Genomic DNA, 91,906 nt, shown 5'->3' on the forward strand with positions numbered 1-91,906 from the left:
CAGCGAAGCAAACCGTAGGCGATGCCCCCGGATCAATCCCGGAGCGAAGGAACCCCGAGCCTCAGCGAGGGGCCGTACGTCAGGGTTAGAGACCTTTTGGTTACTTTTGGCTGGGCCGGCATTCCGGGCGTTTGCCAAAAGTGACCCGCCGCAAGGGCGGAACCCTAAGAAGCCGTTACCGCAGCAACGGATATGCCCCCCAAACCAAAAACCGCAGACAGCAAAAAGGCGCCCGAAGGCGCCTTTTCACTTACCAGCCGTCAGGCCATTTCCGCAGTGGTCTCGAAGTCAAACGTCAGCTCACCATCCTTGATGTCGATGTGAACCACACCGCCATGCTCGGCCAGTTCGCCAAACAGAATCTCCTCCGCCAGCGGACGCTTGATCTTGTCCTGGATCAGACGCGCCATTGGACGAGCGCCCATGGCCGAATCGTAACCACCGGCCGCCAGCCAACTGCGCGCCGCATCGGTAACTTCCAGAAGCACCCGCTTGTCTTCCAGCTGCGCCTGAAGTTCGGTGAGGAACTTGTCCACCACGCTCTTGATAACCTCATGACTGAGGCGACCAAACTGAATGATGGTATCCAGGCGGTTGCGGAATTCCGGCGTGAAGCTCTTCTTGATCACTTCCATCGCATCGGACGAATGGTCCTGATGGGTGAAACCGATCGAAGCACGCGCCGCCGTTTCAGCACCGGCGTTGGTGGTCATGATCACGATCACGTTGCGGAAGTCCGCCTTGCGCCCGTTGTTATCGGTCAGCGTGCCATGGTCCATCACCTGCAGCAGCAGGTTGAAGACTTCCGGATGCGCCTTCTCGATTTCATCGAGCAGCAATACGCAATGCGGTTGCTTGGTGATCGCCTCGGTCAACAGGCCGCCCTGGTCGAAACCGACATAACCCGGAGGCGCACCGATCAGACGCGATACGGTGTGGCGCTCCATGTACTCGGACATGTCGAAACGCACCAGCTCGATCCCCAGCGCCTTGGCCAGTTGCCGTGCAGCCTCGGTTTTACCGACACCGGTAGGCCCGGCGAACAGGAACGAACCGACCGGTTTGTCCGGCGACTTGAGGCCCGCACGGGACAACTTGATCGCGGTCGACAACGAATCGATCGCCGCGTCCTGACCAAACACCGTCAGCTTCAGGTCACGCTCGAGGTTACGCAGCAGCTCCTTGTCGGAACTGGTGACGTGCTTCGGCGGAATACGCGCGATTTTCGCCACGATGTCCTCGACCTGAGGCACTTCAATGCGCTTCACACGCTTCTCGACCGGTTGCAGGCGCTGATAGGCACCCGCCTCGTCGATCACATCGATAGCCTTGTCCGGCATATGCCGGTCATTGATGTAGCGCGACGCAAGTTCAGCAGCGGCGCGCAACGACTCATCGCTGTATTCGATGTTGTGATGCTGTTCGAAACGCCCTTTCAGGCCGCGCAGGATGCCGATGGTGTCTTCCACCGAAGGCTCGACCACATCGACCTTCTGGAAGCGACGCGCCAGGGCACGGTCCTTCTCGAAGATGCCACGGAATTCCTGGAACGTGGTCGAGCCAATGCAGCGAATGTCGCCAGACGACAGCAGCGGCTTGAGCAGGTTCGAGGCATCCATCACGCCACCGGACGCGGCACCCGCACCGATAATGGTATGGATCTCGTCGATGAACAGAATCGCCTGCGGACGTTTTTTCAGCTCATTGAGCAACGCCTTGAAGCGCTTCTCGAAATCGCCGCGATACTTGGTGCCTGCGAGCAAGGCGCCGAGATCAAGGGAATAAACGACGCTGTTGGCCAGCAGGTCCGGCACCTGGTTGTCGACAATGCGTTTGGCCAGGCCTTCGGCAATCGCGGTTTTACCCACGCCCGCCTCGCCCACCAGCAGCGGATTGTTCTTGCGGCGACGCGCGAGAATCTGCGCGACACGCTCGACTTCCGTTTCACGCCCTACCAGCGGATCGATCCGGCCCTGGCGTGCGAGTTCGTTGAGATTGCTGGCATAAGCATCCAGCGGATTGCCTGAAGAAGAAGACTCACCGCCCTCGTCGTCCTGCATATCTTGTTCACCTTCAGAGTGATCGCCATGCCCAGGCACTTTGGAAATGCCATGGGCGATATAGTTGACGACATCAATGCGTGCAACGCTCTGCTGTTTCAGCAGGAACACCGCCTGACTCTCTTGCTCACTGAAGATTGCAACCAGCACATTGGCGCCGGTCACTTCGCGTTTGCCCGAGCTCTGCACATGAAAGACAGCACGTTGCAATACACGCTGGAAGCCCAGGGTTGGCTGGGTTTCGCGATCTTCGTCATGGACGGGGATCAGTGGCGTGGTGGAGTCGATGAACTCCTGCAGGTCGTGCTTGAGTTTGTCGAGGTTTGCGCCGCAGGCACGCAATACGGTGGCGGCAGCCTCATTGTCCAATAGGGCCAGCAGCAGGTGTTCGACGGTCATGAACTCATGACGCTTCGAACGTGCCTCCTTGAAGGCAAGATTGAGGGTGACTTCGAGCTCGCGGTTTAACATAGCTTCACCTCATACCCAAGTGGTCGGCGATTAACCGTCCTTCTCGATTTCACAGAGTAGCGGATGCTGGCTTTCCCTGGCGTACTGGTTGACCTGCATGGCCTTTGTCTCGGCGATGTCGCGGGTAAACACTCCACATACTGCCCGCCCTTCTGTATGGACGGCCAGCATGACCTTGGTCGCCAGCTCGCGATTCAGGTTAAAAAACACCTCGAGCACTTCGACGACGAAATCCATCGGTGTGTAGTCATCATTAAACAAAACCACCTTGTACATCGGCGGCGCCTGTAACGCAGGCTTTGCTTCCTGAACAGCAACGCCTGCCGAATCGTCGTCGTGCTCCTGTGGAAGATCCTTTTGGAGAAGCGGGCGATCCTGATTGAATGTTAGTCGAATCTGGCTGATTGCATGCATGGAAAGAAAGGTTCGTCAGTTGTGCAAATACAGTGGTGGGGGCGGCTTGACACGTTTTCAACTCCGACTGCCCGGTCACCTTGACTATCGGGAAAACGGTGTTACAACCAATAGAACCCACAGTGGGTAAAAAAGATCCGCGGAGTCAATCTTTTTAACGGATTCGACTGCGGATGAATTGGATGATACTCCAGCGATGGAGACTGTTGCAGAGGGATTTGAGCATGGCTGTCGGCAAGGTGAAATGGTTCAACAATGCCAAGGGGTTCGGTTTCATCAATACCGAGACCCATGAAGGAAAGGATGAAGACGGTCACCTGATCGATTTCTTTGCCCACTACTCCGCCATTGAGATGGACGGGTACAAAACCCTCAAAGCCGGGCAAGTCGTTAAATTCGACATTGTGCAAGGGCCCAAAGGCCTGCACGCCACAAAAATTCAGAATGTCGAAGCCGCAAAAGATGCCGCCTCGGCCGCCGCTCAGCACCAATCAGTGACCAGCTGAAGCAACCAGAACACCTGCCAGAAAACAAACCGCCCGGCTCGATCACTCGAGCCGGGCGGTTTCGTTGCAGCTGCCTTTCTTACATGTGCTTGATGATCGCCTCACCGAAGCCCGAAGAGGACACCAGTGTGGCGCCTTCCATCAGACGTTCGAAGTCGTAGGTCACGGTCTTGGCCTTGATTGCGCCATTGGTGCCCTTGATGATCAGGTCGGCCGCCTCGGTCCAGCCCAGGTGGCGCAGCATCATTTCGGCCGACAGAATCACCGAACCCGGGTTGACCTGGTCCTTGCCGGCATATTTCGGCGCGGTACCGTGGGTCGCCTCGAACATGGCCACGGTGTCGGACAGGTTGGCGCCCGGCGCGATACCGATACCGCCCACTTCCGCCGCCAGGGCGTCGGACAGGTAGTCACCGTTGAGGTTGAGGGTGGCGATCACATCGTATTCGGCCGGACGCAGCAGAATCTGCTGGAGCATGGCGTCGGCGATGGCATCCTTGACGATGACTTCACGGCCGGTTTTCGGGTTCTTGAATTTCATCCACGGGCCGCCATCGAGCAGCTCGGCGCCGAACTCATCCCGCGCCACCTCGTAGCCCCAGTCCTTGAAGGCACCTTCGGTGAATTTCATGATATTGCCCTTGTGCACGATGGTCAGCGACTTGCGGTCGTTGTCCACTACGTATTGCAGGGCCTTGCGCACCAGACGCTTGGTGCCTTCTTTCGAAACAGGCTTGATGCCGATGCCGCAATCCTGGTCGAAACGGATCTTGGTGACGCCCATTTCCTCTTTCAGGAACTTGATGACCTTGGTGGCCTCAGGGGAGCCGGCCTTCCATTCGATACCGGCATAAATGTCTTCGGAGTTCTCGCGGAAGATCACCATGTCGACGTCGCCAGGCTTTTTCACCGGGCTCGGCACGCCTTCGAACCACACCACAGGGCGCAGGCAGACATAGAGATCGAGCTGCTGACGCAAGGCAACGTTGAGGGAGCGGATGCCGCCACCGACCGGGGTGGTCAGCGGGCCCTTGATGGAAACGACGTAATCTTTAACGGCGTCCAGGGTTTCCTGGGGCAGCCAGGTGTCCTGGTCGTAGACTTGAGTTGCTTTTTCGCCAGCATATACCTCCATCCAGGAAATCTTGCGCTTGCCCCCGTAGGCCTTGGCCACGGCAGCATCAACCACTTTGATCATCACAGGGCTGACGTCGACGCCAATGCCGTCACCTTCAATGAAGGGAATGATCGGGTTATCAGGGACATTGAGAGAATGGTCTGCGTTGACGGTGATTTTGTCGCCGACGGCTGGAACCTGAATCTTCTTGTAACCCATGCTGAACTCCATTGTTTGGATTGAACATCTGGCTTGGTTCGAGCGTAACCCAGTTGAATCAACACGCAAACCCTCTGTTCCGGACGCGACCACATCTCGTTTCGTACAAGCCTGAAAGCAAAGGGAAAAGCGCCAATCTCAAGCATTCACGGCGACTCTACGCCCCCCCCCGCCCTGCGACCTTTAGACCAATGGACGAGAATCGTTGCATATGAACCATCGGCAGATTGCCAGCTACCTATGTATAATGCCGCCCGCTGACCAAAGGGTCACGACGGCTGGCCTCTCTAGCACGAGACTTTCCGCCTGATTGGTCGGGTTGTTACCGCAGTCCGACTGCTTGACGCTCTACTGATGCACCCAACATCACCGCGAAGATTCTCGACATTCGGTTCATGGATGACTTTGAACGAACGCGCTTACCCGGCGCCCCTCGAGTTTCTGCGCACGCTTTAGCAAAGAAGAGAGAGTTAATCCGAATATGCCCACCCGCTCGAAGATCATCTATACCTTCACCGACGAAGCTCCAGCCCTCGCCACCTATTCCCTGCTGCCGATCATCGAGGCTTACACCGCCTCGGCCGATATCGCCGTGGAAACCCGCGATATCTCTCTTGCAGCACGTATTCTGGCCAGCTTCCCCGAGCAACTGGGCGACAAAGCCGTAGCCGACCACCTCGCCGAACTGGGCGACCTGGCCGTTACGCCTGAAGCCAACATCATCAAGCTGCCGAACATCAGCGCCTCGGTTCCGCAACTGCAAGCCGCGATCAAAGAACTGCAAGCCCAGGGCTACAACCTGCCGGACTACCCGGAAACCGTGACCAGCGACGCCGACAAAGACGCCAAGGCACGCTACGACAAGGTCAAGGGCAGCGCCGTGAACCCGGTTCTGCGTGAAGGCAACTCCGACCGTCGTGCTCCGCTGTCGGTCAAGAACTACGCTCGCAAGCACCCGCACAAAATGGGCGCCTGGGCCAAGGACTCCAAGTCCCACGTCGCTCACATGAGCACCGGCGATTTCTACGGCAGCGAAAAAGCTGCCCTGATCGACGCCGCTGACGCCGTGAAGATCGAGCTGATCGCCAAAGACGGCACCGCTACCGTCCTGAAAGAAAAAACCACAGTTCAGGCGGGCGAGATCCTTGACTGCTCCGTGATGAGCAAAAAGGCCCTGCGCGCGTTCATCGCTGCTGAAATCGACAGCGCCAAGCAGCAAGGCGTGCTGCTGTCGGTTCACCTGAAAGCCACCATGATGAAGGTCTCCGACCCGATCATGTTCGGCCAGATCGTTGCCGAGTTCTACAAAGACGCCCTGACCAAGCACGCCGACGTGCTGGCCGAGATCGGCTTCAACCTGAACAACGGCATCGGCGACCTGTACGCCCGCATCAAAGCCCTGCCGGCCGAGCAGCAAGCCCAGATCGAAGCCGACATTCAAGCGGTCTACGCCGTTCGTCCGTCGCTGGCGATGGTCAACTCCGACAAAGGCATCACCAACCTGCACGTGCCGAGCGACGTCATCGTCGACGCCTCGATGCCGGCCATGATCCGTGACTCCGGCAAAATGTGGGGCACCGATGGCCAGCTGCACGACACCAAGGCCGTGATCCCGGATCGCTGCTACGCCACCATCTACCAGGCCGTGATCGAAGATTGCAAAGCCAATGGCGCTTTCGATCCGACCACCATGGGCAGCGTGCCAAACGTTGGCCTGATGGCTAAAAAGGCTGAAGAATACGGCTCCCACGACAAGACCTTCCAGATCAAGGCCGACGGCGTGGTTCGCGTGACCGACAGCAAAGGCAAACTGCTGATGGAACAGGCTGTTGAAGCCGGTGACATCTTCCGCATGTGCCAGACCAAAGACGCACCGATCCAGGACTGGGTCAAACTGGCCGTCAACCGCGCTCGCGCAAGCAGCACGCCAGCCATCTTCTGGCTGGACCCGATGCGCGCCCACGATGGCGTAGTGATCGAGAAGGTTCAGGCTTACCTGAAGGATCACGACACCGCTGGTCTGGACATCCAGATCATGGCACCGGTCGACGCAATGAAGTACACCCTGCAGCGCACTCGCGAAGGCAAGGACACCATTTCGGTGACCGGCAACGTACTGCGCGACTACCTGACCGACCTGTTCCCGATCATGGAACTGGGCACCAGCGCCAAGATGCTGTCGATCGTGCCGCTGATGAACGGCGGTGGCCTGTTCGAAACCGGCGCTGGTGGTTCGGCTCCGAAGCACGTGCAGCAACTGGTCGAAGAGAACTTCCTGCGCTGGGATTCGCTGGGTGAATTCCTGGCCCTGGCCGCTTCTCTCGAGCACCTGGGCGTGAACTACAACAACCCGAAAGCGCTGGTTCTGTCCAAGACTCTGGACCAGGCCACTGGCCAGTTCCTCGACAACAACAAGTCGCCATCGCGCAAAGTCGGCAACATCGACAACCGCGGCAGCCACTTCTACCTGGCAATGTACTGGGCACAAGCCCTGGCCGCCCAGACCGAAGACGCTGCACTGCAAGCGCAGTTTGCGACCCTGGCCAAGACCCTGACCGAGAACGAAGCGACCATCGTCGCCGAGCTCAACGCCGTTCAAGGCAAGCCAGTGGACATCGGCGGTTACTACCACGCCAATGCCGAGCTGATCAGCAAGGCCATGCGCCCAAGCGCAACCCTCAACGCGGCCATCGCTGCGCTGGTATAAGGTTGTAAAGGGAACATCACAAACCCCGGCCCCGTGCCGGGGTTTGTGTTTCTGAAGACAACACAAACCCTTGTGGGAGCTGGCTTGCCAGCGATGACAGCCGATCAGCCAACAATCATGGTGATTGATCCACTGCTATCGCTGGCAAGCCAGCTCCCACAGGGATAGTGTTTCAAGTTTTGGAAATTGAGAAAGACTTATGGACTGGCTCCCCCACATCACCGTCGCCACCATCGTCGAGGACAACGGTCGTTTCCTGATGGTCGAGGAACACAAGGCCGGCCGTAACGTGCTCAATCAGCCCGCCGGTCATCTGGATCCGGACGAAACTCTGATCGAAGCCGCCGTGCGCGAAACCCTCGAAGAAACCGGCTGGGACGTCGAGCCCACCGCCGTGGTCGGCATTTATCTGTATACCGCCCCAAGCAACGGCGTGACTTACCAGCGCGTGTGCTTCAGCGCCAAAGCGGTGAAACACCACCCGGATTATCAGCTGGACGACGGCATCGTCGGCGCCAAGTGGCTGACCCGCGACGAATTATTGGCCCAGCGCGAGAACTGGCGCAGCGAGCTGATCATCCGCTGCATCGATGATTATCTGGCCGGCAATCGCTTCGGCCTCGAACTGATCCGCCCTTCCCTTTAGCCTTGAGGCCGTGAGCCTGATAGAATCGCGTCCTTTTTCAAGACACTCATTGAATCCCTATGCGTGATCCAGCCCCTTCTGACACATCCAAGAAGCGCGTCATTGTCGGCATGTCCGGCGGCGTGGACTCTTCCGTTTCCGCTCTCCTGCTGATCGAGCAGGGCTATGAAGTGGAAGGCCTGTTCATGAAGAACTGGGAAGAAGACGACGGAACGGAATACTGCACCGCCATGGACGATCTGGCGGATGCTCAGGCCGTGTGCGACAAGATCGGTATCAAGCTGCACACCGCCAACTTCGCCGCCGAGTACTGGGACAACGTATTCGAGCATTTCCTGGCCGAATACAAGGCCGGACGCACGCCGAACCCGGACATCCTGTGCAACCGCGAGATCAAGTTCAAGGCGTTCCTCGACTACGCCATGATGCTCGGTGCCGACCTGATCGCCACCGGTCACTACGTGCGCCGCCGCGACATCGATGGCCGCACCGAACTGCTCAAGGGCCTGGACCCGAACAAGGACCAGAGCTACTTCCTGCACGCTGTCGGTGGCGAACAGATCGCCAAGACCCTGTTCCCGGTCGGCGAGCTGGAAAAACCCGAAGTCCGTGCCATTGCCGAGAAATACGAGCTGGCCACCGCCAAGAAGAAGGATTCCACCGGGATCTGCTTCATCGGCGAGCGTCGTTTCAGCGATTTCCTCAAGCAATACCTGCCGGCGCAACCGGGCGAGATCAAGACCACCGAAGGCGAAGTCATCGGCCGCCACCACGGCTTGATGTACCACACCATCGGCCAGCGTCAGGGCCTGGGCATCGGCGGCTTGAAAGACGCCGGCGACGAGCCGTGGTACGTGCTGCGCAAGGATCTGGACACCAACGAGTTGATCGTCGGTCAGGGCAACAACCATCCGTGGCTGTTCTCCAGCGCCCTGCTTGCTTCGGAAATCTACTGGGTCAACCCGATTGATTTGAGCCAGCCGCTACGCCTGACCGCCAAGGTTCGATATCGCCAGAGCGATCAGGCCTGCACGCTGGAAAAAACCGAGACCGGTTATCGCGCCGTGTTCGACGAGCCGCAACGCGCGGTCACGCCGGGCCAGTCGGTGGTGTTCTATGACGGAGAAATCTGCCTCGGCGGCGGCGTGATTGAAGTCGCCGAGCCGTGGAGCGGCCAGGCATGAGCCCGACTCAGGAGCAACTGACGGCTCTGGGCGGCGTGTTTCTTGCCGCCGTGCTGGTCGACCGGATCGCCAAGACCGGCCAGACCAACGAAGCCGGCCTGAGCTGCATGCTCGGCAGCCTGCTGGTTCGCGACCCGAAAGACACGCTGGACGTGTACGGCGGCGACGACATCAACCTGCGCGACGGTTACCGCGCACTGATCGGCGCCCTCGAACGCGACCCGAGCACCTTGCAGCGCGAGCCGTTGCGCTACGCTTTGTCGATGCTCGGCCTTGAGCGGCAACTGGCCAAGCGCAACGACATGCTCGACGTGATCGGCAAGCGCCTGCCGCAGATTCAGTCGCAGGTCGAGCATTTCGGCCCGGCCCATGAAAACGTAATCGCCGCTTGCGGCGCGCTGTACCAGGACACATTGAGCACCTTGCGCCAACGCATCCAGGTGCATGGCGACATGCGTAACCTGCAGCAGCCGAGCAATGCTTCGAAGATCCGCGCCCTGCTGCTCGCCGGCATTCGTTCGGCACGCCTGTGGCGGCAGTTGGGCGGTCATCGCTGGCAGCTCGTGATCAGCCGTCGCAAGTTGCTCAAAGAGCTTTACCCGCTGATGCGCAGCAGCTGAACCGCGCCCGCAATACCGTTTTGAGTCAGTAACGCGTAATACGCCGGTCAGTTGGCGACGGACCGGCGGATTTTTTCATGTATGATACGCGCCCCATTTCGTTGCCCGACTGTCCGAGAACACCCCATGCAGCTCTCTTCGCTCACTGCGGTTTCCCCTGTTGACGGCCGCTACGCCGGCAAAACCCAGGCCCTGCGCCCAATTTTCAGCGAGTACGGTCTGATCCGTGCCCGCGTTCTGGTTGAAGTGCGCTGGCTCCAGCGCCTGGCCGCTCACGCCGGTATCCCGGAAGTGCCAGCCTTCTCCGCCGAAGCCAACGCCGTTCTGAATGAACTGGCCGAGAACTTCTCGCTGGAGCACGCCGAGCGCGTAAAAGAGATCGAGCGCACCACCAACCACGACGTAAAAGCGATCGAATACCTGCTCAAAGAGCAAGCCGCCAAGCTGCCTGAACTGGCCGCTGTCAGCGAATTCATCCACTTTGCCTGCACCAGCGAGGACATCAACAACCTGTCCCACGCCCTGATGCTGCGCGAAGGCCGTGATGATGTGATGCTGCCGCTGATGCGCCAGACTGCCGAAGCCATTCGCGAACTGGCGATCCGCTTCGCTGACGTGCCGATGCTGTCGCGCACCCACGGTCAGCCAGCTTCGCCGACCACACTGGGTAAAGAGCTGGCGAACGTGGTTTACCGCCTCGAGCGTCAGATCGCTCAGGTTGCGGCCGTTCCGCTGCTGGGCAAGATCAACGGCGCTGTCGGCAACTACAACGCTCACCTGTCGGCCTACCCGCAGATCGACTGGGAAGCCAACGCCCGCGCCTTCATCGAAGACGAGCTGGGCCTGGGCTTCAACCCGTACACCACGCAGATCGAACCGCACGACTACATCGCCGAGCTGTTCGACGCAATCGCGCGCTTCAATACCATCCTGATCGACTTCGACCGTGACATCTGGGGCTATATCTCCCTGGGTTACTTCAAACAGCGCACCATCGCTGGCGAAATCGGTTCGTCGACCATGCCGCACAAGGTCAACCCGATCGACTTCGAAAACTCCGAAGGCAACCTGGGCATCGCCAACGCACTGTTCCAGCACCTGGCGAGCAAACTGCCGATCTCCCGCTGGCAGCGCGACCTGACCGACTCCACCGTGCTGCGTAACCTCGGTGTCGGCTTCGCCCACAGCGTGATCGCGTACGAAGCGAGCCTCAAAGGCATCAGCAAACTTGAACTGAACGCCGACAAGATTGCTGCCGATCTGGACGCGTGCTGGGAAGTCCTGGCCGAACCGATCCAGACCGTGATGCGCCGCTACAACATCGAAAACCCGTACGAGAAGCTGAAAGAACTGACGCGCGGCAAGGGCATCAGCCCTGAAGCACTGCAGACTTTCATCGATGGCCTGGACATGCCGGCCGCTGCGAAAGCCGAGCTGAAGCAACTGACCCCGGCCAACTACATCGGCAACGCTGTAGCGCAAGCCAAACGCATCTGATCGACTGCTTGACCCGTTTGAGACGCCCGGCCGCGCCGGGCGTTTTTATTCCCGTCTGAAAAATGCTTTTTTTCAATAGGTTACATATGAATCCCGATATTCCTCTTCAACTTCTGGGTGGTCTCACGGCGCGCGAGTTCATGCGCGATTACTGGCAGAAAAAACCACTGCTGATCCGTCAGGCGTTTCCTGATTTCGAAAGCCCGATCGACGCCGACGAACTCGCCGGCCTGGCCCTGGAAGAAGAAGTTGAATCGCGCCTGGTGATCGAACATGGCGAGCGCCCATGGGAGCTGCGCCGCGGCCCGTTCGCCGAAGACGAATTCAGCAAACTGCCGGAGCGCGAGTGGACCCTGCTGGTGCAGGCCGTCGATCAGTTCGTACCGGAAGTCAGCGAGCTGCTGGAAAACTTCCGCTTTCTGCCGAGCTGGCGCGTCGATGACGTGATGATCAGCTTCGCCGCCCCGGGTGGCAGCGTCGGCCCGCACTTCGACAACTACGACGTGTTCCTGCTGCAAGGCCACGGCAAGCGCAACTGGAAAATCGGCCAGATGTGCGACTCCGAGAGCCCGCTGCTGCAACATGCGGACCTGCGCATCCTCGCCGAATTCCACGAGACCGAAGAGTGGGTCCTGGAACCGGGCGACATGCTCTACCTGCCGCCGCGCCTGGCCCACTGCGGCGTGGCCGTCGATGACTGCATGACCTACTCGGTAGGCTTCCGCGCACCGAGCGCCGCCGAAGTGCTGACCCACTTCACCGACTTCCTCAGCCAGTTCCTGACTGACGAAGAGCGCTACACCGACGCCGATGCGAAGCCGGTCAGCGATGACCCACACCAGATCCAGCACGATGCACTCGGCCGCCTCAAAGCCCTGCTCGCCGAGCACATGAGCGACGAACGCCTGCTGCTGACCTGGTTCGGCCAGTACATGACCGAACCGCGCTATCCAGAACTGGTGGTCGGCCCGGAAGAAGTCGAAGAAGAAGATTTCCTCGGCGCACTCCAGGACGGTGCCATCCTGATCCGCAACCCGAGCGCGCGCCTGGCGTGGTCGGAAGTCGACGACGATCTGTTGCTGTTCGCCAGCGGCCAGAGCCGTTATCTGCCGGGCAAGCTGCGTGAACTGCTGAAGCTGATCTGCTCCGCCGACGCATTGCATACCGACAACCTCGGTGACTGGCTGAGCGACGAGGATGGCCGCGGCCTGCTGTGCGAACTGGTCAAGCAAGGGAGCCTGGGGTTCGCCGACGATGAATAAGATTCGCGTACGTGTTGCAGACTGGCAAAAGGACAACGCCGAGATCCGCCGCATTCGCGAAACGGTGTTCATTGCCGAACAATCGGTACCACCCGAGCTTGAGTGGGACGCCGATGACGCTACAGCGGTGCATTTCCTGGCGTTCGAAGGCGACTTTCCGATCGGCACCGCCCGCCTGCTGCCTGATGGACACATCGGCCGGGTTTCAGTGCTCAAGGACTGGCGCGGGCTGAAGGTTGGCGATGCGCTGATGCAGGCGGTCATCGCCGAAGCCGAATCCCGCGGACTGAAGCAGCAAATGCTCAGTGCGCAGGTGCAGGCCACGGCGTTCTATGAGCGCCTGGGCTTCAACCTGGTCAGCGAGGAATTCCTGGAAGCCGGGATTCCGCATGTCGACATGGTTCGTCATTCGGCATAAGTCCGCGTCGCGGCATTCGCGAGCAAGCCCGCTCCCACAGGAGATCTCCAGCGAACACAGATTTTGTGCCGAGCAGAGATCCAATGTGGGAGCGGGCTTGCTCGCGAAGAGGCCCTTCAGAACACCACAAAACGCCCCGCCATTTTCGGATGCCGGGGCGTTTTGCTGTCTACGATTCAACTTGCCCCACCCCGGGCCGACAAACTGGCAATATCAAGCCTTTCGAAAGCGGAGATAACGGACATGTCCCTACGCACCCTGCTCACCACCCTGCTGCTCGGCTGCAGTTTTTCGGTGATGGCAGCCACAGAAATCGTGCCCCTCAAGTACCACACCAGCGCCGACATGCTGCCGGTGGCCCAGGACTTCATCGGCAAGGACGGCCAGGTCAGCGCCTATGGCAACCAGTTGATCGTCAAGGCCGAACCGGACAAGATCCAGGAACTGAAAGCCCTGCTCACGCAGCTTGATACCGCGCCCAAACGCCTGCTGATCACCGTCGACACCAACGAAAACAACCAACAGAACACTGGCGACCAGCAAACCAGGATCATCAACTACAGCACTTCCAGTCGCGACGGCGGCATTCAGCAGATTCAGGCCAGCGAAGGCGCGCCCGCCCTGATCCAGGTCGGCCAAAGCGTACCGATCACCAGCAGCCAGACCAACTCATACGGCGATTACAGCAGCCAGACTCAATATCGCAACGTCACCCAGGGTTTCTACGTCACCGCCAGCGTCACCGGCGACACCGTTCACTTGGCTATCAGTACCAACCGTGACCGCATGAGCCAGGAACGTCCCGATGTAGTGAACGTGCAAAGCACCGACACAACCGTCACCGGACGCTTGGGCGAATGGATCACCCTCGCCGGTGTGAACCGTGAGACTCAGGCCGACAAACAGGGCCTGGCCCGCAGCTACTCGACTCAAGGCCGGGATGACATGACGTTGCGGGTGAAAGTCGATACGTTGGACTAAAGCACCAAAAACTGACTGATTAGTCGTATTAGACGAAAGATGTAGTGCTTGAAAAAAAGCACTACAAAACGTTTGACGAGCCAAAAAAGCGAAGGCATGATGGCCTCGCTCCCGCTAATCAGAGGCCCTGGCAAGGGCCTTCGAAGCGATGCTCGCACCCATCCCCGCGAGCCGTTTCGTGTCTGTACCGCCCACAAGGTGTGTTTGACGAGGTTGCCGACTGGAACGAAGTTGTCCCGAGGGACGGAAGCGTAATTAGGTAACCCGGCTTTACACTGTAGTTCGCATAGAGGCCCACGACGCCCGAATGCGCCCGCCAGTTCGCCTTTACCTGCTCACTTCCCCTCGAGCCCATCGTTCATCCCGTCGCCCGCCCCGCCGAACTCGACCTGACCACCTAAGCTTCTGGTCAGCGAGCGCAAGGAATTTTCCACCGCAGAACAACTTTTCATAAAGACGCGACGAGGTTTATCTCCATGGCACTGACACGCGAACAGCAAATTGCAGCCCTTGAAAAAGACTGGGCTGAAAACCCGCGCTGGAAAGGCGTGACTCGCAATTACTCCGCTGCTGACGTCGTCCGTCTGCGTGGCTCGGTTCAACCAGAGCACACCTTTGCAAAAATGGGCGCCGAAAAACTGTGGAACCTGGTCACCCAGGGTGCCAAGCCGTCCTTCCGCCCAGAGAAAGATTTCGTCAACTGCATGGGCGCCCTGACCGGCGGCCAGGCTGTGCAGCAGGTCAAAGCCGGTATCCAGGCCATTTACCTGTCGGGCTGGCAAGTCGCTGCGGACAACAACTCCGCCGAATCGATGTACCCGGACCAGTCGCTGTACCCGGTGGACTCGGTTCCAACCGTGGTCAAGCGCATCAACAACTCGTTCCGTCGTGCCGACCAGATCCAGTGGAAAGCCGGCAAGAACCCGGGCGACGAAGGCTACATCGACTACTTCGCGCCAATCGTGGCTGACGCTGAAGCCGGTTTCGGCGGCGTACTGAACGCCTACGAACTGATGAAGAGCATGATCGAAGCAGGCGCCGCCGGCGTTCACTTCGAAGACCAACTGGCCTCCGTGAAGAAATGCGGCCACATGGGCGGCAAGGTTCTGGTTCCAACCCAGGAAGCCGTGCAGAAGCTGACCGCTGCTCGTCTGGCTGCCGACGTTGCCGGCGTACCGACCATCATCCTGGCCCGTACCGACGCCAACGCTGCCGACCTGCTGACTTCCGACTGCGACCCATATGACAAGCCATTCGTAACCGGCGATCGTACTCAGGAAGGCTTCTACAAGGTTCGTGCAGGTCTGGACCAGGCAATCGCCCGTGGCCTGGCCTACGCGCCGTACGCCGACCTGATCTGGTGCGAAACTGCCAAGCCGGACCTGGACGAAGCCCGTCGCTTCGCCGAAGCGATCAAGAAGGAATACCCGGACCAGATCCTGTCGTACAACTGCTCGCCTTCCTTCAACTGGAAGAAAAACCTGGACGACGCGACCATCGCCAAGTTCCAGCGCGAACTGTCCGCCATGGGTTACAAGCACCAGTTCATCACCCTGGCCGGCATTCACAACATGTGGCACAGCATGTTCAACCTGGCGCACGACTACGCCCGCAACGACATGACTGCCTACGTGAAGCTGCAGGAGCAGGAATTCGCTGACGCTGCCAAGGGTTACACCTTCGTGGCTCACCAGCAGGAAGTGGGCACTGGCTACTTCGACGACATGACCACCGTGATCCAGGGCGGCACCTCCTCGGTGACCGCGCTGACCGGTTCGACCGAAGAAGAACAGTTCCATTGATCGACTTCGCCTGAGCGAACGGCCTTTGCGGACCGAATAGAAAGCTAACCGCATCGCCGAAAAACTGACGCCCCGACTGGTTCGGGGCGTTTTTTTTGCCTGTGACTTCCTGAACCTCTCAGGGTCGGCACAATCTGTCAGGCAAAACATTGATCCAGAGCGCTATCCGCGTCACAAAAATCGGTTAAAACGAGCGCCGCCGCTACTTGCAGTAACGCCGATATAAGACAACTTCCCAACTACCCACTCACCAATCAGTTACAAAACCATTCCAAACGATATCAATTATCATTTAGCAGCAACTATGTTCGTTACATTTCCTACAAAACATAATTCGTGAAATCCCGGCTAATGCCCGCAACGTATGGGCTACAGGGCCATAGAGGTGCGCTATGTCCTTATTCCAATAAATAATTTCGCTATAGGAATTTTACTTGCAGGGTGTTTAGCCATAAAATCAGCGCGATTGATTGCTGCGACATATCGTCACTGCCTTATTTCTTTATCAAGCTCAGAGACCTTTGCTCTCTGTTAAGGATTACCAGCATGCCCGAAGCGACAGGACTCATGGCCCACAACTGGGGCTTTGCCATTTTCCTTCTGGGTGTAGTCGGCCTGTGTGCCTTCATGCTCGGCGTCTCCAGCCTCCTCGGGTCAAAAGCCTGGGGCCGCAGCAAAAACGAACCGTTCGAGTCCGGCATGCTACCTACCGGTGGCGCCCGCTTGCGGCTCTCAGCCAAATTCTATCTGGTCGCGATGCTGTTCGTGATCTTCGATATCGAAGCCCTCTTTCTCTTTGCATGGTCTGTGTCCGTCCGCGAAAGCGGCTGGACCGGATTCGTCGAAGCTCTCGTTTTCATAGCAATTCTGTTGGCAGGTCTTGTCTACCTGTTCCGAGTGGGCGCCCTTGACTGGGCTCCGGAAGCTCGTCGCAAGCGGCAGGCGAAGCTGAAACAATGAGGCTTTGGCAATGCAATACAATCTCACCAGAATCGACCCCGATGCTCCTAACGAGCAGTATCCGATTGGCCAACGGGAAACCGTTTCCGATCCGTTAGAAGATCAAGTCCACAAAAACATTTTCATGGGCAAGCTGGAAGACGTGCTGAGTGGCGCGGTCAACTGGGGACGTAAGAACTCCCTGTGGCCGTACAACTTCGGTCTTTCGTGCTGCTACGTGGAAATGACCACGGCCTTCACGGCGCCCCACGACATCGCACGCTTCGGCGCCGAAGTTATCCGGGCATCACCGCGCCAGGCCGACTTCATGGTTATCGCCGGGACCTGTTTCATCAAGATGGCGCCGATCATTCAGCGTCTGTACGAGCAGATGCTCGAGCCCAAATGGGTGATCTCGATGGGTTCGTGCGCCAACTCCGGTGGCATGTACGACATCTACTCCGTGGTTCAAGGGGTGGACAAGTTCCTGCCCGTTGACGTCTACGTACCTGGCTGCCCGCCCCGTCCGGAAGCATTTCTGCAAGGCTTGATGCTGTTGCAGGAATCTATTGGCCAGGAGCGTCGCCCACTTTCCTGGGTCGTTGGCGATCAAGGCGTTTATCGCGCCGACATGCCTTCGCAGAAGGAACAGCGCCGCGAACAGCGAATCGCAGTCACCAACCTGCGCAGCCCTGACGAAGTCTGATCCAGATCTGTTTCAAAGAAACGAGAAGCTGGCTTCATTCTTTACGTTGACCGAAAGCGAAAAAATAACCATGACTACAGGCAGTGCTCTGTACATCCCGCCTTATAAGGCAGACGACCAGGATGTGGTCGTCGAACTGAACAATCGTTTTGGCCCCGAGGCGTTCACCGCCCAGCCGACCCGCACCGGCATGCCGGTGCTGTGGGTGGCGCGTGCCAAGCTCGTCGAAGTCCTGACCTTCCTGCGCAACCTGCCCAAGCCGTACGTCATGCTCTATGACCTGCACGGCGTGGACGAGCGTCTGCGCACCAAGCGTCAAGGCCTGCCGAGCGACGCCGAGTTCACCGTGTTCTATCACCTCATGTCGCTGGAACGTAATAGTGACGTGATGATCAAGGTTGCCTTGTCCGAGAGCGACCTCAGCTTGCCGACCGTCACCAGCATCTGGCCGAACGCCAACTGGTACGAACGTGAAGTCTGGGACATGTTCGGTATCGACTTCAAAGGTCACCCTCACCTGTCGCGCATCATGATGCCGCCGACCTGGGAAGGTCACCCGCTGCGCAAGGACTTCCCGGCGCGGGCCACCGAATTCGATCCGTTCAGCCTGAACCTGGCCAAGCAACAGCTTGAGGAAGAAGCCGCGCGTTTCCGTCCTGAAGACTGGGGCATGAAGCGCTCCGGCCCGAACGAGGACTACATGTTCCTCAACCTGGGTCCGAACCACCCTTCGGCTCACGGTGCGTTCCGCATCATCCTGCAACTGGACGGCGAAGAAATCGTCGACTGCGTTCCGGACATCGGTTACCACCACCGTGGCGCCGAGAAAATGGCCGAGCGTCAGTCCTGGCACAGCTTCATTCCGTACACCGACCGTATCGACTACCTCGGCGGGGTGATGAACAACCTGCCGTACGTGCTCTCGGTCGAGAAGCTGGCCGGCATCAAGGTGCCCGAGAAGGTCGACGTCATCCGCATCATGATGGCCGAGTTCTTCCGGATCACCAGCCACCTGCTGTTCCTGGGTACCTACATCCAGGACGTCGGCGCCATGACCCCGGTGTTCTTCACCTTCACCGACCGCCAGAAGGCGTACACGGTAATCGAAGCCATCACCGGTTTCCGTCTGCACCCGGCCTGGTACCGTATCGGCGGCGTCGCCCACGACCTGCCGCGCGGCTGGGAAAAACTGGTGAAAGACTTCGTTGAATGGCTGCCAAAGCGCCTCGACGAATACACCAAGGCCGCCCTGCAGAACAGCATCCTCAAGGGTCGTACCATCGGCGTTGCCCAGTACAACACCAAAGAAGCCCTGGAATGGGGCGTCACCGGTGCCGGCCTGCGTTCCACAGGTTGCGACTTCGACCTGCGTAAAGCGCGACCATACTCCGGCTACGAGAACTTCGAGTTCGAAGTGCCGCTGGCCGCCAATGGCGATGCCTACGACCGCTGCATGGTTCGCGTCGAAGAGATGCGCCAGAGCGTCAAGATCATCGACCAGTGCCTGCGCAACATGCCGGAAGGCCCGTACAAGGCGGATCACCCGCTGACCACGCCGCCGCCGAAAGAGCGCACGCTGCAGCACATCGAAACCTTGATCACGCACTTCCTGCAAGTTTCGTGGGGCCCGGTCATGCCGGCCAACGAATCCTTCCAGATGATCGAAGCGACCAAGGGCATCAACAGTTATTACCTGACGAGCGACGGCGGCACCATGAGCTACCGTACCCGGATCCGCACTCCAAGCTTCCCGCATCTGCAACAGATCCCTTCGGTGATCAAAGGCAGCATGGTCGCGGACATGATTGCGTACCTGGGTAGTATCGATTTCGTTATGGCCGACGTGGACCGCTAAGCATGAACAGCACGCTTATCCAGACAGACCGTTTCACCCTGAGTGAAACCGAGCGCTCGGCCATCGAGCACGAGCTGCATCACTACGAAGACCCGCGCGCGGCGTCGATCGAAGCCCTGAAGATCGTTCAGAAAGAACGCGGCTGGGTGCCGGACGGCGCTCTGTACGCCATCGGCGAGATCCTCGGCATCCCGGCCAGCGACGTTGAAGGCGTGGCCACGTTCTACAGCCAGATCTTCCGTCAGCCGGTCGGCCGTCACATCATTCGCGTCTGCGACAGCATGGTCTGCTACATCGGCGGCCACGAGTCGGTCGTCAGCGAAATCCAGAACAACCTGGGTATCGGCCTGGGCCAGACCACCGCCGACGGTCGCTTCACCCTGCTGCCGGTCTGCTGCCTCGGCAACTGCGACAAGGCACCGGCGCTGATGATCGATGACGACACCTTTGGCGATGTCCAGCCTGCCGGCGTCGCCAAACTGCTCGAGGGCTACGTATGACCCTGACCTCTTTCGGTCCTGCCAACCGCATCCAGCGTTCGGCCGAGACTCACCCGCTGACCTGGCGCTTGCGTGACGACGGCGAAGCCGTGTGGCTCGACGAGTACCAGGCCAAGAACGGTTACGCCGCTGCGCGCAAAGCCTTTGCCGACATGGATCAGGACGCCATCGTCCAGACCGTGAAAGACGCAGGCCTCAAAGGTCGCGGCGGTGCAGGCTTCCCCACTGGCGTGAAGTGGGGCCTGATGCCCAAGGACGAATCCATCAACATCCGCTACCTGCTGTGCAACGCGGATGAAATGGAGCCGAACACCTGGAAAGACCGCATGCTGATGGAGCAACTGCCTCATCTGCTGATCGAAGGCATGCTGATCAGCGCCCGCGCGCTGAAAACCTACCGTGGCTACATCTTCCTGCGTGGCGAGTACACCACCGCCGCCAAGCACTTGAACCGTGCCGTGGAAGAAGCCAAGGCAGCCGGCCTGCTGGGCAAGAACATCCTGGGCAGCGGCTTCGATTTCGAGCTGTTCGTCCACACCGGCGCCGGGCGTTACATCTGCGGTGAAGAAACCGCACTGATCAACTCCCTCGAAGGCCGCCGCGCCAACCCCCGTTCCAAGCCGCCCTTCCCTGCCGCCGTTGGCGTGTGGGGCAAGCCGACTTGCGTGAACAACGTTGAAACCCTGTGCAACGTGCCGGCGATCATCGCCGACGGCGTGGACTGGTACAAATCGTTGGCCCGCGACGGCAGCGAAGACATGGGCACCAAGCTCATGGGCTTCTCCGGCAAGGTCAAGAACCCCGGCCTGTGGGAACTGCCTTTCGGCGTGACCGGTCGCGAGCTGTTCGAAGACTACGCCGGCGGCATGCGCGACGGTTACAAGCTCAAGGCCTGGCAGCCGGGTGGCGCCGGTACCGGTTTCCTGTTGCCGGAACACCTCGACGCACAGATGTACGCCGGCGGCATCGCCAAGGTGGGCACCCGCATGGGTACCGGCCTGGCCATGGCGGTGGACGACAGCGTCAACATGGTGTCCCTGCTGCGCAACATGGAGCAGTTCTTCGCCCGCGAATCCTGTGGTTTCTGCACCCCTTGCCGTGATGGCCTGCCATGGAGCGTCAAGCTGCTGATGGCCATCGAAGAAGGCCGCGGCCAGCCAGGTGACATCGAGACCCTGCTGGGTCTGGTCAACTTCCTCGGCCCGGGCAAGACCTTCTGTGCTCACGCACCGGGTGCCGTGGAGCCGTTGGGCAGTGCCATCAAATACTTCCGTCCAGAATTCGAAGCCGGTATCGCGCCTGCAAGCGCCGCCGTCCCGCCTCTGGCGAAGCCGATCGTAGTCGGCGCGTAAACGCTTAAAAAGGCGAAGGGTCCGTGCCCTTCGCCTTTCGTCCGATGACGCCTTTCGGGGCTGACTGGATTCGGACGGATAACAAGATTCCATTAGCCACGCCCGCTGACACCGGGCCAACGAAGACCTTTGAACCATGGCCACTATCCACGTAGACGGCAAAGCGCTCGAAGTCGACGGGGCAGACAACCTGTTACAGGCATGTCTGTCGCTGGGCCTCGACATCCCTTATTTCTGCTGGCACCCCGCGCTTGGTAGCGTCGGGGCCTGCCGCCAGTGCGCGGTCAAGCAGTACACCGACGAGAACGACACCCGTGGTCGCATCGTCATGTCCTGCATGACGCCTGCCACCGACAACACCTGGATCTCCATCGACGATGAAGAATCCAAGGCGTTCCGCGCCAGTGTCGTTGAATGGCTGATGACCAACCACCCGCACGACTGCCCTGTGTGCGAAGAAGGCGGTCACTGCCACCTGCAAGACATGACCGTGATGACCGGCCACAACGAGCGCCGTTATCGCTTCACCAAGCGCACCCACCAGAACCAGCAACTGGGCCCGTTCATTTCCCACGAAATGAACCGCTGCATCGCCTGCTACCGCTGCGTGCGTTTCTACAAGGACTACGCCGGCGGCACCGACCTGGGTGTATTCGGCGCCCACGACAACGTGTACTTCGGTCGCGTTGAAGACGGCACGCTGGAAAGCGAGTTCTCCGGCAACCTCACCGAGGTCTGCCCGACCGGTGTGTTCACCGACAAGACTCACTCCGAGCGCTACAACCGTAAATGGGACATGCAGTTCTCGCCGAGCATCTGCCATGGCTGCTCCAGCGGTTGCAACATCTCCCCGGGCGAGCGTTACGGCGAACTGCGTCGTATCGAAAACCGTTACAACGGTTCGGTGAACCAGTACTTCCTGTGCGACCGTGGCCGTTTCGGTTATGGCTACGTCAACCGCACCGACCGTCCACGTCAGCCCCTGCTGGCCGACGGCACCAAGCTTGGGCTGGATGCTGCGCTGGACAAGGCCGCCGACCTGCTGCGCGGTCGCAACATCGTCGGTATCGGTTCGCCGCGTGCCAGCCTGGAAAGCAACTACGCGTTGCGTGAACTGGTCGGCGCCGAGCACTTCTATTCCGGTATCGAAGCCTCCGAACTGGAACGCATCCGTCTGGTCCTGCAAGTGCTGAAAGACAGCCCGCTGCCAGTGCCGAACATGCGCGACATCGAAGACCACGACGCCGTGTTCGTCCTCGGTGAAGACCTGACCCAGACCGCTGCCCGTATGGCTTTGGCCCTGCGTCAGTCGGTCAAGGGCAAGGCCGAAGACATGGCCGAAGCCATGCGCGTTCAGCCTTGGCTCGACGCCGCCGTGAAGAACATCGGTCAGCACGAGCTGAACCCGCTGTTCATCGCCAGCCTGGCTGAAACCAAGCTCGACGACATCGCCGAAGAATGCGTACACGCCGCTCCCGACGATCTGGCGCGTATCGGTTTCGCCGTGGCTCACGCCCTGGACGCCAGCGCCCCGGCCGTCGAAGGTCTGGACGCCGAAGCTCTGGAACTGGCCAAGCGCATCGCCGACGCCCTGCTCGCGGCCAAGCGTCCGCTGATCATCGCCGGTACTTCGCTGGGCTCCAAAGCCTTGATCGAAGCCGCTGCGAACATCGCCAAGGCCCTGAAGCTGCGCGAGAAGAACGGTTCGATCAGCCTGATCGTGCCGGAAGCCAACAGCCTCGGCCTGGCCATGCTCGGTGGCGAATCGGTTGATGCTGCGCTGCAAGCGGTCATCGATGGCAAGGCCGACGCTATCGTCGTGCTGGAAAACGATCTGTACACCCGCACCGCCAAAGCCAAGGTCGATGCGGCACTGAACGCTGCGAAGGTAGTGATCGTTGCCGACCATCAGAAGACCGCTACCAGCGACCGCGCGCACCTGGTTCTGCCAGCCGCCAGCTTTGCTGAAGGCGACGGTACGCTGGTCAGCCAGGAAGGTCGCGCCCAGCGCTTCTTCCAGGTTTTCGACCCGCAATACATGGACGCGAGCATTCTGGTCCACGAAGGCTGGCGCTGGCTGCACGCGCTGCGCGCCACCCTGCTGAACCAGCCGATCGACTGGACGCAACTCGACCACGTCACCGCTGCCGTTGCTTCGAGCACCGAACAGCTGGCACGTATCGTCGATGCTGCGCCATCCGCGTCGTTCCGCATCAAGGGTCTGAAACTGGCACGTGAGCCGCTGCGTTACTCCGGTCGCACCGCAATGCGCGCCGACATCAGCGTTCACGAACCACGCACCCCGCAAGACAAGGACACCGCGTTCGCCTTCTCGATGGAAGGTTACTCGGGCTCCGCCGAACCGCGTCAGCAGGTTCCTTTTGCCTGGTCGCCGGGCTGGAACTCGCCGCAAGCCTGGAACAAGTTCCAGGACGAAGTCGGTGGTCACCTGCGCGCTGGCGATCCGGGCACCCGCCTGATCGAAAGCACCGGTGATTCCCTGAACTGGTTCGCCAGTGTTCCGCGCGCGTTCAACCCGGCCCAGGGCACCTGGCAAGCCGTGCCGTTCTACCACCTGTTCGGCAGCGACGAAAACTCGTCGAAAGCCGCTCCGGTCCAGGAACGCATTCCAGCTGCTTACGTGTCGCTGGCCAAATCCGAAGCGGATCGCCTGGGCGTCAACGACGGTGCACTGCTGAGCCTCAATGTTGCCGGCCAGACCCTGCGTCTGCCGCTGCGCATCAATGAAGAGCTGGGCGCTGGCCTGGTTGCACTGCCGGCCGGTCTGGCAGGCATTCCGCCGGCGATTTTCGGCCAAACCGTTGATGGTCTGCAGGAGGCAGCGCAATGACCTGGTTCACCCCTGAAGTGATCGATGTGATCCTCTCGGTCGTCAAGGCTGTGGTCATCCTGCTGGCCGTGGTGGTCGCGGGTGCGCTGCTCAGCTTTGTCGAACGTCGCCTGCTGGGCTGGTGGCAGGACCGTTACGGTCCGAACCGCGTTGGCCCGTTCGGCATGTTCCAGATCGCTGCCGACATGCTGAAGATGTTCTTCAAGGAAGACTGGACCCCACCGTTTGCCGACAAGGTGATCTTCACCCTGGCACCGGTGGTTGCCATGTCCGCCCTGCTGATCGCTTTCGCGATCATCCCGATCACCCCGACCTGGGGCGTGGCGGATCTGAACATCGGCCTGCTGTTCTTCTTCGCCATGGCCGGTCTGTCGGTCTACGCGGTACTGTTCGCCGGCTGGTCGAGTAACAACAAGTTCGCCCTGCTCGGCAGCTTGCGTGCCTCGGCGCAGACCGTGTCCTACGAAGTGTTCATGGGCCTGGCCCTGATGGGCATCGTGGTGCAGGTCGGCTCGTTCAACATGCGCGACATCGTCGAGTACCAGGCGCAGAACCTGTGGTTCATCATTCCGCAGTTCTTCGGCTTCTGTACCTTCTTCATCGCTGGCGTGGCCGTGACTCACCGTCACCCGTTCGACCAGCCGGAAGCGGAACAGGAACTGGCCGACGGTTACCACATTGAATACGCCGGTATGAAATGGGGCATGTTCTTCGTCGGTGAATACATCGGCATCATCCTGATCTCGGCGCTGTTGGTCACCCTGTTCTTCGGTGGCTGGCACGGTCCGTTCGGCATCCTGCCGCAACTGTCCTTCGTCTGGTTCGCACTGAAGACCGCGTTCTTCATCATGCTGTTCATCCTGCTGCGCGCTTCCATCCCGCGTCCGCGTTATGACCAGGTGATGGACTTCAGCTGGAAATTCTGCCTGCCACTGACCCTGATCAATTTGCTGGTGACCGCTGCAATCGTGTTGTGGAACACGCCTGCAGTTGCGGTTCAGTGAGGATTTGACCCATGTTCAAATATATTGGCGACATCATTAAGGGTACCGGTACCCAGTTGCGCAGCCTGGTCATGATCTTCGGTCATGGCTTTCGCAAGCGCGACACCCTGCAATATCCGGAAGAGCCGGTCTACCTGCCGCCACGTTACCGTGGCCGTATCGTCCTGACCCGCGACCCCGATGGCGAAGAACGCTGCGTAGCCTGCAACCTGTGCGCCGTGGCGTGCCCGGTGGGTTGCATCTCGCTGCAGAAAGCTGAAACCGAAGACGGTCGCTGGTACCCGGACTTCTTCCGTATCAACTTCTCGCGCTGCATTTTCTGCGGTCTCTGCGAGGAAGCCTGCCCGACCACCGCGATCCAGCTGACCCCGGATTTCGAGATGGCCGAGTTCAAACGTCAGGACCTGGTGTACGAGAAAGAAGATCTGCTGATCTCCGGCCCCGGCAAAAACCCTGATTACAACTTCTATCGTGTTGCAGGTATGGCCGTTGCCGGTAAGCCGAAAGGCGCCGCACAAAACGAAGCCGAGCCGATCAACGTGAAGAGCTTGCTGCCTTAAGGAAGAACGATGGAATTCGCTTTCTATTTCGCATCGGGTATCGCTGTTGTGTCCACACTGCGTGTGGTCACCAACACCAATCCTGTGCACGCCCTGCTCTACCTGATCATTTCGCTGATCGCCGTGGCCATGACCTTCTTCGCACTCGGCGCTCCGTTCGCCGGCGTGCTGGAAGTGATCGCCTACGCTGGCGCCATCATGGTGCTGTTCGTGTTCGTGGTGATGATGCTGAACCTCGGCCCGGCCTCGGTTCAGCAGGAACGCACCTGGCTCAGGCCCGGCATCTGGGCAGGTCCGGTGATTCTCGCCGCCCTGCTGCTGGCCGAACTGCTGTATGTGCTGTTCGCTCACCAGAGCGGTCAGGCCATCGGTCAAACCACCGTGGACGCGAAAGCCGTGGGCATCAGCCTGTTCGGTCCGTACCTGCTGGTGGTCGAACTCGCCTCGATGCTGCTGCTCGCTGCAGCCGTCACGGCGTTCCATTTGGGCCGTAACGAGGCGAAGGAGTAAGACATGCCTGCTATCCCTCTCGAGCATGGATTGGCCGTTGCCGGCATCCTGTTCTGCCTTGGTCTGGTCGGCCTGATGGTCCGCCGCAACATTTTGTTCGTGTTGATGAGTCTGGAAGTGATGATGAACGCCTCTGCACTGGCCTTCATCGTTGCGGGCGCCCGCTGGGCGCAACCGGATGGACAGATCATGTTCATCCTGGTGATCAGCCTTGCAGCCGCCGAAGCCAGTATTGGCCTGGCGATCCTGCTGCAACTGTATCGCCGCTTCCACACGCTCGATATCGACGCTGCCAGTGAGATGCGCGGATGAACCTACTCTTTCTGACTTTCGTATTCCCTCTGATCGGGTTCCTGTTGCTGTCGTTTTCCCGCGGCCGCCTCTCGGAAAACCTGTCGGCGCTGATCGGTGTCGGCTCCATCGGCCTGTCTGCCATCGTCGCGGCCTACGTGATCTGGCAATTCAACGTCGCTCCACCGGAAGGTGGCGTGTACGTGCATGTGCTGTGGAAGTGGATGTCCGTCGAGGGCTTCCAGCCGAACTTCGCCCTGTACCTGGATGGTCTGTCCGTGACCATGCTCGGTGTGGTGGTCGGTGTGGGTTTCCTGATCCACCTGTTCGCCTCCTGGTACATGCGCGGTGAAGCCGGTTACTCGCGCTTCTTCGCCTACACCAACCTGTTTATCGCCAGCATGCTGTTCCTGGTCCTGGGCGATAACCTGCTGTTCATCTACTTCGGTTGGGAAGGCGTGGGCCTGTGCTCGTACCTGTTGATCGGTTTCTACTACAGCAACCGCAACAACGGTAACGCCGCACTGAAAGCCTTCATCGTCACCCGTATCGGCGACGTGTTCATGGCGATCGGCCTGTTCATCCTGTTCCAGCAACTGGGCACGCTGAACGTCCAGGAACTGCTGGTGAAGGCGCCTGAGCACTTCAAGGTCGGCGATTTCTGGATCGTGCTGGCGACCCTGATGCTGCTGGGTGGTGCGGTCGGTAAATCGGCTCAACTGCCGCTGCAGACCTGGCTTGCAGACGCGATGGCCGGCCCTACCCCGGTTTCGGCACTGATCCACGCCGCAACCATGGTGACCGCTGGCGTTTACCTGATCGCCCGTACCCACGGTCTGTTCGCCCTGGCGCCGGACATCCTGCATCTCGTGGGAATCGTCGGTGGTGTGACGCTGGTGCTGGCCGGTTTCGCCGCACTGGTACAAACCGACATCAAACGTATCCTCGCCTACTCGACCATGAGCCAGATCGGCTACATGTTCCTGGCGCTGGGCGTTGGCGCCTGGGAAGGCGCGATCTTCCACCTGATGACCCACGCCTTCTTCAAGGCCCTGCTGTTCCTTGCTTCCGGTGCGGTGATCGTTGCCTGCCACCACGAGCAGAACATCTTCAAGATGGGCGGCCTGTGGAAGAAACTGCCGCTGGCCTACGCCAGCTTCATCGTCGGTGGTGCCGCTCTGGCTGCCCTGCCACTGGTGACCGCAGGTTTCTACTCCAAGGACGAAATCCTCTGGGAAGCGTTCGCCAGCGGCAACCACGGTCTGCTGTACGCAGGTCTGGTCGGCGCATTCATGACTTCGCTGTACACCTTCCGCCTGATCTTCATTGCGTTCCACGGTGAAGCCAAGACCGAAGCTCACGCCGGTCACGGCATCGCTCACTGGCTGCCACTGTCGGTGCTGATCGTGCTGTCGACCTTCGTCGGCGCCATGATCGTTCCACCGCTGCACGGCGTACTGCCTGAAAGCGTTGGCCATGCCGGTGGCGAAGCCAAGCACAGCCTGGAAATCGCCTCGGGCGCCATCGCCCTGGCCGGTATCCTGCTGGCGGCCCTGCTGTTCCTTGGCAAGCGTCGCTTCGTGACCGCGATCGCCAACAGCGGCGTCGGCCGTTTCCTTTCGGCCTGGTGGTTCGCTGCCTGGGGCTTCGACTGGATCTACGACAAACTGTTCGTGAAGCCGTACCTTGCGATCAGCCACATGCTGCGCAAAGACCCGCTCGACCAGACCATCGGTCTGATCCCGCGCATGGCCAAGGGTGGTCACACCGCTCTGAGCCGTACCGAAACCGGTCAACTGCGTTGGTACGCTGCTTCGATGGCTGCTGGTGCCGTGTTGGTCATCGGCGCTGTCGTGCTGGTAGCGGTCTGATATGAACCTTGCGAATTTGCGAAAGGAAACGAGCCCGTCATGATTCTGCCTTGGCTAATCCTGATCCCCTTCATCGGCGGCCTGCTGTGCTGGATGGGTGAGCGCTTCGGCGCTACCCTCCCCCGCTGGATTGCGCTGTTGACCATGACCCTGGAACTCGCCCTCGGCCTCTGGCTGTGGGCCCACGGTGACTATTCATTTGCTCCGGCGCCTGGCGCCGATCCGACCTGGGCGCTTGAGTTCAAGCACGTCTGGATCCAGCGCTTCGGCATCAACGTGCACCTGGCCCTCGACGGTCTGTCGCTGCTGATGATCCTGCTGACCGGTCTGCTGGGTATCCTGTCGGTACTCTGCTCGTGGAAAGAGATCCAGCGTCACGTTGGCTTCTTCCACCTGAACCTGATGTGGATCCTGGGCGGCGTTGTCGGCGTGTTCCTCGCCCTCGACCTGTTCATGTTCTTCTTCTTCTGGGAAATGATGCTGGTGCCGATGTACTTCCTCATCGCGCTCTGGGGTCACAGTTCTTCGGACGGCAAGAAAACCCGTATCTACGCTGCGACCAAGTTCTTCATCTTCACTCAGGCTTCCGGCCTGATCATGCTGGTGGCGATCCTGGGTCTGGTACTGGTCAACTACAACAGCACCGGCGTGATCACCTTCAACTATGCCGACCTGTTGAAGACCAAGATGTCGATGACCACCGAGTACATTCTGATGCTCGGCTTCTTCATCGCCTTCGCGGTCAAACTGCCAGTGGTTCCGTTCCACTCCTGGCTGCCTGACGCTCACGCCCAGGCGCCGACCGCAGGTTCCGTCGACCTCGCCGGTATCTTGCTGAAAACCGCGGCCTACGGTCTGCTGCGTTTCGCCCTGCCGCTGTTCCCGAACGCCTCGGCCGAGTTCGCGCCGATCGCCATGACCCTCGGTCTGATCGGGATCTTCTACGGTGCTTTCCTGGCGTTCGCACAAACCGACATCAAGCGCCTGATCGCCTTCTCGTCCGTTTCCCACATGGGCTTCGTACTGATCGGCATCTACTCCGGCAGCCAACTGGCCCTGCAAGGTGCAGTGATCCAGATGCTGGCGCACGGTCTGTCGGCCGCGGCACTGTTTATCCTCAGCGGTCAGCTGTACGAGCGCCTGCACACTCGTGACATGCGTGAGATGGGCGGTCTGTGGTCGCGCATCGCTTACCTGCCGGCGATCAGCCTGTTCTTCGCAGCCGCCTCTCTGGGTCTGCCGGGTACCGGTAACTTCGTCGGCGAGTTCCTGATCCTGATCGGTACCTTCGCCAGTGCTCCATGGATCACTGCGATTGCCACCTCCGGTCTGGTGTTCGGTTCGGTCTACTCGCTGATCATGATCCACCGTGCCTACTTCGGTCCGTCCAAATCGGATTCGATCCTGCACGGCATGGACGGTCGCGAACTGATCATGGTGCTGGGCCTTGCGGTACTGCTGATTTACCTCGGCGTCTACCCGCAACCGTTCCTCGACACCTCTGCCGCCACGATGCATGGCGTGCAGCAGTGGCTCGGCACCGCCTTCACTCAACTCGCTTCGGCCCGGTAAGAGCGCTATGGAATTCACGATTCAACACTTTATTGCGCTTGCGCCACTGTTGATCACCAGCCTCACCATTATCGTGGTGATGCTGGCAATCGCCTGGCGCCGCAACCACTCGCAGACCTTCCTGATTTCGGTGGCAGGTCTGAATCTGGCCTTGCTGTCGATCCTGCCGGCACTGAAAGTCGCGCCTCTGGCCGTGACCCCGTTGCTGCAGATCGACACCTTTGCCTGCCTGTACATGGCGCTGATCCTGGTCGCCACCCTCGCCTGTGTAACCCTCGCCCACGCCTACCTCGGCGATGGCGGTTCGGGTTACCCGGGCAACCGTGAAGAACTGTACCTGCTGATCCTGATGGCCGCCGCCGGTGGCCTGGTTCTGGTCAGCGCGCAGCACCTGGCCGGGTTGTTCATCGGTCTGGAACTGCTGTCGGTGCCGGTCTACGGTCTGGTGGCCTACGCCTTCTTCAACAAGCGTTCGCTGGAAGCCGGTATCAAGTACATGGTGCTGTCGGCCGCCGGTTCCGCGTTCCTGCTGTTCGGTATGGCGCTGCTGTACGCAGACTCGGGTTCGCTGAGCTTCGTCGGTATCGGTCAGGCACTGGCCACCACCAACCTGCCGAGCTCGCTGGCGCAACTGGGCCTGGGCATGATGCTGATCGGTCTGGCGTTCAAGCTGTCGCTGGTACCGTTCCACCTGTGGACGCCGGACGTGTACGAAGGTGCTCCGGCACCGGTGGCCGCGTTCCTCGCGACCGCTTCGAAAGTGGCCGTGTTCGCGGTCATGGTGCGCCTGTTCCAGATCTCCCCTGCCGCAAGCAGTGGCGTACTGAGCAACGTGCTGACCATCATCGCCATCGCCTCGATCCTGTTCGGTAACCTGCTGGCCCTGACCCAGAGCAACCTCAAGCGTCTGCTCGGTTACTCGTCCATCGCGCACTTCGGCTACCTGCTGATCGCACTGGTGGCGAGCAAGGGTCTGGCGGTGGAAGCCATCGGCGTGTACCTGGTCACCTACGTGATCACCAGCCTCGGCGCCTTCGGCGTGATCACCCTGATGTCCTCGCCGTACAACGGCCGTGACGCAGACGCGCTGTACGAGTACCGCGGCCTGTTCTGGCGCCGTCCGTACCTGACCGCCGTACTGACCGTGATGATGCTGTCCCTGGCCGGTATCCCGCTGACCGCAGGCTTCATCGGCAAGTTCTACATCATCGCTACCGGTGTCGAGTCGCACCAATGGTGGCTGGTCGGTTCCCTGGTACTGGGCAGCGCCATCGGCGTGTTCTACTACCTGCGCGTGATGGTCACCCTGTACCTGATCGAACCGAACCTGCGCCGCCACGACGCCCAGCTGCACTGGGAACAGAAAGCAGGCGGCGTGATGCTGCTGGCAATCGCCCTGGTTGCGTTCTTCCTGGGTGTTTACCCGCAGCCGTTGCTGACACTGGTTCAGCAGGCGGGTCTGGCGGGCTGATTGTTCTGCTGGAATGGCTGCAAACAGAAACGGCACCTTCGGGGTGCCGTTTTTGTTTTTGTGGGATTTGTTACGAGTGCTCTGCCCTTCCTGCTTAAACCCCAGAAAGCTCCCGCTGAATTGTCGGTTTCGTCCTACAGTCTGTTTTTGGCTATTAGAGCTATCGTGAGTGGAGGATAACGCAGCGTTCGCAAGCACGACGATGTTAACGGCGGTCCCAATAGGAATCAGAAATGAAAGCGACCAACGGCCCGTCCAAACCAGAAAATGCGACTAGACCCACACCACCGAAAAAGCCCTCTGCACCAGTGGTACGCCGTGTTGTCAACGAGAGAGTTATCAATAGAAAGGAAATAGCGTTAGATAATAGGTGATCATCAATCGAAGCCATTCAAGCAATATCTATCACTCAAAATAACGGCATCTTCGGATGCCGTTGTTTTTTTCTGCGGTTTCACTTGAAAAATCTCTGGCACCAGCTGAATCCTGCATCTGGGCGGCTGAGTTTCTGTAAGAGTTGACGAAGGTAGCGATCCCTTGATCGTAAACGCCATCCCCTTCTTAGGAGTTCTCCTGCAACTCACTGGGCAATGTATGACATTCGAAAAGAGCCATTTTCCAGTAAATTCGAAGATCAATTTTCAAGAGGAGATGGCGAACCATGAAGCGAGATATTTTTTCAGAGTTGATGGACGGCCTCGAGTCGTTAGCCGAAGAACGCAAAGGCAAAGTCACTTTGAAAAAAACGCGCGCCCAACGGATCGGAACCATGAAGGGCAAACTCACACTTCCCAATGACATCGATACCTCTCTGCCAGAGGACTTGCTGGATACCTTCGAAAGGTAGAAACGCACATCTGCATACATGGAACGATCAGCCCCACCCTGCGTGTGAGTTTCGCCCGCATTCACCTAACAAAATTGTAATCCCCCAATCACCTCCGCGTTATCCGCAGCCTGCAACGATGTCACCCGGCGACTCTCCCGGCGGGCCCTTGCCCGTTCGAACAATAAAACCCACGCCGAAGCTCGTTCCCGTTCTGCCGAACCCAAGGAGTGATTGATGGTTAACAACAAAAAAATGTCGATGGCCGCTTTAGCAGTGGTTGTCGGCGCCGGGCCGTCCACGGTGTTTGCAGAAGAAAAACCCGAAGGGTTTATCGAAGGCAGCAGCCTGACGGTGCTCAACCGCAACTTCTATTTCAATCGTGATCACCGCAACGGCCAGTCCAGCCCTACCGGCAATGGTTATTCCGAGGCCTGGGCCCATGCGGTCATCAGCAAGTTCGAATCCGGTTTCACCCAGGGCACCGTCGGGGTCGGGTTTGATGCTTTTGCGATGATCGGCCTGAAACTCGATACCGGTGACGGCCGCAACGGTGGCCGTAGTTCGTTTGATGTGTTGCCGGTCGACAGCGAAGGCAAAGCACGGGACGAATACACCAAGGTTGGTGGCGCCGCCAAAGTGCGGGCCTTCGATACGGTGGTGAAAATCGGTGATGTATTCCCGGCCAACCCGGTCGTCGCGGCGGGTGATTCGCGACTGCTGCCGGAAAGCTTTCGCGGTGTGACGGCGACCAACACCAGCATTGAAGGTCTGTCGATTCAGGGCGGCCGGCTGCATGCGATGAGCCAGCCGGTGTCCAGCGACATGCGCGAAAACTTCGCGACCTTCTATGCCGGCCCGGTCAACTCGCCCTGGATCGCCTATGGCGGCGGCGATTATGCGCTGAACAAAAACCTGAGTTTCAGCCTGTACTCCAGCCGCCTGAAAGATGCCTGGAACCAGTACTACGCCGGCACTGCCTGGACGTATCCGCTGTCGGATGACCTGTCACTGTTCGGTGGCCTGAACTATTACAAGGCCGTCGACGAAGGCAAACAATTGCTCGGCCAGTTCGACAACAACATCTGGAGTGGCCGGGTCGGCGTGAAACTCGGCGCCCACTCCGTCGCCCTCTCCCACCAACGCAACAACGGCAACGACGACTTCGATTATCTGCGCCAGTCCGACTCGATCTTCCTCGACAACTCCATCCAATACAGCGACTTCAACTCGCCGAAAGAGCGTTCATGGATGGTGCGCTACGACCTCGACATGACCACTTACGGCGTGCCGGGCCTGTCGTTCATGACCCGTTATGCCCGCGGCACCGACGCCGACTATTCCAACGCCAACGCCGTGTACATGCGTCGTGATGCCGACGGCAATCCGCTGACCGACCAGAAGCGCTGGGAGCGTGACATCGAAGTCAAATACGTGGTGCAAAGCGGTTCGATGAAAGACCTGTCGCTGCGTTTGCGCCAGGCCACCACCCGTGCCACGGCATTCGAGTCGGATCTGGATGAAGTACGGGTGATCGTCGAATACCCGCTGGCAATTCTCTGAGTTTAACGAGCAATACACATTCACCTTTAGAAGCTCCTTGCTCCTTTGGTAAGAGGTGAATCCTTTGGCGTCCTTCGGGACGCCTTTTTTATGCCTGAAAAAAAGCCCGGCTCACTGCACATGAACCAGGCGTTTGAGCCGCTATAGGCGCTATCCACCCTGCTGACGACAGTTGCCCATCACGCTGTACGTGACCGTGTTGAGCTGCCCTTTGGAGTCCTCATAAGTCATCGCTGCCGGCACCACCGCGCATTCATTTTTCGGCCGGACAACGCTCACCACTTTCTTCACATCCAGCTTCATTCCGTACTCATATTCCTTGATCACCGGCGCCGCTTTGCCCTGGGCGGCCGCGTACTGCTCCATGGCCTGAGCATTGGCGCTGAGCGCCCGGTCGAACGTCCGGTCTCCGCCCCCTTCGGCCAACGCATTCAAAGACATTGCCATGACACCGGTGAACGCCAACAGCTTAAGAAATTTCATATCCAGCTCCTTCAAAACACGACTCATAAAAAAGCCCACCATCGATGCGCGATGACGGGCTCATTCACTGGCAGCACGCTTACAGGTCTTGGGTCTTCTCATCCTTTTTATCATTCACGACGACAGGATCGCGGGCCTTCTCCTTGGCCACAAACAGCTCCATGGAGCGGTCGTTAGCGGTCATCATTCGGTCGAAAGTACGGTCACCGCCACCTTCGGCCAACACCAGCGAAGACATCATCAGAGCCACGGCAAACGCACCAATCTGTGCAACTTTCATCTTTGATTCCTCATTCAAGTAACTGACGGGATCAAGGTAACAATCCGAACCTTTCGTGACGGTGGCGCCGAAATTACATATCCGTTATGTAAAAAGGCCCGCATTTGCGGGCCTTTTGTTAAACCAAAAAATGACTAGGCAGCCGTGGGTAATTCCTCGTCCCGACGATGCGCCAGCTGATACAGCGCCGGTAATATCAACAACGTGAGGATGGTCGAGGACAGGATCCCGCCAATCACCACCGTCGCCAGCGGTCGCTGAACCTCGGCCCCGGTGCCGGTCGCGAGGGCCATCGGAATGAAGCCAAGGGACGCCACCAACGCCGTCATCAGCACCGGACGCAATCGCGTCAGCGCACCTTCGTGAATCGCCTCGGCAAGCGAGCGCCCCTCCTCCCGCAAGTTGCGAATGAACGCAATCATCACCAGCCCGTTAAGCACCGCCACACCGGACAGCGCGATAAAACCGACACCCGCCGAGATCGACAGCGGAATGTCCCGCAGCCACAACGCCATGACCCCGCCGGTCAGCGCAAACGGAATCCCGGTGAACACCAGCAAGCCGTCCTTGAGGTTGTTGAACATCATGAACAGCAGCCCGAACACCAGCAGCAACGCCACCGGCACCACGATCTGCAAGCGCTTGGCCGCCGATTGCAGTTGCTCGAACTGCCCGCCCCAGGTCGTCCAGTAACCCGCCGGCACCTGCACATCACGTTCGATCACCTCGCCCGCCTCGGCAACGAAAGAGCCGATATCCCGCCCGCGCACGTTGGCGCTGACGATCACCAGGCGTTTGCCGTTTTCGCGGCTGACCTGATTCGGCCCCAGCACCAGATCGAGGCTGGCGACGTCCTTCAGCGCAATGAAACCGATCTGACTGGCTGCCTCACCGCCAGCCGCCGGCACCGGAATCAGTAGCGCCGACAACCCGTCGACGTCCTTGCGCATGGCGTCGGACAAACGCACCACCATGTCGAATCGCCGGTCACCTTCGTACAACGTCCCGGCCTTCTGCCCGCCGACGGCCACCGCAATGGTGTCCTGCACGTCGCCGACGTTGAGCCCGTAACGCGCCGCTTTATCGCGGTCGATGTTGATGGTCAGCACCGGCAGACCGGTGGTTTGCTCGACCTTGACCTCGGACGCACCGTTGACCTTCTGCATCGCGGCAGCAATCTTCGCCGCCGTGGCGTTCAGCACGTCCATGTCATCACCGAACACTTTCACCGCCACGTCGCTACGCACGCCGGAGATCAGCTCGTTGAAGCGCAACTGGATCGGCTGCGACAGTTCATAGTTGCTGCCCGGCAACGTCGCGGCGGCCTGTTGCAGCTCAGCCATCAGGGTTTCCCGGGACTTGCCCGGGTCCGGCCATTGGTCTTTGGGTTTGAGCATCACATAGCTGTCGGAGATGTTCGGCGGCATCGGGTCGGAGGCGATTTCCGCCGTGCCGGTGCGGGCGAACACGCGCTCGACTTCCGGCACTTTATTGAGGATCAAGGTTTCCAGTCGCTGCTGCATGTCCACCGATTGCGTCAGGCTGGTGCCCGGCACGCGCAACGCCTGCAAGGCAAAATCGCCTTCACTGAGACTCGGCACAAACTCGCTGCCCATGCGGCTGGTGACCACGCCACTGAGCACGATCACAGCCAACGCCGCCCCCACGGCAACAGAACGATGCGACATCACCCAGGCCAGCGCCGGAGCATAAACGCGACGCGCGACGCGCATCACCACGCCCTCTTCTTCCTTGACCTTGCCGGTCACAAACAACGCAATCGCCGCCGGCACAAAGGTGACGGACAGGAGCATGGCGCCGAGCAACGCGATGACCACAGTGAACGCCATCGGGTGGAACATTTTCCCTTCGACGCCGCTCAGGGCGAAGATCGGCAGGTACACGACCATGATGATCAATTGGCCGAAAATCAGCGGGCGCCGCGCCTCTTTCGCCGCCGCAAACACTTCATGGAAACGCTCGGATCGCGTCAGCAGTCGTCCGTGATGCTGCTGCGCATGAGCCAGCCGTCGCAAGGTGTTTTCGACGATCACCACCGCACCGTCGACGATGATCCCGAAGTCCAGCGCGCCGAGGCTCATCAGGTTGGCGCTGACCTTGTTGCTGAACATCCCGGTGAAGGTGAACAGCATCGACAGCGGAATCACCATCGCGGTGATCAGCGCAGCGCGGATATTGCCGAGGAACAGGAACAGAATCGCGATGACCAGAATCGCGCCTTCGACGAGGTTCTTCTTCACCGTGGCGATGGCCTTGTCGACCAGATGCGTGCGGTCATACACCGGTACCGCGATCACGCCGTTGGGCAAGGATTTGTTGATCTGTTCGAGCTTGGCAGCCACTGCCTGGGAGACCGTGCGGCTGTTTTCGCCGATCAGCATGAATACCGTACCCAGCACCACTTCGCGGCCGTTTTCCGTGGCAGCGCCGCTGCGCAGTTCGCGGCCGATGTCCACGGTGGCGACATTCTTGATGCGGATCGGCGTGCCGTCGACGTTGGCCATGACGATGTTGGCAATGTCCTCGGTGCTCGCCACTTGCCCCGGTGCGCGTATCAGCAATTGCTCGCCGCTGCGCTCGATGTACCCGGCGCCGACGTTGGCGTTGTTGCGCTCCAGCGCCGTCACCAGATCGGTGAGGGTCAGTCTGTAGGCGGCGAGTTTTTTCGGATCGGGAGCAATCTGGTACTCCTTGGCAAAGCCGCCGATGGTGTTGATCTCGGCCACACCGGGGACGTTGCGCAGTTGCGGCTTGATGATCCAGTCCTGGATCACTCGCAGATCGGTAGGCGTGTAGGGCGTGCCGTCGTCCTTCAACGCGCCTTCCTTGGTCTCGACCGTCCACAAAAAGATCTCGCCGAGCCCCGTGGAAATCGGTCCCATCACTGCCTCCACGCCCTCGGGCAATTGCTCCTTGGCGGACTGCAAACGCTCGTTGACCAATTGCCGGGCAAAGAACAGATCAGTGCCGTCCTTGAAGATCACCGTGACCTGGGACAGGCCCGAGCGTGACAGCGACCGGGTTTGCTCCAGCGCCGGCAGGCCGGCCATCGCGGTCTCAATCGGAAAGGTGATGCGCTGCTCGGTTTCCAGCGGCGAGAACCCGGCAGCGCCGGTGTTGATCTGCACCTGGACGTTGGTGATATCGGGCACGGCGTCGATCGGCAGTTTCTGATAACTGGCGATACCGAGGCCGGCCATGAGCAAAACGGCGAGCAGCACGATGATGCGCTGCTCGATGGCAAACTGGATCAGGCGTTCGAACATGGGAGTCTTCCGCAATTAGTGACTGTGCTCGGCCGAGGCTTTGCCCAGCTCCGATTTGAGGACGAAGCTGCCGGCGCTGGCCACTTGCACGCCCGGCTCCAGCCCGGCGGTGACTTCCACCTGCCCCGCCGCGCGACTGCCCAGCTCCACCGCTTGCGCCTTGAAGCCGTCGTCGGTGCGGATGAACACCGTGGGTTTGTCCTCGACCGTCTGGATCGCGGTTTCCGGTACGGCGACCCTGGCCTGACGGCTGTCGGTGGCGACCAGCGCGGTGACAAACAGGCCAGGACGCCATGAGCCTTGCGGGTTTTCCAGGGTGACACGAACGGTCGCGGTACGGGTCTGTTCGCCGAGCAGGCTGCCGACGTAGGCCACCGTGCCGGTCACTTTGGCATTCAACTCCGCCGCGCTGACCGTGACGGGTTTGCCCACTTGTACCTTGTTCAGGTCCTTGGGTGAAACGCCGAACGTGACCCACACCCGCGACAAATCCGAGAGCGTAAACGCCGCCGTGGTTTCATCGACCACCTCGCCTGGTGTCAGGTGTTTTTCCACCACCACACCGTCGAACGGCGCTCGCAGTTCATAGCGATTGCCGCCGGTAGCGACCACGCTGCCACTAAGCACGCTGATCTTTTGCCGGGCGTTGTTCAGGGCGATTTCGGCTTCTTCCAGAGCTTGCCGGGCCTGAAGGAAATCCTGTTCGGCGGAGATCTTGTCCTGCCACAGTTTTTTCTCACGCTCATAGGTCGTCCGCGCCAATGTGAGGCGACGTTGCGCGGCCGCCTGTTCGCTGCGCTGATCCGAAATCTGCTGGCTGGCGATCACGGCCAGCAACTGGCCCTTCTTCACCGTTTGCCCGAGATTGACCGACACCGACTCGACCACCCCCGGTACACGCGGCACCACATGCGCGGTGCGGTCCTCGTCGAAGCGAACTTCACCGGGGAACGGCAAGCCGAGACTGATGAGCTGCGCCTTCGCTTCGGCCAGTTGAATCCCCGCCGCCGTGATCTGTTCGGCCGTCAGTTCGATGTGCCCTTCTTCGCCATGTTCGCCCTCGGCGGCGGCGCCTTCTTCCGCATGATCCGCATGTTCGGAGGCTTCATCGGCGTGCGCATCGATGCCTGAGTTGTTCGTCCACATCGAGCCGATACCAATGCCCAACGCCAAGGTCGCCGCAGCGACCGCGATCAGTTTTTTATCCATGGAAGCTCCTCTGCGCCGTGCCATCGCGCAGTGATCAGAAAATTGAAATTCAAGGGCTGACGCTGAGGTCGCCGAAGATGCGCTCGATGCGTACCCGGGCGTCGGTAGCCTCACTCACCGCCTGGATGTATTGGCTGCGAGCGCTGATCAGCGTGCGCTGGGCGTCGAGTACGTCGAGGAAGCCGAACTTGCCCATTTCGAAACCGCGAGTGGCGTTGTCGACCGCACTTTGCGCGGCGGGCAGGATGGTCTGGTCGAACGCCCTGATTTCGCCGTTGGCGGTCTGCCATTGCGCAAGCGTGGTCTGGATTTCCGTGCGCAAACGCAGCTCAGTAGCGTTGCGCAGGTCCCGCGCCTGATCGGTACGTCGCGCTGCCGCCAGCACGTTGCCCTGATTGCGGTTGAACAGCGGAATCGGCATCGACAGCCCGACCACGTTGACCCGCTCGCGCTCGGTTTCGCTGTACTGGCTGCCGATGCTGACGGTGAGATCGGGAATCCGCTGGGACTTTTCCAGCCCCAGCGAAGCTTCGCGCTGCTCGATCTGCAACGTGGCCAGACGCAGCTCCGCCGTTTCGTTCAGGCGCTCAAGCAAACGGGTCGGCGGTGGGACGCTTGGCAGGCTTTGAGCAGCGCTTTGCACCGTGGTCGAAGTCGGCAACGGTGCCCCCATGACCTGCGCCAGCTGCTGGTACGCATTGGCCTGATCGCGCTCGGCGCGACTCAGCTCCAGGCGTACTTCCGAGAGCTGTACCTGGGCGCGAGTGCCTTCCACCGGCGACGATTTACCCGTCTCGATCCGCCCTTGAGCCACACGCAAGCCGTGTTCGGCCAGTTGCAGCGACTGACGGCTCAGCTGCAAACGTTGCTGCGCCGTTTGTGCCCCGTTGAACGCTTGAATAACGTCGGCACGCAACGCGTTGCGCTTGCGCTCCAGTTCGATGCCGGCGGCATCCTGCGCACGGCTGGCGACGTCGATCCGGGCGCCGCGTTTACCGCCCAGCTCGATCGGCTGGCTTAACATCACCGTGGTGGTGCGCGACTGGCGCCGGGTGTCTTCGGCCTCCCACGAAACCTCAGGATTGGGGATCAGGCCTGCCTGTTTGCGGTCACCTTCGGCAATGCCGATTTCCCACTGCGCGGCCGCCAGATCCGGGTTACCGGCGAAGGCCGTTTGCAAGGCCTGATCCAGGGTCAAGGTCGAGGCACTGGCAAGGCTTGTACAGGCCAACAACAAGAGGCCGCTGGCGGTTTTTTTCAGGCGAGAACGCGCCGTCCGTTCTATTAAACCGGGCAATGGAAGGCTTCCTTCAATAAAGAATCGTTGATGGCGCCACGGTAGGGTTTTGAACTTATCGACAAGGTGACGTGAACATTACAAATCCGTTATCCACGATTTATCGAAGTTGTTTTGCTCTAGCATAAGAAGTTCGAATGGCTTTATTGCAATACACGGAAACAAATGAACTTTAGTTATCTGCCGAACAGACCTTGCCGAAATCGAATTCATGAAAAATTCGCATTTATGCTGCGACAGGCTGTCGCGGACAGCCGTTTTAAAGGGCTCAAGCGTTGACTCTGTAGCCACTACAGCCTTTACCTTTTACGCCGTCCCGTTCTTGAAATCGTCCGGAAGCCCCTACAAAAACAACAACTTTCCTGGCCACCTTAATTAAATATCCATTAAATAAAAGTGGTGATAGATCATGCGAATCCTTGTCGTAGAGGACGAGCTTAAAGCTGCCGAATACTTGCATCAGGGCCTGACCGAAAGTGGCTATATCGTTGACCACGCCATTAACGGCACTGACGGTTTGCACCTGGCGCAACAACAGGTGTACGACCTGATCATTCTGGATGTGAATCTGCCGGAACTCGACGGTTGGGGCGTGCTGGAACAACTGCGTCGTACTCACTCCACCCGGGTGATGATGCTCACCGCACGCGGTCGCCTGGCGGACAAGATCCGGGGTCTGGATCTGGGCGCCGACGACTATCTGGTCAAGCCGTTCGAATTCCCGGAACTGCTGGCCCGGGTGCGTACCCTGATGCGCCGCAGCGAAAACATCCCGGTGCCGCAGGTGCTCAAGGTCGCCGATCTGGAACTTGATCCAGGCCGCCACCGAGCCTTTCGTGGCACGCAGCGCATCGACCTGACCACCAAGGAGTTCGCCCTGCTGCATCTGCTGATGCGCCAGTCCGGCGAAGTACTGACCCGCACCCAGATCATCTCGCTGGTGTGGGACATGAATTTTGACTGCGACACCAACGTGGTCGAGGTTTCGATCCGCCGCTTGCGGGCGAAGATCGACGATCCGTTCGACAGCAAACTGATCCACACCCTGCGCGGCGTCGGCTATGTGCTGGAGGCACGGGAATGAAGCCTGCCAGCCTGTCGCTGCGGCTTGGTCTGACGGTCAGCATTCTCGGTGCGCTGTTGGTGGTGTTCCTGGCGATCCTCGCGTATTTCGCCCTGACCCATGAGCTGAATGCGTTGTCCCGGGACAGCCTGGAAAAGAAGATGGCTCAGGTTGAGCACAGCCTTTCGCTGTACGTCGATGCCAATGAAGTCAGTGGCAAGCCGCACATTCTGCTCGATCAGGTCATGGGCCATGACAACCTGACGCTGACGATTTATGACCGAAGCAATTTGCGCTCACCGCTGCTCAAGTCCGGGTCAGGATTGACGGATCCCCGGATCGAGTTGAAGGCGATACGGGCGACGACCGATCAGTTGACTTACACCGACAGCGCCGATGCCGAAGGCGCGAAATTTCTCACCGCCTCGAAGCTGATTCGCCTGAAGGACGGCAGCAACGTGCCGGTGCTGTTGTCGATGGACAACGCCCACGATCAGGCCTTGCTCAGCGCCTATTTGCGCTCGACGCTGATTGCCTTGCCGTTGTTGCTGGTGTTCATCGGCCTGACCGCGTGGGGCGCGGTGCAGCGCGGACTGGCGCCGCTGCGCGAGTTTCGCAAAGTGGCGGCCAGGGTGACCACACAGGACCTCGACCATCGGTTGTCGGTGGTGAACATGCCTCAGGAGCTCAGCGAACTGGCGCAAGGCATCAACGTGATGCTTGATCGCCTGGACAGCGGCGTGCAGCAGTTGTCGCAGTTCTCCGATGATCTGGCCCACGAACTGCGCACGCCGATCAACAACCTGATGGGCAAGGCTCAGGTCACGCTGTCGCGGGAACGCTCGGTCGAGGAATACACCGACGTCCTGGTGTCCTGCACCGAAGAGCTGGAACGCATCGCACGGATTGTCTCGGACATGCTGTTTCTGGCCCAGGCCAGCCAGCCGATGGCCCACGCCTCGTTCGAGTCGATTGCACTGGAGGAAGAGGCGTTCAGGGTGGCCGAGCTGTTTTCCCTGTCGGCGCAGGACAAGCAGATCCATCTGAAAGTGGTCGGCAGCGCGCAGGTCTCGGGCGACCGGCTGATGATCCAGCGAGCGATATCGAACCTGCTGTCCAATGCCCTGCGTCACTGCCCGCCCGGCAAAACCGTTTCACTGTTCATCGAGCAGGCACCGACGCAGGTGGCGCTGCGGGTGAGCAATCCCGGCACCGGCATCGAAGCGCAGCACCTGCCGCATCTGTTCGACCGCTTTTACCGGGTCGACAGCAGCCGCACCCGCTCACAGGGCAGTACCGGCCTGGGGCTGGCCATCGTGCGCTCGATCATGACTCTGCACCAGGGTACTGCGCAGGTGCAAAGCCGTCCGGGGGCGATGACGGTATTCAGTCTGGTATTCCCCGTGCTCGCGGAAAAGCACTAACCCCTCAAACAGATTTGTGCGGTTTTTTCTCAATTTCCATCAGAAAAATCGCCGCACAAGTGCGCCATCAATCCACGTAGCCCTTTCAACGCGAATTTGCGTCGGACTCGCGATGAAACGTCTGACGAAGGCAGGAAACAAAACCTCGCCAAGGGTTGATTCCCGATCGTTTCGTTCGCCATTTTTCACAAGACACAGCCCCTTTAAAACAAGCTTTTGCGCCGATCCCGAGGTGTCTATTCACGATTTATCAGTACGTATTTCGGCGCAGGCAAAAACCACGAACGGAAACGTCTGGACATTTTTGACCCCGCCGCCGCGGCCCTTTTAGATTCGGCTGGTGCTTGCAACAGCACCCCCAAACAACCAACAAGGAGAAACACCATGGGCTACATAAGCAGCTGGAATGCCAACCAGGTCGATGAACTCGACGAGCAGGAAACCCCCTCGGCCGAGCAGATTGAGGCACTGCAACTGACCGAAGAAGAGCAGGCCGAACTGAACGCCGAGTGACAAGACTCGCGGGGGCCTTGCGCCCCTGCGGGCTTTCCGGGAAGGGAATCATGGACAAGACAAGGATGGCCGAGCGTGAATTGACGGCCGATCAGGCAGAGCGCCGTATTCATACCGAGCTTTCACGCCTGGGCCTCACGCCGGTAACCCGCACACTCGGCAGCAAGGTCGTTGCGGTTCAGGTGAGTCTTCACGGCAGCGACAACCGTCATGCCCGTGGCGGCGGCAAGGGTTATGCGGATCAGGCACACCTGGGCGCGCTCTACGAAGCCCTTGAGCATTATTGGACGGATCAACGCATCACGACCGATGTTCACCACGAGACGGAACGCTATTTCAAAGACACGCCGATCTTTGCCGATGACTCGCTTCTGCACAGGCTCACCTGTCAGCAAAACGTGCACATCGCCTGCAGGACCTATGTCTGTCCGCCGTGGCATGACCGGTTTTCCTATCCGCTTGCGCTGACTTCGCCAAACGATTCACGTCAGCCCTCTTCACCGGGAACAGCCGACTGCCGCGCAGTGCGACGCTACGCCAGCAACAGCGGCACCGCCATTGGAGCCACTTACAGCGAAGCGATGCTGCACGCCACCAACGAATGCATCGAGCGCGATGCCGTGTCGTTGTTTCTGCTCAATCACTTTTATTACGAGAATCACCCACCCCTGCGACGGGTGGTCCGCCTCGGTGATCACGATGACCTTGGTCGTCTGTGGGCCGATGCCGAACAGGAAATCGGCGGCGAAATCGTGCTGATGGATATCAGCAGCGAGTTCAAGGCGCGAACCTTTCTGGCATTCACGACGAAACCCGGCATTCATCCGCAGGTTTTCGGCAGCGGTTGCTCGCTCGACCCGCGTCATGCCGCATGGCGAGCGCTCAGTGAGCTGGTGCAATTGCAGCTCAGCGCCACCGAATCTGAATACCAGCAGCTACTGGCCAATGCACTGCGCAACCTGCAGCCCTTCCCGCGTTTACTGCGTTGTGCGCAGTTCGATCCGCAGACGCTGTTGCATCGCTGCGAGCAACTCGAGGTGACGCTGCCGGGCGCCGGTGAAGACATATCCGTAAGCGATCAGCTTCATCTGCTGACTCAAGACCTGCAAAGCCACGGCCGTACGTTGGGTGCTTCGATCCTGCAGCAGACCGAGCTTGGCACAACCCTGGTCAACGTGGTGATTCCCGGTCTGGAGCGCTTCTTCGTGGTTTCCAGCGGCAACGTGGTCACTCCGCAAGCCAGGGGTCGTACCCTGAAAAGGCCAGCCGCATGAACCGACTCGATCGCAACCGGGAACTGGCATTGGCCCGCTCCATGCCCTGTCACCTGAACGAGAATGGCGATGTCAGCCACTTCCTCGAACCGAGGGGCAACGGTCTGCACCACATTTTCTTCCTGCGGATGAACGATCAGGTCTGGGTTGGCCGCAAGCTCCTGCAACGTGACCGGCACTTTCGATGGCAGGCCAGCAGCGCACTCAAGCCATGCATGCTGCTGGGCCCGCACCTCCATTCACTGTGGGGTGATGATGGTTTGTCGATCGGCTTTCGGACGGTTTCGGCCGAAAGGAAAACGCAAACCTTCGAGCAAGCATTGCGCCAGGCTGACAGCGAGATTCTGTTCCCGTTTCCAGTACTTGATGCTGCTGGACGGGAAGCGGTCTGCGCGGCGGACTTCTGGCAATGCAGCCCAGCACTGGCCGAACAGCTGAACGCGGACGAACAACACCTGCGCGAATATTGCGCCGGGGTACTCCAGGCAATCACCGATAACGGCGCACTGATTTATGACCCGGCCTGTTCCACGGGCGAGTTCATTGCGCATCTCGCCCGCGCCCTCCCCGACTGTATGTGCCTGGGGACTGATCGCTCAGCCTCGATGATCGAACACGCCCGACGAGCTCACGGGATTACGTCCGTCGAGTTCCGCTTGCTCGATGCGACTGAGTCCTTTGATGCAGGGATTCACTGCGATGTGCTGATCCTGCGTTTCCTCAACGCCGAAGTCTTGACCCGCCGTGAGGCCCAGGCCGCATTCGAGTCGCTCATCCGTTGCGTCAAACCTGGCGGCACGATCCTCGTCTTTGGTCACACGCCGGTGCTGATCCCTGTCGCATGGCTCGCTGCCACCCACCACCTGCAACTGGAATCCAGCGTTGCAGCGCGCCCGGGGCAGGTTGAACTGTTCCAGTTCTATCGTCTCAAGGTCCCGACACAATGACGTTTTCCTTGCAAAGCAGAGGCTATTATCCGACCGGCGACGGTCATCAACTCTACTGGGAACGCCATGGCGTTGCGGGAAGCGAACCGGTGTTTTTCCTGCATGGTGGCCCCGGTGGGCGCAGCAGCCGCCATCATCTGGACTTCTTCGACCTGCGCCGTTTCGACATCATCCTGTTTGACCAGCGCGGTTGCGGGCGCTCGACGCCCTGCGGCGAACTGCGCGACAACACCACGGCGCTGTGCGTCGAAGACATCGATGCCCTGCGTCAGCACTTCGGCTTCGAAAAAATCAGTGTGCTGGGCGTTTCGTGGGGCAGTTGGCTGGCGATTCAGTACCAGCGACGCTATCCGCAGCACCTGCTGAAAACCACACTGGTTTCGGTGTTCGTACCTTTCGCAGCCAATGTCCGGTCATATGATCAGGCACTCAATGACGGATTGGCACAATCGCCTCAAACTGCTTCAGGTCATCGCGTCCGGGACATCTTCCGGATACTCGGCGAAGGTTGCCCTTTGCAACAGCGCGCCGTCGCCATTGAATGGTTGAATGCCGTTTTGCGCCGTATGGGGCAGACAGTTTGCCCCGGAACACTGGAGAGTTTCGTCGATCAGGAAGCGGTGCTCGCCATCCGACTGGAGTTGCATTACCACCTGCAAGGCTATTTCTTCCAGCCAAGGGATCAGGACCTGATCCTCGATGACAACACCCTGCTGATCCAGGGCATCCGCGATACCTTCGGCATGGCCAGCGTGCGCTGGCTCAGGCAACGCATGAACCTTCACTGCCGTTTGCTGCATGCCGGGCACAACGCCTTCGAAAGCGCCATCCTCAAAGCCGTACGCCGGGCGGTGAAACGTGAAATCGAGGACTGAAAAAAACGGCACCCGAAGGTGCCGTTCTGTTCCCCCAAAACGCTTACTTGCGTGCCGCCTCCCACGACTTGAGCAGTTCGTTGTAGCTCACGGTTTCGCCTTTCGGTTTCTCGTTGGCGAGTTTCGGTTTCGGGGCGCCTGGCTGGTCGAACCAGTATTGCGCGTCGCGTTCCGGGTTCATTTTCGGGGCGCAGGTGGCCTGGGCCTTGGAGCGTTCCAGACGGGTCATGATCGCGTCCTGATCCTTGGCCAGGCCATCGAGCGCCTGTTGCGGGGTCTTGTCGCCACTGGCGGCTTCGGCGATGTGGCTCCACCACAGTTGTGCCAGACGTGGGTAGTCCGGCACGTTGGTGCCGGTCGGCGTCCATTGCACGCGGGCCGGGCTGCGGTAGAACTCGACCAGACCACCGAGTTTCGGTGCCAGGTCGGTCATGGCTTGCGAGTTGATGTCCGACTCGCGGATCGGCGTCAGGCCGACGATGGTTTTCTTCAGCGATACGGTTTTCGAGGTCACGAACTGCGCGTACAGCCAGGCAGCGAGTTTCTGTTTCTCAGGCGTGGACTTCATGAAGGTCCAGGAACCCACGTCCTGATAGCCCAGTTTCATGCCCTCTTCCCAGTACGGTCCGCGCGGCGACGGCGCCATGCGCCATTTCGGTGTGCCGTCGGCGTTGACCACCGGCAGGCCCGGTTTGGTCATGTCGGCGGTGAACGCGGTGTACCAGAAGATCTGCTGGGCGATGTTGCCCTGGGACGGTACGGGGCCGGACTCGGAGAAGGTCATGCCCGCCGCTTCCGGTGGCGCGTAAGCCTTGAGCCAATCCACGTACTTGGTCGTGGCGAACACCGCCGCCGGGCCGTTGGTGTCGCCGCCGCGGGTCACGCTGGAGCCCACCGGATGACAGTCCTCGACGCGGATGCCCCACTCATCCACCGGCAAACCATTGGGCAGCCCCTTGTCGCCACCACCGGCCATGGAGAACCAGGCATCGGTGAAGCGCCAGCCCAGCGACGGGTCTTTCTTGCCGTAGTCCATGTGTCCGTAGATGCGTTTGCCGTCGATTTCCTTGACGTCTTCGCTGAAAAATTTGGCGATGTCTTCATAGGCCGACCAGTTCACTGGCACGCCCAGTTCATAGCCATACTTTTCCTTGAACTTGGCTTTCAGCTCCGGCCGTTCAAACCAGTCGGCGCGGAACCAGTACAGGTTGGCGAACTGCTGGTCGGGCAATTGATAGATCTTGCCGTCGGGTGCGGTGGTGAAGGAGATGCCGATGAAGTCCTTGATGTCGAGGGTCGGCGAGGTGAAGTTCTTGCCTTCGTTGGCCATCAGGTCGGTGATCGCCTCGGTCTTGCCGTAGCGAAAGTGCGTACCGATCAGGTCCGAGTCGTTGACCCATCCGTCATAGATGTTCTTGTCCGACTGCATCACCGTCTGCATTTTTTCCACGACGTCGCCTTCCTGCAGCAGGTCGTGGGTCAGCTTGATCCCGGTGATTTCGGTGAAGGCCTTGGCCAGCACCTTCGATTCATATTCGTGGGTGGTCAGGGTTTCCGAAACGACCTTGATTTCCATCCCGCGAAACGGCTCTGAGGCCTTGATGAACCACTTCAGTTCTTCCAGTTGCTGTTCTGGCGTCAGGGTCGACGGCTTGAACTCGCTGCCGATCCATTTTTTTGCCGCATCTTCGTACGCATCGGCCCAGGCGGTTGCGCTCAAACCGCTGAGTGCCAGCATGGCTGCCAATGAAATGCTATGTCGCAGCTTATTGTTTTTGTCGAACATAGAGACCTCCTGTTTAAGTTCTGGAGCACGATTGCCGAGCGATTCGACTAGCCCCAACGCATCACAGCCAACAGCCACACCAGGGACAACGCGGACGCTACCCAGATGCTCCAGTCGGTCACGCCGATTACCAGCAGGTGCAGGTAGGCGCTGCCGAGAAGACCGATGAACAAGCGATCGCCACGGGTGGTGGCAATCGGCAGAAACCCTCGCCGCAGGATGCTCGGCGAGCGCAATTCCCAGGTGGTCATGCCCACAAGGATCAAGCCAATCACGATGAAAAATGCCGCCGTCGGGACGGTCCAGCTCATCCATTCCATCATCAGTTCCTCAGACCCGACCCAGGGCAAAGCCCTTGGCCACGTGGTTGCGAACAAACCAGATCACCAGCATGCCCGGCAGGATGGTCAGCACCCCCGCCGCCGCCAGTACGCCCCAGTCGATGCCGGACGCCGACACCGTGCGCGTCATCACCGCCGCGATCGGCTTGGCATTCACCGAGGTCAGCGTGCGCGCCAGCAGCAGTTCAACCCAGGAAAACATGAAGCAGAAAAACGCCGTCACCCCGATCCCGGAACCGATCAGCGGGATGAAGATCTTCACGAAGAACTTGGGAAAGCTGTAGCCGTCGATGTAGGCGGTTTCGTCGATTTCCTTGGGCACGCCGGACATGAACCCTTCGAGAATCCACACCGCCAGCGGCACGTTGAACAGGCAATGCGCCAGTGCCACCGCGATGTGGGTGTCGAACAGACCAATCGACGAATACAGCTGGAAGAATGGCAGCAGGAACACCGCCGGCGGCGCCATCCGGTTGGTCAGCAGCCAGAAGAACAGGTGCTTGTCGCCGAGAAAGCGATATCGGGAAAACGCGTAAGCCGCCGGCAATGCCACGCTCAGGGAAATCACCGTGTTCAGGCTCACGTAGTACAGCGAGTTGAGATAACCGGTGTACCAACTCGGATCGGTGAAGATCACCTTGTAGTTGTGGAAGGTGAAATCCTGGGGGAACAGCGTCAGGCCGCCGAGGATTTCGGTGTTGCTCTTGAACGACATGTTCAGCAGCCAGTAGATCGGCACCAGCAGGAACAGGATGTAGAGCAGCAGTGGAACAAGCTTTCTTTTGCTCATGGCCGGGCCTCAGCGGTTGGCATCGCTGTGGGTCATGGCGGTATAGAACAGCCAGGACACCAGCAGGATGATCAGGAAATACACCAGCGAAAAGGCTGCCGCCGGCCCCAGGTCAAATTGGCCTACGGCCATCTGGGTCAGGGTCTGACTCAGGAAGGTCGTGGCATTGCCCGGCCCGCCGCCGGTGAGCACGAATGGTTCGGTATAGATCATGAAGCTGTCCATGAAGCGCAACATCACTGCGATCAGCAGCACGCTTTTCAGCTTGGGCAACTGGATGTGCCGGAACACCGCCCAGGCCGAAGCCCGGTCGATCCGCGCCGCCTGGTAATACACATCGGGAATCGCCCGCAGCCCGGAGAAACACAGCAGCGCCACCAGGGAAGTCCAGTGCCAGACGTCCATCACCAGCACTGTGACCCATGCATCCATGGTGTTGGCCGCGTAGTTGTAGCTGATACCCATGGCGTTGAGGCTCGAGCCGAGCAGACCGATGTCGGCGCGGCCGAAGATCTGCCAGATGGTGCCGACCACGTTCCATGGAATCAGCAACGGAATCGCCAGCACGATCAGCACCACCGACGACCAGCGGCCCTTGGTCGGCATGGTCAGGGCAATGGCGATGCCGAGGGGGATTTCAATCAACAGCACACACGCCGAATAGATGAACTGGCGCAGCAACGAGTCGTGCAGCCGTGGATCGAGCAGCACTTGCTTGTACCAGTCGGCGCCGACGAAGTAGCGGCTGGATTGGTCGAAGATGTCCTGCACCGAGTAATTGACCACGGTCATCATCGGGATCACGGCACTGAAGGCCACCAGCAGGAACACCGGCAACACCAGCCACCAGGCCTTGTTGTTCTGCACCTTGTTCATGGCCGCACCTCTTCACTGGCTTCGAGCAGAAACTCATCGGCATAGACCATCAGCCACTGCGCCGGGAAACTGATATACGCCGTGCCCTGGGGCACCGGTTTGTCCTCGGCCAGGCGCACTTTCAGCAGTGCGCCATCGAGGTCGAGGGTCATGATCTTGTAGGTGCCGAGGTCTTCGACGTGTACGACCCGCGCCTGCATCGCGTCATCAAACGGCTCGTCCCACACATGGATGAACTCGGGACGGATGCCGACCTTCAGGTTTTTCCACTGGCCATGTTCGATATGCCGTTGCAACGCGTCGGAAAGAGGCAGATGAGTCGAGTTGAAACCGACGCCGCCCGGTTGTGGCTGCACCTCGATCAGGTTCATCCCGGGGCTGCCGATGAAGTAGCCGACAAAGGTGTGGCTCGGCCGCTCGAACAATTCCCGTGGGGTGCCGAACTGGACGATCTGGCCGCCGTACATCACCGCGATCTTGTCGGCGAAGGTCGAGGCCTCCAGCTGATCGTGGGTGACGTAGACCATGGTGATGTTGAACTGCTCGTGGATTTGCTTGAGCTTGCGCCGCAGTTTCCACTTCAGGTGCGGGTCGATCACTGTCAGCGGCTCGTCGAACAGGATCGCCGAGACGTCGTCGCGCACCAGACCACGGCCCATGGAGACTTTCTGTTTTTCGTCAGCGGTGAGGTTGCGCGCCTTCTTGCTCAGCAGGTTCTGCAAGTCGAGGACTTCGGCAATCTCCTGCACCTTGCTGTGCACTTTCGCCTCGGCCATACCCTGATTTCTCAAGGGAAAAGCCAGATTGTCGAACACGGTCATGGTGTCGTAGACCACCGGAAACTGGAAAACCTGCGCAATGTTGCGCTTCTCGGGAGTCAGGTCGTTGACCGCTTTGCCGTCGAACAGCACATGGCCCTGAGACGGGCTGAGCAGGCCGGAAATGATGTTGAGCAAGGTCGACTTGCCGCAACCCGATGGCCCGAGCAAGGCATAGGCGCCACCCTGCTCCCAGATGTGGTCCATCTCGCGGATCGCGTAATCCTCGGGCCCGCTCGGGGTGCTGGTGTAACTGTGGGCGAGGTGCTGCAAACGGATTTCGGCCATCAGGCAACCCTCGCGACACGCCGGCCCGGTGCCTGCACCAGACGGCCCTGCGCATCGAACACAAACAGTTTATGGGTCGGGATATAGATGCGAATCGGCGCATCGACGTCGTATTCGTGAACGCCGGGCAAGTGCAGCACCAGCAGAAAATGCTCGTTGCGCACGTGCAGGAAGGTTTCCGAACCGCTGATCTCGGCGACTTCGACGGTGACTGCCAGTTCGAGGTCGTCATCGTTGCTCGGCACCAGCGAGATGTGACTCGGACGCACGCCAAAACGGAACTCGCCCTCGCCCACCGGGCGCAGGTCGACGTTCAGAGGGAAATGCACAAAATTGGCGAAGCTGACTTCATTGCCGGCGATGCGCCCGGGCATCAGGTTGATCGGCGGCTCGGAGAACAATTCGGCGGCGAGCACGGTCTGCGGTTGGTGATACACCGAGGTCGAAGAGCCGCTCTGGATCACCCGGCCTTCATGAAGAATGGTCGTGGTACCACCCAGCGCCAGCGCTTCGTTGGGTTCGGTGGTGGCGTAAATGGCGATGGTGTGGCGCGCCTTGAACAGTTCGCGCATTTCCTGGCGCAGTTCTTCGCGCAGTTTGTAGTCGAGGTTGACCAGCGGCTCGTCGAACAGAATCAGCTCGGCGTCCTTGACCAGCGCCCGGGCCATGGCCGTGCGCTGTTGCTGGCCACCGGAGAGTTCCAGCGGATAGCGCTTCAAGAATTTCTCGATGCGCAGCATCTTCGCGGTTTCCTGCACCTTGCTCTGGATCTGCTCATTGGAGATCCCGGCCTGGCGCAGCGGCGAGGCGATGTTCTCGAACACCGTCATGGTCGGGTAATTGATGAACTGCTGATACACCATCGACACGTTGCGCAGACGCACCGGACGCTGGGTAACATCGACACCGTTCATCAGGATGCGACCGCTGTCGGGCTTGTCCAGACCGGCCATCAGGCGCATCAGGCTGGTCTTGCCGGACAGCGTGCGCCCGAGCAGGACATTGAAGGATCCAGGTTCGAATTTCAGACTCGCATCGTCGATCCAGGTCTGGCCCTCGACGGTGCGGCTGACGTGCTCCAGGGTGAGTGACATGGCTCGGCCTTTTTATTATTGGAGTCAAGCGACGTGTGCAACAGAGCGACATTCGTGCCAGAAATCCCAAGCCGTTGATTTGCTGCGAAAACCGCTGAAAACGCCGACAAGCCACCTTCATTGCTGAACACATTTGAACAGTTCAACGATTGACAATGAACAATAGTGAACAACACTCTATCGGTGCTTCTCAGGTCCCAAGGGGCCACATAACAATAATAAAAACGCTGTTTTCAGAGGCTGACTGTCATGGCCGCACCTGTCCCGCCGCTTTCCCACGAGGCCATCGTTCAGGACTCCTGGTCCCGTTGTCGCGCCTTCGGCCTCAAGCATCAAAGTGTCCCGGCGTTCGATCAGTTGCCCGCCTCCGGCATCGCCCAATTGCTGGACAGTCACCATTCGCTGGTGCAGACCACCCATCAGGAAGTGCTGCCGTACTACGAAAACATCCTGAGCAATTCCAACTGCCTGATCATGCTGGCCGACAACCACGGCCAGGTCCTGACGTCCTGGGGCACCCAGCGCTTTATCGAACCGAATCTGGCCCGCGGCTTTCAGGCCGGCGCCAGCTGGATGGAGCGCGTGAGCGGCACCAATGCGATCGGTACCGCGCTGGCCTGCGAGCAGGCGGTGCACATCGAGCACGACGAGCACTTCCTCAAGGCCAATCGCTTCATGACCGGTTCCGCCGCGCCGATTTTCAATGCCGAACGCAAGGTCATCGCCGTGCTCGATGTGTCCAGCGACAGCTACCTGCCGCCCTCCCACACCCTCGGCATGGTCAAGATGATGAGCCAGACCGTGGAAAACCGGCTGATCCTCAACCTGTTCCACGGACAGCACTTTCAACTGACCTTCAACACCGGATTGAACAACCTCGACAGTCAATGGGCGGGCTTGCTGATTTTCGATGAGAGCGGCCAGGTGCTGTCGGCCAACCGCCGGGCCGATAATCTGCTGGGCGTGCGCCTGTCACGGGTGAGTGTCGAGAGTCTGTTCAAGGTGTCGTTGCTGGAATTGCTCAATCAGCCGGAAGGCTTGCCGTTTTCCTTGCAGACGTCGGGGCGCAATCGCTTCCAATGCTTGTTGAAGCGGCCTAAACAGGCACCGATTCAGCCGCGGGTGTTCGCGGAAACCAAAATTACCGAACCGAAAATCGACACCCCCACGGCCATCAGCCTGAGCACCCTGCACTTCGGCGACAGCCGCGTGGAAAAGGCCGTGCGTCAGGCCGAACGTCTGCTGGAGAAAGACATCCCGCTGTTGATTCATGGTGAAACCGGCGTCGGCAAGGAAGTCTTCGTCAAAGCCTTGCATCAGGCCAGCTCTCGCAGCAAACAGGCGTTCATCGCCGTGAACTGCGCGGCGATCCCTGCAGAACTGGTGGAGTCCGAATTGTTCGGCTACGAGAAAGGCGCTTTCACCGGCGCCAACCAGAAAGGCAGCATCGGCCTGATCCGCAAGGCCGACAAAGGCACGTTGTTCCTCGACGAAATCGGCGACATGCCGCTGCCGACCCAGGCACGCCTGCTGCGGGTGCTACAGGAGCGTTGCGTGCAGCCGGTGGGCAGCAGCGAGTTGTTCCCGGTGGATCTGCGGATCATCTCGGCCACCAACCGCTCATTGCGCGAGCAGGTGCAGTTGGGGCGGTTTCGCGAAGATTTGTACTACCGCATCGGCGGTCTGACCCTGGAACTGCCGCCGCTGCGCGAGCGCAGTGACAAGCAAGCGCTGTTCAAACGTTTGTGGGAACAGCATCGCGAACCGACGCAGTGGGCGGGATTGAGCCGCGAAGTATTGGAATTGTTCGACCGTCATCCTTGGCCCGGCAATCTGCGTCAGGTCAGCAGTGTGATGCAGGTCGCGCTGGCCATGGCCGAAGAGCAACCGGTAAGGCCTGAGCATTTGCCGGATGATTTCTTTGTCGACCTGGAGATGGAGCCGCTGGAAACGCCGGAACCCCTGGGGATCGATCTGAATGACAGCGAGGCATTGAATCGGGAGTTGCTGGCGGCCGGCGGCAATATTTCGCATCTGGCGCGGCGGTTGGGGGTCAGTCGCAATACGCTCTACAAGCGATTGCGTCAGGCGGAAGGCTGACTGCTCACGAAGGCGTCAGCCCGATCACCCTAAAAAACCCTTCACTGCACCCATTGACCGTACCGGCTAGACTGTGACGAAATGTTTCAGGTTTTCGCCCCCTCTTCCTGATCCTCACAGGGTAAGTTCTTTGACCAACATCTGCACCACCGGCCTTGATACCGGCTTTGCCTCTCTCGATTACCTGCAAATCGGCATCCTCGGCATCATTCAGGGCATCACCGAGTTGCTACCCGTCTCATCCACCGCTCACATGCGCATCGTCCCTGCCCTGCTCGGTTGGCCCGATCCCGGCTCGGCGTTTTCCGCTGCCATGCAGATGGCCGCACTGGCGGCGGTCATCAGTTACTTCTGGCGAGACGTGAGTCAGGTGGTTACCGGCAGTGTCGACGCCGTGCGGCAGCGCGATTTCAACAATCAGTGGTTCATCCTGGCAGTGGCCATCGTGCTGGCGACCATTCCCATCGGTATTGCAGGCCTGGCCTTGTCCTCGACGCTCAATGCCTGCAATTCGCCGTTGCGCGGGCTGATGGTGATCGGGATTTCCTGCGTGGTGATGGCGGTGTTGCTGGCCATCGCCGAGCTCACGTGCCGCCACCGCCGCACCGTTGGCGAAATGCGTTTGCGCGATGCGCTGATCGTGGGTATCGCTCAGATCGGAGCGCTGATTCCGGGCGTTTCTCGCTCCGGTTCGACGCTGACGGCGGCGCTTTTTCTCAATTTCAAACGTGAAGAAGCAGCGCGCTTCTCCTTCCTGCTCGGATTGCCGGCCATCGCTCTCGCAGGTTTGAAGGAGTTGTGGGTGTTGTTCCATGCGCAGCTGCCGGCACAAGCCTGGATGCACCTGATTTTCGGTCTGGTGGTTGCCAGTATCTCGGCGTTTTTCGCGATCTGGGGCCTGATGCGGTTTCTGGAGAAGTTCTCCACCTGGCCATTCGTGATTTACCGCGCAGTACTGGGGATTTTCCTGATCGTCGCGGTCAGCACCGGGCTCTTGAGCTAAGGCGCCCCACAAAAGACAAAACCCGCCTGGTGCGGGTTTTGTTTTTTGTGCCTTCGTACAACGCACGTTACCGGCAGGTCGGTTCAGCACTCGTGGCGGATACGGCACCCAATGTACGCAGCCCGAGCAGCACCACGATCAGCATCGCCAGCCCCGCGAAAATGGCTACGCCGAAACCGGCCCGAGCGCCATAGGCATCAATGATCAAACCCGAGAGCAAGCCACCCAGGGCGACGCCGATGCTGATGCCGGTGGTCATCCATGTCAGCCCTTCGGTGATCCTCGACGGCGGGATGATGATCGTCCCCAGCTTCATGACCACGACCATCGTTGGCGCAAACGATATGCCGGCGATAAACAGCATCGCCGAGAGGACATAAACGTCAGGTGCGAACAAAGGCAATACGCCTGTGATTGCCGTGACCAGGATCCCGATAAAGAACTGTTTTTCTATCGGCAGAGAAACCCTCAAGGCACCGAACGTCAGGCCTGCCACCAACGAACCGAACGCATAGGCGGCGAGGATGAAGGTCGCAGAGGCAGGCCAGCCTTGCGCATTGGCGAAGGCGACAACGGCGACATCGATCGAGCCTCCGATTGCGCCCATCGCCAACAGCGCCAGCACGATGGTGGGTACGCCGGGAATCAGCAGGGTTGAACCCGTATGTCGCGTATGGCCGACAACAACTTTGGGTTCGGTCTGACGCTGCAGGAGAAACGCCGTCACCCCGACGGCCAGCAGCCCGACCGCGACAAGCGGCCCGGCTTCGGCAAAAAAACTCACGCTCAAACCGATCGCCAAGGGCGGGCCGATGATGTAGGCGAGTTCGGTCAGCACCGTATCCAGAGAGAACGCCGTGTGCAGCTGCGGCTTGCCCCGGAACAATTGCGTCCAGCGTGCCCTGATCATCGACGGCATGCTCGGCATCGTCCCCGCCAGTGCCGCCAGTACAAAAAACAACACGGCGGGCGCTCTCTGGTGGACGGCGAAAATCAGCGCCAGCAGCATGGCGATGCTGAAAACCGTTACAACGGGCAGCACACGGCTTTGGCCACGCTGATCGACGAGTTTCGAGATGTACGGGCCGATCAGTGCATTGGCCAGGGTAAACGTACCGGCAACTGCACCGGCCAGCCAGTAGACACCGGTTTGCTCCACCAGCATGGTAATGATGCCAATGCCGATCATCGCCTGCGGCAGGCGGGCAATAGAGCTCGCGAGCACCAACCCGGTTGCGCCGGGGGTTGTGAGGAGTTCGCGATAGTGGTTTGACATGATGTCTCCGTTGTTGGATTCGCCGCTGATGAGCTTCCTGCTGCGAGCGACATCAGGACCTACGCGAACGCCAAAAGCAACCCCTCACCCCAGCCCTCTCCCTAGGGGAGAGGGAGCTGACCGAGGTGTCTGACGTTGTACATCGACCTGAAAGATCCAGTCGATTATGGATTCAAAGCACTATTTTCAGGCCACCGGATACCTTCAGCATCCCCCAATCAGTCTCCTCTTCTGGGGGAGAGGGAGCCGACCGAGGTGCCTGGCGTTTCGCATCGACCTGAAAAATCCAGTCGATTATGGATTCAGCACAGCACGTTCAGGTCGGCGTATCCCTCCTGCATCCCCCAATCAGTCCCCTCTCCTGGGGGAGAGGGCTAGGGTGAGGGCGTAATCTCGGAACAGCACAAATCTCCCAAACAGCAGAAAAACAAAAACCCGCACAAGGCGGGTTTTGTTTTAAAGCAGATCAGACGATCAGTCAGCCAGACGCCAGGTCGTGCCGCCCTTGCCGTCTTCCAGCACCACGCCCATGGCGGTGAGCTGGTCGCGGATGCGGTCGGATTCGGCCCAGTCCTTGCCGGCACGTGCCGCCAGACGTGCAGCGATCAACGCCTCGACTTCAGCTGCATCGACACGCCCTTCGGCGCCGGCCTGCAGGAAGTCATCGGCTTCGAGCTGCAACACACCCAGCACGCTGGCCAGTTCTTTCAGGCGCGCCGCCAGACCGGCCGCCGCATCGAGATCGCTCTCGCGCAGACGGTTGATCTCACGCACCATCTCGAACAGCACCGCGCAGGCTTCCGGCGTGCCGAAGTCGTCGTTCATCACCGTGGTGAAACGCTCGACGAACGCTTCGCCGCCAGCCGGCGCCACGTTCGGCAGGCCTTTCAACGCGTGGTAGAAACGCTCCAGGGCGCCCTTGGCGTCCTTGAGGTTGTCTTCCGAGTAGTTGATCGCGCTGCGGTAGTGGCTCGACACCAGCAGGTAACGCACGACTTCCGGGTGGTACTTGTCGAGCACGTCGCGAATGGTGAAGAAGTTGTTCAAGGACTTGGACATCTTCTCGCCATTGATACGGATCATGCCGCAATGCATCCACGCGTTGGCGTAGGTCTTGCCGGTGGCCGCTTCGCTCTGGGCGATTTCGTTTTCGTGGTGCGGGAACTCCAGGTCACTGCCGCCGCCATGAATGTCGAAGGTCTCACCCAGGCAGCAGGTGGACATCACCGAGCACTCGATGTGCCAGCCCGGACGCCCGGCGCCCCACGGCGATTCCCAGCTCGGCTCGCCCGGCTTGACGCCTTTCCACAGCACGAAGTCCAACGGATCTTCCTTCGCTTCGTCGACCTCGATCCGCGCACCGATGCGCAGGTCTTCGATCTTCTTGCGCGAGAGCTTGCCGTAGCCCATGAACTTGCCGACGCGGTAGTACACGTCGCCATTGCCCGGGGCGTAGGCGTAACCCTTGTCGATCAGGGTCTGGATCATCGCGTGCATGCCAGGGATGTGATCCGTGGCGCGCGGCTCCATGTCCGGCTTCTTGATGTTCAGGCGCGCTTCGTCTTCGTGCATCGCGGCGATCATGCGCTCGGTCAACGCTTCGAACGACTCGCCGTTCTCGTTGGCCCGGTTGATGATCTTGTCGTCGATGTCGGTGATGTTGCGCACGTAGGTCAGGTCATAACCGCTGAACCGCAACCAGCGGGTCACCAGGTCGAACGCGACCATGCTGCGGCCGTGGCCCAGGTGGCAGTAGTCGTACACGGTCATCCCGCAGACGTACATGCGCACCTTGTTGCCATCCAGCGGCTTGAAGACTTCTTTGCTCTTGGTGAGCGTGTTGTAGATCGTAAGCACGGTGTTTCCTTAAGACTTGATCACTGGCCCCACGAATCGCGCAGGGTCACGGTACGGTTGAATACCGGCTGGCCTGGTTTCGAGTCCTTGATATCCGCGACGAAGTAGCCTTCGCGCTCGAACTGGAAACGGTCTTCCGGCTGTGCATTGCCCAGCGAGGGTTCGGCACGACAACCGGTCAGCACTTGCAGTGAGTCAGGGTTGATGTTGTCCAGGAAACTCGCGCTGTCTTCGGCCTTCTCCGGGTTCGGAGAACGGAACAGGCGATCGTACAGACGCACTTCGCACTCGACGCTGGCAGCGGCCGGCACCCAGTGGATCACGCCCTTGACCTTGCGGCCTTCAGGGTTCTTGCCCAGGGTGTCCGGATCGTACGAGCAACGCAGTTCGACGATGTTGCCGTCGGCGTCCTTGATCGCTTCGTCGGCACGGATCACGTAGCTGCCACGCAGACGCACTTCGCCGTTCGGCTCCAGGCGCTTGTAGCCTTTTGGCGGCTCTTCCATGAAGTCATCGCGGTCGATGTAGATTTCACGGGCGAACGGCAGCTTGCGCACGCCGAGTTCTTCTTTCTGAGGGTGACGCGGCAGCTCGAGGTTCTCGACCTGATCTTCCGGGTAGTTGGTGATCACGACTTTCAACGGGCGCAACACGCACATGGCACGTGGGGCGTTCGCGTCCAGGTCCTGCCGGATGCTGAACTCGAGCATGCCGAAGTCGACCACACCGTCGGAACGGTTGGTGCCGATCATGTCGCAGAAGTTGCGGATCGACGCCGGGGTGTAGCCACGACGGCGGAAGCCCGACAGCGTGGACATGCGCGGGTCGTCCCAGCCGTTGACGTGTTTCTCGTCGACCAGTTGCTTGAGCTTGCGCTTGCTGGTGATGGTGTAGTTGAGGTTCAGACGGCTGAATTCGTACTGACGCGGGTGCGCCGGCACTGGCAATGCGTCGAGGAACCACTCGTACAGCGGACGATGGCTTTCGAACTCCAGGGTGCAGATCGAGTGGGTGATGCCTTCGATGGCATCCGACTGACCGTGGGTGAAGTCGTAGTTCGGGTAGATGCACCACTTGTCACCGGTCTGATGGTGATGAGCGTGGCGGATCCGGTACATGATCGGGTCGCGCAGGTTCATGTTCGGCGAAGCCATGTCGATCTTGGCACGCAGCACGCGGGCACCGTCCGGGAACTCACCGGCGCGCATGCGGGCGAACCAGTCCAGGTTCTCTTCTACCGAACGGTCGCGGAACGGGCTGTTCTTGCCCGGCTCGGTCAGGCTGCCGCGGTATTCCTTGGCTTGCTCAGGCGTCAGGTCGTCGACGTAGGCCTTGCCGGCCTTGATCAGCTCGACGGCCCAGTCGTGCAATTGGTCGAAATACTGCGAGGCGTAGCGCACTTCACCGGACCATTCGAAGCCCAGCCATTTGACGTCGCTTTCGATCGCGTCGATGTATTCCTGGTCTTCCTTGGCCGGGTTGGTGTCGTCGAAACGCAGGTGCGTGACGCCGCCGAACTCCTGGGCCAGGCCGAAGTTCACGCAGATCGACTTGGCGTGGCCGATGTGCAGGTAGCCGTTGGGCTCAGGCGGGAAACGAGTGACGATCTGCGTGTGCTTGCCCGAGTCCAGGTCTGCCTGGATGATCGGCCGCAGGAAGTTGACCGGCACGGCAGGGCCGGTCTTGGCATTCGAGGTAGGGTCGACAGTGGGCTTGCTCATTGGGATCCTTGACTTACATGTGCGCGGCCGCAGAGAGGGGCCAGACAAAACAAAGCCGCTATCATAGCCGATGCTGTCAAGGGGCTGACAGAGCAGGCCTTATAAAGGAGCGCATTTAATCGCAGGGATTTGAAAAACAGCCTCGAAATTCACGCCTGTCACGCTAAACTGCGCACCTTGGCCGACGCTGGCTGAACCGGTTGCGGGGTTGAATGTCCCACAGCCACGAATTTCTTATAAAGAGTAGCGATCATGACTCAAGTCAAACTGACCACCAACCACGGTGACATCGTCATCGAACTGAACGCTGAAAAGGCCCCGATCACCGTGGCCAACTTCATCGAATACGTCAAAGCCGGTCACTACGAAAACACCGTTTTCCACCGTGTCATCGGTAACTTCATGATCCAGGGCGGCGGTTTCGAGCCAGGCATGAAGGAAAAGAAAGACAAGCGTCCAAGCATCCAGAACGAAGCCGACAACGGTCTTTCCAACGACAAGTACACCATCGCCATGGCGCGCACCATGGAGCCGCATTCGGCTTCCGCGCAGTTCTTCATCAACGTGGCCGACAACAGCTTCCTGAACCACAGCGGCAAGAACGTTCAGGGCTGGGGCTACGCTGTATTCGGCAAAGTGACCGCCGGTACTGATGTTGTCGACAGCATCAAGAAAGTATCGACCGGTTCCAAAGCTGGCCACCAGGACGTACCAAGCGACGACGTGATCATCGAGAAAGCCGAGATCATCGAAGCGTGATATTGCTGATTTCAGACTTGCATCTGGAAGAGGAGCGCCCGGACATTACCCGGGCGTTTCTGGATTTGCTCGCCGGACGCGCCCGCTCGGCGAGTGCGCTGTACATTCTGGGCGACTTTTTCGAGGCGTGGATCGGCGACGATGCCATGACTCCCTTCCAGCGTTCCATCTGCCAGGCCCTGCGCGAACTCAGCGACAGCGGCACGGCCATTTTTCTGATGCACGGCAATCGCGACTTCCTGCTCGGCAAGGCTTTCTGCAAAGAGGCCGGCTGTACGCTGTTGAAGGACCCGAGTGTCGTGCAGTTTTATGGCGAGCCGGTGCTGCTGATGCACGGCGACAGCCTGTGCACCCGCGACGAAAGCTATATGAAGCTGCGTCGCTACCTGCGCAATCCGGTCACTCTGTTCATCCTGCGGCATCTACCGTTGAGCACTCGCCATAAGCTGGCACGCAAGCTGCGCAGTGAAAGCCGGGCACAGACGCGGATGAAGGCTAACGACATCGTTGATGTCACGCCGGAGGAAATTCCGCGAATCATGCAGGAATACGGGGTGAAAACCCTGGTTCATGGGCATACCCATCGACCGGCCATCCACAAGTTGCAGCTCGGCGATCAGGCCGCGAAGCGGATTGTGCTGGGGGATTGGGATCGTCAGGGTTGGGCGTTGCAGGTGGATGAGAGTGGGTTTGGGTTGGCGCCGTTTGACTTTTTACCACCTTTGGCTTTGTCTAACGGCTGAGCTCCCCCCCTCACCCCAGCCCTCTCCCCAAGGGGGAGAGGGGGAAAGGGAGCCGATCTTCATGCTGTTCAAACCTGAGTTCGACTGAAGACTTTCAGGTCGACGTACCTCGAAAGAACGCCTCCGTCAGTCCCCTCTCCCCCCGGGCGGTCCGACGTTTCGGGAGGGTTAGGGTGAGGGGCTTTTGATCTTAGTGCCCGGACGCAGCCGGGCCTGCCTTCGCAGCAAACGGCGGCTTAGCCAGCCACACAATCAGAATCAACCCCATGAACCCCCACCCCAGCAGCGTGAAGTAATCCACGGTGGAAAGCATGTACGCCTGGCTGGTCAAAATCTGATCCATCTGCGCATAGGCCGATTGGCTCGCACCGCCTAAGTGATTCAAGGTCTCGCGGGTCGCCGGCTCATAGGTGCTGATGCTTTCACTCATATAGGCATGATGCTGATCAGCCCGACGAATCCAGATCCACGTGGTCAACGATGCCGCAAAGCTGCCGCCCAGGGTCCGCAAGAAAGTCGCCAGGCCAGCGCCATCGGCAATCTGGCTAGGCGGCAAGTCCGACATCAGGATGCTCAAGGTCGGCATGAAGAACAGCGCCACGCCAATACCCATGAACAACTGCACCAAAGCGATGTGCTGGAAGTCCACCTCGTTGGTAAACCCGGCGCGCATGAAACAGCTCAAGCCAATCGCCAGAAATGCCAGCCCGGCCAGCAGTCGCAAGTCGAACTTGTTCGCGTACTTGCCGACAAACGGTGACAACACCACCGGCAGAATCCCGATCGGCGCCACCGCAAGCCCGGCCCAGGTCGCGGTGTAGCCCATCTGGGTCTGCAACCACTGCGGCAGGATCAGGTTGATACCGAAGAAACCGGCGTAACCCAACACCAGCACCAGCGTGCCGATGCGGAAGTTGCGGTAGGCGAACAGACGCAGGTTGACCACTGGATGCTGGTCGGTCATTTCCCAGATCACGAACACCGCCAGTGCAATCACCGAAATGGCCGCGCCGATGATGATGAAGTTCGATTCGAACCAGTCCAGGTCATTACCCTTGTCGAGGATCACCTGCAAGGCGCCCACACCGATGATCAGCGTGATCAGCCCGACGTAGTCCATCGGCTGACGACTGGTGACCACCGGGCGTTTGGCCAGTTGCGAACGCACCACCATCACCGCGAACACGCCAATCGGCACGTTGATGAAGAAGATCCACGGCCAGCTGTAACTGTCGGTGATCCAGCCACCGAGAATCGGCCCGGCAATCGGGGCCACCACCGTAACCATTGCCAGTAACGCCAGGGCCATGCCGCGCCTGGCGGGTGGATAGACCGCGATCAGCAGCGTCTGAGTCATCGGGTACAGCGGCCCGGCCACCAGCCCTTGCAGGACCCGGAAGCCGATCAGCTCAGGCATCGACGTGGAAATACCGCAGAGGAACGAGGCCAGTACGAACAGCATGGTCGCCCAGAGAAACAGCTTCACCTCGCCGAAACGCCGGCTCAGCCAGCCGGTGAGCGGCAGCGCGATGGCGTTGCTCACGGCGAACGAGGTAATGACCCAGGTGCCCTGCTCCGAACTCACGCCGAGGTTGCCGGAGATGGTCGGCAGCGCCACGTTGGCGATGGTGGTGTCGAGCACCTGCATGAAGGTCGCCAGCGACAGGCCGATGGTGCTGAGCAACAGGCTGGGCGGCGAAAAAGAGGCGTTATTGCTCATCGCGAATCCTATGAAACCGGGTTGACGCCCTGTCTGTTACAGACACAGCAGCCCTTGTGGGAGCGAGCCTGCTCGCGAACGCTGACTGACATTCAACATGGAAGTTGTCTGACACACCGCTTTCGTCGGAACGCCGCCCGGAGCAAGCTTGCTCCCACGGGGGAAAGATTCAGCGTTGCGCGGTCTTGCTGACTGCAGCGCTGTTGTCGTGGATCAGTTGCGCGATCATCGCGTCGGCTTCAGCCAACTGACGGTCGTAGACGCTGGTGCTGAACGAGGCCTGTTGCGGCGGCTGCTGAGCCAATACCGGGCCGCTCTGGTCGTGCAGGTTGACCTCGACATTGGTTGACAGACCGACACGCAGCGGATGCTTGGCCAGCTCTTCGGCGTTGATGTGAATCCGCACCGGTACACGTTGCACGATCTTGATCCAGTTACCGGTGGCGTTCTGCGCCGGCAACAGGGCGAACGCGCTGCCGGTGCCGGCACCAAGGCTGTCGACGGTGCCGCTGAATTTCACGTCGCTGCCATAGATGTCGGATTCGATGTCCACCGGCTGGCCGATGCGCATGTCGCGCAGCTGGGTTTCCTTGAAGTTGGCGTCGATCCACAGTTGATCCAGCGGGATCACCGCCATCAGCGCGGTACCCGGCTGTACACGCTGGCCGAGTTGCACGGTGCGCTTGGCAACGTAACCGGTCACCGGTGCGATCAAGGTGCTGCGGGCATTGGTCAGGTAGGCCTGACGCAATTGCGCAGCGGCAGCCATCACGTCCGGATGGGACGACACAACGGTGTCATCGACCAGTGCACTGGTGGTTTTCAACTGTTGTCTGGCGTTGGCCAGGGCGTTTTGCGCCGAGGTCAGGTCGTCGCGGGCGTGGGACAGTTCTTCCTGGGAAATCGCGCCGCCGGCGGCAAGGTTTTTCCGGCGGTTGAAGTTGTCCTGGGCTTTCTGTACTTCGGCTTGCTGCGCATTGACCTGCGCTTTCATGCCGTCAACGTTGCTGTACAAGCCGCGAACCTGACGCACAGTGCGGGCCAGATTGGCCTGGGCACTTTGCAGACCGACTTCGGCATCGTTAGGGTCGAAGTTGATCAGCACCTGCCCTTCGTGAACCAGATCGCCATCGTCGGCACCGATGCTGACCACGGTGCCGGTCACCAGCGGGGTGATTTCAACGACGTTGCCGTTGACGTAGGCGTCATCGGTGCTTTCGTTCCAGCGCCCGACGAACTCGTGATACGCCCAGACGCCGGCACCGGCGAGGGCAACCACGACGGCCAGCACCACCAGCATCACTTTGCGTTTGCGTGGATTACCGGTGTCGGGGACGTTGTCTTTAGCTTGAGTGTTTTCGGCAGTGGCCATGACAAATACCTTGAATTAGTTGTGCGTGGTGGCTGGGCTGGCGTTGGCGGCGGTCAGGGTTTGCCCCTGGAAGCCGCCACCCAGCGCTTGCATCAGTTGAATCGACAGGTCGATCTGCTCGGCATTCAGGTTCGCCAGCTGACGCTGGGCCTGCAGCAATTGCTGCTCGATGCTGAGCACGTCCAGGTAGTTGCCGATTCCGGAACCGTAACGCTGGACCACGGTGTTGTAAGAATCCTGGGCAATCTCGGTCGCGTGCTGCTGGGCACCGATCTGCCGACCGATGTCACGCAACTGGTTGATCGTGTCGCTGACATCGCCCAAGGCTTTCACCAGGCTTTTGTTGTATTGCGCCACGGCCAGGTCGTAGTCGGCGTCGCGGGCATCGAGGTTGGCGCGCAAGCGGCCACCGTCGAAGATCGGCAGCGAAATGGTCGGGGCGATGTTGAAGAAGCGGCTGGCGGACCCGAACATCGCGTCACCCAATAACGATTCGGCACCGGCGGACGCCGTAAGGTTCAGGTTGGGATAGAAGCGGGTCTTGGCCGAATCGATGTCCTTGCTCGCAGCCTCGACACGCCAGCGTGCGGCGACCAGATCCGGGCGACGGCCCAGCAGTTCCGCCGGCAGAACAGACGGCAGCGCTACGGCGCTGGCCTGCAGGACTTTCGGCCGGGCGATTTCGTTGCCGCGATCCGGACCTTTGCCGAGCAGTACGGCCAGGGCGATTTTTGCGCTGTTCAGACGTTTTTCGGCGTCGATCAGGCTGGCTTCGGAGCTGGCTTCCAGACTTTGGGTCTGCTGGAACTGGTACTGGCTGTCGATCCCGGAACTCAGGCGGCGCTGGCTCAGATCGAGCATTTGCTTGGTGCGTTTGAGGTCTTCGCTGGCCAGGTCGTAGACGATGTGCGCCTGACCCAGATCGCTATAGGCCCGTGCCACGTCGGCGGCGAGGGTCAACTGCGCGGCCTGACGGTCGACCTCGGCGGCGCGGGCCTGACCGAGTGCGGCTTCCCAGGCGTCACGCTGACCGCCCCAGAGGTCGAAGTTGTAATTGAAACCGGCGCTGATGTTGCGCGTAGTGGCGTAGGCATCGCCCTGCCCTCGCGGGTCCTGATCCTTGGCCAGACGCGAACGGGTAATGCCGGCGCTGGCGTCGAGGGTCGGGTAGCGCTCGGCATCAGCGGCGTACGCGGCGGCGCTGGCCTGGTGGGCGCGGGCGTCGGCGATCTGCATGTCCGGGCTGTCTTTCAGGGCTTCGCGGATCAGGCCGTCGAGCTGCGGATCGCCGAGGCTGGTCCACCAGTCGCTATTCGGCCAGGCGGCCTGGGACAGGGTGACGCCGTTGAGCGATTGCCCGGTCTTGAGGGTTTTCGCGTCGAGGCTGGCGCCCTGGGTATCGAGGCCGCTGTAGTTGGCGCAACCGGCGAGGATCATCGCCGACAGCACCAGTGTCAGGCTGCTGCGCAAGGTTTTACCGCTCATTGTGTTCACCTAACCGCTGGATGGTGATCGGGTCACCGGCTGCCAGCAAAATTTTCTTGAGGATGTATTCCAGGGTTTTCAACTCGTCCGGGGTCACGGCGCCGGCCAGTTCGTTCATGGCGTCGGCACCGATGTGCGGCAGGCGATCGGCCAGTTGCTGGCCTTGCTCGGTGAGTTTCAGTTGCACCTGACGGCGATCGCCTTCGCTGCGCTGGCGAACCAGAAAGCCTTTCTGCTCCAGACGGTCGAGCATGCGCGTCATCGAACCGCTGTCCAGCGACAGGTGCCGGCACAGCTCGGCCGGGGTATCGACGCCGAACTGGGCCATGATGATCAACACCTTGAACTGCGCGGCGGTGATGCCGTGGGGTTCCATGTGGGTGTCGATGATCTTGTCCTTGAGCAAGGCCGCACGGCCGAGCAACAGGCCGAGATGGCAATGCTTGAATTCGTCGGGGGTGAAATGCTTCATGTGCTCACCTAATAACTGCCTAGGCAGTGAATGTATGTCGAGATGTTACTGCCTAGGCAGCGAATGTCAACGTAATAGTTAGGTTGCTTTGTAATTAGTTGACCAGCGGACTGGGTTTTTCGTCAGTCAAGCGGGCGTCATCGCTGACATGCAGGCTGGAGATACGTGTGGGAGGTGGCTTGCCAGCGATAAAAACAACCCGGAAAAAGGGAAAAACGCGTGTTCTAGGAATCGCCTGATGTGCATCGGCAAGCGGCGTGTCTAACTTACGGCGCTCACTGGCCGACACGTATAGTCCTCCTCATGAAGCGTTCAACCCTTCAGCGCCCCCTGCTCCCTTTTATCGCGGCGAGCTTGCTGGTCTGCACATCGCACGCCATGGCCGGCAGTTGCACAGCCATCGACTCCAAGCCCCAAACCCTCAACTTCGGCGCCAGTCTGGCCAATGGCAGCCTGACGATCCCTGCTGACACGCCCAATGGCACCGTGGTCTATCAAGACACCGTGTCAGGGACCGGCCATAGCTGGAGGTGCACTCTGGCGTCGCAATACGGCGTACTCCTCGAACCAAGGCTTGGCAGCATCACCGACTCGGTATCAACCTTCCCGCTGGGCAAGACCGGGCTGTCATTTCGCATCTGGATGGATGCGCTGAGTCGCTACGAATCGTCTTTGAAATCGATCCCGCCGAACGTTAACTACGGCATCGCTTCCGGCAACGTGCGGCTGGAAATCGTCAAGTCCGGCGAACTGGCTTCACAGGTCAGAATCGATGCGGGCCCCCTGGGCACCCTGCAAGACGATGACCTGATTCTGAAACGATTCAACCTGACCAACCCGATCGTATTGAATGCAGCCTCCTGTCAGACGCCGTCCGTGCCGGTTGCCATGGGTGACGACTATCAACTCCTGGATTTTCGCGAGGCTGGCGCGAAACCCCGCACGGTGCGTTTCAACATTGGCTTGAACCAGTGTCAGACCGGCATCAAGAAGGTGACTTACTCGCTCAAGGCGAACACCCCGGTCATCGACGCGACAAAAGGTATTGTCGCGCTCAATGAAAGCTCCACCGCCAAGGGCATCGGCCTGCAATTGATGAATGACGCCGGGCAGCCCGTGGCGTTGGACACCACCTACCCGTTCGACGCTTTCACCACCACCGGCACCGACTTCAAGATTCCTTTGTCGGCCTCGTATTACCGCCTGGGAACGGATGAGCTCAAGGCCGGCAGTGCCAACACCGAGGTCACCTTCATCGTGAACTACCTGTAATCATCTAAGGATCGTCTGATTTTCCCGGCATCTGGCCACCCCTACAGTGCCGGGATGAGATTAAAGAACTACCTCCACCAGATCAGCCCGATCCTGTCCTCGCCCGATGCCGCTCGGCGCCTGTTGCGCATGTTCGCCCTGGTGCTGCTGGTGGGCATTCTGGGCGGCGTTTACAGCTTCCTGCTGTTTACCTTCAACAACGAAATCTCCCAGCGGCGCAGCTACATGAGCAGCGCGATCGCCGAAGCCCATACCTTTTTCACCACTCGCGAAGCACTGCTGGAAAGCCTGAGCCTGTCGGCCACACGCAAAACCGAAATCAATGTGCCGGTGTCCGATGAAGAGATCCGTCTGCTGCTGGGACAAACGCCCGGCCAGCAATGGAGCATCTGGCTGACCCAGCGCATGCGCGATTACCTGAAGGCCAAACAGCTCAATCTGATCTACGTCAGCAGCGGCATCGACGCCCAGGCTTCGCGGCTGTACAACGCGACCCCGCAGATCCGCGACTTCCCCTTGGCCATGCTCAAGCAGCTGGAATCCCTCAAGCACCACAACACCAGTGCCCTGCAGGAGCTTTGGCTGACCCATGCAGCAGACGGGCATTCACAGCTATATATCTTCATTCGCCTTGACGAACGCGACATCCACTCCGGCTGGCTCGGCCTGGAAATGGACGACCGCGAGGTGTCCAGTGCCTTGAGCGATCACAGCGCCGGCGAGTTCACCATGTTCAATTCCCAGGGCATGCCACTCTTCAGCAACAGCAGCAAACCGCCCCCCGGACAGCATCTGCCGCTGCTGCGGCAACAGGATTTCTTCGGCTTTGTCGGCGACGGCTGGCTGTCGGGGCAACTGGTGTTGCGCAAGCAATTGAAATCCTCGGACTGGCAACTCACCTACTCCATCGACTTGCGTGCAGTGCTGTCGACGCTGTGGCCGCAGATGCTCGGCGCGCTGCTGTTCTGCCTGTTGAGTATCAGCCTGGTGTGCCTGTTGGTCCGACGTCTGGAACATCGTTTCATTACGCCGGCGATCCACCGCATCCAGGCTTTGGTGGAAAGCGAACTGTTCAGCCGTGACGTCATTCAGACCGCTCCCGTGGCGCTTTGCGTGCTGCGGCGCACCGATGGCGAAGTGGTGCTGGAAAACACCCTCGCCCGACAATGGCTGGGCGAATGTGGCGAACAACTGGGTGCTGGCTGGATCCGTGATGCCTTCGACACGACCGGTCCCAGCCTGACGGACTACTTCGAGACCGCCGATGGCCGTCACCTTTATCTGAGCTGCGCGCCTACCCGCTACAGGGGCGAAGATGTGTTGCTGTGCGCGTTCAGCGACATCAGCGCACGCCGGCAAATCGAAGCGGCGCTGGAGCAGGCCCGCCAATCGGCCGACGCCGCCAACGAAGCCAAGACCTTGTTTCTCGCCACCATGAGCCACGAAATCCGCACCCCGCTCTACGGTGTACTCGGCACCCTGGAGTTGCTCGCACGAACACAACTGGATACCCAGCAGAAAAGCTACTTGCGCGCCATCGAAGGTTCGTCGGCCACCTTGCTCCAGCTGATTTGCGATGTGCTGGATGTATCAAAGATCGAGGCCGGGCAACTCGCTCTTGAGCTGAGCGAGTTTTGCCCAACGGATCTGGTGCAGGAAGTCGTGCATGGTTATGCGGCAGCGGCGCAGAGCAAAGGCTTGCAACTCTACGCCTGCCTCGACCCGCAACTGCCGGACACCTTGAAGGGCGATGCCAGCCGCTTGAGGCAGATCCTCAACAATCTGCTGAGCAATGCCGTCAAGTTCACCGACTCCGGGCGCGTGGTGCTTCGGGTCAAACTGATCAGCCGTGAAGGCGAGCGTGTATGCATGCAATGGCAAGTCTCGGACACCGGCAAAGGCATCTCGCATGACGATCAGGCATTCATTTTCGATCCGTTCTACCAGACCGAAGGCAACACCAACGTGGTGGCCGGCACCGGTCTGGGCCTGCCGATCTGCCTGCGTCTGACGCACTTGATGAATGGCACCCTGCGCATGGTCAGCGAGCCCGGACTGGGCAGCAGTTTTTCCCTGAGCGTGCCCTTGGAGCAACCTTCGTGCAACGCATCCCCGGTCGTCATGCCAGCATTGGCAGCGAACATCGTGTATGTGGTCTCGCCTGTGCGTGAACTGGCCGACAGTATCAGCGGCTGGTTGCGCCGCTGGGGCGCCCGCCCGCATATCGGAGCCCCTGACTGCCTGGAGCCTGGCGCGACGGCTGTGCTACTTGAGTTGTATCCCGCGCCCTGCGGGCAACGCCCGAGCCTGTCATGGCGAGGTCCGCGGGTCCTGGCCTGCAGCGACGGCGCCCACGAACCTCAGTTCAGCGGTGATGGCTGGAGGGTCAATCTGAACGACCTGACCGCGATCCAACGGGCGGTATGCCAGGCTCAGGGCGGCCAGACCGCGCATTACCCGGAACAACGAGAACCCAATGCATTTCGATCGTTGCACCTGCACATCCTGGTGGCAGAGGACAACGTCATCAATCAACTGATCCTGCGCGATCAGCTCGAAGAGCTTGGCTGCACGGTGACACTGGCCAGCAATGGCGAGGAAGCGTTGTCACACTGGCACGACGACACGTTCGATGTCGTCCTGACCGACGTCAACATGCCCGGGCTCAACGGCTACGAACTGACCAAAGCGCTGCGGCGCCTGGGTTGCACCACCCCGATCATCGGCGCCACCGCCAACGCCCTGCGCGGTGAAGATGCCCTGTGCCTGGCCGCGGGCATGAATCACTGCCTGGTCAAACCTTTTACGCTACGAGCCTTGTTCGCTGTCCTGGCTCCCTACGAACGAGTCACTCATGAAGCCCTGTAGCATTCTGATTGTCGAAGACCATCCCTTCCAGCATCTGTATTTGCAGAACCTGTTCAACGAGTTGGGTCAATTCGATCTGGCGTACGCCCGAGATGGTGAAGAAGCACTGAACCTTCTCAAACAACGCGCCTTCGACCTGGTGCTCACCGACCTGCTGATGCCTGGCATGGACGGCGTGCAATTTATCCAGGGGCTTGCCGCTCAGCGCTCGCGCCCCGCACTGGCAATCATGAGTGCCGCCTCTCGGCGCATGCTGATGGGCGCCAGCCTGGTGGCAAGCAATCTTCAGGTGAAAGTCATCGGGCTGATTTCCAAACCGGTAAACTCTGCGGCCCTGCGCTGCCTGATCGACCAGTTGCAGGTCTGGCGCCAGACCGTGCCGGCCGAGACGCACCCCGGCATCGACCGCCAGAGTCTCTTGAACGCCCTCGAAAACGGCGAACTGCAAGCCTGGTTCCAGCCCAAGAAAGCCCTGAACAATGGCCGGATCGTTGCCGCCGAAGCACTGGTGCGCTGGGTACATCCCGAGCATGGCACACTGTTGCCCGGCGCATTCCTGCCGGCGCTGGTCGCCTACGGCCTTGAAGAGCAACTGCTGTGGCAAGTCCTGAAACAGGCGATTGCCGCACAAATCGTCTGGTGCCAGCAGGGCTACGACATTCCGGTCTCGATCAACCTGCCCACGCACCTGCTCAACAGCCACGACCTGCCAGACCGCATCCTCGCGTTCGTGCTGGCCCATCAAGGCCTGCCTGCACGGATCTGCTTCGAATTGATGGAATGCTCGGTGCCCGATGACATCAGTAACTTCTACGCCGGTGCCTGTCGCTTGCGGATCAAAGGGTTTGACCTGTCCCAGGATGATTTCGGCAAAGGTTACAGCTCCTACATGAACCTGGTGTCAGCCCCCTTCACCGAACTGAAGATCGACCGCACACTGGTACAAGGCTGTAACGCCAACGAAGAACTGGCCCAGGCCCTTACCAGCATTGTCCGCCTGGGGCGACAACTGGGTCTGACGGTGGTGGCCGAAGGCGTGGAAACCGCGCAGGAACTTGCTCTGTTGCGTAAAATCGACTGCACTCAGGTCCAGGGTTTCCTGATATCCCACGCCGTGTCTGCGGATCAGTTCCAGCACTTGCTGACCCAGGACGGGCCAGCGAATGCTTATTGACCTGCAAGAAGCGGTTGACGATCGTCATTTGCCATCGAGGTCACTGTGTCCAAAGTTTCTTCCTTCATTGCTGGCCAGGCGTTGTAATGCCACGTCCGAACACCTTCCTGGAGAAACTGGCCAGCAGCTCGTCACGTTTGAACAAGTCGCTACTGGTGCTCGGTGCTCTGGTTCTGCTGTTGCTGGGCATCAGCTACCTGGGGGCGATGCGCATCATCGAAGAACAGCGCGATACCTTGCAGTTTCACTTTGCCCGACTGATGGAGAACATCCGCGAACAGGAAGTGTTCCTGCAGGACATAGCCCGGGAAAGTGCCAGGGACGAGCGGCTACCCACGTCTTCGTTACCACCCTACATACAGAAGCCCCTGCCGGATGAAGGTCCGAACATCTACGAGGGTCGCGGCCTGCCGTTTTCGCTGCCCTACAGCCTGCAGATCAATCCGGACAGGATTACCCCCGATCAATACTCCAAAGTCTTCGCACTGGGCACCCACCTCGCCGCCTACTACAGCGCGTTCTGGTCAGCGTCGCACTATCAATCGCCGCAGGTCATCCTGATCAACGGCCCCGACAACTTTGATGTGGCCGTGCCAGCCACCGGGAGATTGCGCGGAGCGCATAAGACGCAACTGGGCCATCTGGTCGAAGTGATGACCCGCTTGAACAACCGCATGCACGAGCAAGGCTCGACCCTGCCCGATATTCAAGTGCACTGGGAACCCTATGTCTCCACCGAGGACGACAAGAGCGCCCCGACCTTGCTGGCTTACGTGAACATCAACCTGGCCAGCACCGCGCTGAACGTCACGGGTGCCGACACCTGGGTCGTGCTGGGCTCGCTGCTGAACCTGTCCCAGGTCAACAACATTGAACGCTTGATGCAGTGGTCGATCTACGACGACTTCACCTTGATCACCCCGGGCGGTGTGGTACTGACCGGCGCCCTGAAACCCGGCCAGGTGCTGGCTGAAGGGGTGAATTTCACTCGCGACGGTATGGTCTTCAAACTGAGCAGCCCCGGCGAACAACACTGGACGGGGATCTACGTCATCAGTGTGCAAAGTTTCCTCGATTACGCGCTGTGGCCATTGCTGTGCCTGCTCGCACTGGTGCTGGCGGTGCTCGGTTGCAGTCGGGCGGTCAATCGCTGGTACCGGACCCGGGTCATTCTGCCCGCGCAAAGCGCGCACGCCAGCATCGCCGAGAGCGAGGCGTTCAGCCGTGCCGTGATCGACACGGCGCCGACCGGTCTGTGCGTGATCCGTCGCAGTGATCATCGCGTGCTGCTGGAAAACCAGCGCGCCCGGCAATGGCACGACAGCAGCCGTTTGATGAGCCTGCTCACGTCGCATACCGAGGCCGGCCATGCGGATCTTGAAATCAATGGACGTCACCTGCATGTCGCCTTCGTGCCCACCCGCTATCAGGGCCAGGATGCCTGGCTGTGTGCATTGCATGACGTGACTCGACATGTCGAAGACGCGGCAGCGCTGGACGATGCGCGCCGGGCCGCCGACTCGGCGAATCAGGCCAAAAGTCGGTTTCTCGCCACCATGAGCCATGAGATTCGCACCCCGCTATATGGCGTGCTGGGCACCCTGGAATTGCTCGGCCTGACGTCGCTCGCCCCGCGCCAGCAGGATTACCTGGATACCATCCAGCGATCCTCCACGACATTGTTCCAATTGATCAGCAATGTGCTGGATGTGTCGAAGATCGAAGCCGGGCAGATGACCCTCGAACCTCAGGACTTCTGCCCGCTGGAACTGACCGAGGACACTGTGCGCACCTATAGCGCCTTCGCCCGCTCCAAAGGCCTGCAACTCTATGCGTGCATCGACGCGACGCTGCCGGATCGTTTGCGCGGCGATCCGTTGCGGATTCGCCAGATCCTCAACAACCTGCTGAGCAACGCGATCAAGTTCACCGATAACGGCCGCGTAGTGTTGCGGGTACGGGTGCTGGAAAGTGTCGACGGCCGCGTCAACGTGCAGTGGCAGGTCAGCGATTCGGGGGTGGGCATTTCCAGAGCGCAACAACAGCAATTGTTCGACCCTTTCTATCAGGTCAACGACGCCACCGAACAGGCCGGCGCCGGTCTTGGTCTGGCCATTTGCAAATGGCTGTGCGAGTTGATGGAGGGCCAGTTGAACGTGGTCAGTGAACCGGGACTCGGCAGCAGCTTTACCCTGCAAATCGCACTGGAACACGCACCCGGCGAATTGACCGATTGCCCTGCCTTCAGCCCCGGCATTCCCGCCGTTTATGTACGTGCCCAGGTCACTGAGCTGGCACACCACCTGATTGCCTGGCTCAACCGTTTCGGCCTCGACAGCCGACCGCTGACAGCCGATACACCCGCGTCCTCGGCGCTGCTGATAGAGCTTGCGCCACTCGCCGACACCCTGCCCTGGCCCGGTCCACGAATCATCGCCGCCCCCGACGGCCCCAATCCGTCACAGTTGCGCGGTGTCGACCGGGAGGTCGATGCACACGATGTTCGCGCGATTGCCCGGGCGATCTACCAGACCCTGCACGGCGCCGATACCGACAATCAGCCTTTGCCGCCGGAAAAGACCCGGCGCCTGAATCTGCAAGTGCTGGTGGCGGAGGACAATGTGATCAACTCGGCGATCATCAAGGAGCAACTGGAGGTGCTGGGCTGTTCTGTCGTCGTCACAGCCAACGGCGAACAGGCGCTGGCACAGTGGTCGCCCGGTCGCTTCGATCTGGTCCTGACCGACGTGAACATGCCGGTCATGAATGGCTATCAATTGGCCACGGCATTGCGGCAACAGGATCAGACGTTGCCGATTATTGGCGTCACCGCCAACGCCTTGCGCGAAGAAGGCGAACACTGCGCCGCCGTAGGCATGAACGCCTGGATGGTCAAGCCACTGAACCTCGCCACCTTGCGCGCGCACCTGGAGAAACATTGCAAGATCGCCCTACCGGCAGCCAGCGCCGCGCCGATACAGCTGTCGCCGAAAATGCGCGAACTGTTTGTCACGACCCTGCGCCAGGACATACACACCACCCTGGCAGCACTGGACAGCGCCGACGCCAATCGCGTAGCCCAGCAACTGCACAGCATGGCAGGTGCGCTGGGTGCCGTGCAGGTCGAAGCCCTGGCTACAACGTTTGTCGAGCTGGAGTGTCGCTTGAACGGCATGGCCGTGACCCGCGCCCTGGACCTGGAAGTCCGCCAGAACCTGGCCCGGCTGACTGATTTACTGGACACCCTTGAATAATTTCACTCTGGATAATCACCCATGGATACCCTCAACGTTGTCATTGCCGATGACCATCCCATCGTTCTGGTGGGGGTACGTGAGCTGGTTGAGCGGGACAGACGCTTTCGCGTGGTGGGCGAAGCAGTTTGCTCCAGCGAGCTGATCAACCTGCTGGAAAACCGGCAGGTGGACCTGGTCATCACCGACTTCAATATGCCCGGAGACTCACCCTACGGTGATGGCCTGAAACTGGTGGAGTACCTGACTCGGCGCTTCCCGGCCGTCCGGGTGCTGGTACTGACGATGATTTCCAACCCGCTGATCCTGACCCGCCTGCAAGAGCTGGGGGTGCTGGCGATCATTCAGAAAAACCGGCTGCATAACGAAATCGAAACGGCGCTCAAGGCCATTGCCCGGGGCAATCCGGTTCCCAGCTTCGGGCCACCGGCCACATCGGTGATGGACGACGGTGCGGACCTGGACGAGAAATTTACCCGACTGTCCCCCAAGGAACACGAAATCCTGCGCCTGTTTGTCTCGGGGCAAGGCGTCAACGAAATTGCGCGAGGTTTGAATAGAAGTGCAAAAACCATCAGCACTCAGAAAATATCAGCGATGCGCAAACTGGAAGTCACCAGCGACCAGGACTTATTGACTTACTGCCTGGAGCGCAACTTGTTCAACTAACTTTACATACAACCAATATACGACCTGGCCACTTCTAGGAATCGTCTGATGTTCCACCAGGGGCCCGCAACTTATCGTGTTGTTTTCACCCAACCAAGGTAAACAACATGAAAAAACTGCCTCACACACTTCTGGCTCTTTCGCTGTTCGCTACTGCCGGTATTGCCCTGGCAGCCGAGGTCACCCCTACCAAGGCAGGCAGCGGCACCATCAACTTCACCGGCACCATCAACAACGATGCCTGCTCCGTTGAGGGCGCCGGGAAGAACAAAACCATTTCCGTCGACATGGGCGAAGTGTCGATCAAGGACATGGGCACAGCCACTGCGCCGAAAGGCAATGGCACCCTGAGCGTCGAGAACTTCGACATGAAGATCAACTGCAACGCCGGCACCAAGGTCGCGATGATCTTCGAACCGACCAAGGGTGCAGGTTCGGGCATAGAACCCGGCACCAAAGTGTTGCGCCTGATCGACGGTTTGGGGGCTGCAAAAGGTATCGGCATTGCATTGCTCGATTCCAACGGCGCCGTGATCGACCTGAGCTCACCGTCCACGGCGAAAATCGAAAACACCCTGCAAGACAGCAACACCACACTGAAATTCTCGGCGGCGTACGTCACCACCGCCGATCCGAAACTGGCCGTTGCCGGTCGCGGCGACGCCACCCTGCCGTTCACGCTGCAATACGAATAACCCGCGCGAACATCCAAGCCTGGTGCGGGGCCAAGCGGCCCTGCACTCTCATTCAATAGCGCGGTAACCCTCATGTCTTATCGTCACTCATTGTCCTTTTGCGCAGGCCTTCTGGGCCTGTTCATGGTTGATCAGGTCCAGGCCGGCATTTCATTGAGCAGCACCCGCCTGGTCTTCGACGGCCAGCACAAAGAAGCCGGGATCACCGTGCGCAACAGCGGTGAAGATGTATTGATCCAGTCCTGGATCGACACCGATGCCAGCGAAACCGCCGCTGTACCGTTCGCCGTCACGCCGCCACTGGTGCGCGTCAGCGGGGACGAACAGCAGATATTGCGGGTGATCTACGAAGGCACGGGCATGCCGACCGACCGCGAGTCGGTGGTGTGGCTCAACGTGCAGGAAATTCCCCAGGCTACGAAAACCAAGAACACTTTGCAGCTCGCTGTGCGCCAGCGTATCAAGGTGTTCTTTCGTCCGGCGGCGCTGAAAAACAACGCCTACCTGGCACCGAGCGAACTGACCTGGCGCCTGACCGAGAGCGCCGGCAAAAACCTGCTGTTGGTGAACAACCCCGGCCAGTACCACGTATCGATTGCCGATATAACGCTGCAATCGGGTGCACTCAGCGAACATCCCTTTGATTCAATGATGATCGCTCCCGGCGAACAAAAAGAGTTCAATCTCAAACAACTTAAGCACACCAATAACGCACGCCTGTCATTCAGCAGCATCAATGACTATGGCGCACAAGACCGTTATGCCGCGCAACTGTCCAGCAGCGCCGAAACCCGAGCCAGTTTGGATAAAGAATCCCCATAACTTGAGTGCCGCTGTCACGGCTGCACTTTCACTGTATTTCTCTTCGCTCCGTTAGTTCGTATCGGAGGTGATATAGGGTTCCTGCATGTTTTTACTCAAGCGAGACGGATGGGCGCCATTTTCGGTTGTCCTGGTTTTCAGTTCCGCCTGCCTGGCCGATGGCGATGAACAGTTCAATACCTCGTTTCTGCAAGGTGCACCGTCCTCTGTCGACCTGCAATCACTGCTCGCCACCAGTCGCGTGCTGCCTGGCATTTACCGGGTAGACCTCTACGGCAACGAGACACTGGTCGGCCGCCGCGATATCGACTTCCGTCGCCATCCGGGCACGGGCAAGGTCGAGGCCTGCCTGACCCTGGAAATGGTGCAGCAATTGGGGGTCGACATCGGCAAACTGCAGGCCGCAGGCAAACTCGTTGGCGATGATCCGAACGCCTGCCTGGACCTGCCCGCGTTGATCGATCACGCCACCGTGCGTTACGACGTACCACGCCTTCGGCTGATGGTCAGTGTCCCGCAAAGCGCGATGGAACGCGGCCGGCGTGGTTATGTCGACCCGGCCTTGTGGGATGAAGGCGTGCCCGCCGCGTTCATCAACTATCAGTTGAGCAGTAACCGCAACAGCACCCAGGCGCAAAACTCCCTGTCCAACAACGTCGGCTTGCGCAACGGAATCAATCTGGGCGGCTGGCGCTTGCGAAACGAGTCGAACTTCAACAGCAGCACCGGCCGCCCCAGCACCTTCAAAAATAATCGCAGCTACTTGCAACATGACGTTACGGCCTTGAAGGGGCAGTTCAGCGCCGGGGATATTTTTTCGGATGCCGACCTGTTCGACAGCGTGCGCTATCGCGGCCTGAAACTGGCGTCCGACGACGGCATGCGTGCCGACAGCGAGCGTGGCTATGCACCCGTGATTCGCGGCATCGCGCAGTCCAGCGCCACCGTGGAGATTCGCCAGAACAACTACATCCTCTACACAGCCAATGTGCCGCCGGGACCGTTCGAGATCAGCGACATCTACCCCAGCGGCTCCAACGGAGACCTGGAAGTGACGATCATCGAGGCCGATGGCCGGCGCCGGGTGAGCGTGCAAGCCTTTTCCAGCCTGCCGATCATGGTGCGCCAGGGCCAACTGAAGTACAGCGTTTCGGCCGGCCAGTACAACAGCAACAGCGATGAGCAGAAATCGCCGCAGTTTGTCAGCAGCACCCTGGCCTATGGCGTCAGCAGCAACCTGTCGGCGATCGTCGGGCTACAGGCGACGGAAAATTTCCAGGCGTTGTCCGTGGGTGCGGGTCGTAACACGGCCATCGGTGCGGTATCGCTGGACGTGACCCACTCCGCCAGCCGTACCTTCGCTCAGACGGTCACAGGCAACAGCTTGCGCGCCCTGTATGCCAAGACGTTTACCGGCACCGACACCAACTTCACCCTCGCCGCGTACCGCTATTCGACCGAGGGCTATCGCACCCTCACCGAGCACGTCGAGGAACTGAGCAGCGAGGGAAAACCACGCACCGGCAACTCGAAAACCCGCACCGACCTGACGGTCAACCAGAGCCTGGGGCGCAACCAGGAATATGGCAGCGTCTACATCAACGCCAGCGACCAGCGTTACTGGGGACGCGGCGGCTCGCAAAGCCTGTCGGCGGGTTACAGCAACTATTGGGGCGATGTCAGCTACAACCTCGGGGCCACGTACTCCAAGGATGTCGGTAACTACGGGCCGGCGAACAATGACACTCTGATCAACCTGTCCGTGTCGTTCCCTCTGGGCTCGAAACCCCGAGCGCCGCGGGCCTTTGTCTCGGCCAGTTCGCAGAAAGGCAACGACACCACCCAAATGGGCATCAACGGCTATCTGTCGGAAGACAGCGACACCTATTACTCGGTGCAAGGCGGTAACAGCAGCACCGGTGGCAACAGCGGCTCGGTCAACCTCAGCACCCGTACCTCGGTGATGGACATCAGCGCCGGCTACAGCCAGGGACGCGGGTACAACTCGCAAAACCTGAACCTGGCAGGTTCGATCGTCGGCCATGCTGGCGGGATCAACCTGGGGCAAACCGTGGGTGAGACATTCGCGCTGGCGCAGGTCGACGGGGTGGAAGGCGTGAAAATCGGCAGTTTCTCAGGGGCCAGGACCGGTAGTAACGGTTTCGCGGTGGTGCCCAACGCGCAGCCTTATCGCGTGAACTGGATCAACCTCGACACCCGCGACCTGGGCGGTGATATCGAGATCGACAATGCGACCCGGCAAGTGGTGCCGCGACGTGGCGCTGTGGTGCTGGCCCGTTACGCCAGCAAGACCGGACGGCGTGTGCAGTTTGCCTTGTTCGACGCACAGCACAAACCGATCCCGTTTGGCGCGTCGCTTGAAGACAGCGCCGGCAAGCAACTGGCAATCTCTGACCCTGGCGGCAAGGCACTGGCGCTGGTTGAAGCCGACGCCGGTACCCTGATCATCCACTGGCAGGGCCAGCGCTGCGAGGCGCCTTACGCGTTACCGGAACGCAACAAGGCAGTGAACTATGAGCGGGTGTCGCTGGTGTGTACCCCGCAAGTCCCTTAGAAATCCCGCTTGTAGAAGATATCCAGCGAACTGGCCACGCCGCTGGCGGCTTCCAGGTAAACCTTTTTGCTCAGCTTGTAGCGCAAGGCGATGGTGTTGGCCGGTTCGAACACGCCGACGCCGTAACGCAAGCTGAGCTTCTCGGAGATGTTGCCGCTGGCCACCACGCTGGTGGTGTTGCCGCTGCCCTGGGTATCGAGCTGGAAATCCTGAATGCCCAGATCCTTGGCCAGACCGCTGGTCACCCCGGAACTGCCCATCAGGCCCAGACCGAGCGCCGCTTGCGCGAGCATGTTGTTGTCCTCGCCCGTAGTACTCAGCGGACGCCCCAGCACCAGATAGGACAAGGCCTGTTCCTGGCTCATCGCCGGCTCCGAGAAAATCTGCGTGGTCGGCTGTTCGGCGCTGCCGCTCAGGCGGATACCGGCGATCACATCGTCGGTCTGGCGGATCGCCTCAATGTCCAGATAGGGCTGATCGATCGGCCCGGCAAACAGCAGACGCGCGCGGCGCACCGTCAGGCGCTGGCCGTAGGCGCGGTATTTGCCGTCGTTGAGCCACAGCTCGCCACGGGTGTCCAGGTTGTCGCCGATGTGCACGTGACCTTGCAGGTTGGCGGTCAGGCCGAATCCGGCGAAGCTCAGTTTGTCCTCGCCGACCACCACGTCGATGTCCATCTTCATGGCCATCGGCGGTTTGCCCTCTTCCGTCTGCGCGCCGACGATGATCGTGTCATCGGAGACTTTCACCGTCGATGGCGGCAGTTCGCGCACGGTGATTTCGCCTCTGGGCACCAGCACCTTGCCGGCAATCGCCAGCTCATCGCCGGCCATGGAAATCTTCAGGTCCGGCGCCACTTCAAGCTTGGCATAGGGTTCGACGGTGACCGGCAATTGCGTGCCCTTGAGCGCCAGATCCACCACCAGCGCCTGGCCCCAGGCAACATTGCCGCTGAGGCTGCCCTGCCCGGCCTTGCCGCTTTTCCAGCCGCCGTTCAGTTGCACGGTTTCCCCGGCGATCACCGCTTGCAGTTGCAGCGCCTGCAACTCCAGCGGCAGTTCCGGGCCGGACACTTCGCCGTCGCTGAGCTGCACCGTGCCGTTAACCTGCGGCGCAAGCAGCCCGCCGGAAATTGTGCCGCTGCCGTTCAGGCGCCCAGTGAGTTTCTCGACCATCGGCACAAACGGCCGCGCCACCGACAGGTCCAGCCCGCTTAAGCGGAACGAGCCATTCAGCGGTTTGTTCTTCGGCAGTGGATTGAGCTGCGCCTGCACCATCAGTTCACCGAGTTTGCCACCGACGAAGTTGAGGTCGGTGTCGATGCGTTTCGGTGTGAGTTTGCTGGTGAGCTTGAGGGTCTGGTACGGGAAGTCCAGCCACTGATCCTTTTCCTTCATGCGCAAGGTGCCGCCGCTGGCGTCGACGCTGATCTGGCCGTTCGGGCCGCTGGCCGGCAGGTCCAGTTGCAGATCGGCGTTGAGTTTGCCCTGCCAGGCGAAATCCTTGGGCAGCCATTGCGCCAGGCTTTCGATCGGGAACTGCTTGAGGTGGTAGCGCAGCTTCGGTTCCGGCATCAATCGCTGGTCTTCGCCGCAAAGGCTGGCATTGCCGGACAGCCAGCAATGGGCGCCGAAGTTGATCTTGCCGTCAACCAGACGTTCGAGCTTGGCCGGGTTTTGCAGTTTCCAGTCCTGGCCACCGGCCTGAATGTCGCCGCTGGCCAGGCGCCCGCGCCAGTTGCCCTTGTCCAGATTACCGTCCAGGCCCAGCGCCAGTTTCAGCTTCGACCCGAGCAGGTCGAGGTTGAGTTTTTGGCTTTTGATGTCGCCCTGAGCGCTGGCGGTAAGGGTGCCCAGAGATGTGTCGCCGGCCTGAATGCCGCTGCCCTTCAAGTCGATTTTCGCCCGCTGCGCGCTGTCGAGGGTGGCATCGAGGTTGAGGCTTTGCAGGCGATTGTCCTGGAACACCAGTTGCGAGCCTTGCAGGTCGAGCTTGCCTTGCGGTGCTTTCAGGGTGCCGGCCACGTCGACCCGACCGTTGATCTGCCCGCGCAGCTGCGGCCAGAGCTGGGCCAGACGCGGCAGCTTGATGTCGATCTGCCCGGTGAGCCTCTGTTGCAGGCTGCCCTTGCCGTTGATGCTGTTGTCGCCGAGGCGGACTTGCAGGGCATTCAGATTCCACTGTTCGCCCGCGCCGTCAGCCTTGGCTTGCAGCACCGCCGGTTGCCCGCGCAGTTTGCCTTTGAGGTCGAGGTCGGCGTTGAGGCTCAGGCGCTCGTTCTTCATTTCGCCTGTGCTTTTCAGCGGCCCGGCCAGTGTGCCCGGTAGCTCTGCCATCCAGTACGCCGGGTTGAGCGCGGACAGTTCCAGCGCCGTGTCCCAGGCGATACCGTCGGCGAACTGCACATTCACATGCCCTTCGGCCTTGCCCTGCCCCGCTTCGAGTTTGAATTGCGGCAGGAAGATCTGCTTGAGGTTGCCACTGAACGGGCTGCTAAGGCTGAACGCCCCGGCCGGGCCGTCCAGCGCGGCGGCGAAATTGCCGAGGTATTGGCCATCGGTGTAGGAGACTTCGCCGGTGAACGTGCGCAAGGCGACTTGCGGCTCGTCGATCTCGGAATAGAGCCGATGCCACGGAAAGTCCTGCCAGTTGATGTTCGCCTGGGCGCTGAGGCCTTTGCTCCAGTCGACGTTGCCGGTGAGCTTGAGGCTTTGCTTGTCATTGGCGGTCAGGTCGAGACCGGCGATTTGCGCGCCCTTGGCATCGACCTTGCCCTTGAGCAACAGCGCCACCGGGCCTTTTTCCGCAGGCAACGTCGCATTGCCGAGCAATAGGTAACCGTTTTTCAGGTCACCTTCGCCGGTCAATACCAGTTGGTTGAGTTGCAAAGTATCCGGCAGGTCGGCGCTCGGTTTGAACGCCTCCGAAGTGATGCGCACCTTGGCCGGCAGGTTTTCCGCCAGCGGTTGCAGCTCGCCGCTCAACTGGCCGTCGAGGTAGCCACGGCTGTCGGCATGCAGGTTCAGGGTCTTGAGCAGATCGCCGTCGACTTTGAGTGCCAGTGTCCATGGACCAGTGCCCGGAGACGGCAGGGTCAGATCACCGGCGATGTTCAGCGGCCAGTTGCCGGTCGGTTGCAGCAGGCCGGACAGGTTCAGGCTCAGGTCGTCACGTTGCAGTTTCACGCTGTCGATCTGCATGCCCTGGGCAGTCCAGTGCGCCGCCAGTTGCAGGCCCTTGAGCTGTTCGCTGCCATTGAACAACAGGCTGCCGACCTGAACGTCGCCCAACTCGATGGCCACGGGCAATTGCAGATCCGGCAACTTGATCGGGCCGCTGTCGGTGGTTTCTTCGCCGGGCGGAAATTGCAGGCTGACGGTATCGGCCTTGAGCTGCTCGATGCACAGCGTCATGCGCGTCAGGCACAGCGGCGACCATTCGAAGATCGGCTTGCTCAACTCAACGCGACTGCTGTCTTGCTGCCACAACAGATGATCGGCGCTCCACTGCCCGCCGAGGCGACCCTGGAAGTTCTCCACGCTCAAACCCGGCACCAGCCCCAGCACCCAACGACTGCCGGCCTGGGTTCCGAGCACAGCGGTGATGCTCAATACAATCAGCAGCACCAGCGACAACAGCGCCAGCGCCGACATTTTCAAACCACGCTTCACAGCTCAGGCCCCATGGAAAAGTGCAGCCGGATGCCGCCATCGTCGTCCAGCGCATGGGCCAGGTCGAGGCGGATCGGCCCCACCGGCGAAACCCAGCGCACACCGATACCGACCCCGGTCTTGAGGTTCGGCAGTTCGAGTTTGTTGAAAGAGTTGCCCTGATCGACGAAGGTCGCGATCCGCCATTTTTCAGCGATCGAATATTGATATTCGACGCTGCCGGCAATCATGTAGCGCCCACCGATGCGGTCGCCCTCGGCGTTTTCCGGGGACAGGCTCTGATAGTCGTAGCCGCGCACGCTCTGATCGCCACCGGCGAAGAAGCGCAGCGACGGCGGTATGGATTTGTATCCGTTGGTGGCGCTGCCGCCGACCTGCACCCGCCCGAGGAAACGGTGATTGTCGAACACCGTGGTCAGGCCTTTGATCAGTGCGGTGCCATATAAAAGGTTGGTGTCCGAAGCCAGACCTTCCTTGGCCACCTTGGACTCAAACGTCAGGCGATAACCATTGTGCGGGTCGATGCGGTTGTCGCTCTTGAGGTAGGAATAGCTGATGCCGGGCATCAACAGGTTGCTGAGACCGGAGTCGTCGCCCAGTTGATATTCCTCACGCTGCCATTTCAGCGAGATCACCCGCTGCCAGCCGCTGGGCAACTTGCTGTGCCACTCCGGGCCGAAGGTCAGCAGTTTGCTGAGGGTGTCGGAACCGTCGATGTTTTCGTACTGATAACCACCAGCCCAGCGCAGTTTGTCGGTCAGCGGCGGGTCCAGCGGGATGTCGTAGAACAGCCCGACGTTCTGCCGTGGCGCCGAGAGTTCGGCTTCCCAGCCGTAGCTATCGCCTTGCGGGTTGACCCAATGGCGAGTCCAGTTGGCCTTGATTCGCGGGCCGACGTCGGTGGAGTAACCGAGCCCCAGGCCCATGGTGCGCGGCTTGCGGGTTTCGAGTTTGACGTCCACCGGGATCACGTCGTTTTTCGCGGCGGTCGGCGCGGCGTCGACCCGCACGCCTTCGAAATAGCCGCTCGACTGCAGGTCACGATTGAGTTCGGCGATCAACTCGGAGTCGTAGGGTTCGCCGGCCTTGAACGGCACCATGCGTTGCAGCAGGTCTTCGTCGAAAGGCGTGTCGCCCTCGAAACTGACGTTACCCAGCGCATAACGCGGGCCGCTTTCATAGATCAATTCAACATCGGCGACCCCGGCACGGGGATCGACCATCAATTTCTGACTGGTGAAACGACCGCTGAAGAAACCGTAGCGCGAGGCCTGATTCTGAATCAAACGCTTGGCGTCTTCGTAACGGCCATGGTTGAGCACCGCGCCGGGCTTGAGCACGTCGCTTTTCGGTACGCGAAAGGATTTGAGGGCGGCCGCGGGTCCGTCGACACGCACGGTGACATTGCGCAGGCGAATCGGCTCGCCGGGATCGATGCTCAGCACCAGGCGCGGTTTTTCGCCGCCCTTCACGTCACTCTCGATGTGCGGCTGGTAGTAGCCCAAGGCCTGGGCGGCCTTTCGCGCCTGCTCTTCGGCACCGCGACTGAAGCGCTGCAAGGCTTCTTCGTCACGATCGCCGAGGCTGCCGATATAGCCTTCTATATTGGCCTTGAGTTCATCGTTGGACGGTTTGACCCGCACATCCAATTCACTTTGCGCCAGCGCCGCGCAGCTGGTTAACAGCATGAGCACGCCACTGGTAAATCTTCCTGGAAACTTCATAGGCGCGGATGCTATCACGGGCTTGGGAGCGTGATAGAACAGGAAATTTCCCAAAAAGTTCGATGGTTATCCCGTTGCAGTTTGTAACACCTGCGGGTTGGCGTGGAAAAACACATGCTCACGCACCGGTCCGACAGCCACTTCACCGATTTCCTCGTAGCCCTGACGCTTGTAGAACTCCAGGTAGCGCGGGTTGCCGGTGTCGAGGATGACGCCTTGGGAGCTTTCATTCACCGCGCACCAGTTATGTACCGCTTGTAACAATTGTTCGCCGAAGTGCTTGCCCTGAAATTGTGGATGCACACCGAGCAGCGGCAACATGTGCACTGAATCAGTCGGCACGCAGGCCTCAACGGCGGCGTGATATTCCAGGTAGCGCCGGGTGCAGCGGAAACCGGTGCTCAGCACCATGCGCAAACGCCAGGCCCAACTCTCGGTAACGCCCAGACGCCGTTGCGGCGGCGCGATCAGGGCGATGCCGATCAAGCGATCATTGACCAACAGGCCGATGGCCGGCAGATCCTGCAGGAAGTGCTGCTTGACCAGTTCCCGCACCGTGGCGCGCACCCGTTGCTCGTAACCCGGACGTTCGGCTTCGAACAGGTAAGCGAAGGTCGGCTCGTGGCGGTAGGCCTGATAAAGAAGGGATCGCGCTTCCCGGGAATAGCCGCGGTCGAGCATATGAATGTCGGCAATGGCGGTTTGGGTTTCAGGCATGACGGTGATTCTCCCTGGACGGGACTCAACAGGCCCCGTTCTTGTTATACGAGCCTTGGGCTGAAGGGATCGTTCCCACACCCGAAAGACATTAGCAGCGCATATGGACTACCGCCACGCTGGCCCAGATCCTACATGTCAGCTAGCATCGCCCTTTTGCCAGGACTGCCGACCATGAAGATCGTTTCCTTCAACATCAACGGACTGCGGGCTCGCCCGCATCAGCTGGCGGCGCTGATCGAAAAGCATCAGCCGGACGTCATCGGCCTGCAGGAAACCAAGGTCCACGACGACCAGTTCCCGCTGGAAGAAGTACGGGCCCTGGGTTATCACGTGTATTTCCACGGCCAGAAAGGCCATTACGGCGTTGCCCTGCTCTCGCGCCAGGAGCCGATTGCCGTACACAAAGGCTTCGCCACCGATGAAGAAGACGCGCAGCGGCGCTTTATCTGGGGCACTTTCGCCGACGCCAACGGCGTTCCAGTGACGATCATGAACGGCTATTTCCCACAGGGCGAAAGCCGCGACCATCCGACCAAATTCCCCGCCAAGCAACGCTTCTACAGCGATCTGCAAGCGCTGCTGGAAAGCCAGTTCAACAATGAACAACCGCTGGTGGTGATGGGCGACGTCAACATTTCCCCGGAAGACTGCGACATCGGCATCGGCCCGGACAACATGAAGCGCTGGCTGAAAACCGGCAAATGCAGCTTCCTGCCGGAAGAGCGCGAGTGGATGGCCCGCCTGAAAAACTGGGGCCTGACCGACAGCTTCCGCCACCTGAACCCGGATGTGACCGACACGTTCAGCTGGTTCGACTACCGCAGCCGCGGCTTTGAAGACGAGCCGAAACGCGGTCTGCGGATCGACGTGATTCTGGCGTCCCATGGCTTGCTGCCACGGGTGAAAGCCGCCGGTGTCGACTATGAACTGCGCGGGATGGAAAAACCTTCGGACCATGCGCCGATCTGGCTTGAGTTGAGCTGATCGCGCAATCAGCTCAAATCTAATGTGGGAGCGAGCCTGCTCCGGGCGGCGATCCGACGATAGCGTCTATCCAGTCGCCACTTTCGGAGACTGACACATCGCAATCGCCAGCAGGCTGGCTCCCACATTGGATCACTGTCATTTTTCAGAAACGTCCCTGACTTAATCTCCCCGGCAATCCCCTTGGCTGCAATCGGTGCCGGCATGACCCTGCGCGTTCTGTTCGTCTTTCTCCTGAGTGCCTGGCTGCAGGTTTCGGCCGCGGCATTGCCCATTCCCGAGAACGGCCCGGTCCTGCGCATTCAGGGTTCCAACACCATTGGCGCGGCGCTTGGACCGGCACTGGTGGAGGGTCTGCTCAAAGAACAGGGGCTGTTGAAAGTTCACAGTGAAACCCCGGACACCGCCAACGAACAGCGGGTCGTCGGCCTCACGGCTCAAGGAAAACGGGTCGTGGTGGAAATCGCCGCCCACGGTTCCAGCACCGGTTTCACGGCACTGAAAAACAACAGCGCCGATCTGGCCGCCTCTTCTCGTCCGATCAAGGACAGCGAACTCGCCAGCCTGCAATCTCTCGGCGACCTGAAAAGCCCCGGTGCCGAACAAGTCATCGCGATCGATGGCCTGGCGATCATCCTTCACCCCGCCAATCCGCTGAATCAATTGAACACCGAACAACTGGCGCGCATCTTCAGCGGCGAAGCCAAGACGTGGGAAGAACTCGACGGCAAGGGTGGGACGATTCATCTGTATGCGCGGGATGATCAGTCCGGCACCTACGACACATTCAAGGAACTTGTCCTCAGCCGTCGTGGGAAAACCCTGAACAGCTCGGCCAAACGCTTCGAATCGAGCGAACAATTATCCGACGCCGTGAGCGCTGATCCCCAGGCCATCGGCTTCATCGGTTTGCCCTATGTGCGCCAAGCCAAGGCCGTGGCGATCGTCGACGGGCAATCCCAGGCCATGCTGCCACTGGCCAGCCTGATTGCCACCGAAGACTATCCGCTGTCCCGCCGACTGTTCTTCTATTTGCCACCCGACAATCAGAATCCGTGGGCCGCAGCCTTGGTGGATTTTGCGCAGAGCCGTCAGGGCCAGGCGATTGTCGCGGCCAATGGTTTTATCGCCCAGACCGTGCACGCCATCTCGGTCACACCGAATGCGCTGATGCCCGAGGGTTATCAATCCCTCAGCCGCCACGCCCAGCGTCTGACGGTGAACTTCCGTTTCGAAGAAGGCAGCGCCAGCCTGGACAACAAGGCCCGTCAGGATCTGGCCCGGGTATTCGACTATATAAAGCACCACGACAAGACCGACCGCGCGGTAACACTGGTGGGATTTGGCGATGCCAAGGACGACCCGGCCCGGGCGGATTTGCTGTCGAAGTTGCGGGCGATGGCGGTACGCCGGGAGCTGGTGAAGAACGGCGTGGTGTTGCGCGAGGTGCGCGGGTTTGGCGCGTTGATGCCGGTGGCGACCAACAGCGGGGATGAAGGCAGGATCAAGAATCGGCGGGTTGAGGTGTGGGTTTACTGAATCTGATGTTGATGCGTTGCAGGTACTGACGCCTTCGTCGGATCGCCGCCCGGACCAAGCCCGCTCCCACAGGTGTTTCTGGTATTCACGACAATGCGTTCACCGGAGATCCCTGTGGGAGCGGGCTTGCCCGCGATGCGGTCTTAATGACCGCTTCGCAGCATTTCCTTCGGCACATACTTGCCGATCTCGAACTTGCCGATCGCCGCGCGGTGCACTTCGTCCGGGCCGTCGGCCAGGCGCAGGGTGCGTTGCATGGCGTACATGTAGGCCAGCGGGAAATCGTTCGACACCCCTGCCCCGCCATGGATCTGGATCGCCCGGTCGATCACCCGCAAAGCCACGTTCGGCGCGACGACCTTGATCTGCGCAATCTCGCTCTTGGCGACCTTGTTACCCACGGTGTCCATCATGTACGCCGCTTTCAGGGTCAGCAGGCGTGCCATGTCGATTTCCATGCGCGAGTCGGCGATCTTGTCGACGTTACCGCCCAGACGCGCCAGCGGTTTGCCAAACGCGGTACGGCTTACCGCACGTTTGCACATCAGTTCCAGCGCACGCTCGGCCATGCCGATCGAACGCATGCAGTGGTGAATCCGGCCCGGGCCCAGGCGACCTTGGGCGATTTCAAAGCCGCGTCCTTCACCGAGCAGGACGTTTTCGTACGGCACTCGCACGTTGTCGAACAGCACTTCGGCGTGACCGTGGGGTGCATCGTCGTAACCGAATACCGGCAGCGGACGGACGATCTTCACGCCGGGGGTATCCACCGGCACCAGAATCATCGAGTGCTGGGCGTGACGCGGAGCATCGGGGTTGCTCAGGCCCATGAAGATCAGGATCTTGCAGCGCGGATCGCAGGCGCCGGAGGTCCACCATTTCTTGCCGTTGATCACCCACTCGTCGCCATCGCGCACGGCACGGGCGGCCATGTTGGTGGCGTCGGAGGATGCGACGTCCGGCTCGGTCATGGCGAACGCCGAGCGGATCTCGCCGCGCAGCAGCGGTTCGAGCCAGCGTTGTTTCTGTTCTTCGTTGGCGTAACGCACCAGCACTTCCATGTTGCCGGTGTCCGGCGCCGAGCAGTTGAACGGCTCGGGGCCCAGCAGCGAACGGCCCATGATTTCCGCCAAGGGCGCGTATTCGAGGTTGGTCAGGCCGGCGCCCAGTTCCGACTCAGGCAGAAACAAATTCCACAGCCCTTCGGCCTTGGCCTTGGCCTTGAGCTCTTCCATGATTGCGGTCGGCTGCCAGCGGTCGCCCTCGGCAACCTGCCGTTCGAACACGGCTTCAGCCGGGTAAACGTAAGTGTCCATGAACGCGGTCACGCGCTCACGCAGTTCCTGAACCTTGGGCGAATAAGCGAAATCCATGAGCAATTACCTTTTTTCGGCAGGTTGTTTAGGTCATGCAATCGATGCTAGAACAGCGCTGATAATTTACCTAGCCTATTCTCGGCGTGTATAAACATTCATCACCGATATATGATTGGTTGATTTTCCTGGCCGCCCTGACCCGCGCCATCCACCTATAAAAAGAGAGCCGCGTAATGAATCTGAGCAAGGTCGACCTCAACCTTTTCATCGTCTTCGACGCGATCTACACCGAAGCCAACCTGACCCGCGCCGGGCAGATCGTCGGCATTACCCAGCCGGCGGTGTCCAACGCATTGGCGCGGTTGCGCGAGACCTTCAACGACCCGCTCTTCGTACGCACCGCCCAGGGCATGGTGCCGACGCCCATGGCGCAGAACATCATCGGCCCGGTGCGCAACGCGCTGTCGCTGTTGCGGGTATCGGTTCAGGAAAGTCGCATTTTCAACCCTTCGCAAGCGGTCAAGACCTACCGCATCAGCATGACCGACCTGACCGAAGCGGTGATTCTGCCGCCACTGTTCCAGCGCCTGCGTCGTCTGGCGCCGACGGTGATCATCGAAAGCTTTCTGTCCAAACGCCGGGAAACCACCAAGGAACTGGCCGCCGGCCGTCTCGACTTTGCCGTGGATGCGCCGCTCAACACCGACCCGCAGGTGCGCCACGTCAAGCTGATGGAAGACCGTTACGTCTGCGCGATGCGCAAGGGTCATCCGCTGGCGACCAAGGAAAAATTCACCCTCGACGACTACCTGTCGCTGACCCACATCCATATTTCCAGCCGGCGCAGTGGCCTGGGCCATGTCGATCTGGCGCTGGGCAAAATGGGCATCCAGCGCAAGATCGCCCTGCGCTCGCAGCACTATCTGATGGCGTCCCAGGTGTTGCAGCAGACCGACATGGTGATGACCGTGCCGGAGCGTTTCGCCCGTCGCCATGACCTGCATGCGTTCAATCTCCCGGTCAACGATGTGCCACCGGTGGAAACCCATTTGTACTGGCACGAAAGCACCGACCAGGACCCGGCCAACCGCTGGATGCGCGAGCAGATGATCGAGTTGTGCCAGCAAGTGACAGCCCACGAGAAGAAGCTCGACAAGCTGCAGGCGTCCGCTACTTGACGTAAACGTCAACCTGCCATTAGCTTAGCGCCAAGACCTTATTTCGAGCGCTTTCATGAGCAGCCAGACCTACAGCATTTCCGACCTCGCCCGCGAGCTGGACATCACCACCCGGGCGATCCGCTTCTACGAAGAACAAGGCCTGCTCAGCCCCGAGCGCCGAGGCCAGGAACGCATCTATTCGCCGCGCGACAAGGTCAGCCTGAAGCTGATCCTGAGGGGCAAACGCATCGGTTTTTCCCTGGCCGAATGCCGCGAGCTGATCGAGCTCTACGACCCCTCCAGCGGTAACACCAAACAACTCAACAGCATGCTGGCGAAAATCAGCGAACGCCGGGAACAGCTCGAACAGCAATTGCTGGACATCGAACAGATGAAGCTGGAACTCGACACCGCCGAAGAACGCTGCGTGCAGGCGCTGGAGCAGACGCTGAAGAGTCAGCAATCAGTTCAGTAATCCAAATAAATCCCAATGTGGGAGCGGGCTTGCTCGCGAAAGCGGTGTTTCAGAAATAGA

General features: G+C 59.9%; 73 protein-coding genes. 47 read left to right on the forward strand and 26 right to left on the reverse strand.

Features of this window, described 5'->3' with window-relative positions:
- Positions 1 to 260: 260 nt before the first annotated feature.
- Positions 261 to 2,531: an ATP-dependent Clp protease ATP-binding subunit ClpA gene (gene clpA / locus ACW9HX_RS12820; RefSeq protein ID WP_085732141.1), complete on the reverse strand. Its 2,271-nt coding sequence runs from the start codon at positions 2,529 to 2,531 to the stop codon at positions 261 to 263.
- 30 nt (positions 2,532 to 2,561) lie between these two features.
- On the reverse strand, positions 2,562 to 2,945 hold the full coding sequence (clpS, locus tag ACW9HX_RS12825; RefSeq protein ID WP_011334948.1) for an ATP-dependent Clp protease adapter ClpS: 384 nt from the start codon (positions 2,943 to 2,945) through the stop codon (positions 2,562 to 2,564).
- Between the two features lie 224 nt (positions 2,946 to 3,169).
- On the opposite strand from clpS, the gene ACW9HX_RS12830 reads away from it, so the two are divergent.
- Positions 3,170 to 3,451: a cold shock domain-containing protein gene (locus ACW9HX_RS12830; protein WP_457380905.1), complete on the forward strand. Its 282-nt coding sequence runs from the start codon at positions 3,170 to 3,172 to the stop codon at positions 3,449 to 3,451.
- Between the two features lie 79 nt (positions 3,452 to 3,530).
- Here the strand turns inward: ACW9HX_RS12830 and icd are convergent, their stop codons facing one another.
- On the reverse strand, positions 3,531 to 4,787 hold the full coding sequence (gene icd, locus ACW9HX_RS12835) for an NADP-dependent isocitrate dehydrogenase (protein ID WP_457380906.1): 1,257 nt from the start codon (positions 4,785 to 4,787) through the stop codon (positions 3,531 to 3,533).
- Positions 4,788 to 5,268: 481 nt separating this feature from the next.
- On the opposite strand from icd, the gene ACW9HX_RS12840 reads away from it, so the two are divergent.
- The 24 genes from ACW9HX_RS12840 to ACW9HX_RS12955 all read left to right on the forward strand — a co-directional run bounded on the left by ACW9HX_RS12840 (position 5,269) and on the right by ACW9HX_RS12955 (position 33,775).
- Complete coding sequence (locus ACW9HX_RS12840) at positions 5,269 to 7,494, forward strand: NADP-dependent isocitrate dehydrogenase (protein ID WP_457380907.1); 2,226 nt, start codon at positions 5,269 to 5,271, stop codon at positions 7,492 to 7,494.
- Between the two features lie 199 nt (positions 7,495 to 7,693).
- The gene (locus tag ACW9HX_RS12845) at positions 7,694 to 8,140 is read left to right on the forward strand and encodes an NUDIX hydrolase (RefSeq protein WP_457380908.1); all 447 of its coding nucleotides are present in this window, start codon (positions 7,694 to 7,696) and stop codon (positions 8,138 to 8,140) included.
- 59 nt (positions 8,141 to 8,199) lie between these two features.
- Positions 8,200 to 9,324 (forward strand): tRNA 2-thiouridine(34) synthase MnmA, encoded by a 1,125-nt coding sequence (gene mnmA, locus ACW9HX_RS12850; RefSeq protein ID WP_074688946.1) that lies wholly within the window; start codon positions 8,200 to 8,202, stop codon positions 9,322 to 9,324.
- Entirely contained in the window at positions 9,321 to 9,944 is a 624-nt protein-coding gene (hflD, locus tag ACW9HX_RS12855) for a high frequency lysogenization protein HflD (protein WP_096822257.1), read from the forward strand. Before mnmA ends, hflD begins: the two co-directional genes overlap by 4 nt.
- 126 nt (positions 9,945 to 10,070) lie before the next feature.
- Positions 10,071 to 11,441, forward strand: a complete 1,371-nt coding sequence (gene purB / locus ACW9HX_RS12860) for an adenylosuccinate lyase (RefSeq protein WP_273900857.1) — start codon at positions 10,071 to 10,073, stop codon at positions 11,439 to 11,441.
- Between the two features lie 86 nt (positions 11,442 to 11,527).
- Positions 11,528 to 12,703, forward strand: coding sequence for a ribosomal protein uL16 3-hydroxylase (locus tag ACW9HX_RS12865; RefSeq protein WP_457380909.1), 1,176 nt, complete (start codon positions 11,528 to 11,530; stop codon positions 12,701 to 12,703).
- A complete protein-coding gene (locus ACW9HX_RS12870) occupies positions 12,696 to 13,121 on the forward strand; it encodes a GNAT family N-acetyltransferase (RefSeq protein ID WP_457380910.1) in 426 nt (141 codons plus the stop codon). The genes ACW9HX_RS12865 and ACW9HX_RS12870 overlap by 8 nt, the downstream gene beginning before the upstream one ends.
- Before the next feature lie 243 nt (positions 13,122 to 13,364).
- Positions 13,365 to 14,102 (forward strand): secretin N-terminal domain-containing protein, encoded by a 738-nt coding sequence (locus tag ACW9HX_RS12875; RefSeq protein WP_457380911.1) that lies wholly within the window; start codon positions 13,365 to 13,367, stop codon positions 14,100 to 14,102.
- A gap of 476 nt (positions 14,103 to 14,578) precedes the next feature.
- Positions 14,579 to 15,904, forward strand: coding sequence for an isocitrate lyase (aceA, locus tag ACW9HX_RS12880; protein WP_262161031.1), 1,326 nt, complete (start codon positions 14,579 to 14,581; stop codon positions 15,902 to 15,904).
- A gap of 546 nt (positions 15,905 to 16,450) precedes the next feature.
- Positions 16,451 to 16,864, forward strand: coding sequence for an NADH-quinone oxidoreductase subunit A (locus tag ACW9HX_RS12885; RefSeq protein ID WP_003223812.1), 414 nt, complete (start codon positions 16,451 to 16,453; stop codon positions 16,862 to 16,864).
- A 10-nt stretch (positions 16,865 to 16,874) separates the two neighbouring features.
- Positions 16,875 to 17,549, forward strand: a complete 675-nt coding sequence (locus ACW9HX_RS12890) for a NuoB/complex I 20 kDa subunit family protein (RefSeq protein WP_007951456.1) — start codon at positions 16,875 to 16,877, stop codon at positions 17,547 to 17,549.
- A gap of 70 nt (positions 17,550 to 17,619) precedes the next feature.
- Positions 17,620 to 19,404, forward strand: coding sequence for an NADH-quinone oxidoreductase subunit C/D (gene nuoC, locus ACW9HX_RS12895; RefSeq protein WP_457380912.1), 1,785 nt, complete (start codon positions 17,620 to 17,622; stop codon positions 19,402 to 19,404).
- Positions 19,405 to 19,406: 2 nt separating this feature from the next.
- Positions 19,407 to 19,904 carry an NADH-quinone oxidoreductase subunit NuoE gene (gene nuoE / locus ACW9HX_RS12900; protein WP_003223804.1) on the forward strand — a complete coding sequence of 166 codons (498 nt, stop codon included), beginning with the start codon at positions 19,407 to 19,409 and terminating at the stop codon, positions 19,902 to 19,904.
- Positions 19,901 to 21,256, forward strand: a complete 1,356-nt coding sequence (gene nuoF, locus ACW9HX_RS12905; RefSeq protein WP_457380913.1) for an NADH-quinone oxidoreductase subunit NuoF — start codon at positions 19,901 to 19,903, stop codon at positions 21,254 to 21,256. Before nuoE ends, nuoF begins: the two co-directional genes overlap by 4 nt.
- A gap of 136 nt (positions 21,257 to 21,392) precedes the next feature.
- Entirely contained in the window at positions 21,393 to 24,107 is a 2,715-nt protein-coding gene (gene nuoG, locus ACW9HX_RS12910; RefSeq protein ID WP_457380914.1) for an NADH-quinone oxidoreductase subunit NuoG, read from the forward strand.
- On the forward strand, positions 24,104 to 25,111 hold the full coding sequence (gene nuoH, locus ACW9HX_RS12915) for an NADH-quinone oxidoreductase subunit NuoH (protein WP_249486938.1): 1,008 nt from the start codon (positions 24,104 to 24,106) through the stop codon (positions 25,109 to 25,111). The genes nuoG and nuoH overlap by 4 nt, the downstream gene beginning before the upstream one ends.
- An 11-nt stretch (positions 25,112 to 25,122) precedes the next feature.
- The gene (gene nuoI / locus ACW9HX_RS12920; protein ID WP_085712394.1) at positions 25,123 to 25,671 is read left to right on the forward strand and encodes an NADH-quinone oxidoreductase subunit NuoI; all 549 of its coding nucleotides are present in this window, start codon (positions 25,123 to 25,125) and stop codon (positions 25,669 to 25,671) included.
- Positions 25,672 to 25,680: 9 nt separating this feature from the next.
- Complete coding sequence (gene nuoJ, locus ACW9HX_RS12925) at positions 25,681 to 26,181, forward strand: NADH-quinone oxidoreductase subunit J (protein ID WP_457380915.1); 501 nt, start codon at positions 25,681 to 25,683, stop codon at positions 26,179 to 26,181.
- 3 nt (positions 26,182 to 26,184) lie between these two features.
- The gene (nuoK, locus tag ACW9HX_RS12930; protein WP_003180046.1) at positions 26,185 to 26,493 is read left to right on the forward strand and encodes an NADH-quinone oxidoreductase subunit NuoK; all 309 of its coding nucleotides are present in this window, start codon (positions 26,185 to 26,187) and stop codon (positions 26,491 to 26,493) included.
- Positions 26,490 to 28,343, forward strand: a complete 1,854-nt coding sequence (gene nuoL, locus ACW9HX_RS12935; protein WP_457380916.1) for an NADH-quinone oxidoreductase subunit L — start codon at positions 26,490 to 26,492, stop codon at positions 28,341 to 28,343. The genes nuoK and nuoL overlap by 4 nt, the downstream gene beginning before the upstream one ends.
- Positions 28,344 to 28,382: 39 nt before the next feature.
- Positions 28,383 to 29,915, forward strand: a complete 1,533-nt coding sequence (nuoM, locus tag ACW9HX_RS12940; RefSeq protein ID WP_007951464.1) for an NADH-quinone oxidoreductase subunit M — start codon at positions 28,383 to 28,385, stop codon at positions 29,913 to 29,915.
- A gap of 7 nt (positions 29,916 to 29,922) precedes the next feature.
- The gene (nuoN, locus tag ACW9HX_RS12945) at positions 29,923 to 31,386 is read left to right on the forward strand and encodes an NADH-quinone oxidoreductase subunit NuoN (RefSeq protein ID WP_102622478.1); all 1,464 of its coding nucleotides are present in this window, start codon (positions 29,923 to 29,925) and stop codon (positions 31,384 to 31,386) included.
- A 661-nt stretch (positions 31,387 to 32,047) separates the two neighbouring features.
- Positions 32,048 to 32,233 (forward strand): hypothetical protein, encoded by a 186-nt coding sequence (locus ACW9HX_RS12950; RefSeq protein ID WP_457380917.1) that lies wholly within the window; start codon positions 32,048 to 32,050, stop codon positions 32,231 to 32,233.
- A 216-nt stretch (positions 32,234 to 32,449) separates the two neighbouring features.
- Positions 32,450 to 33,775, forward strand: coding sequence for an OprD family porin (locus ACW9HX_RS12955; RefSeq protein WP_457380918.1), 1,326 nt, complete (start codon positions 32,450 to 32,452; stop codon positions 33,773 to 33,775).
- Positions 33,776 to 33,925: 150 nt separating this feature from the next.
- On the opposite strand, the gene ACW9HX_RS12960 is transcribed toward ACW9HX_RS12955, so the two are convergent.
- The 5 genes from ACW9HX_RS12960 to ACW9HX_RS12980 form a co-directional block, all read right to left on the reverse strand.
- The gene (locus ACW9HX_RS12960; protein WP_457380919.1) at positions 33,926 to 34,258 is read right to left on the reverse strand and encodes a DUF2790 domain-containing protein; all 333 of its coding nucleotides are present in this window, start codon (positions 34,256 to 34,258) and stop codon (positions 33,926 to 33,928) included.
- Positions 34,259 to 34,337: 79 nt separating this feature from the next.
- Entirely contained in the window at positions 34,338 to 34,538 is a 201-nt protein-coding gene (locus tag ACW9HX_RS12965) for a co-regulatory protein PtrA N-terminal domain-containing protein (RefSeq protein WP_457380920.1), read from the reverse strand.
- 134 nt (positions 34,539 to 34,672) lie between these two features.
- A complete protein-coding gene (locus ACW9HX_RS12970) occupies positions 34,673 to 37,825 on the reverse strand; it encodes a CusA/CzcA family heavy metal efflux RND transporter (protein ID WP_457380921.1) in 3,153 nt (1,050 codons plus the stop codon).
- Positions 37,826 to 37,840: 15 nt separating this feature from the next.
- On the reverse strand, positions 37,841 to 39,034 hold the full coding sequence (locus ACW9HX_RS12975) for an efflux RND transporter periplasmic adaptor subunit (protein WP_457380922.1): 1,194 nt from the start codon (positions 39,032 to 39,034) through the stop codon (positions 37,841 to 37,843).
- Between the two features lie 49 nt (positions 39,035 to 39,083).
- On the reverse strand, positions 39,084 to 40,331 hold the full coding sequence (locus ACW9HX_RS12980; protein WP_457380923.1) for a TolC family protein: 1,248 nt from the start codon (positions 40,329 to 40,331) through the stop codon (positions 39,084 to 39,086).
- A 409-nt stretch (positions 40,332 to 40,740) separates the two neighbouring features.
- Here ACW9HX_RS12980 and ACW9HX_RS12985 point away from each other — a divergent pair, with 409 nt between their 5' ends.
- The 6 genes from ACW9HX_RS12985 (at position 40,741) to ACW9HX_RS13010 (ending at position 46,427) form a co-directional block, all read left to right on the forward strand.
- Positions 40,741 to 41,415, forward strand: coding sequence for a heavy metal response regulator transcription factor (locus ACW9HX_RS12985; protein WP_457380924.1), 675 nt, complete (start codon positions 40,741 to 40,743; stop codon positions 41,413 to 41,415).
- The gene (locus tag ACW9HX_RS12990) at positions 41,412 to 42,818 is read left to right on the forward strand and encodes a heavy metal sensor histidine kinase (protein ID WP_457380925.1); all 1,407 of its coding nucleotides are present in this window, start codon (positions 41,412 to 41,414) and stop codon (positions 42,816 to 42,818) included. The genes ACW9HX_RS12985 and ACW9HX_RS12990 overlap by 4 nt, the downstream gene beginning before the upstream one ends.
- Before the next feature lie 384 nt (positions 42,819 to 43,202).
- Positions 43,203 to 43,331 (forward strand): hypothetical protein, encoded by a 129-nt coding sequence (locus ACW9HX_RS12995; protein ID WP_457380926.1) that lies wholly within the window; start codon positions 43,203 to 43,205, stop codon positions 43,329 to 43,331.
- Between the two features lie 50 nt (positions 43,332 to 43,381).
- A complete protein-coding gene (locus tag ACW9HX_RS13000; RefSeq protein ID WP_457380927.1) occupies positions 43,382 to 44,605 on the forward strand; it encodes a YcaO-like family protein in 1,224 nt (407 codons plus the stop codon).
- Between the two features lie 29 nt (positions 44,606 to 44,634).
- Complete coding sequence (locus ACW9HX_RS13005; RefSeq protein ID WP_457380928.1) at positions 44,635 to 45,552, forward strand: class I SAM-dependent methyltransferase; 918 nt, start codon at positions 44,635 to 44,637, stop codon at positions 45,550 to 45,552.
- Positions 45,549 to 46,427 (forward strand): alpha/beta fold hydrolase, encoded by an 879-nt coding sequence (locus ACW9HX_RS13010; RefSeq protein WP_457380929.1) that lies wholly within the window; start codon positions 45,549 to 45,551, stop codon positions 46,425 to 46,427. Before ACW9HX_RS13005 ends, ACW9HX_RS13010 begins: the two co-directional genes overlap by 4 nt.
- Positions 46,428 to 46,470: 43 nt before the next feature.
- Here the strand turns inward: ACW9HX_RS13010 and ACW9HX_RS13015 are convergent, their stop codons facing one another.
- Genes ACW9HX_RS13015 through ACW9HX_RS13040 form a run of 6 tightly spaced genes read right to left on the reverse strand, consistent with a single transcriptional unit; the run spans position 46,471 to position 52,420 of the window.
- Positions 46,471 to 48,213, reverse strand: coding sequence for an ABC transporter substrate-binding protein (locus ACW9HX_RS13015; RefSeq protein ID WP_457380930.1), 1,743 nt, complete (start codon positions 48,211 to 48,213; stop codon positions 46,471 to 46,473).
- 47 nt (positions 48,214 to 48,260) lie between these two features.
- Entirely contained in the window at positions 48,261 to 48,533 is a 273-nt protein-coding gene (locus ACW9HX_RS13020; protein WP_039767461.1) for a DUF2160 domain-containing protein, read from the reverse strand.
- A 10-nt stretch (positions 48,534 to 48,543) separates the two neighbouring features.
- Positions 48,544 to 49,344: a carbohydrate ABC transporter permease gene (locus tag ACW9HX_RS13025; protein WP_169430960.1), complete on the reverse strand. Its 801-nt coding sequence runs from the start codon at positions 49,342 to 49,344 to the stop codon at positions 48,544 to 48,546.
- A gap of 9 nt (positions 49,345 to 49,353) precedes the next feature.
- Complete coding sequence (locus ACW9HX_RS13030) at positions 49,354 to 50,220, reverse strand: carbohydrate ABC transporter permease (RefSeq protein ID WP_007981247.1); 867 nt, start codon at positions 50,218 to 50,220, stop codon at positions 49,354 to 49,356.
- Positions 50,217 to 51,326 carry an ABC transporter ATP-binding protein gene (locus tag ACW9HX_RS13035; protein ID WP_457380931.1) on the reverse strand — a complete coding sequence of 370 codons (1,110 nt, stop codon included), beginning with the start codon at positions 51,324 to 51,326 and terminating at the stop codon, positions 50,217 to 50,219. Before ACW9HX_RS13035 ends, ACW9HX_RS13030 begins: the two co-directional genes overlap by 4 nt.
- Complete coding sequence (locus tag ACW9HX_RS13040) at positions 51,326 to 52,420, reverse strand: ABC transporter ATP-binding protein (RefSeq protein WP_457380932.1); 1,095 nt, start codon at positions 52,418 to 52,420, stop codon at positions 51,326 to 51,328. The genes ACW9HX_RS13035 and ACW9HX_RS13040 overlap by 1 nt, the downstream gene beginning before the upstream one ends.
- A 249-nt stretch (positions 52,421 to 52,669) precedes the next feature.
- On the opposite strand from ACW9HX_RS13040, the gene ACW9HX_RS13045 reads away from it, so the two are divergent.
- Positions 52,670 to 54,520: a sigma-54-dependent Fis family transcriptional regulator gene (locus ACW9HX_RS13045; RefSeq protein ID WP_457380933.1), complete on the forward strand. Its 1,851-nt coding sequence runs from the start codon at positions 52,670 to 52,672 to the stop codon at positions 54,518 to 54,520.
- Between the two features lie 130 nt (positions 54,521 to 54,650).
- On the forward strand, positions 54,651 to 55,523 hold the full coding sequence (locus tag ACW9HX_RS13050; protein WP_457380934.1) for an undecaprenyl-diphosphate phosphatase: 873 nt from the start codon (positions 54,651 to 54,653) through the stop codon (positions 55,521 to 55,523).
- A gap of 67 nt (positions 55,524 to 55,590) precedes the next feature.
- On the opposite strand, the gene ACW9HX_RS13055 is transcribed toward ACW9HX_RS13050, so the two are convergent.
- From ACW9HX_RS13055 to ACW9HX_RS13065, 3 genes are all read right to left on the reverse strand, one after another.
- Complete coding sequence (locus ACW9HX_RS13055; protein ID WP_457380935.1) at positions 55,591 to 56,799, reverse strand: MFS transporter; 1,209 nt, start codon at positions 56,797 to 56,799, stop codon at positions 55,591 to 55,593.
- A gap of 474 nt (positions 56,800 to 57,273) precedes the next feature.
- On the reverse strand, positions 57,274 to 58,656 hold the full coding sequence (gene cysS, locus ACW9HX_RS13060; RefSeq protein WP_085690018.1) for a cysteine--tRNA ligase: 1,383 nt from the start codon (positions 58,654 to 58,656) through the stop codon (positions 57,274 to 57,276).
- 20 nt (positions 58,657 to 58,676) lie between these two features.
- Positions 58,677 to 60,377, reverse strand: coding sequence for a glutamine--tRNA ligase/YqeY domain fusion protein (locus ACW9HX_RS13065; protein WP_457380936.1), 1,701 nt, complete (start codon positions 60,375 to 60,377; stop codon positions 58,677 to 58,679).
- Positions 60,378 to 60,629: 252 nt separating this feature from the next.
- Here ACW9HX_RS13065 and ACW9HX_RS13070 point away from each other — a divergent pair, with 252 nt between their 5' ends.
- Positions 60,630 to 61,136 (forward strand): peptidylprolyl isomerase, encoded by a 507-nt coding sequence (locus ACW9HX_RS13070; protein WP_096822285.1) that lies wholly within the window; start codon positions 60,630 to 60,632, stop codon positions 61,134 to 61,136.
- Positions 61,133 to 61,879, forward strand: a complete 747-nt coding sequence (gene lpxH / locus ACW9HX_RS13075; RefSeq protein WP_457380937.1) for a UDP-2,3-diacylglucosamine diphosphatase — start codon at positions 61,133 to 61,135, stop codon at positions 61,877 to 61,879. Before ACW9HX_RS13070 ends, lpxH begins: the two co-directional genes overlap by 4 nt.
- Before the next feature lie 190 nt (positions 61,880 to 62,069).
- Here the strand turns inward: lpxH and ACW9HX_RS13080 are convergent, their stop codons facing one another.
- The 5 genes from ACW9HX_RS13080 to ACW9HX_RS13100 all read right to left on the reverse strand — a co-directional run bounded on the left by ACW9HX_RS13080 (position 62,070) and on the right by ACW9HX_RS13100 (position 67,217).
- Complete coding sequence (locus ACW9HX_RS13080) at positions 62,070 to 63,599, reverse strand: DHA2 family efflux MFS transporter permease subunit (protein ID WP_457380938.1); 1,530 nt, start codon at positions 63,597 to 63,599, stop codon at positions 62,070 to 62,072.
- Between the two features lie 169 nt (positions 63,600 to 63,768).
- Positions 63,769 to 64,971 carry an HlyD family secretion protein gene (locus ACW9HX_RS13085; RefSeq protein WP_457380939.1) on the reverse strand — a complete coding sequence of 401 codons (1,203 nt, stop codon included), beginning with the start codon at positions 64,969 to 64,971 and terminating at the stop codon, positions 63,769 to 63,771.
- A 15-nt stretch (positions 64,972 to 64,986) separates the two neighbouring features.
- Positions 64,987 to 66,456, reverse strand: a complete 1,470-nt coding sequence (locus ACW9HX_RS13090) for an efflux transporter outer membrane subunit (RefSeq protein ID WP_457380940.1) — start codon at positions 66,454 to 66,456, stop codon at positions 64,987 to 64,989.
- Positions 66,446 to 66,928 carry a MarR family winged helix-turn-helix transcriptional regulator gene (locus tag ACW9HX_RS13095; protein WP_085608360.1) on the reverse strand — a complete coding sequence of 161 codons (483 nt, stop codon included), beginning with the start codon at positions 66,926 to 66,928 and terminating at the stop codon, positions 66,446 to 66,448. Before ACW9HX_RS13095 ends, ACW9HX_RS13090 begins: the two co-directional genes overlap by 11 nt.
- 94 nt (positions 66,929 to 67,022) lie before the next feature.
- The gene (locus ACW9HX_RS13100; RefSeq protein WP_457380941.1) at positions 67,023 to 67,217 is read right to left on the reverse strand and encodes a hypothetical protein; all 195 of its coding nucleotides are present in this window, start codon (positions 67,215 to 67,217) and stop codon (positions 67,023 to 67,025) included.
- A 14-nt stretch (positions 67,218 to 67,231) separates the two neighbouring features.
- On the opposite strand from ACW9HX_RS13100, the gene ACW9HX_RS13105 reads away from it, so the two are divergent.
- The 8 genes from ACW9HX_RS13105 (at position 67,232) to ACW9HX_RS13140 (ending at position 80,257) form a co-directional block, all read left to right on the forward strand.
- Positions 67,232 to 68,200, forward strand: a complete 969-nt coding sequence (locus ACW9HX_RS13105) for a fimbrial protein (RefSeq protein ID WP_457380942.1) — start codon at positions 67,232 to 67,234, stop codon at positions 68,198 to 68,200.
- A 54-nt stretch (positions 68,201 to 68,254) separates the two neighbouring features.
- On the forward strand, positions 68,255 to 71,068 hold the full coding sequence (locus ACW9HX_RS13110; RefSeq protein WP_457380943.1) for an ATP-binding protein: 2,814 nt from the start codon (positions 68,255 to 68,257) through the stop codon (positions 71,066 to 71,068).
- Complete coding sequence (locus ACW9HX_RS13115; RefSeq protein WP_457380944.1) at positions 71,055 to 72,242, forward strand: EAL domain-containing response regulator; 1,188 nt, start codon at positions 71,055 to 71,057, stop codon at positions 72,240 to 72,242. The genes ACW9HX_RS13110 and ACW9HX_RS13115 overlap by 14 nt, the downstream gene beginning before the upstream one ends.
- Before the next feature lie 86 nt (positions 72,243 to 72,328).
- A complete protein-coding gene (locus tag ACW9HX_RS13120) occupies positions 72,329 to 75,496 on the forward strand; it encodes an ATP-binding protein (protein ID WP_457380945.1) in 3,168 nt (1,055 codons plus the stop codon).
- Between the two features lie 21 nt (positions 75,497 to 75,517).
- Positions 75,518 to 76,165 carry a response regulator gene (locus tag ACW9HX_RS13125; protein ID WP_457380946.1) on the forward strand — a complete coding sequence of 216 codons (648 nt, stop codon included), beginning with the start codon at positions 75,518 to 75,520 and terminating at the stop codon, positions 76,163 to 76,165.
- Between the two features lie 107 nt (positions 76,166 to 76,272).
- The gene (locus ACW9HX_RS13130; RefSeq protein WP_457380947.1) at positions 76,273 to 76,860 is read left to right on the forward strand and encodes a fimbrial protein; all 588 of its coding nucleotides are present in this window, start codon (positions 76,273 to 76,275) and stop codon (positions 76,858 to 76,860) included.
- A gap of 72 nt (positions 76,861 to 76,932) precedes the next feature.
- The gene (locus tag ACW9HX_RS13135) at positions 76,933 to 77,682 is read left to right on the forward strand and encodes a fimbrial biogenesis chaperone (RefSeq protein ID WP_457380948.1); all 750 of its coding nucleotides are present in this window, start codon (positions 76,933 to 76,935) and stop codon (positions 77,680 to 77,682) included.
- Between the two features lie 85 nt (positions 77,683 to 77,767).
- A complete protein-coding gene (locus tag ACW9HX_RS13140) occupies positions 77,768 to 80,257 on the forward strand; it encodes a fimbria/pilus outer membrane usher protein (protein WP_457380949.1) in 2,490 nt (829 codons plus the stop codon).
- Here the strand turns inward: ACW9HX_RS13140 and ACW9HX_RS13145 are convergent.
- The 3 genes from ACW9HX_RS13145 to ACW9HX_RS13155 form a co-directional block, all read right to left on the reverse strand.
- Entirely contained in the window at positions 80,254 to 83,928 is a 3,675-nt protein-coding gene (locus ACW9HX_RS13145) for a translocation/assembly module TamB domain-containing protein (protein WP_457380950.1), read from the reverse strand. The genes ACW9HX_RS13140 and ACW9HX_RS13145 overlap by 4 nt on opposite strands.
- Positions 83,925 to 85,652: an autotransporter assembly complex protein TamA gene (locus tag ACW9HX_RS13150; RefSeq protein ID WP_457380951.1), complete on the reverse strand. Its 1,728-nt coding sequence runs from the start codon at positions 85,650 to 85,652 to the stop codon at positions 83,925 to 83,927. The genes ACW9HX_RS13145 and ACW9HX_RS13150 overlap by 4 nt, the downstream gene beginning before the upstream one ends.
- 66 nt (positions 85,653 to 85,718) lie before the next feature.
- Positions 85,719 to 86,369 carry a GNAT family N-acetyltransferase gene (locus ACW9HX_RS13155; RefSeq protein ID WP_457380952.1) on the reverse strand — a complete coding sequence of 217 codons (651 nt, stop codon included), beginning with the start codon at positions 86,367 to 86,369 and terminating at the stop codon, positions 85,719 to 85,721.
- A 174-nt stretch (positions 86,370 to 86,543) separates the two neighbouring features.
- On the opposite strand from ACW9HX_RS13155, the gene xthA reads away from it, so the two are divergent.
- The gene (gene xthA / locus ACW9HX_RS13160; protein WP_096822294.1) at positions 86,544 to 87,356 is read left to right on the forward strand and encodes an exodeoxyribonuclease III; all 813 of its coding nucleotides are present in this window, start codon (positions 86,544 to 86,546) and stop codon (positions 87,354 to 87,356) included.
- Between the two features lie 204 nt (positions 87,357 to 87,560).
- Positions 87,561 to 88,895 carry a substrate-binding domain-containing protein gene (locus ACW9HX_RS13165; RefSeq protein ID WP_457380954.1) on the forward strand — a complete coding sequence of 445 codons (1,335 nt, stop codon included), beginning with the start codon at positions 87,561 to 87,563 and terminating at the stop codon, positions 88,893 to 88,895.
- A 143-nt stretch (positions 88,896 to 89,038) separates the two neighbouring features.
- On the opposite strand, the gene ACW9HX_RS13170 is transcribed toward ACW9HX_RS13165, so the two are convergent.
- Entirely contained in the window at positions 89,039 to 90,268 is a 1,230-nt protein-coding gene (locus ACW9HX_RS13170) for an acyl-CoA dehydrogenase (protein WP_457380953.1), read from the reverse strand.
- 176 nt (positions 90,269 to 90,444) lie between these two features.
- Here ACW9HX_RS13170 and ACW9HX_RS13175 point away from each other — a divergent pair, with 176 nt between their 5' ends.
- Positions 90,445 to 91,389: a LysR family transcriptional regulator gene (locus tag ACW9HX_RS13175; protein WP_085690039.1), complete on the forward strand. Its 945-nt coding sequence runs from the start codon at positions 90,445 to 90,447 to the stop codon at positions 91,387 to 91,389.
- A gap of 55 nt (positions 91,390 to 91,444) precedes the next feature.
- Positions 91,445 to 91,846 carry a MerR family transcriptional regulator gene (locus ACW9HX_RS13180; protein WP_085690041.1) on the forward strand — a complete coding sequence of 134 codons (402 nt, stop codon included), beginning with the start codon at positions 91,445 to 91,447 and terminating at the stop codon, positions 91,844 to 91,846.
- The last annotated feature ends 60 nt before the right edge of the window (positions 91,847 to 91,906 follow it).

It is taken from the genome of Pseudomonas sp. SDO52101_S400 (genome assembly GCF_054071635.1).

Bases quoted from the DNA above. Each gene is read 5' to 3' on its own strand.
- clpA (WP_085732141.1), bottom strand. From the start codon at position 2,531: ATGTTAAACCGCGAGCTCGAAGTCACCCTCAATCTTGCCTTCAAGGAG.
- clpS (WP_011334948.1), bottom strand. From the start codon at position 2,945: ATGCATGCAATCAGCCAGATTCGACTAACATTCAATCAGGATCGCCCG.
- ACW9HX_RS12830 (WP_457380905.1), top strand. From the start codon at position 3,170: ATGGCTGTCGGCAAGGTGAAATGGTTCAACAATGCCAAGGGGTTCGGT.
- icd (WP_457380906.1), bottom strand. From the start codon at position 4,787: ATGGGTTACAAGAAGATTCAGGTTCCAGCCGTCGGCGACAAAATCACC.
- ACW9HX_RS12840 (WP_457380907.1), top strand. From the start codon at position 5,269: ATGCCCACCCGCTCGAAGATCATCTATACCTTCACCGACGAAGCTCCA.
- ACW9HX_RS12845 (WP_457380908.1), top strand. From the start codon at position 7,694: ATGGACTGGCTCCCCCACATCACCGTCGCCACCATCGTCGAGGACAAC.
- mnmA (WP_074688946.1), top strand. From the start codon at position 8,200: ATGCGTGATCCAGCCCCTTCTGACACATCCAAGAAGCGCGTCATTGTC.
- hflD (WP_096822257.1), top strand. From the start codon at position 9,321: ATGAGCCCGACTCAGGAGCAACTGACGGCTCTGGGCGGCGTGTTTCTT.
- purB (WP_273900857.1), top strand. From the start codon at position 10,071: ATGCAGCTCTCTTCGCTCACTGCGGTTTCCCCTGTTGACGGCCGCTAC.
- ACW9HX_RS12865 (WP_457380909.1), top strand. From the start codon at position 11,528: ATGAATCCCGATATTCCTCTTCAACTTCTGGGTGGTCTCACGGCGCGC.
- ACW9HX_RS12870 (WP_457380910.1), top strand. From the start codon at position 12,696: ATGAATAAGATTCGCGTACGTGTTGCAGACTGGCAAAAGGACAACGCC.
- ACW9HX_RS12875 (WP_457380911.1), top strand. From the start codon at position 13,365: ATGTCCCTACGCACCCTGCTCACCACCCTGCTGCTCGGCTGCAGTTTT.
- aceA (WP_262161031.1), top strand. From the start codon at position 14,579: ATGGCACTGACACGCGAACAGCAAATTGCAGCCCTTGAAAAAGACTGG.
- ACW9HX_RS12885 (WP_003223812.1), top strand. From the start codon at position 16,451: ATGCCCGAAGCGACAGGACTCATGGCCCACAACTGGGGCTTTGCCATT.
- ACW9HX_RS12890 (WP_007951456.1), top strand. From the start codon at position 16,875: ATGCAATACAATCTCACCAGAATCGACCCCGATGCTCCTAACGAGCAG.
- nuoC (WP_457380912.1), top strand. From the start codon at position 17,620: ATGACTACAGGCAGTGCTCTGTACATCCCGCCTTATAAGGCAGACGAC.
- nuoE (WP_003223804.1), top strand. From the start codon at position 19,407: ATGAACAGCACGCTTATCCAGACAGACCGTTTCACCCTGAGTGAAACC.
- nuoF (WP_457380913.1), top strand. From the start codon at position 19,901: ATGACCCTGACCTCTTTCGGTCCTGCCAACCGCATCCAGCGTTCGGCC.
- nuoG (WP_457380914.1), top strand. From the start codon at position 21,393: ATGGCCACTATCCACGTAGACGGCAAAGCGCTCGAAGTCGACGGGGCA.
- nuoH (WP_249486938.1), top strand. From the start codon at position 24,104: ATGACCTGGTTCACCCCTGAAGTGATCGATGTGATCCTCTCGGTCGTC.
- nuoI (WP_085712394.1), top strand. From the start codon at position 25,123: ATGTTCAAATATATTGGCGACATCATTAAGGGTACCGGTACCCAGTTG.
- nuoJ (WP_457380915.1), top strand. From the start codon at position 25,681: ATGGAATTCGCTTTCTATTTCGCATCGGGTATCGCTGTTGTGTCCACA.
- nuoK (WP_003180046.1), top strand. From the start codon at position 26,185: ATGCCTGCTATCCCTCTCGAGCATGGATTGGCCGTTGCCGGCATCCTG.
- nuoL (WP_457380916.1), top strand. From the start codon at position 26,490: ATGAACCTACTCTTTCTGACTTTCGTATTCCCTCTGATCGGGTTCCTG.
- nuoM (WP_007951464.1), top strand. From the start codon at position 28,383: ATGATTCTGCCTTGGCTAATCCTGATCCCCTTCATCGGCGGCCTGCTG.
- nuoN (WP_102622478.1), top strand. From the start codon at position 29,923: ATGGAATTCACGATTCAACACTTTATTGCGCTTGCGCCACTGTTGATC.
- ACW9HX_RS12950 (WP_457380917.1), top strand. From the start codon at position 32,048: ATGAAGCGAGATATTTTTTCAGAGTTGATGGACGGCCTCGAGTCGTTA.
- ACW9HX_RS12955 (WP_457380918.1), top strand. From the start codon at position 32,450: ATGGTTAACAACAAAAAAATGTCGATGGCCGCTTTAGCAGTGGTTGTC.
- ACW9HX_RS12960 (WP_457380919.1), bottom strand. From the start codon at position 34,258: ATGAAATTTCTTAAGCTGTTGGCGTTCACCGGTGTCATGGCAATGTCT.
- ACW9HX_RS12965 (WP_457380920.1), bottom strand. From the start codon at position 34,538: ATGAAAGTTGCACAGATTGGTGCGTTTGCCGTGGCTCTGATGATGTCT.
- ACW9HX_RS12970 (WP_457380921.1), bottom strand. From the start codon at position 37,825: ATGTTCGAACGCCTGATCCAGTTTGCCATCGAGCAGCGCATCATCGTG.
- ACW9HX_RS12975 (WP_457380922.1), bottom strand. From the start codon at position 39,034: ATGGATAAAAAACTGATCGCGGTCGCTGCGGCGACCTTGGCGTTGGGC.
- ACW9HX_RS12985 (WP_457380924.1), top strand. From the start codon at position 40,741: ATGCGAATCCTTGTCGTAGAGGACGAGCTTAAAGCTGCCGAATACTTG.
- ACW9HX_RS12990 (WP_457380925.1), top strand. From the start codon at position 41,412: ATGAAGCCTGCCAGCCTGTCGCTGCGGCTTGGTCTGACGGTCAGCATT.
- ACW9HX_RS12995 (WP_457380926.1), top strand. From the start codon at position 43,203: ATGGGCTACATAAGCAGCTGGAATGCCAACCAGGTCGATGAACTCGAC.
- ACW9HX_RS13000 (WP_457380927.1), top strand. From the start codon at position 43,382: ATGGACAAGACAAGGATGGCCGAGCGTGAATTGACGGCCGATCAGGCA.
- ACW9HX_RS13010 (WP_457380929.1), top strand. From the start codon at position 45,549: ATGACGTTTTCCTTGCAAAGCAGAGGCTATTATCCGACCGGCGACGGT.
- ACW9HX_RS13015 (WP_457380930.1), bottom strand. From the start codon at position 48,213: ATGTTCGACAAAAACAATAAGCTGCGACATAGCATTTCATTGGCAGCC.
- ACW9HX_RS13020 (WP_039767461.1), bottom strand. From the start codon at position 48,533: ATGGAATGGATGAGCTGGACCGTCCCGACGGCGGCATTTTTCATCGTG.
- ACW9HX_RS13025 (WP_169430960.1), bottom strand. From the start codon at position 49,344: ATGAGCAAAAGAAAGCTTGTTCCACTGCTGCTCTACATCCTGTTCCTG.
- ACW9HX_RS13030 (WP_007981247.1), bottom strand. From the start codon at position 50,220: ATGAACAAGGTGCAGAACAACAAGGCCTGGTGGCTGGTGTTGCCGGTG.
- ACW9HX_RS13035 (WP_457380931.1), bottom strand. From the start codon at position 51,326: ATGGCCGAAATCCGTTTGCAGCACCTCGCCCACAGTTACACCAGCACC.
- ACW9HX_RS13040 (WP_457380932.1), bottom strand. From the start codon at position 52,420: ATGTCACTCACCCTGGAGCACGTCAGCCGCACCGTCGAGGGCCAGACC.
- ACW9HX_RS13045 (WP_457380933.1), top strand. From the start codon at position 52,670: ATGGCCGCACCTGTCCCGCCGCTTTCCCACGAGGCCATCGTTCAGGAC.
- ACW9HX_RS13055 (WP_457380935.1), bottom strand. From the start codon at position 56,799: ATGTCAAACCACTATCGCGAACTCCTCACAACCCCCGGCGCAACCGGG.
- ACW9HX_RS13065 (WP_457380936.1), bottom strand. From the start codon at position 60,377: ATGAGCAAGCCCACTGTCGACCCTACCTCGAATGCCAAGACCGGCCCT.
- ACW9HX_RS13070 (WP_096822285.1), top strand. From the start codon at position 60,630: ATGACTCAAGTCAAACTGACCACCAACCACGGTGACATCGTCATCGAA.
- ACW9HX_RS13080 (WP_457380938.1), bottom strand. From the start codon at position 63,599: ATGAGCAATAACGCCTCTTTTTCGCCGCCCAGCCTGTTGCTCAGCACC.
- ACW9HX_RS13085 (WP_457380939.1), bottom strand. From the start codon at position 64,971: ATGGCCACTGCCGAAAACACTCAAGCTAAAGACAACGTCCCCGACACC.
- ACW9HX_RS13090 (WP_457380940.1), bottom strand. From the start codon at position 66,456: ATGAGCGGTAAAACCTTGCGCAGCAGCCTGACACTGGTGCTGTCGGCG.
- ACW9HX_RS13095 (WP_085608360.1), bottom strand. From the start codon at position 66,928: ATGAAGCATTTCACCCCCGACGAATTCAAGCATTGCCATCTCGGCCTG.
- ACW9HX_RS13105 (WP_457380942.1), top strand. From the start codon at position 67,232: ATGAAGCGTTCAACCCTTCAGCGCCCCCTGCTCCCTTTTATCGCGGCG.
- ACW9HX_RS13110 (WP_457380943.1), top strand. From the start codon at position 68,255: ATGAGATTAAAGAACTACCTCCACCAGATCAGCCCGATCCTGTCCTCG.
- ACW9HX_RS13115 (WP_457380944.1), top strand. From the start codon at position 71,055: ATGAAGCCCTGTAGCATTCTGATTGTCGAAGACCATCCCTTCCAGCAT.
- ACW9HX_RS13120 (WP_457380945.1), top strand. From the start codon at position 72,329: ATGCCACGTCCGAACACCTTCCTGGAGAAACTGGCCAGCAGCTCGTCA.
- ACW9HX_RS13125 (WP_457380946.1), top strand. From the start codon at position 75,518: ATGGATACCCTCAACGTTGTCATTGCCGATGACCATCCCATCGTTCTG.
- ACW9HX_RS13130 (WP_457380947.1), top strand. From the start codon at position 76,273: ATGAAAAAACTGCCTCACACACTTCTGGCTCTTTCGCTGTTCGCTACT.
- ACW9HX_RS13135 (WP_457380948.1), top strand. From the start codon at position 76,933: ATGTCTTATCGTCACTCATTGTCCTTTTGCGCAGGCCTTCTGGGCCTG.
- ACW9HX_RS13140 (WP_457380949.1), top strand. From the start codon at position 77,768: ATGTTTTTACTCAAGCGAGACGGATGGGCGCCATTTTCGGTTGTCCTG.
- ACW9HX_RS13150 (WP_457380951.1), bottom strand. From the start codon at position 85,652: ATGAAGTTTCCAGGAAGATTTACCAGTGGCGTGCTCATGCTGTTAACC.
- ACW9HX_RS13155 (WP_457380952.1), bottom strand. From the start codon at position 86,369: ATGCCTGAAACCCAAACCGCCATTGCCGACATTCATATGCTCGACCGC.
- xthA (WP_096822294.1), top strand. From the start codon at position 86,544: ATGAAGATCGTTTCCTTCAACATCAACGGACTGCGGGCTCGCCCGCAT.
- ACW9HX_RS13165 (WP_457380954.1), top strand. From the start codon at position 87,561: ATGACCCTGCGCGTTCTGTTCGTCTTTCTCCTGAGTGCCTGGCTGCAG.
- ACW9HX_RS13170 (WP_457380953.1), bottom strand. From the start codon at position 90,268: ATGGATTTCGCTTATTCGCCCAAGGTTCAGGAACTGCGTGAGCGCGTG.
- ACW9HX_RS13175 (WP_085690039.1), top strand. From the start codon at position 90,445: ATGAATCTGAGCAAGGTCGACCTCAACCTTTTCATCGTCTTCGACGCG.
- ACW9HX_RS13180 (WP_085690041.1), top strand. From the start codon at position 91,445: ATGAGCAGCCAGACCTACAGCATTTCCGACCTCGCCCGCGAGCTGGAC.